Origin of the sequence: Consotaella salsifontis, assembly GCF_900167365.1 — a bacterium.
GTDB classification, from domain to species: domain Bacteria; phylum Pseudomonadota; class Alphaproteobacteria; order Rhizobiales; family Rhizobiaceae; genus Consotaella; species Consotaella salsifontis.
Genome location: NZ_FUXL01000018.1, coordinates 1 through 96,450 on the forward strand (window position 1 = coordinate 1; position 96,450 = coordinate 96,450).

The 96,450-nt window shown below is 63.9% G+C and carries 91 protein-coding genes and 1 other RNA gene; 43 read left to right on the forward strand and 49 right to left on the reverse strand.

Features of this window, described 5'->3' with window-relative positions; all coding sequences use genetic code 11:
- Positions 1 to 230: helix-turn-helix domain-containing protein (locus tag B5D38_RS18800; protein ID WP_131829905.1), on the reverse strand; the 230-nt coding region annotated here is incomplete at its 3' end.
- A gap of 35 nt (positions 231 to 265) precedes the next feature.
- Positions 266 to 1,267: a glycosyltransferase gene (locus B5D38_RS18805; RefSeq protein WP_165690909.1), complete on the reverse strand. Its 1,002-nt coding sequence runs from the start codon at positions 1,265 to 1,267 to the stop codon at positions 266 to 268.
- Positions 1,268 to 1,770: 503 nt separating this feature from the next.
- Between B5D38_RS18805 and B5D38_RS18810 the strand changes: the two genes are divergently transcribed.
- Complete coding sequence (locus B5D38_RS18810; protein WP_245319382.1) at positions 1,771 to 2,604, forward strand: transporter substrate-binding domain-containing protein; 834 nt, start codon at positions 1,771 to 1,773, stop codon at positions 2,602 to 2,604.
- Between the two features lie 31 nt (positions 2,605 to 2,635).
- Here the strand turns inward: B5D38_RS18810 and B5D38_RS18815 are convergent, their stop codons facing one another.
- The gene (locus B5D38_RS18815) at positions 2,636 to 3,061 is read right to left on the reverse strand and encodes a tellurite resistance TerB family protein (protein WP_078710004.1); all 426 of its coding nucleotides are present in this window, start codon (positions 3,059 to 3,061) and stop codon (positions 2,636 to 2,638) included.
- 251 nt (positions 3,062 to 3,312) lie between these two features.
- On the opposite strand from B5D38_RS18815, the gene B5D38_RS18820 reads away from it, so the two are divergent.
- Positions 3,313 to 4,974 carry a lysine--tRNA ligase gene (locus tag B5D38_RS18820; protein ID WP_078710005.1) on the forward strand — a complete coding sequence of 554 codons (1,662 nt, stop codon included), beginning with the start codon at positions 3,313 to 3,315 and terminating at the stop codon, positions 4,972 to 4,974.
- A 144-nt stretch (positions 4,975 to 5,118) separates the two neighbouring features.
- Here B5D38_RS18820 and B5D38_RS18825 read toward each other — a convergent pair whose 3' ends face one another.
- On the reverse strand, positions 5,119 to 5,991 hold the full coding sequence (locus B5D38_RS18825; protein ID WP_078710006.1) for an aldo/keto reductase family oxidoreductase: 873 nt from the start codon (positions 5,989 to 5,991) through the stop codon (positions 5,119 to 5,121).
- A 97-nt stretch (positions 5,992 to 6,088) separates the two neighbouring features.
- Here B5D38_RS18825 and B5D38_RS18830 point away from each other — a divergent pair, with 97 nt between their 5' ends.
- Entirely contained in the window at positions 6,089 to 6,994 is a 906-nt protein-coding gene (locus B5D38_RS18830; protein WP_078710007.1) for a LysR family transcriptional regulator, read from the forward strand.
- A gap of 62 nt (positions 6,995 to 7,056) precedes the next feature.
- Here B5D38_RS18830 and B5D38_RS18835 read toward each other — a convergent pair whose 3' ends face one another.
- A complete protein-coding gene (locus tag B5D38_RS18835) occupies positions 7,057 to 7,692 on the reverse strand; it encodes a S24 family peptidase (protein ID WP_078710008.1) in 636 nt (211 codons plus the stop codon).
- Between the two features lie 205 nt (positions 7,693 to 7,897).
- Between B5D38_RS18835 and B5D38_RS18840 the strand changes: the two genes are divergently transcribed.
- Entirely contained in the window at positions 7,898 to 8,959 is a 1,062-nt protein-coding gene (locus tag B5D38_RS18840; protein ID WP_245319385.1) for a YihY/virulence factor BrkB family protein, read from the forward strand.
- A 72-nt stretch (positions 8,960 to 9,031) separates the two neighbouring features.
- On the opposite strand, the gene B5D38_RS18845 is transcribed toward B5D38_RS18840, so the two are convergent.
- A complete protein-coding gene (locus B5D38_RS18845) occupies positions 9,032 to 9,439 on the reverse strand; it encodes a MerR family transcriptional regulator (RefSeq protein ID WP_280949405.1) in 408 nt (135 codons plus the stop codon).
- Positions 9,440 to 9,798: 359 nt separating this feature from the next.
- On the opposite strand from B5D38_RS18845, the gene B5D38_RS18850 reads away from it, so the two are divergent.
- Complete coding sequence (locus tag B5D38_RS18850; protein WP_165690910.1) at positions 9,799 to 13,668, forward strand: peptidoglycan-binding protein; 3,870 nt, start codon at positions 9,799 to 9,801, stop codon at positions 13,666 to 13,668.
- A gap of 91 nt (positions 13,669 to 13,759) precedes the next feature.
- On the opposite strand, the gene pdeM is transcribed toward B5D38_RS18850, so the two are convergent.
- The 4 genes from pdeM to mog all read right to left on the reverse strand — a co-directional run bounded on the left by pdeM (position 13,760) and on the right by mog (position 15,880).
- Complete coding sequence (pdeM, locus tag B5D38_RS18855; RefSeq protein ID WP_078710085.1) at positions 13,760 to 14,455, reverse strand: ligase-associated DNA damage response endonuclease PdeM; 696 nt, start codon at positions 14,453 to 14,455, stop codon at positions 13,760 to 13,762.
- An 80-nt stretch (positions 14,456 to 14,535) separates the two neighbouring features.
- Positions 14,536 to 15,030 carry a tRNA (N6-threonylcarbamoyladenosine(37)-N6)-methyltransferase TrmO gene (gene tsaA, locus B5D38_RS18860; protein WP_078710011.1) on the reverse strand — a complete coding sequence of 165 codons (495 nt, stop codon included), beginning with the start codon at positions 15,028 to 15,030 and terminating at the stop codon, positions 14,536 to 14,538.
- Entirely contained in the window at positions 15,030 to 15,245 is a 216-nt protein-coding gene (locus tag B5D38_RS18865) for a TOBE domain-containing protein (protein ID WP_078710012.1), read from the reverse strand. Before B5D38_RS18865 ends, tsaA begins: the two co-directional genes overlap by 1 nt.
- 113 nt (positions 15,246 to 15,358) lie before the next feature.
- Positions 15,359 to 15,880: a molybdopterin adenylyltransferase gene (gene mog / locus B5D38_RS18870; protein WP_078710013.1), complete on the reverse strand. Its 522-nt coding sequence runs from the start codon at positions 15,878 to 15,880 to the stop codon at positions 15,359 to 15,361.
- Between the two features lie 146 nt (positions 15,881 to 16,026).
- Between mog and B5D38_RS18875 the strand changes: the two genes are divergently transcribed.
- From B5D38_RS18875 to B5D38_RS18900, 5 genes are all read left to right on the forward strand, one after another.
- Entirely contained in the window at positions 16,027 to 16,419 is a 393-nt protein-coding gene (locus B5D38_RS18875; RefSeq protein WP_078710014.1) for a GFA family protein, read from the forward strand.
- 117 nt (positions 16,420 to 16,536) lie between these two features.
- Positions 16,537 to 16,764 (forward strand): hypothetical protein, encoded by a 228-nt coding sequence (locus B5D38_RS18880; RefSeq protein ID WP_078710015.1) that lies wholly within the window; start codon positions 16,537 to 16,539, stop codon positions 16,762 to 16,764.
- A 232-nt stretch (positions 16,765 to 16,996) separates the two neighbouring features.
- Positions 16,997 to 18,145, forward strand: a complete 1,149-nt coding sequence (locus B5D38_RS18885; protein WP_078710016.1) for a DegT/DnrJ/EryC1/StrS family aminotransferase — start codon at positions 16,997 to 16,999, stop codon at positions 18,143 to 18,145.
- A gap of 408 nt (positions 18,146 to 18,553) precedes the next feature.
- On the forward strand, positions 18,554 to 20,125 hold the full coding sequence (locus B5D38_RS18895; RefSeq protein ID WP_245319390.1) for a putative bifunctional diguanylate cyclase/phosphodiesterase: 1,572 nt from the start codon (positions 18,554 to 18,556) through the stop codon (positions 20,123 to 20,125).
- A gap of 210 nt (positions 20,126 to 20,335) precedes the next feature.
- Positions 20,336 to 20,785 carry a BLUF domain-containing protein gene (locus B5D38_RS18900; RefSeq protein ID WP_078710019.1) on the forward strand — a complete coding sequence of 150 codons (450 nt, stop codon included), beginning with the start codon at positions 20,336 to 20,338 and terminating at the stop codon, positions 20,783 to 20,785.
- Positions 20,786 to 20,855: 70 nt separating this feature from the next.
- Here B5D38_RS18900 and B5D38_RS18905 read toward each other — a convergent pair whose 3' ends face one another.
- Both B5D38_RS18905 and B5D38_RS18910 read right to left on the reverse strand, forming a co-directional pair.
- Positions 20,856 to 21,542: a DUF1013 domain-containing protein gene (locus B5D38_RS18905; RefSeq protein ID WP_078710086.1), complete on the reverse strand. Its 687-nt coding sequence runs from the start codon at positions 21,540 to 21,542 to the stop codon at positions 20,856 to 20,858.
- A 160-nt stretch (positions 21,543 to 21,702) separates the two neighbouring features.
- Entirely contained in the window at positions 21,703 to 22,704 is a 1,002-nt protein-coding gene (locus B5D38_RS18910) for an NAD(P)H-quinone oxidoreductase (protein WP_078710020.1), read from the reverse strand.
- Positions 22,705 to 23,266: 562 nt separating this feature from the next.
- Between B5D38_RS18910 and rcdA the strand changes: the two genes are divergently transcribed.
- Complete coding sequence (gene rcdA / locus B5D38_RS18915; RefSeq protein WP_078710021.1) at positions 23,267 to 23,794, forward strand: protease adaptor protein RcdA; 528 nt, start codon at positions 23,267 to 23,269, stop codon at positions 23,792 to 23,794.
- 123 nt (positions 23,795 to 23,917) lie between these two features.
- Here the strand turns inward: rcdA and rpmE are convergent, their stop codons facing one another.
- Positions 23,918 to 24,139 (reverse strand): 50S ribosomal protein L31, encoded by a 222-nt coding sequence (gene rpmE, locus B5D38_RS18920; RefSeq protein WP_078710022.1) that lies wholly within the window; start codon positions 24,137 to 24,139, stop codon positions 23,918 to 23,920.
- 233 nt (positions 24,140 to 24,372) lie between these two features.
- On the opposite strand from rpmE, the gene B5D38_RS18925 reads away from it, so the two are divergent.
- Complete coding sequence (locus B5D38_RS18925) at positions 24,373 to 26,166, forward strand: ABC transporter transmembrane domain-containing protein (RefSeq protein ID WP_078710023.1); 1,794 nt, start codon at positions 24,373 to 24,375, stop codon at positions 26,164 to 26,166.
- 51 nt (positions 26,167 to 26,217) lie between these two features.
- On the opposite strand, the gene B5D38_RS18930 is transcribed toward B5D38_RS18925, so the two are convergent.
- The 6 genes from B5D38_RS18930 to B5D38_RS18955 all read right to left on the reverse strand — a co-directional run bounded on the left by B5D38_RS18930 (position 26,218) and on the right by B5D38_RS18955 (position 31,741).
- Positions 26,218 to 27,246 (reverse strand): peptidoglycan -binding protein, encoded by a 1,029-nt coding sequence (locus B5D38_RS18930; protein ID WP_078710024.1) that lies wholly within the window; start codon positions 27,244 to 27,246, stop codon positions 26,218 to 26,220.
- Positions 27,247 to 27,252: 6 nt separating this feature from the next.
- Positions 27,253 to 28,284 (reverse strand): flagellar motor protein MotA, encoded by a 1,032-nt coding sequence (locus tag B5D38_RS18935; RefSeq protein ID WP_078710025.1) that lies wholly within the window; start codon positions 28,282 to 28,284, stop codon positions 27,253 to 27,255.
- Between the two features lie 149 nt (positions 28,285 to 28,433).
- A complete protein-coding gene (locus tag B5D38_RS18940) occupies positions 28,434 to 29,267 on the reverse strand; it encodes an inositol monophosphatase family protein (protein ID WP_078710026.1) in 834 nt (277 codons plus the stop codon).
- Positions 29,268 to 29,374: 107 nt separating this feature from the next.
- Positions 29,375 to 29,938, reverse strand: a complete 564-nt coding sequence (gene efp / locus B5D38_RS18945) for an elongation factor P (RefSeq protein ID WP_078710027.1) — start codon at positions 29,936 to 29,938, stop codon at positions 29,375 to 29,377.
- Between the two features lie 118 nt (positions 29,939 to 30,056).
- Positions 30,057 to 31,088 (reverse strand): tetratricopeptide repeat protein, encoded by a 1,032-nt coding sequence (locus B5D38_RS18950; RefSeq protein WP_078710028.1) that lies wholly within the window; start codon positions 31,086 to 31,088, stop codon positions 30,057 to 30,059.
- Complete coding sequence (locus tag B5D38_RS18955) at positions 31,085 to 31,741, reverse strand: thiamine phosphate synthase (protein WP_078710029.1); 657 nt, start codon at positions 31,739 to 31,741, stop codon at positions 31,085 to 31,087. Before B5D38_RS18955 ends, B5D38_RS18950 begins: the two co-directional genes overlap by 4 nt.
- 320 nt (positions 31,742 to 32,061) lie before the next feature.
- On the opposite strand from B5D38_RS18955, the gene B5D38_RS18960 reads away from it, so the two are divergent.
- On the forward strand, positions 32,062 to 32,823 hold the full coding sequence (locus tag B5D38_RS18960) for a sulfite exporter TauE/SafE family protein (RefSeq protein WP_078710030.1): 762 nt from the start codon (positions 32,062 to 32,064) through the stop codon (positions 32,821 to 32,823).
- Between the two features lie 182 nt (positions 32,824 to 33,005).
- On the opposite strand, the gene B5D38_RS18965 is transcribed toward B5D38_RS18960, so the two are convergent.
- Positions 33,006 to 33,173: a YdcH family protein gene (locus B5D38_RS18965; protein ID WP_078710031.1), complete on the reverse strand. Its 168-nt coding sequence runs from the start codon at positions 33,171 to 33,173 to the stop codon at positions 33,006 to 33,008.
- A gap of 202 nt (positions 33,174 to 33,375) precedes the next feature.
- Here B5D38_RS18965 and B5D38_RS18970 point away from each other — a divergent pair, with 202 nt between their 5' ends.
- Genes B5D38_RS18970 through B5D38_RS18980 form a run of 3 tightly spaced genes read left to right on the forward strand, consistent with a single transcriptional unit; the run spans position 33,376 to position 35,158 of the window.
- Complete coding sequence (locus B5D38_RS18970) at positions 33,376 to 33,579, forward strand: YdcH family protein (protein ID WP_078710032.1); 204 nt, start codon at positions 33,376 to 33,378, stop codon at positions 33,577 to 33,579.
- Entirely contained in the window at positions 33,576 to 34,079 is a 504-nt protein-coding gene (gene purE / locus B5D38_RS18975) for a 5-(carboxyamino)imidazole ribonucleotide mutase (protein WP_078710033.1), read from the forward strand. The genes B5D38_RS18970 and purE overlap by 4 nt, the downstream gene beginning before the upstream one ends.
- On the forward strand, positions 34,076 to 35,158 hold the full coding sequence (locus B5D38_RS18980; protein ID WP_078710034.1) for a 5-(carboxyamino)imidazole ribonucleotide synthase: 1,083 nt from the start codon (positions 34,076 to 34,078) through the stop codon (positions 35,156 to 35,158). The genes purE and B5D38_RS18980 overlap by 4 nt, the downstream gene beginning before the upstream one ends.
- Here B5D38_RS18980 and B5D38_RS22265 read toward each other — a convergent pair.
- Positions 35,130 to 35,312: a hypothetical protein gene (locus B5D38_RS22265; RefSeq protein WP_165690911.1), complete on the reverse strand. Its 183-nt coding sequence runs from the start codon at positions 35,310 to 35,312 to the stop codon at positions 35,130 to 35,132. The two genes, B5D38_RS18980 and B5D38_RS22265, sit on opposite strands and share 29 nt — an antisense overlap.
- Between B5D38_RS22265 and ykgO the strand changes: the two genes are divergently transcribed.
- The 3 genes from ykgO (at position 35,311) to B5D38_RS18995 (ending at position 37,469) form a co-directional block, all read left to right on the forward strand.
- Positions 35,311 to 35,436, forward strand: a complete 126-nt coding sequence (gene ykgO, locus B5D38_RS18985; protein WP_078710035.1) for a type B 50S ribosomal protein L36 — start codon at positions 35,311 to 35,313, stop codon at positions 35,434 to 35,436. The two genes, B5D38_RS22265 and ykgO, sit on opposite strands and share 2 nt — an antisense overlap.
- A 149-nt stretch (positions 35,437 to 35,585) precedes the next feature.
- Positions 35,586 to 36,173 carry a tetratricopeptide repeat protein gene (locus B5D38_RS18990; RefSeq protein WP_245319392.1) on the forward strand — a complete coding sequence of 196 codons (588 nt, stop codon included), beginning with the start codon at positions 35,586 to 35,588 and terminating at the stop codon, positions 36,171 to 36,173.
- A gap of 189 nt (positions 36,174 to 36,362) precedes the next feature.
- On the forward strand, positions 36,363 to 37,469 hold the full coding sequence (locus B5D38_RS18995; protein ID WP_078710037.1) for a TRAP transporter substrate-binding protein: 1,107 nt from the start codon (positions 36,363 to 36,365) through the stop codon (positions 37,467 to 37,469).
- Between the two features lie 74 nt (positions 37,470 to 37,543).
- Here the strand turns inward: B5D38_RS18995 and B5D38_RS19000 are convergent, their stop codons facing one another.
- The 10 genes from B5D38_RS19000 to B5D38_RS19045 all read right to left on the reverse strand — a co-directional run bounded on the left by B5D38_RS19000 (position 37,544) and on the right by B5D38_RS19045 (position 50,605).
- A complete protein-coding gene (locus tag B5D38_RS19000; protein ID WP_078710038.1) occupies positions 37,544 to 39,523 on the reverse strand; it encodes a TRAP transporter large permease in 1,980 nt (659 codons plus the stop codon).
- A complete protein-coding gene (locus B5D38_RS19005) occupies positions 39,516 to 40,154 on the reverse strand; it encodes a TRAP transporter small permease subunit (RefSeq protein ID WP_078710039.1) in 639 nt (212 codons plus the stop codon). The genes B5D38_RS19000 and B5D38_RS19005 overlap by 8 nt, the downstream gene beginning before the upstream one ends.
- A 224-nt stretch (positions 40,155 to 40,378) precedes the next feature.
- Positions 40,379 to 42,424 carry a TRAP transporter permease gene (locus B5D38_RS19010; protein WP_078710040.1) on the reverse strand — a complete coding sequence of 682 codons (2,046 nt, stop codon included), beginning with the start codon at positions 42,422 to 42,424 and terminating at the stop codon, positions 40,379 to 40,381.
- Positions 42,425 to 42,514: 90 nt separating this feature from the next.
- On the reverse strand, positions 42,515 to 43,537 hold the full coding sequence (locus tag B5D38_RS19015; RefSeq protein ID WP_078710041.1) for a TAXI family TRAP transporter solute-binding subunit: 1,023 nt from the start codon (positions 43,535 to 43,537) through the stop codon (positions 42,515 to 42,517).
- 152 nt (positions 43,538 to 43,689) lie between these two features.
- Positions 43,690 to 44,049 (reverse strand): DUF779 domain-containing protein, encoded by a 360-nt coding sequence (locus tag B5D38_RS19020; RefSeq protein WP_078710042.1) that lies wholly within the window; start codon positions 44,047 to 44,049, stop codon positions 43,690 to 43,692.
- Positions 44,050 to 44,130: 81 nt separating this feature from the next.
- Complete coding sequence (gene adh / locus B5D38_RS19025) at positions 44,131 to 45,645, reverse strand: aldehyde dehydrogenase (RefSeq protein WP_425349343.1); 1,515 nt, start codon at positions 45,643 to 45,645, stop codon at positions 44,131 to 44,133.
- Positions 45,646 to 45,797: 152 nt separating this feature from the next.
- Positions 45,798 to 46,757 carry a GAF domain-containing protein gene (locus B5D38_RS19030; RefSeq protein ID WP_078710044.1) on the reverse strand — a complete coding sequence of 320 codons (960 nt, stop codon included), beginning with the start codon at positions 46,755 to 46,757 and terminating at the stop codon, positions 45,798 to 45,800.
- Between the two features lie 300 nt (positions 46,758 to 47,057).
- Positions 47,058 to 48,005 carry an ABC transporter substrate-binding protein gene (locus tag B5D38_RS19035; RefSeq protein ID WP_078710045.1) on the reverse strand — a complete coding sequence of 316 codons (948 nt, stop codon included), beginning with the start codon at positions 48,003 to 48,005 and terminating at the stop codon, positions 47,058 to 47,060.
- A 72-nt stretch (positions 48,006 to 48,077) separates the two neighbouring features.
- Entirely contained in the window at positions 48,078 to 49,082 is a 1,005-nt protein-coding gene (locus B5D38_RS19040; protein ID WP_078710046.1) for an ABC transporter permease, read from the reverse strand.
- Positions 49,079 to 50,605, reverse strand: a complete 1,527-nt coding sequence (locus tag B5D38_RS19045; RefSeq protein ID WP_078710047.1) for a sugar ABC transporter ATP-binding protein — start codon at positions 50,603 to 50,605, stop codon at positions 49,079 to 49,081. Before B5D38_RS19045 ends, B5D38_RS19040 begins: the two co-directional genes overlap by 4 nt.
- 453 nt (positions 50,606 to 51,058) lie before the next feature.
- Between B5D38_RS19045 and B5D38_RS19050 the strand changes: the two genes are divergently transcribed.
- From B5D38_RS19050 to B5D38_RS19080, 7 genes are all read left to right on the forward strand, one after another.
- Positions 51,059 to 51,946 (forward strand): DeoR/GlpR family DNA-binding transcription regulator, encoded by an 888-nt coding sequence (locus B5D38_RS19050; protein ID WP_078710048.1) that lies wholly within the window; start codon positions 51,059 to 51,061, stop codon positions 51,944 to 51,946.
- Complete coding sequence (locus tag B5D38_RS19055; RefSeq protein WP_078710049.1) at positions 51,943 to 52,653, forward strand: class II aldolase/adducin family protein; 711 nt, start codon at positions 51,943 to 51,945, stop codon at positions 52,651 to 52,653. The genes B5D38_RS19050 and B5D38_RS19055 overlap by 4 nt, the downstream gene beginning before the upstream one ends.
- 49 nt (positions 52,654 to 52,702) lie before the next feature.
- Positions 52,703 to 54,481 carry an L-fucose isomerase gene (locus tag B5D38_RS19060; protein ID WP_078710050.1) on the forward strand — a complete coding sequence of 593 codons (1,779 nt, stop codon included), beginning with the start codon at positions 52,703 to 52,705 and terminating at the stop codon, positions 54,479 to 54,481.
- Between the two features lie 74 nt (positions 54,482 to 54,555).
- Positions 54,556 to 56,022 (forward strand): rhamnulokinase, encoded by a 1,467-nt coding sequence (gene rhaB / locus B5D38_RS19065; protein ID WP_078710051.1) that lies wholly within the window; start codon positions 54,556 to 54,558, stop codon positions 56,020 to 56,022.
- A 182-nt stretch (positions 56,023 to 56,204) separates the two neighbouring features.
- The gene (locus B5D38_RS19070; protein ID WP_078710052.1) at positions 56,205 to 57,890 is read left to right on the forward strand and encodes a ribulokinase; all 1,686 of its coding nucleotides are present in this window, start codon (positions 56,205 to 56,207) and stop codon (positions 57,888 to 57,890) included.
- Between the two features lie 14 nt (positions 57,891 to 57,904).
- Positions 57,905 to 58,600, forward strand: a complete 696-nt coding sequence (araD, locus tag B5D38_RS19075) for an L-ribulose-5-phosphate 4-epimerase AraD (protein ID WP_078710053.1) — start codon at positions 57,905 to 57,907, stop codon at positions 58,598 to 58,600.
- Between the two features lie 27 nt (positions 58,601 to 58,627).
- Positions 58,628 to 60,037: an L-fucose/L-arabinose isomerase family protein gene (locus tag B5D38_RS19080; RefSeq protein WP_078710054.1), complete on the forward strand. Its 1,410-nt coding sequence runs from the start codon at positions 58,628 to 58,630 to the stop codon at positions 60,035 to 60,037.
- 162 nt (positions 60,038 to 60,199) lie between these two features.
- On the opposite strand, the gene B5D38_RS19085 is transcribed toward B5D38_RS19080, so the two are convergent.
- On the reverse strand, positions 60,200 to 60,847 hold the full coding sequence (locus B5D38_RS19085; protein WP_078710055.1) for a hypothetical protein: 648 nt from the start codon (positions 60,845 to 60,847) through the stop codon (positions 60,200 to 60,202).
- A gap of 127 nt (positions 60,848 to 60,974) precedes the next feature.
- Between B5D38_RS19085 and B5D38_RS19090 the strand changes: the two genes are divergently transcribed.
- Positions 60,975 to 61,955, forward strand: coding sequence for a LysR family transcriptional regulator (locus tag B5D38_RS19090; protein ID WP_131829971.1), 981 nt, complete (start codon positions 60,975 to 60,977; stop codon positions 61,953 to 61,955).
- A 167-nt stretch (positions 61,956 to 62,122) separates the two neighbouring features.
- On the opposite strand, the gene B5D38_RS19095 is transcribed toward B5D38_RS19090, so the two are convergent.
- Complete coding sequence (locus B5D38_RS19095) at positions 62,123 to 62,830, reverse strand: ribonuclease activity regulator RraA (protein ID WP_078710057.1); 708 nt, start codon at positions 62,828 to 62,830, stop codon at positions 62,123 to 62,125.
- 224 nt (positions 62,831 to 63,054) lie between these two features.
- Between B5D38_RS19095 and B5D38_RS19100 the strand changes: the two genes are divergently transcribed.
- On the forward strand, positions 63,055 to 64,551 hold the full coding sequence (locus tag B5D38_RS19100; RefSeq protein WP_078710058.1) for a CoA-acylating methylmalonate-semialdehyde dehydrogenase: 1,497 nt from the start codon (positions 63,055 to 63,057) through the stop codon (positions 64,549 to 64,551).
- Between the two features lie 183 nt (positions 64,552 to 64,734).
- On the opposite strand, the gene B5D38_RS19105 is transcribed toward B5D38_RS19100, so the two are convergent.
- A complete protein-coding gene (locus B5D38_RS19105; RefSeq protein WP_078710059.1) occupies positions 64,735 to 64,989 on the reverse strand; it encodes a DUF2312 domain-containing protein in 255 nt (84 codons plus the stop codon).
- Between the two features lie 291 nt (positions 64,990 to 65,280).
- Between B5D38_RS19105 and B5D38_RS19110 the strand changes: the two genes are divergently transcribed.
- The gene (locus B5D38_RS19110; RefSeq protein WP_078710060.1) at positions 65,281 to 65,751 is read left to right on the forward strand and encodes a DUF1036 domain-containing protein; all 471 of its coding nucleotides are present in this window, start codon (positions 65,281 to 65,283) and stop codon (positions 65,749 to 65,751) included.
- Positions 65,748 to 67,184 (forward strand): pyruvate kinase, encoded by a 1,437-nt coding sequence (gene pyk / locus B5D38_RS19115; protein WP_078710061.1) that lies wholly within the window; start codon positions 65,748 to 65,750, stop codon positions 67,182 to 67,184. Before B5D38_RS19110 ends, pyk begins: the two co-directional genes overlap by 4 nt.
- Before the next feature lie 48 nt (positions 67,185 to 67,232).
- On the opposite strand, the gene B5D38_RS19120 is transcribed toward pyk, so the two are convergent.
- Positions 67,233 to 69,755 carry a ligase-associated DNA damage response DEXH box helicase gene (locus B5D38_RS19120; RefSeq protein WP_078710062.1) on the reverse strand — a complete coding sequence of 841 codons (2,523 nt, stop codon included), beginning with the start codon at positions 69,753 to 69,755 and terminating at the stop codon, positions 67,233 to 67,235.
- Between the two features lie 277 nt (positions 69,756 to 70,032).
- Entirely contained in the window at positions 70,033 to 70,227 is a 195-nt protein-coding gene (locus B5D38_RS22270; RefSeq protein WP_207552999.1) for a hypothetical protein, read from the reverse strand.
- On the opposite strand from B5D38_RS22270, the gene B5D38_RS19125 reads away from it, so the two are divergent.
- The gene (locus B5D38_RS19125; protein WP_165690913.1) at positions 70,226 to 72,613 is read left to right on the forward strand and encodes a molybdopterin-dependent oxidoreductase; all 2,388 of its coding nucleotides are present in this window, start codon (positions 70,226 to 70,228) and stop codon (positions 72,611 to 72,613) included. The genes B5D38_RS22270 and B5D38_RS19125 overlap by 2 nt on opposite strands.
- A 100-nt stretch (positions 72,614 to 72,713) precedes the next feature.
- On the opposite strand, the gene B5D38_RS19130 is transcribed toward B5D38_RS19125, so the two are convergent.
- From B5D38_RS19130 to B5D38_RS19145, 4 genes are all read right to left on the reverse strand, one after another.
- Positions 72,714 to 73,349 (reverse strand): YitT family protein, encoded by a 636-nt coding sequence (locus tag B5D38_RS19130; protein ID WP_078710064.1) that lies wholly within the window; start codon positions 73,347 to 73,349, stop codon positions 72,714 to 72,716.
- 7 nt (positions 73,350 to 73,356) lie between these two features.
- The gene (locus tag B5D38_RS19135; RefSeq protein ID WP_078710065.1) at positions 73,357 to 73,986 is read right to left on the reverse strand and encodes a YitT family protein; all 630 of its coding nucleotides are present in this window, start codon (positions 73,984 to 73,986) and stop codon (positions 73,357 to 73,359) included.
- Between the two features lie 174 nt (positions 73,987 to 74,160).
- Positions 74,161 to 75,141, reverse strand: coding sequence for a class I SAM-dependent DNA methyltransferase (locus tag B5D38_RS19140; RefSeq protein WP_078710066.1), 981 nt, complete (start codon positions 75,139 to 75,141; stop codon positions 74,161 to 74,163).
- 144 nt (positions 75,142 to 75,285) lie between these two features.
- Positions 75,286 to 75,678: a SpoIIAA family protein gene (locus tag B5D38_RS19145; protein ID WP_078710067.1), complete on the reverse strand. Its 393-nt coding sequence runs from the start codon at positions 75,676 to 75,678 to the stop codon at positions 75,286 to 75,288.
- 127 nt (positions 75,679 to 75,805) lie between these two features.
- On the opposite strand from B5D38_RS19145, the gene B5D38_RS19150 reads away from it, so the two are divergent.
- Both B5D38_RS19150 and B5D38_RS19155 read left to right on the forward strand, forming a co-directional pair.
- Positions 75,806 to 76,816, forward strand: coding sequence for a ligase-associated DNA damage response exonuclease (locus B5D38_RS19150; protein ID WP_078710068.1), 1,011 nt, complete (start codon positions 75,806 to 75,808; stop codon positions 76,814 to 76,816).
- Positions 76,817 to 77,074: 258 nt separating this feature from the next.
- On the forward strand, positions 77,075 to 78,406 hold the full coding sequence (locus tag B5D38_RS19155) for an anaerobic C4-dicarboxylate transporter (protein WP_078710069.1): 1,332 nt from the start codon (positions 77,075 to 77,077) through the stop codon (positions 78,404 to 78,406).
- A gap of 131 nt (positions 78,407 to 78,537) precedes the next feature.
- Here B5D38_RS19155 and B5D38_RS19160 read toward each other — a convergent pair whose 3' ends face one another.
- The 4 genes from B5D38_RS19160 to tkt form a co-directional block, all read right to left on the reverse strand.
- A complete protein-coding gene (locus B5D38_RS19160; RefSeq protein ID WP_078710070.1) occupies positions 78,538 to 79,734 on the reverse strand; it encodes a phosphoglycerate kinase in 1,197 nt (398 codons plus the stop codon).
- 103 nt (positions 79,735 to 79,837) lie between these two features.
- Positions 79,838 to 81,730, reverse strand: a complete 1,893-nt coding sequence (locus B5D38_RS19165; RefSeq protein WP_207553000.1) for a potassium/proton antiporter — start codon at positions 81,728 to 81,730, stop codon at positions 79,838 to 79,840.
- Positions 81,731 to 81,896: 166 nt separating this feature from the next.
- Positions 81,897 to 82,913 (reverse strand): type I glyceraldehyde-3-phosphate dehydrogenase, encoded by a 1,017-nt coding sequence (gene gap / locus B5D38_RS19170; protein ID WP_078710071.1) that lies wholly within the window; start codon positions 82,911 to 82,913, stop codon positions 81,897 to 81,899.
- Positions 82,914 to 83,074: 161 nt separating this feature from the next.
- A complete protein-coding gene (gene tkt, locus B5D38_RS19175; RefSeq protein WP_078710072.1) occupies positions 83,075 to 85,069 on the reverse strand; it encodes a transketolase in 1,995 nt (664 codons plus the stop codon).
- 275 nt (positions 85,070 to 85,344) lie between these two features.
- Between tkt and B5D38_RS19180 the strand changes: the two genes are divergently transcribed.
- From B5D38_RS19180 to B5D38_RS19195, 4 genes are all read left to right on the forward strand, one after another.
- Positions 85,345 to 85,635, forward strand: a complete 291-nt coding sequence (locus B5D38_RS19180) for a DUF4164 family protein (RefSeq protein WP_078710073.1) — start codon at positions 85,345 to 85,347, stop codon at positions 85,633 to 85,635.
- A gap of 18 nt (positions 85,636 to 85,653) precedes the next feature.
- Complete coding sequence (locus tag B5D38_RS19185; RefSeq protein ID WP_078710074.1) at positions 85,654 to 86,028, forward strand: cell division protein ZapA; 375 nt, start codon at positions 85,654 to 85,656, stop codon at positions 86,026 to 86,028.
- 67 nt (positions 86,029 to 86,095) lie between these two features.
- Positions 86,096 to 86,253, forward strand: a non-coding RNA gene (gene ssrS / locus B5D38_RS19190) — 6S RNA.
- Between the two features lie 101 nt (positions 86,254 to 86,354).
- Complete coding sequence (locus tag B5D38_RS19195; protein ID WP_078710075.1) at positions 86,355 to 86,936, forward strand: 5-formyltetrahydrofolate cyclo-ligase; 582 nt, start codon at positions 86,355 to 86,357, stop codon at positions 86,934 to 86,936.
- Here B5D38_RS19195 and B5D38_RS19200 read toward each other — a convergent pair.
- Positions 86,905 to 87,492 carry a CAP domain-containing protein gene (locus B5D38_RS19200; protein ID WP_165690914.1) on the reverse strand — a complete coding sequence of 196 codons (588 nt, stop codon included), beginning with the start codon at positions 87,490 to 87,492 and terminating at the stop codon, positions 86,905 to 86,907. The two genes, B5D38_RS19195 and B5D38_RS19200, sit on opposite strands and share 32 nt — an antisense overlap.
- 195 nt (positions 87,493 to 87,687) lie before the next feature.
- On the opposite strand from B5D38_RS19200, the gene B5D38_RS19205 reads away from it, so the two are divergent.
- A complete protein-coding gene (locus tag B5D38_RS19205; protein ID WP_078710088.1) occupies positions 87,688 to 88,509 on the forward strand; it encodes a TIGR00282 family metallophosphoesterase in 822 nt (273 codons plus the stop codon).
- Between the two features lie 74 nt (positions 88,510 to 88,583).
- Positions 88,584 to 89,345 (forward strand): TerC family protein, encoded by a 762-nt coding sequence (locus B5D38_RS19210; RefSeq protein ID WP_078710077.1) that lies wholly within the window; start codon positions 88,584 to 88,586, stop codon positions 89,343 to 89,345.
- Positions 89,346 to 89,362: 17 nt separating this feature from the next.
- Here the strand turns inward: B5D38_RS19210 and B5D38_RS19215 are convergent, their stop codons facing one another.
- Positions 89,363 to 89,740: a VOC family protein gene (locus B5D38_RS19215; protein ID WP_078710078.1), complete on the reverse strand. Its 378-nt coding sequence runs from the start codon at positions 89,738 to 89,740 to the stop codon at positions 89,363 to 89,365.
- A 169-nt stretch (positions 89,741 to 89,909) separates the two neighbouring features.
- Positions 89,910 to 91,514, reverse strand: coding sequence for a hypothetical protein (locus B5D38_RS19220; RefSeq protein WP_078710079.1), 1,605 nt, complete (start codon positions 91,512 to 91,514; stop codon positions 89,910 to 89,912).
- 213 nt (positions 91,515 to 91,727) lie between these two features.
- On the opposite strand from B5D38_RS19220, the gene B5D38_RS19225 reads away from it, so the two are divergent.
- Positions 91,728 to 92,477: a YebC/PmpR family DNA-binding transcriptional regulator gene (locus B5D38_RS19225; protein ID WP_078710080.1), complete on the forward strand. Its 750-nt coding sequence runs from the start codon at positions 91,728 to 91,730 to the stop codon at positions 92,475 to 92,477.
- Positions 92,478 to 92,558: 81 nt separating this feature from the next.
- On the opposite strand, the gene B5D38_RS19230 is transcribed toward B5D38_RS19225, so the two are convergent.
- Positions 92,559 to 93,578, reverse strand: a complete 1,020-nt coding sequence (locus tag B5D38_RS19230) for a serine hydrolase domain-containing protein (protein ID WP_078710081.1) — start codon at positions 93,576 to 93,578, stop codon at positions 92,559 to 92,561.
- Between the two features lie 137 nt (positions 93,579 to 93,715).
- Here B5D38_RS19230 and ruvC point away from each other — a divergent pair, with 137 nt between their 5' ends.
- From ruvC to ruvB, 3 genes are all read left to right on the forward strand, one after another.
- Positions 93,716 to 94,273 carry a crossover junction endodeoxyribonuclease RuvC gene (gene ruvC, locus B5D38_RS19235; RefSeq protein WP_078710089.1) on the forward strand — a complete coding sequence of 186 codons (558 nt, stop codon included), beginning with the start codon at positions 93,716 to 93,718 and terminating at the stop codon, positions 94,271 to 94,273.
- A gap of 79 nt (positions 94,274 to 94,352) precedes the next feature.
- Positions 94,353 to 94,973, forward strand: a complete 621-nt coding sequence (gene ruvA / locus B5D38_RS19240) for a Holliday junction branch migration protein RuvA (RefSeq protein WP_078710082.1) — start codon at positions 94,353 to 94,355, stop codon at positions 94,971 to 94,973.
- A gap of 84 nt (positions 94,974 to 95,057) precedes the next feature.
- Positions 95,058 to 96,095, forward strand: a complete 1,038-nt coding sequence (gene ruvB, locus B5D38_RS19245; RefSeq protein WP_078710083.1) for a Holliday junction branch migration DNA helicase RuvB — start codon at positions 95,058 to 95,060, stop codon at positions 96,093 to 96,095.
- A 12-nt stretch (positions 96,096 to 96,107) separates the two neighbouring features.
- Here the strand turns inward: ruvB and B5D38_RS19250 are convergent.
- Positions 96,108 to 96,450: transposase (locus B5D38_RS19250; protein ID WP_131829972.1), on the reverse strand; the 343-nt coding region annotated here is incomplete at its 5' end.

A 96,450-nucleotide genomic window follows, 5' to 3' on the forward strand; every position in this document is an offset into this window, starting at 1 on the left:
GTGCAGCGCCGGCGCAGCCACTCGGCATGCGCGCCGGCGATCTTCTTCGGCTTGTGCCCACCCATCTGGCCGGGCGCCACACTGCCCGTCTCATGGTGGCGCTGCAGCCATTTGACCGCCGTGCTCACCGCAACCCCGAAGCGCTCCGCCGCCTGATGGCGCGACAGCCCGCCCTCAAGCACCGCCGCAACCACCCGCTCGCGCAGATCCATCGAATAAGGTCGACCCATCCATGCTGGCCTCCGTCTCCAGCCAGCATGTTGAATCAGATTGGCGCCTCCGATGGAATCCTCTTCCGATTCTGCCGAACTTCATCCCGCTCTAGGGGAATCGGCATTCCTCGCGCCGCCAGGAAGGGCAGGAGCCCGCGAAAAAGTGCCGCGTATTCCAGCGCGAAAAGCGCGGCTAGCCAATGTTTGTCGCCGTTGGACACGACGAGGGGAGCCTGAACGCAGGCAAGATCGTGCCCTTCCGCAGCGAAGGCGGCATGTGCCTGTCGCAATTGCTTGGGATGCGGCCGATCCTCCGCGTCATAGAGCGCCAGGAGACTGCCACGCGCTATTGGCAGCGCGAAATTGAGCGCCTTCGGCTTGGTGCGGGGCAAGGAGGGTGGCACGCGAAGGACCGTGATGTAGGGACGACCACGCGCCGCCATTTCGGCAGCCGCCACCGTCGCTGCGTCGTCCTCCTCGCACACCAGTTTTATGTCGAGCTTGGTTTTCGGCCAGTCGAGCTTTTCCAGGGCCTCGACGAGAGACGCCACCACCGTGCTCTCATGATAAAGCGCGACGAGAAGCGTATAGACAGGGAGGGGCTCGGCGGGACTTCCGGCGTCGGGCTCGCTCCCGAAGGGCGCGACCGCGGCGCACAGGCGCACTGCGGTGCAGGCGAGGAACAGGAATGCCGACATCGTGTGGAGCGCGTCCAGCCAGGCGCCGATCGCTCCAACCATGGCGAAGCCGGACAGCAGGAGGAGGCATGCGGCAGCAAAACCCTGCCCGCCGGAGAGAGTCTGCCGGGCGGAAAAACCCGGCTGCGTTTCGGCCAGACTGATCTGGGCGTCTCGCGAGCGCCGGGCCGAAGACGTTTCCGCCGCGTGGGCTTCGATCTCGCTTTCGAGACCGATTTGAATTCGCCGGGCGATGGTGGGCCTTCGATCGAGGACGTGGCGCAGAACGTCGATCGTTTCCAGAGTCGGAGCCAGGAGCGTCTTGAGGCCTCGCTCGGCATCATAGGCCTTGACGACGCGGATAGGCTGGTCCGCCATTCTGATCGTTCGGTCCGACAAGACGGCATCGCCGGGTCCTAGATGACCTCGCGGAAGTGCCAGAACTGCCGCAACGGCGTCCGCAACAGCATCTTCCGAGACGATGCCCGCACAGAGCAGTTCCGCTGTGGCGTTCGTGCCGTTGGTTCGTGCCGCCGCTTGGGCGCGAGAAAAGGCGCCGGATGGAAGCGCAAGCCGAGACAAGACCTCGGCGAGCGGCGATCTGCTGCTTCGAAGCCCTGGCGATGGCGCGATCTCGAGCGGACCGGGCATCGCCGATCGACCCGTTGCGGTCCGGTCAAGGTCACCTCCGCAAGACGCTGGCATTCTTGCCGCTTGACCGAACGGGACGGAAGGCTTCACAGACGGCAGATCAATCAAGTCGCTGGGCACGCGCCGACACCCGAAATACGCCACTTTGAGTTCAGAAGTTCGCTGAACTGAATTATCTTCCGGTAGAAATTCGGTTGTAGGAACCAACCAGGAGAGGAATCGCCTTGAGATTGCATGGTTTGGTTACTTTTGCCGCAGCGGTAGTCTTCTGGCTGGGGCCGGCGATGGCGCAACAGGTCGAGGTTCCGAACTTCTGGGATCAACATCAGCGGGTTTCTCGCCCGGACCTCAGCGAGAGGCGGCAGATACGCTTTCTGACCAGCGTCGACTTTCCGCCCTTCAACTTTCTCAACGACAGGGGCAGGCTCTCGGGCTTCCATGTCGATCTCGCGAGGGCGATTTGTGCCGAACTCGGCGTGACCGATCGCTGCCAGATCCAGGCCATGCCGTTTCGCGATCTCGGGCCGGCACTGAAGGCCAAGAAGGGGGACGCCATCCTCGCGGGATTGGCCGTGACCCCGGAAAACCGGCGCGAATTCGCCTTCACGCAACCGTTCTTCCGGTTTCCGGCGCGTTTCATTACCTTGAAGGAGAAGCCGCTGGCCGAGCCAATGGTCAGCTCGCTTTCGGCCAAGACGGTCGCGGTGGTCGCCGGCAGCGCTCACGAAGCGATGTTCGCCGCGTTCTTTCCGGGGCTGTTGGCCAAGCCGTTTCCGACCCGGCAGGATGCGTTGGAGGCGCTGAAGGCCGGAACGGTCGACGCTCTTTTCGGTGACGGTGTCGACCTTTCGTTCTGGCTCTCCAGCAATGACGCCGGCGGCTGCTGCGTCTTTTCCGGCGGGCCCTATCTCTCCGACAGGTTCCTGGGCGAGGGGCTGGCGATTGCCGTTTCGCCCGACGACGCCGAACTGGCGACCGCCTTCGACTATGCAATCGGCAGGGTCGTCGCGAAGGGCGGCTTTTCGGAACTCCTGCTACGGTATTTTCCGGTCAGTGCCTTCTGAGCCTTGCTGGGCCAGCCGCGCCTGACGCTCATCAGTCCGGCAGGCGGTAGCGCACGCGAGCGCTGCGCTCGATGGCGGCCACCGCCAGAGGGTCGAGGTCCAATCGATCGCGAATCATTTCGAGCAGACGAAGCTCCGGCTGGCTGGCGAAACGGTCGGACGCCGCGATCTCGACGGCAAGCGCATAGGCGGTCTCGTGAAACTTGCGAGGCACCGAGGTCGCGACATGCTCGATGATGGTATCAATGCCGTTGGTTTGGTCGAGAAGAAGGCCGATCTCGGCCGCGATGCTGCCCAGTCGGTCGCGGTCAAATCCATCGAACACGGGAAGCGTCTGCAGGATCAGGCTGATCTGGCGGAATTCGCTGTCGCGTAGCGTCTCGTCGGCGGCCGACATGGCAACCATGAGGTGGATGAGCGCGCTTTGCGCTTCGGTTTGCGGACCCACCTTCGACATCGTCGTTCGTTTCCTTTTCCTCTTGCAAATGTGCCCTCAAGCTAGGTGCGGTTGGGGTGTCCCACAAGTGTTGACCGTGGGATGGCCAAGGCCGCCCTGTTCATGTCAACTTTGTTGACGGAAACGTCCGGCCGCCATAGACGAGGCGATCCAGGACCTTGCGCGGGTTTTTTTGATCGGCCGCCGGCAGAGGCGGAGGCTCGGCATCAAACCCTCGGCGTAGGGCAACGAACTCGAAATCCGAGGACAATATGGCCGCCCAAGAGCTCGAGCCGCTCGTTATTGATCCCAGCCTCGTCGCCGAAGCGAAAACCTCGAGCGCCTGGCCCTTCGAGGAAGCGCGTAAGCTGGTCGAGCGGCTGAAGAAAAATCCCGAGAAGGAAGTTCTGTTCGAGACGGGCTATGGGCCCTCCGGTCTGCCGCATATCGGCACGTTTGGCGAAGTTGCACGCACCTCGATGGTGCGCCACGCCTTTCGCGTGTTGACGGAAGACACGGTGCCGACCCGGCTGCTCTGCTTCTCGGACGACATGGACGGCCTCAGGAAGGTGCCGGACAACGTTCCGAACCGAGAGATGATGGAGACCTATCTCGGGCGTCCGCTGTCGCGCATCCCCGATCCCTTCTCCAACGAATATCCCTCCTTCGGCGCCGCCAACAACGCGCGCCTGAGGGCATTCCTCGATCGCTTCGGCTTTAGCTACGAGTTTGCCTCCGCGACGGACTATTACTCCGCCGGGCGATTCGACGAGACGCTTCTGAAGATGCTGGCCGCCTACGACGAGGTGATGGAAATCATCCTGCCGACGCTCGGGCCAGATCGTCGCGCCACCTATTCGCCGTTCCTGCCGATCTCGCCGCGTACCGGCGTCGTTCTTCAGGTGCCGATGGTCGATCGCGACGTCGAGCGCGGCCTTATCGCCTACATCGATCCCGAGACGGGCGAACGCGTCGAAACCGGGATCACCGGCGGCAGGGTGAAGTGTCAGTGGAAGGCGGATTGGGCGCTGCGCTGGACGGCGCTGGGGGTCGACTACGAGATGTCCGGGAAGGACCTCATCGACTCGGTCACGCTGTCCTCGAAGATTTGCCGCGTCCTGGGCGCCAATCCGCCCGAGGGATTCAACTACGAGCTCTTTCTCGACGACAAGGGGCAGAAGATCTCGAAGTCCAAGGGCAACGGCCTGACCATCGACGAGTGGCTGACCTATGCCTCTCCCGAGAGTCTGTCTCTCTACATGTTCACCAAGCCGAAGACGGCGAAGAAGCTGCACTTCGACATCATTCCGAAGGCTGTCGACGACTATTATGCCTTCGTCTCGGCCTTTCAGCGCCAGCCCACGGCCCAGAGGCTGCAAAATCCGGTCTGGCATATCCACGATGGAAACCCGCCGGAGCATGGCATCGCCGTGCCTTTCGCCATGCTGCTCAATCTCGTCTCCGCCTCGAACGCTGGCGACAAGGGAACACTTTGGGGCTTCATCAGCCGCTATCAGCCGGGTGTGACGGCGGAAACGGACCCCGAGCTCGATCGGTTGGTTGGCTACGCGCTTCGCTATTTTGAGGACTTCGTCAAGCCGAACAAGACCTTCAAGACTCCTGACGATGTGGAGCGCGAAGCGCTTCAAGTGCTGGATTCGAAGCTCGCCGCCTTGCCGGCCGACGCCGACGGAGAGGCTATCCAACACGCGATTCTCGACGTTGCGCGCCCGATCGAGCGCTATCAGGACCTTAAGAAGAAAGGGCCGGACGGTGGCCCTGGTGTCTCCGTGGAGTGGTTCCAGGCTCTCTATCAGGTCCTGCTGGGGCAGGAGCGGGGACCGCGCTTCGGCTCCTTCGTCGCGCTCTATGGCATCGCCGAAACGCGCAAGCTGATTGCGGCGGCGCTGGAGGGACGGCTTGGCGCGGCCTGATGCCGGAAGAATTCCCGATCCCGCGAGCGTCGTTCTCGCGGGATCGGTTGATTTGACAGGGTGATAGCACGTCCGCCTGAAAAACTGATTCATCTTCAGGAATAGATTCATCGGGCGAGGCTATCGGACCGTTGCGCTTACGGTTTATCGAGGCGCGGCGATGGCGTTCAGCTCTTCCACCGCCTCCGCCGGAAGATCGAGTTCCGCAGCGGCGAGATTCTCGTCGAGATGCGTGATCGAGGACGTGCCAGGGATCAGCAGGATATTGGGAGAGCGCCGCAGCAGCCAGGCGAGCGCCGTCTGCATCGGTGTCGCCCCAAGACGCTGCGCAACCTCCGAGAGCGACGAGGACTGAAGCGGCGTGAAGCCGCCCAGCGGGAAGAACGGGACGTAGGCGATGCCCTCGCCGGCAAGGTCATCGATCAGCCGATCGTCGTCGCGGTGGGCGATGTTGTACATGTTCTGGACGCAGACGATCTCGGCGATGCGCCGGCCCTCGGCAATCTGGGTCGGCGTCACGTTGGACAGGCCGATGTGACGGACGAGCCCCTGACGCTGCAGATCGGCGAGAACGGTCAGCGGCTCCTCGATCGACCCTTCGGCCGGGCCGTGAGTCGAGAACATGATGCGCAGATTGACGACGTCCAGCACGTCCAGGCCGAGATTGCGCAGGTTGTCGTGAACGGCCGCTTTCAGTGCCTCGGGCGAGTAGGCGGGTAGCCAAGAGGCGTCCTCGCCGCGCCGCGCGCCGATCTTGGTGACGATCACGAGGTCGTCCGGATAGGGCGAGAGCGCTTCGCGGATGATCTGGTTGGTGATGTGCGGCCCGTAGAAGTCGCTGGTGTCGATATGGTCGACACCGCTCTCGACGGCCTTGCGCAACACGGCGAGCGCGGCATCGCGATCGCGCGGCGGGCCAAAGACGCCGGGACCGGCGAGTTGCATGGCGCCATAGCCGAGGCGCTTCACCGTGCGGCTACCGAGCGTGAAGGTACCGGAGCGTTCGATTGCGGTCATGGGGTGACTCTCCTGTTGAAGCTGAACCGCAGATAGATCCTGGTGCGGCGTACGATAATCCGGCATTATCCGTACGGGCTGTGCGGAAAGCTGAACGATGGCGATCGATCTGAATGATCTCAATGTGTTCGTGGCGGTTGCGCGGGCCCGCAGCTTTCGCGGCGCCGCACGCCATTCGCAGGTCAGCGCTTCGTCGATGAGCGAGGCAGTGCGGCGTCTCGAGGCGGCCCTTGGGGTGCGTCTGCTTCACCGCACGACGCGCACCGTCGCCCTTACTGAGGCCGGCGCCGGCTTTCTGGAGCGCCTGACGCCGGTCTTCGGCGAGTTGGATGCGGCGCTCGACACGGTCAACCGATTTCGTGACCGTCCGGCGGGGACACTGAAGCTGAACGTTCCTTTGAGCGCGGCGCGGCTGGTGCTGCCGACCATCGTTCCGGCCTTTCTCGCCGCCTATCCGGACATTCGGCTCGAGGTCATCGTGGAGGAAGGCTTTGTCGACGTGGTCGCCGAAGGATGTGACGCGGGCATTCGCTATGATGAACGTCTGGAGCCGGACATGATCGCGGTGCCCATCGGCCCCCGCGTCCAACGCTTCGCAACGGCGGCCGCGCCGGCCTATCTCGATCGCCACGGCCGGCCGGAGCACCCGCGCGATCTGCTCCGCCATGCCTGCATTCGCGGCAAGTTTCTGAGTGGCGCAATGGCCGCATGGGAGTTCGAGCGGGACGGAGAGGTCGTCGAGGTCGATCCTCAAGGTCCGCTCACGGTCATCATCGGCGGCGCCGTGGACCTTTCCGTCGCGACCGCCATCGCGGGGATCGGCATCGTGCATCTGTTCGAGGACTGGCTGCGTCCTCATTTCGAGAGTGGAGAGCTTGAGCCGGTCCTTGAGCCCTGGTGGCAGAGCTTTTCAGGGCCTTTCCTATATTATCCGGGACGCCGCCTTGTGCCGGGTCCCTTGCGGGCCTTCGTCGATTTCATCAGGAACGGAGCCGGGGCGTAAGAGCTGCCCGACTTGCCTTGCGATCGTTTGGGCCGGTGGCGACCTCTACTGGAGCGCCTGAATCACTGGCTCGCCCAGAGAATGCGCGCCATCCAGTCGATCTGATCGACGTTGAAGTGCAGGGGGGGAAAGTCCGGGTTCAGCGAGGCGAGTTCGATGGTCTTCGCCGTCTGGCGCTGGAGCACCTTCGCCATCACCTCGCCCTCTCGCGTCTTGACCACGACCCGATCGCCCCGGCGCAGCGAAGCCGTTGGAGAGACGATGACGATGTCGCCCTCCCGATAAAGCGGCATCATCGATTGTCCCGTGACCTCCAGCGCATAGACCGCATCCTCATCCGTCGGCGGAAGCTGGATCTCGTCCCATCCCTGACCGGCGGGAAAACCGGCGTCGTCGAAATAGCCGCCGCCGCCCGCCTGGGCGAGGCCGAGCAAAGGCACGGTGATCGAGCGGATACGGCGTGGGCCGCCCTCGCGGACGAGATCGGCGAACTCGTCGAAGCTCGAGTTGGTGGCCTGGATGATCTTGGAGATCGATTCGGTCGATGGCCAGCGGGGCCGTCCGTCCGTCGCGTTGCGCTTGGACTTGTTGAACGTCGTCGGGTCCAACCCGGCCCGGCGCGCCAAGCCCGACGGGCTTAGCCCTTGTCGCGCCGCCATGGCATCGATAGCCGCCCAGACGCGATCGTGCGAGAACATCGCGCACCTTTTTGTCGGTAAAGGAATAAATACCTTTTTGTTCTATCCGCTTGATCGCTGAAAGTCTAGGGCCTTCGTCTTGAAAGGGTGGGACAGGGGCTTAATCTTGGCTCGACTGCATGCGCAAGAGCAGCCCACCGGCCGTCTACGCAAGCGCCTTTGAGGTGTCACATGCAATGCTGACAGAATTCAGCGGGAGGGGCCGGTGAGTGTGCGTTTTGCTCCCGATACCACTGAGGAAACGCGTCGCCGCGCCAGTGAGCCGGGGAGGGGCCGTGATGCCGGGAGCCCGGCCGCCATCCCTCTCAAGGGCTGGAAGGACATCATCGCGCGGATCGCGCGCTCCTTCTTCCGCGACCGGGTTATGCTGATCGCCGCGGGAGCGACCTTCTACCTTCTTCTCGCGATCTTTCCCGCCGTCGGCGTGTTCGTCTCGCTGTACGGCATGGTGGCCGATCCGACGACGATCGCCGGACATATCGCCTTCTTCAACTCCGTTTTGCCGCCCGCGGGTGCCGATCTCATTCAGTCGCAGTTGCAAAGACTGACGACAGAGACCGGCACATCGCTTTCCATCGGCTTTATCGGCGGGCTTCTCTTTTCGCTGTGGAGCGCCAACAACGGCATCATGACGCTGTTCGAGGCGATGAACGTCGCCTATGGCGAGATCGAGAAGCGCGGCTTCCTCAAGCTTTACGGCATGGGTTTCGCCTTCACCCTGGGCGCCTTCTGCATTGGGACGCTGCTGCTCGTGACCGTCGGCCTCGTGCCCATGATCCTCTCTGTGTTCGGGCTTTCCGGTGTCGCTGACAGACTGATCGACCTTTCCCGCTGGCCGATCGTCTTTCTGCTGCTGGTGGGCGCCATCGCCTTCGTCTATCGATTCGGGCCAAGCCGGACGCGCGCCCGGTGGAGCTGGGTGATCTTCGGCGCGATGCTTACTGCGATCGCCTGGCTGGTGATGTCGGTCGCCTTCTCCTGGTATCTCCAGCACATCGCCAACTACAACCGCACCTATGGGCCGCTTGGCGCGGTGATCGGCTTCATGATGTGGGTGTGGATTTCCTCACTGATCTTCATCATCGGCGCCGAGGTGAACGCCGAGATGGAGCATCAGACCGCGCTCGACACTACCGATCGACCCGAAAAGCCGCTCGGCAAGCGCGGTGCCCGTGTCGCCGACACGATCGGGGAGAGCACGGCAAAAACCAGGACGCCGCATCTCGAAAAGTCGGGATTTCTGCACCGACGCTGGCGAAAAGGCTGAAGCGCCGCAATGGCGGCGCTTCTCTTCTTGGAACACGTGAGGCTTTTCCAGGACAGCGGCGCGACCGCGGCACTATCCTTCACCGTCCATCTTGTCGAGAAGACCCCTCACATGCCGGATGGCAATTTCCATGGCGGCCAATGATTGCTCGATCTCCGCGCGCTGTTCCTCGAGAATCTGCCTCTGTTCCTCGAAGCGCTCCAGGGCGGTCTCGAGTTGCAGCTTTTTGCCGCCTGGCCGACCATAGAGCTCGATCATCTGCTTGGCCTCGGTCAGCGAGAAGCCAAGAAGCTTGGTCAGCAGAACCAGTCGCAAGCGAGCCCGGTCTCGGCGCGAGTAGATGCGCGTCGTGCCGCGTCTCTCCGGCTGGATGAGACCCCGGTCCTCGTAATAGCGCAACGTGCGAAGCGTCACGCCAAACTCCCGGGCCAGATCGCCTATGCGAAAAGTGGTCTGACTGGCGGATTCATCCGTCGACAAACCCAGTAGGACATTAATGTCCGGCGTCGGATCGTCATCGGACCTGTCGGTCCTGTCCGTGGTAATCATCATGATATTCCCAGCGATCCCGGATCGCATTCGGCAGAGCAGTCTCCATTCGGTCTAGGTTCAGCGAGCAATCATAAACAAGCCGAACCAATGGGAGAGATCGGATAGTTTACGCTCATTTACCAGAGCTTAATCCAGCTTCAGTCACGGTTCCATTACTAAAGGGTGAAGAAGGGGTCGCCTCGTTAGGTGGATGTTAACCGTATCTTCCGTGGAAGCACCCCAGAGCCAGCGGGCAGTGAGCATCGCTCGCTGCTCAAGAAGAGGCGCCGAGGATAAGGATGGGTGAGATGGCAACCCCTTCAAAGCCCGATATGGCGGGACCCCATGAGGCTGGGCAGGGAGCGTCTCTTTCCGCTTTGAGTCGAACCCTGGAAGATCTCGAGTCGCGGCTGGCGCAGTTGCAGCGGTCTCGCCCGCAGAAGCGAGACGAGCCTGCGTTGCCGGTGCGAGCGACCGGGCCGCATACCACCCCCCCAGCCGCGGTGCCTCAGGCCGCGTCGCAGCCCGTCGTCTCCCGCACGAGCTGGGAGGATGCGGCTTCCGAATTTGTCATGCAGCGCCGGATGCACGACCAGCTGGCTCGCCGCCAGCAGCCAGGCGCCGATGGTTCGCATCCCGCCGGCGTTGGCCGCCAGGAACTTGCGGCGCAAGCGGCGCCCGCTCACCGCGACATGCCGATGTCCGATGACTCGCTGCGGCTGCTTGCCGGAGAGATCGAGGCGCTGCGCCACCGCGGGCAGGGCATGGGCGTCGTCGTCGATATCGCCGACGAGCTGCGTCAGCTCCGCCGTGACATCCGTCAGGAGCGGGAGCTGCGCTTCCTCGGCCGCTTCGACGGCGTTCGCGAGGGTCTCAAGGATCTTCGCGTGATGATCGCCAACGGTGAGGACATGGATATCCTGTCGGCCGAGATGACGCGGCTTTATGACGCGCTCGAGGCACTTGGCCGCGATGGCGCCGACCGCCAGGCGGTCGAGGCATTGGAGGAAGAGCTCGATCAGGTGCGGGTGCTCGCGAATGAGGCGCAGGATGAAGCCGGTGCCAAGCCGCGCCGGACGGCCGAACTCATCGATGGCGTACTCGCATCGACCTCCGAGGAGCGCACCGAGCTGAAGCAGGAGCTACAGCGGCTGCGTGATTCGCTGCGTTCTCTCGCCAAGGAAGACGATATTCGCGACGCGGTGCGTCGCTGGGAGGAATTTCAGGTCCACTATCACGAGAACGATCCCGCCCGCACCGAGGAGAAGCTGACGCAGCTCCTCAAGAGCGAATTCGACGCTCTTCGCGCCAAGCTCGAAAGACTCGCCAGTGAGGAATCGCTGAAGGCGGTCGAGGAGCGCTGGGGCGCCCTGGAGGAAAAGTTTGCCTCGAAGACGATCGAGGAGAGCATTCTTGCGCTCAGCGGCAGGATGGGCGAGATCGAAGCCTCGCTGGCGCGCATTCCCGATGCGATGGTGATCGTGCCTCTCGAGGAGCGCATCCACGCGCTGGCTCTCGGCGTCGACGCTTTGGCTCGGCGTCAGGCGGAGCCGGATGTCGAACAGTTCAAGGCGCTCGAGGATCGCCTCGATGAAATCTCGCGCGCCATCCTGGCGGTATCCCGCGAGGCGTCGCGAGAGATCGACATGGCGCCGATCGAGCGCATCGAGGCGCGAATCGCCAGTCTCGCGGCACGCGTCGATCGACTCGGCGACGACAGCGAAACCGAAGCCATGTCACGGCAGATCGCCGATCTCGCCGCGCGCCTTGATGCAATCGCGGCGGACGGTTCGGCTGAGGAACTGGCAGGGCGGCTCCAGAGCTTTTCGGAGCGAATGGAGACACTTTTCCTGGAGGCCGAGCAGCCGAAGCTCGATACCGGTCCCATCGAAGCTCGGCTTGCCGCCCTGGCAACGCGCCTCGAAGGCGTCATGGCCGCGCAGGTCGATCCCGAAATCGTCGCATCGCTCCAGGATCAGATCGGCCGGTTGTCGCAGGCGCTCAGCGCGGCCGTTCTGCCTGCTTCCGAGGGAATCGACGAGGAGATCAGCCAGCGGCTGGAGGCGATCGAGCGACGTCTGGACGACGACCGCGACAACCTGATCGCGTCGGCGCGGGCGGCGGCGGATGAGGCCGTTTCGCGCATGCTCGAGGCTGAACAGCAGCGCGAGAGCGAGCATGTCGCGCGCCTTTCGGAAGATCTGCGGGCACTCGAGGCGTTGGCGCGGGAAACCGACGAGCGCGCCAACGACGTCTTCGAGGCAATGCACTCGACGCTGCTCAAGATCGTAGACCGGCTCGACCAGATCGATCATGAGATGGTGCAGGCGCGGCTTCTCCAGGAGGAGACGGTCCGCCAGCCGGCCCCCACGCGCGAGGCTGCCCATGCGGGAGATTCGGCGCAAAAGCCAGCCTTGCCGAAAAGCGGATTGAGACAGGCCGCCGCCGCGGTTGCCTCCGCCTCAGTCGAGGAGCTGGTTGCAGAGAAAGAGGACGGCGAGGGCGATGTGGCTGGGACACCCTGGCCCCAGGCAGAGCCGGTCCGTTCGCCTCTCGCTGCGCCCTCGCTGGACGCGGCGGATATTATCGATGACGCGGAGGCCGACCGTCCGCTCGCTCCCGGCTCCGGCATTCCGAACGTCGCGGCGCTTCTCGACCGTGTGCGAGCGGCGCAGGCCGACGAGGCCAAGCGCGACGAGTTGGCGGGCAAGGCCGATTTCATTGCGGCTGCGCGCCGCGCGGCCATGGCGGCTGCTGCCGAGGCCGATCAGCTGCGTTCCTCAACAACCGAGGACAATGCAACATCTGGCGCGGGCAAGCTTGTTGATCTCGTCTCGCGGCGGCGCAAACCCATCCTAATGGCCGTGAGCGCCATCATTCTGGCGCTGGCGGCCATGCCGATCGGTCGCGCCCTTCTTGCCAGCGACGCGGCCGGAGTCGGCGGCGAGACGGTCAATCTCGAGGCGTCCGCGCTGCCCGCCATGCAGGAGAGTGAGAGGCGGGAGCCGGCCGCGGAAAAGCCCGTGGAGGACGCGACGACAACGCAGTCGGTCGCCGCCGAGGCATCCGCCGTCGATGTTCCACGCGCCGTAGCCTCAACAGAATCTTCGTCGTTGAAGAGCGCCACCCCCACTCTTCTTCAACCGATGCCCGAACCGCTGCCGCCGGTGGCGATGGAAGACCTCCTGGCGAATGCCAAGATGCAGGAGGCTGCAGGCGCCTCCGCTCAACCGAAGTCTCTCGCGGGCCCATCTGCAGACAAATCCGCGATCATGGAGAACGTTATGGCCAAGCTTCCCGCTGAGGCCAGGCAGCCGCTACCGGATGTTCCGTCCGGTCTAGGGACGCAGGCCCTGTCCGATGCAGCCAAGGCGGGTGATGCCAAGGCTCTTTTCGAGGTTGGTCTTCGGCTCATGGAAGGGCGGAGCGGCGAGCCGTCGATCGCCAAGGCGCTGCCATTCTTCGCGGCCGCTGCCAAAAGTGGCTTTGCTCCAGCCGAATACAGCCTGGGAACCCTCTACGAAAAGGGCAATGGCGTCGTCCGCGATACGGCCACGGCGCGTGACTGGTATTTGCTGGCTGCCGAGCAGGGCAACGTCCGGGCCATGCATAATCTGGCGGTGCTCTACGCCACCGGTATCGACGGCAAATCCGAGCCGGAAACCGCTGCCGATTGGTTCCGCAAGGCGGCCGAGCACGGCATGCGCGACAGCCAGTACAATCTCGGCATTCTCTATGCGCGAGGCGCAGGCGTCGAGCAGGACATGAAGGAGTCCTTCCGCTGGTTCGCCATCGCCGCGAAATCCGGCGATGCGGATGCCAAGTCGAAGATGGACGAGGTGGCGAAGTCGCTGTTGCCGGCCACGCGAGACGAGATCAACAAGCAGGTGGCCACATGGACGGCCGAGCCCGTGCCGGACGCCGTCAACACAGTCGATGTGCCCGCCGAGTGGTCGGTCTCCACCGAGCAGACCTCTTCGATCGACATGGGCCGCGCCGTTCGCAACATCCAGGCGATCCTGATCAAGCTGGGCTATGACCCCGGCAAGCCGGACGGCGTCGTCGGCGAAAAGACGACGAGCGCCATCATCGCCTTTCAGAAGCAGGCGGGGCTTCAGCCCTCGGGCGCGATCGACGAGTCCCTCATCCGCGCATTGCTCGCGCGCAAGGACGGATAGCGTCGTCTCGCCAAACGAATGGATGCAAAAAGGCCCGGCTGCGCTCCGCAACCGGGCCTTTTGCTGATGTGCGGCCATTTGGGGGGAAGAGTCAGACCAGCGCTGAAAAGGGAATCGGGTAGACCTTGTCGCGGCCGATGACCCCCGCCATCGGCCTTTCGCCGGTGAAAAGGCCGTCAAAAGCTCGATGGAGCACGTTCAATCCGCCGGTTGTCACGCCGAAGGCCGGCATGATCATGCGCCGTCTGTCGGTCGCGAAGCAGGGGCCACGCACGGAGCGGCCACGCGATGCGACACGCGCGGCAGGATGGAGATGGCCGGCGATCTCTCCGGCGGGCGCATCGGGGCGCGGCTCGTGCCGGAAGGAGAGAGCACCCATGGTAAAGCACTCTGTCCACTCGCCGCCAAGGCTCGGACGCTCCGGATCGTGATTGCCGCTGATCCAGATCCACTCCCGCCCTGTCATCATGAGAGAGAGGTGCTCGCGGAGAGGCGCAGGCATGAGGTCGGCGCCGCGTCGATCGTGAAAGCTGTCGCCAAGGCAGATCACCCGGTCAGGGGTGTGACGCTCGATCGCCTGGGATAGAGTGGCGAGGGTCATTGCGGTGTCATAGGGCGGAAGAAACATGCCACGCCGGGCAAAGGCGGCACCTTTCTCCAGGTGAAGATCGGACACGACAAGCGTGCGTTCTGACGGTACGACGAGAATGCCCGCGGGATCGCAGGCAACCTCTACGCCGTTCAGCTCAAGCTGCAGCGTCCGGCCGCAGATGTGCGCGATGTTCATCGAAAGGACGCTCGTCACTGATTCGCCGAGCGACCAATCGAGTCGATTTCCCACGTCGCCGCAAGGGGACGGCCCTTGCCTCACGCGTTGGTCATCGCATCGCCTGGCGTGGGCGGGGCAAGTGGGACGAAGCTTTCGCGCGCCGGCTTGATGTCGATCACCGGCGTCTCGTCCAGGCAATCGAGGCCGCGGACGAAAAGTGTCGTGCCCTCGACCCTCTCGACGAAGACCACGCTGGTCCCGATCGGATTGGGTCGCACAGGTGACCGCAGCGAGAATGTGCCTCGCGTGGTGCCGTCGCTCTTGGGCGATTGCCAAACGAGATCGCGCCGGGAGCGATGGAGCCAATAAAGGATCTCCAGTCGATCGTAGAGCTCGATATCCTTCAGCGCATCCTTCCAGACATCATCGATCACGATTTGGCAAAGTGGCCCATCCGCGCGCCCTTGACGGGGGCACTCCATCCGGTCCTGCCAAGGCGTGTGAATGCGGCCGATGAAGACCAATCCCGCATCAGTGGCGGGTGGGGTCGCGACGGCGCGTTCGCCGTCGCGCATTTCGTCGCGCCGAACCATCACGATTTATGGTCGACAGCGACGAGCACATCGCTGGCTTTGATTACGGCGTAGGCGTCCTGGCCCTCTTTCAGGGCAAGATCGTCCACCGCCTCGTTGGTGATGGAGGACGTGACCGTCGCGCCGCCGATGTCGATCTTGACGTGCGACGTCGTCGCGCCCTTCACGATTGAGATCACCTTTCCCTTGAGCTGGTTGCGCGCGCTGATCTTCACTGAAACCTCCTTTGCCGGATCGACACGATCGATGTGTAGTTTCGCTACATATCGTCGTCAATCGGCAAGGCGCCGTGGCCTGCCAACGTGTCGCGCCTTTGAGACATAGCGGGTTAGGCGGGACGGAAAGCCACCAGCTCCGAAGGGTTGGTCTCGATGCGCCCCGCGCCGATGAGGTCGAGGCAATAAGGAATGGCGGGGAAGACCGCCTTGAGCGAGATGTCGATCGACGACGGCTTGCCCGGCAAGTTGACGATCAAGGTGCGGCCACGCGTGCCGGCGGTCTGGCGCGAAAGGATGGCGGTCGGCGTCTGCTCGAGGCTGATGCGGCGCATGAGTTCGCCGAAGCCCATCAGCTCCTTTTCAAGTACGGCGGCCATGGCCTCGGGTGTTTCGTCGCGCGGCGCCGGCCCAGTGCCGCCGGTTGTGAGGACAAGATCCACTTTGTCCTGGTCGCACAGCGCGACGAGGCTTTCGGCCACCTCTTTCCTTCCATCCGAGACGATGCGGTAGACCGGCGTCCAGGGCGAAGCGACGACCCGCTCAAGCCAAGCCTGAATGGCTGGGCCGCTCTTGTCCTCGTACACACCGCGGCTGGCGCGGTCGGAGATTGTCAGGATGCCGATCTGAACCACTTCGTCTCGTTCCTTTCACGATGGTGTCGATCCGACAGCTACGTTAACGGGCGCTGTCATGCCAGCCCGGATGATGCGACGCCTTCGATCCGTCACGATTCATGGCTGCTCTGGACAGGATCAAACGTTCCTCAAGGAGAAAGCGCATGGATCGGTTCACCGGTGGCTGCCTCTGCGGCTCGGTTCGCATCGCGGCGATGGGGCGTCCCTATCGCGTCGGACTTTGCCATTGTCTCGACTGTCGCAAACACAGCGGCGCCCCGTTTCATGCCTCCGCCATATTTCCCGAGGATGCGGTGACGGTCGAGGGCGAGACGCGCGATTATGCCGGACGCTTCTTCTGCCCGCGCTGCGGCTCGTCGGTGTTCTCACGCTGTGGCGACGAGGTCGAGGTGAGCCTGGGTGCCCTGGATGAGCCTGATCAGATGAAGCCAACCTACGAGCTCTGGACGGTGCGCCGCGAATCGTGGCTGCCACCTTTCCCTCTCCTCAGGCGATATCCGCGCGACCGCGACGCCACGAGTCGATCGGAGGAATAGGCGGTTGGGAGACCATGGCCTAAAGATAGGCAGAGGCACAATCGCGCTGCCGGTGAACCGATCTTCTTCTCTTGCGTTTTTCCGCCACTGGATGATGCCCAAAGGGACAGTGTGATCATGAAGTTTCGTCATCGCGTGCTCTTAGCCGCTCTGGTCGGCGGTGCATGTCTGCTTCTGAGACAGCAGCGGCGCGAGGAGGAGGCGCTCATGGTGGGATTCCGCAAAGGGGAGGGTGCCGGCGCCCGGCTTCGCGGCGAACCGGGCCGCCGAGCGTCCGGGGACTGGGACAAGGTGGACGAGGCGGTGGACGAGTCTTTCCCCGCCAGCGACCCGCCGGCCTACTGAGCGCGCCGGCTCGGCCCACCGCATATTGGCGAAGGGGCTAGGGCGTGGAACGGCTGGATTCACGCCGGCCCCTTCGTTGCGACAAATGTTGAAACGCGGTTTTGGGCTCAATCCTTGACCTCGAATTGGAAAGGTGTAGCCGTCTCGCGAGCTTGGAACGCTCGGCTCAAACCCGAAACGGGCTTTGAGCGGTCGTTCGAAAAAGCCATGCGTGAAATTGAGGACCTGAACCATGCTGAAACCGATCCCGTTCATCGACCTTGCCTCTCAACGGGATCGCTTGCGCAGTGGCATCGATCGACGGATCGCGGCCATATTCGATTCTTGCGCCTTCATCATGGGCCCGGATGTGCGCGAGTTAGAGGAGCGCCTTTGCTCCTTCTCGGGCGTTGCCCACACCCTGAGCTGCTCCTCGGGCACGGATGCTCTGGCGCTGCCCTTGATGGCCTGGGGCATCGGGCCGGGAGACGCCGTGTTCGTGCCGAGCTTCACCTTTGCCGCCACGGCCGAGGTGGTGGCCTGGCTTGGCGCGACGCCGGTCTTCATCGACGTCCATGAGGACACGTTCAACATGGACCCGGCAAGCCTCCAGGCTGCCATCGGAGAGGTGGAGCGCGAAGGAAAACTGCGGCCCCGCGCCGTCATCGCAGTCGACCTCTTCGGCCAGATCGCCGACTATCCGGCGATCAAGCCGATCTGCGAGAAGCATCACCTCAAGCTGATCTCGGACGCGGCGCAGGGTTTCGGCTCGACTCTCGATGGCAAGATGGCCAATGCCTGGGCGGATGTCGTCACGACAAGCTTCTATCCGGCAAAGCCTCTCGGCTGCTACGGAGATGGGGGCGCCATCCAGACCGATGATGCCGAACTCGCGAAGGTGATGGAGTCGCTGCGCGTTCACGGCGGTGGCACGGATCGCTACGACAACGTGCGCATCGGCATGAACGGTCGCATGGATACCATCCAGGCCGCCGTTCTGCTTGAAAAGCTGACGGTTTTCCCAGAGGAGATTGAACTCCGCCAAGCTGTGGCCGATCGCTATGCGTCCGGACTGGGCGATGTGGTGAAGACGCAGCGGGTGATCGGCGGCGCGCAGTCGACCTGGGCCCAATACACGGTCACGCTCTCCAGCCAGCGCGATGCATTCATGACCGCCATGAAGGGCAAAGGCGTGCCGACGGTGATCTATTACGGCAAGCCGCTGCATCGCCAGACGGCCTATTCCGCTTTCCCGCGTTCGGGCGGCACACTTCCCGTTTGCGACCGACTGTCGGAGATCGTCGTGAGCCTGCCGATGTATCCCTATCTCGACAACGAAACGCAGGACTACATCATCCAGTCTGTGCGACAGAGCCTGGACGAGATCCATGCTCGCGCGTGATCTTCTTCTGCCTGCCGCCTCTGGGCGAGAGAACGAGGCCGTCTGCGAACTCGCTGGCCGGCTTCTTCAGCCGGTCCGCCTGAGGCTTGGCGCACCGCCGCGCGCCGTCCTGCGAGGCGCAACCGCATCGCGACTTCTCCCCGGCCGAATCCTGGCAGCCGTCCGCCCTTGGGGGCTTTGATCAGCTTGAACTGACCTGCGGCTCGGGCAGGGGCGACGCATTGCCGCGCCCCCCTTCGCCAGCTATTGAAAAAGCACGAGTTTCAGCACTCATCGGTCGTCAAAATCAGCCCTTGAGCCGCGCTTTTAACGCATAATTCTTTTTTTGAGCCGCTTCCTAGAGAAAAGAATGAAGCGGAAGGCTCGCACATGTCTCTGGAGTCGGCAACTCAACCGCTGAACGACACTATGGCGGTTGATGCACTCGATTTGTTGCCGCATCCGGTGTTGATCGCCGACAGTGACGGACATATCGAATTCGCGAACCCCGTGGCTCGATCCGCGTTCGGAACGGCGGTGGGACGGCTCCTGGGCGACCGGCCTTTTCGCATGGCCGAGGTGCGAACGGTCGGCCGGGGCGAGAGGATCCGCGTCAGTCATGAGGGGCGGGCGTTCGACGTATCCCTGGCGGGCCTCGGTGGCAAACGCATGCTCGTCAGCTTCTTCGACGTCACGGATTACGTCGAAAAGGACATCACCCGCTCGCCCAAGCGAAGCCTCAACGACCTCCTCGATCGGAAAAGCTTTCTCGCGCGGGTCCATTACGCGGCGGCGCGCGCCAGGAGCTCCGGCGAGATACTGGCGGTCCACTTCCTTGACGTCGACCGCTTCAAGCTCGTCAATGACACGCTGGGCTACGCCGTCGGCGACAGGCTGCTTGAGAAGGTGGCCGAGCGCATCGTCGCCGTCTGCCCGCCGCAAACCAGCATCGCCCATTTCGCCAGCGACGAGTTCGCAATTCTCCAGTCGCGGATAGCAGGTGCGGCGGACGCTGAGGGGCTCGCGAAGCGGTTGGTCGACGTCGTGGGGCGCACCTATGTTCTCGACACCCAGATGGTCAATGTCGGCCTCTCCGTCGGCATCGCGCTATCCTCGCCAGACGCCGGAAGTCCGGATACACTGGTCAGGCAGGCCGACCTCGCACTCGCGCGCGCCAAACGTACGGGCAGGGGGCATTTCTGCTTCTGCGAACCGTCGATGATGACGGAAGTCGCCGAACGGCGCTCCATGGAGACGGACCTGCGCTCCGCTCTGGCGCTGAAGCAGCTGGAGCTTCACTATCAGCCACAGATTGACCTCGCGGCTGGCCGCACGGTGGGTTTCGAGGCGCTGCTGCGATGGCGCCACCCGCTCAAGGGCAACATTTCCCCGGCCCTTTTCATTCCGCTCGCGGAGGAGACGAAGATCATCCGCGAGATCGGGGACTGGGTGATTCTAACGGCGGCGGCGGAAGCTGCGCGCTGGCCCGATCCGATCAGTGTTGCCGTCAATGTCTCGCCGGTGCAGTTTCAGGGCAAGCTGGTCCACACCGTTGCATCCGCTCTCCAGCGATCCGGCCTTGCACCGGAGCGTTTCGCCATCGAGATCACGGAAGGAATTCTCCTTGATGAGAGCAGCGATGTGCTGTCGATTCTCAATCAGCTGAAGGATCTGGGGGTCCACGTCGTCATCGATGATTTCGGGACGGGTTATTCCTCCCTGGGTTATCTCCGGCGCTTTCCATTTCATAAGCTCAAGATCGATCAGTCCTTCATTCGAAGCGCCAGCGACAGCCGAGATTGCGCGATGATCGTGAAAGCGGTTGCCGGCCTTGGGAAAAGCCTCGGCATCAAGACCACCGCCGAGGGGGTCGAGACCGAGATGCAGCTCGATTATGTTCGCGCGGAAGAGGTCTCGGAGGTTCAAGGCTATTTGACGGGGCGCCCCATGGATGCCGGGTCGATCGGCGCTTTCCTTGCCCAGGAAGCAAGCCGACCTTAGGCGGAATCCGATCTTTCGCGATGGTTGTTGAAGCGAGCCTTCAATTAGACGTGATCGCTCGCCAAAAGGTTCTGCAACTTCTGAGCGCTAAGCTCGTCAACTATCTGGCGCCGCGAGGGAAGCGGTAAGCACGGCCTTCGATCGGCCGCGCCGGAATATCCGTGTTCCCAAGAGCGTGGTCCATGGTCGGACCAGTCAAAGGTCTCCGCCATGAATCGCCGGCTCTACCGTCTTTGTTACTTCAGCGAGAACCGCATCCCGGGCGATGCCGACCAGGTGGTCGCCGAAATCCGGCAGATCCTGTCGATGAGCAGGCACAACAATGCCGCGGCAGGGATCAGTGGCGCTCTGATGTTCAATTCGGGATGCTTCGTGCAGATCCTCGAAGGGGCGCTACCCAATGTCGAGGAAACCTTCGAGCTGATCCAGCGGGACGAGCGCCATGGCGCGATCACGGTGGTCGCGCTGGAGCCGATCGAAAGCAGGAGCTTCGAGCACTGGTCTATGGCCTTTGTCGGCGCTTCGCTGGACGATGCCGAGAAGTTCTCCGGCATCGTCGATCCATCTAGCTTCAATCCAAGCCAGATGAGCGCCGATCATCTCCACGAGCTGCTATGCCGCCTCGCCCTGGAGCAGGAGGATCGCTCAGAGCTGCGATAAGCTCGTCGTCGTTGGCCTGCGCTGGAACGCCGGCTGTCGCGGCATGGCGATCCCCCCTAAATGGCGAGGTCTATTCGTCCTCGTCTTCGTCAGGTGTGCGGCGGCTCATGGAGGTCAGCTTGGCGAACACCGCCGCCGCGTCGAGCTCTTCCTCCTCGCGGCTGTCGCGGCGATAGGACTGGGTCTGCGAGGCTGCGAGGAGACGCTCTTCCTCGGCAAGGGAAGGCTGCGGCAGGTCGCGCGAGGCTTTCTCGACCTCAAGGTCCAGGTCGATCTGCGAGCAGAGCCCAAGCGTGACCGGGTCCATCGGCGTCAGATTGGCCGAGTTCCAGTGGGTGCGCTCGCGGATCTGCTCGATGGTGTTCTTGGTGGTGCCGACGAGGCGCGAAATCTGCGCGTCCTTGAGTTCGGGATGGTTGCGCACCAGCCAGAGAATGGCGTTGGGTCGATCCTGGCGCTTGGAAACTGGCGTATAGCGCGGCCCCTTGCGCTTTGCCTCGGGGACGCGGACCTTGGGGGGCGCGATCTTCAGGCGGTAGTTCGTATCCCGCTCGCCCCTGGCGATCTCCTCGCGCGTCAGCTGGCCCGTCATGACGGGATCGAGCCCCTTGATGCCCTGGGCCGATTCGCCGTCGGCGATCGCTTTCACCTCCAGCGGATGGAGCGTGCAGAATTCCGCGATCTGGTCGAAGGAGAGCGACGTATTGTCGACCAGCCATACGGCGGTCGCCTTGGGCATCAAGAGTTGCTGTGCCACGGGATAAAGACCTCCTGTTCGCCCACCCTGGAGAAGGTGGGCCGTGGACCTGACCATATGTCATGGAATGGCGCTTGTTATAGGGAGAAGTCGTCCAATTCGCAAGGAAATCCCAGCACGGGCATGCAACGCGCCGGCAGGGCCTTTGTCTGCTCTGTCTTCACTGCGGCGCGAGGCTGAGGACGATCTTGCCGACATGGTCCCGTTCGAGATGGCGATGAGCCTCCGCCGCCTGGGAGAGCGGATAGCTGGCGTCGATCACCGGCCGCACGGCGCCGTTCGCGAGCAATGGCCAGATTTCCCGCTCCACAGCTTCGGCGATGGCGCCTTTCACCGCGATCGGGCGATTACGCAGGGTTGATCCGGTCAGGACGAGCCGCTTGCGCATGACAAGCGACATATCCAGCGTGGAACGGGTTCCTCCCAGGAAGGCGATCTGCACGATCCGGCCATCCTCGGCCGCCGCCTCACAGTTTTTCTGAACGTAGTCTCCGCCCACCATGTCCAGGATGACATCGGCGCCGCGCCCCTCCGTTTCATCCAGGACGGCTTCGACGAAGTCCTCTGTGCGGTAGTTGATGGCGCGATTGGCGCCCAGGCGGCGGGCGTCGTCGCATTTCGCATCGCTGCCCGCCGTGGTGATTACCTTCGCGCCAAAGGCGCGGGCGAGCTGGATGGCCGTCGTGCCGATGCCGGAGGTTCCGCCGTGGACGAGCAGCGTCTCGCCGGCCTTCAGGCCGCCGCGCTCGAAGACATTGTGCCAAACGGTGAAGAAGGTCTCTGGCACCGCCGCGGCCTCGACCATGGGCAGGCCGGCAGGCGCAGGGAGAACGGTTTCCTGTGCGACGGTGCAATATTCGGCATAGCCGCCCCCTGGAAGAAGGGCGACCACGGGCTCGCCAATCCGGAAGCGCGACACGCCGGAACCCAGCTCGACAACCGTGCCGGCGACCTCGAGGCCCGGCCAATCAGGAGCTCCGGGAGGGGGCGGATAAGCGCCGACGCGCTGGAGCGCGTCGGGACGATTGATCCCCGCCGCCTCGACCTTGATCAGCACTTCTCCGTCACCAGGAGCGGGGAGGGGACGCCGGCTCGTCTTCAGGACCTCAGGGCCTCCCGGCCGCTCGATTTCGACGACGGTCATTTCGGACGGCAAGGACATTGCTTTCTCCATGGTCGGTGATGTCGCTGGCGCAGCCTGGAGCCCCGCAGGGTCATATGGGTGCTGTTTCTCTTCGCCCTCCGCGGAGGCTCTTCGCGGAGATTTGAGCCGCTCATAACCCCGCCACGCCAGCAAGACGACAAAGTGGGGGCCGCTTGGCGGAAGCCAAGGGCTGGATGCGCCGGCGTCAAATGCCACGCGTTTCGGCTTGACCATGACGCAACTGTCTTCCGCCGCACTACGTCAATATTACCGTTGGGTGCTCCCGAAGACTTCGATTTAAGCTTTAATCAAGCTTTATGGAGGATAAAGAGGCTCTCCGGATCTTCCGGATTGAGCGGTGCCAACCGTTTGGTGGGTGCCGTTGACGCCTCCCTGTTGATAACTTTTCAAGAGCCGCGCAAGCGGCTCTTTTTTTATCGGCGTCGAACCTCTGCGGCCTGTGGGTGTTAACCTAAATCGCCGGCTCGACTTGCCTTGCGGGACGCTCGGCGACAGTCTTGACAAAATAGCCGGCTGCGCCGCAAGCAAAGAGCAGAGCCGAAACGAAAGCCGTTCCGCGATGACCCAAAGCCACGACCAACTGGACGACGACCGGACGATCCGTCTTGCGGAGCATCTCGCCTTTTCGCGGTCGTTCCAGTCGCTCTTCAACGAAGGCATGACCTTGGTGGACGAGACCGCGGCCTATCTCGATGGCGATGGTCGCACGGCGGCCAAGCGGCTGCCGAAGTCTTGCGCCACACTTTACGCGGCGGAGTCCATGCGGCTCACGACTCGCCTGATGCAGATCGCGTCCTGGCTTCTTCTCCAGCGCGCGGCCAATCAAGGGGATATGTCGCGGGCCCAGGTCGAGGCGGAAAAGGTCAAGATCAGGCTCGAAGGGGTCGGCACGGGTCGCGAGACGCCTCTGTTTGCCGAGTTGCCGGAGGCCTTCCGTGATCTTGTGGATCGCGTGTTGAAGCTCGAGCGGCGGATCGTGATGCTTGATCGCGAAATCTACGGCACTGGCTCTTTCGATGCCGACGAGGAGCCGCGCAACCCCGTCGGTGAGCAGCTGAACCTTCTGAAGACCGCATTCAACGGCTGAGGCCGTCGCGCCGGCCGTGGCCGGCGCCCTTCGCGGGCAGGCGAGATTTTCCAGCTTTCTCTAGACATGAAAAAAGCCCGGGTCAGTGCCCGGGCTTTATGATTCTCGCCGATCGTTGGACGATCAGATGCCGAGGCCCTCATAACGCTTCTTGAAGCGCGAGACGCGGCCGCCACGATCCACGAGGTTCTGTGCGCCGCCGGTCCATGCCGGGTGGGTGGAGGGATCGATGTCGAGGTTCATCCGATCGCCTTCCTTGCCCCAGGTCGAGCGGGTCTCGTACGTGGTGCCGTTCGTCATCACGACGGTGATGGCGTGGTAGTCGGGATGAATTTCTTTCTTCATGTCATCTGTCCTTCCAGGACCGCCCTTGCGCTTGTCCCTGCCCGAAACAGGCTCATGGCCAGCACGATCCGGCGCGGCGGGTTCACATTTCCAGATTACGGAGCTAGATCGCTTCCAAATTCAGGGGTGAGCCTATACATCAGGCCCCCTGGTCGCACAAGAGCGGAAGCTTAATGAACAGCCAAATCGACAGCGGAAGCGCGAAAGCGCCGTCCCTGAAGGAGCGCCCGAGTATGCAGAACGGCAAGGGGCGGCGTCGCAGTCTCAATCCTCTGATGCGGCTGATGCCTTACATGGCGCGCTACAAGGGCCTCGTGGCCGGCGCGTTGATCTTCCTGACACTCGCCGCCGTGACGACGTTGTCATTTCCGCTCGCGGTCCGGCGGATGATCGACCATGGGTTCAACCGGCCCGATACGGTCTTCATCGATTCCTATTTCGGAATGCTCATCGTTCTCGCGGCGTTGCTCGCCGTGGCGAGCGCAGGCCGCTACTTCTTCGTCATCACGCTTGGCGAGAAGGTGGTGGCGGATCTTCGCAAGGAGCTCTTCGCCCATGTGACGCGGCTCTCTCCGGCCTTTTACGACAGGACGCTGTCCGGCGAGATCGTCTCGCGTCTTTCCGCAGACACGACGCAGATCAAGTCGGCGGTCGGAGCGACCGCCTCGCTCGCCCTGCGCAACGCGATTCTCTTCGTCGGCGCGGTAGCGATGATGGCTGTCACGAGCGCGCATCTCTCGCTCATCGTCGTGGGTGCCATTCCGCTCATCGTCATTCCGCTCATCGCCTTCGGCCGCTCGGTCCGCCGGCGCTCGCGCGCTGCCCAGGACACGCTCGCCGACGCCACGGCCTTCGCGGGCGAGGCAATCGGCGCCGTGCGAACGCTTCAGGCCTTCACCAGCGAGCAGGCCGCGTCGGGCCATTTCGCCCGCACGGTGGATGCCGCCTTCCGCGCCGCGCGATCGTCCATCACGGCGCGCGCGCTGCTGACGGGATTTGCCATTTTCCTGATCTTCTCCTCCGTCATCGCGGTGTTGTGGATCGGCTCGCAGCAGGTGATTTCCGGGACAATGACTGGCGGCACGCTCGGGCAGTTCCTGCTTTATTCCGTCTTCGCCGCATCCTCTCTTGGCCAGCTCTCGGAGGTGTGGGGTGAACTCTCCCAGGCCGCGGGCGCGACGGAGCGCATTGCCGAGCTTCTCGACGAGGCTCCGAGCGTGGCGAGCCCGGCCGAGCCAAAGGCGCTTCCGGCGCCGCCCATCGGCTCGATCCGATTCGACGCGGTATCATTTGCCTATCCGGCGCGGCCGGACAAACCGGCGCTTCACCAGCTTTCGTTCGCGGTCGAGCCTGGGGAGACTGTCGCGATCGTCGGGCCGTCTGGAGCCGGCAAGTCGACTATCTTCGGGATGATCGAGCGCTTCTATGACCCCGATGCGGGAAGTGTCTTTGTCGATGGAGTGGATGCGCGGGCTGCGGATGTCTCGCATCTGCGTCAGCGCATCGCGCTGGTGCCGCAGGATGTGACGCTCTTCGCCACGACGCTCGCCGAGAACATCCGCTTCGGCAAGTCGGATGCTGAAGAGGAGAAGGTTCGCTCGGCGGCACGGGCCGCCCAGGCGGAGGAATTCATCACGGCGCTCGACGCGGGCTTCGAGACGGTTGTCGGCGAGCGTGGAATGACGCTCTCCGGCGGGCAGCGCCAACGCGTCGCTGTCGCCCGCGCCATCCTGCGCGACGCGTCGATCTTGCTGCTGGATGAGGCGACTTCGGCGCTTGACGCCGAGAGCGAGGTCGCGATCCAGCGCGCGCTCGAGAGGCTGATGGAGGGTCGCACGACGCTGGTCATCGCCCACCGGCTGGCGACCGTGCTCAAGGCCGACCGCATTCTCGTGCTCGACGAAGGGCGGATCGTGGAGGAGGGGACGCACGCCGCTCTCATGGAGCGGAACGGCGTCTATGCGCGGCTCGCGCGGCTCCAGTTCAACGCCGAAAGCCATGAGGCAATCACCCGCGCGGCCGAGTAGAGCCGCGCGGCGGCGCATCTCCGCCACTCGCGAGAACGCGCCGTCCTGAACCTATCGCTCGGTGAGCTTCAACTCGATGCGGCGATTGCGGGTTCTCGCCTCGGGCGTATCGGCCTGTTCGAGTGGCTGGAACTCGCCGAAGCCTGTCGCCGCCAGCCGGTCGGCCGGAACGCCCTGCTCGATCAGGAAGCGCACGACGGCGGCCGCGCGACTGGCCGACAGCTCCCAATTGTCCTTGAAGCGCCCGCCTGTGATCGGGATGTTGTCGGTATGCCCGTCGACGCGGATGATCCAGTTGATGTCCGAGGGGATCTCTCGCGCCAGTTCCTTGATGGCGGTGGCGAGCTTGACCATCTCATCCCGGCCAGCCGGCTGAAGCTCATCGGAGCCCGACGGGAAGAGCACTTCGGACTGGAAGACGAAACGGTCCCCGACGATCCGAATGTTCTCGCGATCAGCGAGGATCTCGCGCAGGCGACCGAAGAAGTCGGAGCGATAACGCGCCAGTTCCTGGACACGTTGAGCCAGGGCGACGTTGAGGCGGCGGCCGAGGTCGGCGATCTTGGTCTGGCTCTCCCTGTCGCGGCTTTCCGTGGCTTGAAGCGCGTCCTCCAGCGCCGCGATCTGCTGGCGGAGGGCCGCGAGCTGTTGATTGAGAAGCTCGACCTGCGCCTGGGCACGCTGGGAAATCTGCACCTGACTGGACAGCTCTCCCTGAAGACTGCCGATCTTCGCCTCTGCCTGGGCAGCGCTGCCGCTGCCCGAATCGAGCGCCTGCTGGAGGCGCGAGCGGGCATCCTCGCTACTGGCGAGGGAGGCCTGGAGACTGTCGATCTGGCTCTTCAAATCGGAGCTGTTGCCCTGTTCCAGTGCGAGAAGCTGCGTCAGTTCGTTGATTTGCTGGTTGAGGCGGTTCAGTACCTCGTCCTGGCCGCTGACCTCGCGGCTGAGAAGGTACTGCGCCAGCACGAAGACCGAGAGCAGGAACATGATGGCCAGAAGCAGCGTCGACAAAGCGTCGACGAAGCCGGGCCAATAGTTGACGCCATTCTCGTTGCGATGGTTGCGCGACAGAGGCATTGCGCCTTAGCTCCGCTTGTCCTCGATCGCCCGCGACAGGCGCTCGAGGATGCCGCGCAGCTCGCGCTGGTCGCCCGCCTGGTTCTCCACGAAATCGCGTAGCATCTGCTGCTCGCTGCGCATGTGCTGGACGAGGCCCTGGATGCTCTCGGCGAGCTGGGCCATCGCGGCCCCCTGGCGCGGACCGGCCGTGTCCTGCACGATGCGATTGATCTTTTCCGCGAGGACCCGCATTTCCTCGCTCTCGCCGCGATGGCCGGGTTGGCCCGGCGTCATCACAAGGTCCTGGCCCACGTCGGTGATCGACGAAAGCCAGTTTTCCAGCTCGGTGTAGAAGCGGTTCTGGGCGCGGCCGAGCTGAAGGTCGAGAAAGCCGAGGATTAGCGATCCGGAAAGGCCCAGGAGCGAGGACGAGAACGCGGTTCCCATTCCGGCCAGCGGAGCGCCGAGGCCGGTCTTGACCGTGTCGAGGACCGAAGCGGCATCGCCGCCCGCCGGGTCGAGGCCGTTGATAGTCGCCCCGATCGAGCCGATGGTGCGCAGCAGGCCCCAGAACGTTCCGAGAAGCCCGAGAAAGACGAGAAGGCCGGTAAGATAACGGGCGATATCGCGCGTCTCGTCGAGACGGCTGGCGATGGAGTCCAGAATCGACCGCATGGAGAGGGTCGACAACACGAGCTGCCGGCGCCTGCCGATGAGCCCCCGCATCGGCGCGAGGAGCACCGGACCGCGCATCTGCTCGAAATCCGTGGCGCCGTCGCGGAACGCATTGACCCACCGAACCTCGCGGGCGAGGCGAATGACCTGGACAAGGGACAGCAGGACGCCGATGCACAGGACGCCGACGATGAGGCCGTTCAAGCCTGGATTGGCGCTGAAGGCAGCCGACACCTGGCGCCACAGAATGGCGGAGACGAAACCGGCCAACGCCAGAAAAACCAGCATCGACCAGAGAAAGACCAAGGGCGTGGACAGCCGATGAGCATCGAAGCTGTCTGACCTTTGCGGCTTGTTGGGCGGCGAACTAAAGACCTGCATCGCGCTTGAAAATATTCCTCACTGCCGTTGCCAGACAAACTAGCGGAGAATCCAACTCTTTGAAACGGCGGCGGCCGTTCCTTTTCCCCTGTTCGTCCAAAACAAGGGCCGTGGAACCTCGGCGGGAGGGGTGGATGCGCCTTTTGCGACTATTCTGTCGCGGCTGAGCCAGTTCGCGCGCGCTGGTATGAGGCGTCAGCCGACGCGAGACGCCCCAGGAGCAGCTTGTGAATCATTTCGTTGCCGCAGGCGAGATCGCCCTTCATGTGATCGAACTTGCTGCCGTCGACGGATGTCAGGATGCCGCCGGCCTCCCGCACGAGGATGGAGCCCGCCGCGATGTCCCACGGATGCACAGACCATTCCCAATAGGCATCGAAGCGACCCGCCGCGACATAGGCAAGGTCTAGCGAAGCGGCGCCCATGCGCCGGATGCCGGAAGACTCAGCCATGATCTGGCGGGCCTCGAACAGGAACCGGGCATGGTCGCCACGTCCGAAAAAGGGAATGCCCGTGCCGAACAGCGCCTCGTTCATGGTCTGACGCGCCGCGACGCGCAGCCGGCGATCATTGAGGAAGGCGCCGCCGCCACGTTCGGCCGAATAAAGTTCATCCGTCGCCGGATTGAAGATGACGCCCGCGACGATCTGTCCCTCACGCTCCAGCGCAATCGACACGGCGAAAACCGGAATGCCGTGAAGAAAATTGGTCGTCCCGTCCAGCGGATCGACGATCCAGCGATGGGTCGGGTCCTTGCCTTCGACGATGCCACGCTCCTCCATGAGGAAGCCCCAGTCGGGACGGGCTCGGCTGAGCTCCTGGAAGACGATGTCCTCGGCCTTTCGGTCCGCGTTGGACACGAAGTCGGCCGGCCCCTTCATGGAGACCTGGAGGTTCTGGACCTCGCCGAAATCGCGGGTCAGGGATCTGCCGGCCTTGAGGGCGGCCTGCGTCATCACGGTCAAAAGGGCGGAGCGCGCCATCGCTCGTCTCCCATGGTGTCAAGACAATGCGCCCGAGGCTCCGGAAGAGCCCTCGGGCGCCATAAAACTTCGCTCAAGTGGCCTGAAAAAGCCGGGTGCGTGGCCGATCAGTCGGCGCGACGGACATAGGTGATTTCATTGGTATCGACAATGATCCTCTCGCCCGCCTCGATGAACGGCGGCACCATCACCCTCACACCGTTCTCCATGATCGCGGGTTTGTAGGACGACGCCGCCGTCTGGCCCTTCACCACGGGGTCGGCCTCGACGATGGCCAGCGTCACCTGGTCGGGGAGCGACACGCCGATGGGCCTCTCCTCGTAAAGCTCGACGGTGACGACCATGCCGTCCTGCAGGAAGGCCGCGCGCTCGCCGACGAAATCCTTCTGGAGCTCAAGCTGCTCGTAGGACTCGGAGTCCATGAACACCAGCATTTCGCCTTCGGCATAGAGGAATTGGTAGTCCTTCTGCTCCAGGCGCACGCGCTCCACCGTCTCCGACGCCCGGAAGCGCTCGTTGAGCTTGGTGCCGTCGAGCAGGTTCTTGAGTTCGACCTGAGCGAATGCTCCGCCCTTGCCGGGCTTTACGTGAGCCGTCTTCACGGCGGCCCAAAGGCTGCCGTTGTGCTCGATGACGTTGCCGGGACGGATTTCGTTTCCGTTGATCTTCATAGTGGTGCTCAAAGGTGCGGGAATGGGGGGGCAAAAATGCCGATTGGCCGCTCAAGACCACAAATTCCATCGCCGTTCAAGCCTGACGCGCGCTAAGAGCCGGGAGATGCCCTGGCCTTCAGCCTCGGTCAAACCTGTTTGCTGCCTCGAGCGCTGAGCGCTGAACGGCTTCGTCCAAGCCGCGAAAGAAATCGTCCAGTTCCGGATCCGTATTGGATGCGCGCTTGGCGAGCACGGCCCATTTGGCGGCCTGGGCCTTGTCCGGGGTGACGCCGACGCCGTCCTTGTAGAGATGTGCGACCCTGTTGATGGCTATAGGGTTGCCTTGCTCTGCCGCCCGCCTCAGCCACAAAAAACCTTCTTGAGGATCGGCAGGGCCACCGCGTCCGTTGACCAGCCAGATACCCAACTCGACCTGGGCGGTGTCGTGACCGAGGGAGGCCGCCGCGCGAAGCCACTGCCGCGCGGCCGGCTCATCGATATGGTCGACGCCTCTGCCATAGGCCAGCATCTCGGCCATGGCGTATTGCGCATCGGGAATCCCGGCGAAGGCTGCTGAGCGGAAATAGGGAAGCGCATCGGCGAAGCCGGCGGCCGGCGATGCCTGGATGAGCATCTGGGCGTAATTGAACTGAGCCAGCGGATTGCCGGCATCGGCAGCAGCCTTCATCAATTCGCGCGCCCGGTTCGCGTCCTTCTCGACCACCTTGCCGTCGAGCAGGATGAGCGCATAGGCGAACTCGGCCGCCGGATTGCCGGCCTTGGCCGCGGCTTCGTACCAGCGCGCGGCCTCCTTGGCGTCCTGACGCACGCCCAGGCCACGGGTGTAGATTTCCGCGAGAAGCGTCTGTGCCGCCGGATCTCCCAGCTTGGCCAGCGGTTCCGCCAGCTTTCGGGCTGTGACATAGAGCTCGCGCTGGTAGGCGCCAAAGGCGATGGCGCTCTTGCTCGGAGCGGCAGGTTTCTTCGCCTCGGCGGGTGCTTCCGCGGGGGCCGCGTCCTTCTCGACCGGCGTCGCGTCCTTCGCCGACGGTTCTGCTGCTTTTACGGTAGGAGCGGCCGGTGCCCCGGAGGTCGGTGCCTGCGCCAGCGCGGCGCCGCTCCCCAAAAGGAGGACCAGGGCCAGAAGTGGCGTGCGGGCCGGCGTCATGCGTCGGTGCTTCTTGTATATTGATCGAATAATGCGTTGGCCTTTGCCACAGCGGCGGCCGGGTCGGCTCCGGGTCCGAAGACGGCTGCGGACAGGGCCACGAACTCGGCTCCCGAAGCCGCCGCCGGGGAGAGCTGATCGATGTCAGTGCCGCCCATGATGATTGCAGGAATCTCGACCAATTCCGCCCACCAGCCTGCGAGATCGACAGCCTTGTCGTGAGGTTCGGGATGGGTGTCGCCGCCGGGGCGCCCGAAGAACAGGTAGTCGGGCATGAGCTCGCCCGCCTCCAGCGCGGCATGGCGCGTCGCAAAGCCGGAGGCGCCAACGATCAGCTTGGGCGAGAAGCGCTTGACGAGATCGGCCAGGTCGTCGCGCGAGCCCGAGGAGAGGTGGATGCCGTCGGCGCCAACCCGCCCGGCGCACCGCGTGTCGTCGACGATGACCGCGGCGGCGCCGGCGTCCTGAACAATGGGAACGATCTTCTCCGCAAGGTGCTGGAAGTCGGCATCGACGCGGCCGGCCGGGTCGATGAGGACGCTGGCAACATCGCCGGCCTCCAACGCCGCCTTCAGACGGTCGATGCCTTCCTGGCCATCCTCCAGAAGGGTCGTCAGAAGGACGAGGCGCGGGCGGAAGATTTCATCGGGCATGAACGTGGGTCCTGCGAGACACGCATTTCGCGAAACGGCGACGACCGCCGGAGCCCTTGTGGCAGGCTCCATCGCCAAAATTCAAGAGGCATCGCCAGTCAGCGAGCATGTCACTCCCTGTCGCAACGGGAGCGACGGCGCGCCCGGCCCTGCCGCGGCATTGTCAAGGCTCACTCTACCGGCTCGGAAGGGCGGCGGCAAACGCGGTGGCTTTTGCTTCAACGTTTCGTCACTGGAATGCGCCGGCTGCTTGCTCCGCTGTACTGAACCGCATAATCCTGGGACCCCTCGCCACGCGCCTGTTTGGCCGGATTCCCTTCATGATCACCGATCCGAACTTCTATTTGTGGGCTATCCCTGCCGTGTTTCTCGTCGGCCTCGGCAAGGGCGGCTTCGGCGGATCGCTGGGCATGATCGGGGTTCCGCTCATGGCGCTGGCCATCTCCCCCGTCACGGCGGCCGGCATTCTCCTGCCGATCCTGGTCATCATGGACTGGGTCGGGTTGGCGGCGTGGCGCAAGACGTTCCGCGCGAGCATCCTGCGGACCATGCTGCCGGCGGCGCTCGTCGGCGTCGCGATCGGTTATCTCACCGCTGCCGTCGTCAGCGAGTCGGGCGTTCGCCTGGCCATCGGCATCGTCTCTGTCTGGTTCGCGGCGGAATGGTTTCTGGTGATCCGGCACCGCGCCGGAGAGCGCGACGAATCGACGCCCCGTGGCCTGTTCTGGGGAGCTGTTTCCGGCTTCGCGAGCTTTGTCAGCCATGCCGGCGGGCCGCCCTTCCAGGTCTATGTGCTGCCTCTGCGCCTGTCGCCGCCCCTTTTCGCAGGCACGGCGGCGATCTTCTTCACCGTCGTCAACGCGGTGAAGCTGGTGCCCTATTTCCTGCTCGGGCAGTTCTCACCGGAAAACCTGATGACCTCGGCGGTTCTTTTGCCTCTTGCGCCGATTGCGACGCTGGTGGGGGTCTGGCTGGTCAAGCGCATCGAGCCAAGCCGGTTTTATGTCGTGACCTACGCCCTGCTGGTCCCGATCGGTCTCAAGCTGATCTACGATGCTTTCGTGGGTCTCGGGCTCATCTAACCGGGCAGGAGCGCGTCCGGGAGAACAGATGTCTGGGCGATGTCGCCTCGTCACATGCCGTCCAGAGGGCCCGCACGGACGCAACATAGGGACAGCGAGAAAAATCTATTCCAGCCGGGATGCCTCGCCGGAACAACTCGTATCCGGGCGGGAACCCGGATACGAGCCATTTAAGGAATGGATTACTTGGAACGCAGCTTCTCGATCTCGTCTTTTAGTTGAAGTTTCTTACGCTTCAACTCCTGGACATCCATATCGCTGACGGCGGGCTTGCCCTGGGCCGCGATGATCTCGCTATCGAGGGCAGCGTGCCGACGTTCTAGCGTCGCGAGATGGGAATCGAGGGACATGGTACCTCCTTTTGATCGTTGCCCGATGCGCCGCGCACCGGGGCGCTGCATTAGCCTCATGAGAGTGTCATAAGACGGTCACACTGTCGAACGTGATTTAGGCCAGTGTTTGACGATTCCTTTCAGGCTGGTAAGGCGAAAGAACGGCTGCTAAGGCATTTTTCCGGATAGGCGGAAAGCCGCCGTTGATGGGGAAACGAGGATGTCGGATCAGGAGCAGGCAGGCCTTCGATTGCAGCTGGCGCGGCTTCGCCAGGAGCATGCCGACTATGACGCCGCGATCGGCGCCATGATCAGCGTGAATTGCGATCCGCTGCAGGTTCAGCGAATGAAGAAAAAGAAGCTGGCCATCCGCGACAAACTCAAGGAAATCGAGGACCAGATCATTCCGGATATTCCTGCATGACGGCAGCGACCGCCACGGCCGACATCGCCATCATCATGGGCAGCCAGTCCGACTGGCAGACCATGCGCCACGCCGCCGAGACACTCGATGCGCTCGGCGTCAGCTATGATGCCCGCATCGTTTCCGCGCATCGCACGCCCGAGCGCCTCTACGACTTTGCCCGCAGCGCCAAGAGCAATGGCTTCAAGGTGATTGTCGCGGGGGCGGGCGGAGCCGCTCATCTGCCCGGCATGACGGCGGCGATGACGACGCTGCCCGTGCTTGGCGTGCCGGTCGAAACCGGGGCGCTCTCGGGAGAAGACAGTCTTCTCTCCATCGTCCAGATGCCGGCGGGCGTTCCGGTTGGAACTCTCGCGATCGGGCGGGCAGGGGCGGTCAACGCGGCGCTTCTCGCCGTCTCCATCCTGGCGCTGGGCAACCCGGCGCTCGCGGAACGCCTGGACCATTGGCGACAGGCACGAACCGAAGCCGTTGCCGAGCGCCCGGAGAATATTTCGTGAGTTTCCGTCCGCTCGTTCCTGGCGCGGTGATCGGCATTGTCGGCGGAGGCCAGCTCGGCCGCATGCTGGCGATGGCGGCGGCGCGCCTCGGTCTCGGCACCATCGTCGTCGATCCCGACAAACATTGCCCTGCGTCCGAGACGGCCGGCGACATTATCGTCGCCGCCTATGACGATCCGGTGGCGATCCTGAAGCTCGCTCGGCGCTGTCAGGTCATCACCTACGAATTCGAGAACGTACCCGTGGCACCGCTTCGGCGCGCATCGGAGGAGACGCCCGTCTTCCCGCCGGTAGAGGCGCTGGAGGTCTCCCAGGATCGCGTCGTCGAAAAGGCGTTCCTCAACGGAATTGGTCTTGCCACCGCGCCGTGGCGGGCGATCGATACCGTTCAGGAACTTGACCACGCCCTTCAGGAACTCGAAGGAGGCTGTATCCTCAAGAGCCGGCGCTTCGGCTATGACGGCAAGGGGCAGGTGAGCCTTTCCCGCGCCGATGGCTATGCCGAGGCCTGGGACGCCCTGGGCGGGGTGCCGAGCATCCTGGAAAAGCGCGTTCCCTTCGTTCGTGAGCTTTCCGTCGTCGCGGCGCGCGGCGCCGATGGGACTGTCGTCGGCTTCGATCCGGCGGAGAACACGCATGAGGACGGCATCCTTCGCCGCTCTGTCGTTCCAGGCGGCATCTCTCCGGCCACAGCGGCGAACGCCCAAGCGGTCGCAAAGACGATTCTCGAGAAGCTGAACTATGTCGGGGTCGTCGGCGTCGAGCTGTTCGAGACGGCGGAAGGCGCGCTTCTCGTCAACGAGATCGCTCCGCGCATCCACAATTCGGGCCATTGGACGGAGGCGGCCTGCTTCGTCTCGCAGTTCGAGCAGCATATTCGCGCGGTGGCGGGGCTGCCGCTCGGCGCGCCCACACGGCACAGCGACTGCGTCATGGAGAATCTCATCGGCGAGGAGGCCAGTAAGGCATACGAGCTCCTTTCGGAGAGCGATGTCGTGCTGCATCTCTATGGCAAGCGGCAGGCCCGGCCGGGGCGCAAGATGGGCCATTTCACGCGGCTTCTAACGCGTGATGCCTGAGATGAAGCGCGATGCCGCCGCTCGCCGAGCGTTGACATTTCAGGCCGGCGAGGTTAACTGACGCCACTTTCTCGGCGCGCCGTTTGGCGCGCTTTTCCTTGGGTAGCGGCCGGTGCTTTCGGTCGTCGCCGGTCGATTCTACGGTCAGCACCATGAAGATCAAGAACTCGCTGAAGAGCCTCAAGTCCCGCCACCGCGCCAACCGCATGGTGCGTCGCAAGGGCCGCATCTACATCATCAACAAGGAAGCGCCCCGCTACAAGGCCCGTCAGGGCTGAGGCGGGCGAGCGGCCTTCGGGCCGCGCCTCCCGTGCATCGGCGTCTCACGCTGATGTCACTTTTCAGCATGCGTATCGCGGGCTAGCATCGAATGATGCAGGCCGCGATTTCGTTTGTCGTTTTTGTTTCCTTGATGGCCCCTCCCGCCATGGCGGAGGGGAGCGATATTGCCTCGCGCAGAAACCCGGCCGAGGCGATCGCCGGACGGGCGGCAGAGACCGAATCCAACGAATCGCAATCTTCTCCTGGGACGCGTGAAGAACGGCTCGACGCGCTGTTCGTGGAGCTCAAACGCGAATCATCGGCACCCAAGGCCGCGCAGATCGCCTCCCGCATTGAGTCGGTGTGGAACGAGAGCGGCAGCGCGACCATCGATCTCCTGCTGCAATGGTCCGGCGAGGCGATGGCGAACGACCAGGGCGCCGCGGCTCTCGATCTCATCGATCAGGCTATCGCGCTTCGGCCCCAGTTGGCTGAACTTTGGAACCGGCGGGCGACGCTCCACTTCACCAGCGACCGCATCAGCAAGTCGATTTCCGATCTTCAGCAGGTGCTGCGGCGCGAACCGCGCCACTTCAATGCCCTGATCGGGCTGGCGACCATCTTTCAGCAGATCGGGCGAAAAGAGCAGGCTCTCGACATCTACATGCGCGTGCTCGACGTCTATCCGGCGAACCAGGGCGCGCAGTCGGCCGTCTCGCGGCTCGCGGAGGAACTGGCGGGCGATCGCGCCTGATCCTTGCCGTTGGCTCTGACGGGGGGGCAGAACCCGTGCCAGCGAGCGCCTTTGCAGGCTCTCTTTCTCCAGTCAAAACTATCCTTGGCGCCTGGAGCTGCCTTGCCATCAGGCGAGCTTCCTGCTTTGTTTCCCCGCCCGTCAGCGAATGCGCGTCGGCGGTGACAAAGAGCCAGGGAGAAAACCACAATGGATCGCCGCTCATTCATCAAGAATGCCGGATTTGTAGGGGTTGGGGCGGCTGCATCCGGCACGCTGGCGGCGCCGGCCATCGCCCAGGAAAAGCCCAAGCTCAATTGGCGGATGACCTCGTCCTTCCCGAAGTCGCTCGATACGCTTTTCGGCACCGGCGATCTCGTGGCGCGCTATGTTCGCGAAGCGACGGACGGACAGTTCGACATCCAGCAGTTCGCGGCGGGCGAGATCGTGCCGGGGGGGCAGGCGCTGGATGCCGTCATGAGCGGCACCGTCGAGATGACGCACACGGCGTCCTATTATTACTGGGGCAAGGACCCGACCTACGCGCTCGGCACCGCCGTGCCCTTCGGCCTCAACGCGCGCCAGATGAACGCCTGGTTCTATCAGGGCGGTGGCAACGACCTTCTCAACGAGTTCTACGGCAAGAACGGCATCTTCGCGCTGCCCTGCGGCAACACGGGCGCCCAGATGGGCGGCTGGTACCGCAAGGAGATCAACACGGTCGATGATCTCAAGGGCCTGAAGCTGCGCATCGCCGGCCTTGCAGGCCGCGTCGTGGAGAAGCTTGGCGTGGTGCCGCAGCAGATCGCGGCGAGCGACGTCTATGCCTCTCTGGAGCGGGGTACGCTGGATGCGACGGAATTCGTCGGACCGTACGACGACGAGAAGCTCGGCCTCTACAAGGTGGCGAAGTACTACTACTATCCGGCCTGGTGGGAAGGCGGCGCCTCGCTCCACGTCATGATCGCCAAGGACAAGTGGGATTCACTGCCGAAGACCTACCAGTCGATTCTGACGGCCGCCTGTCAGGCGGCGAACGGGGCGATGCTGGCGGATTACGACTACAAGAATCCGGCGGCGATTGCACGCCTGGTGCGTGCCGGCGCGCAGTTGCGGCCGTTCAGCCAGGAGATTCTTCAGGCGAGCTTCAACGCCGCCAAGGAAACCCACGCCGAGATCTCCTCCCAGAACGCCGACTTCAAGAAGATCTTCGACAGCCAGACCGCCTTCAAGCGCGACGCCTATCTGTGGGCGCAGCTCTCGGAATACACCTTCGACACGTTCATGATGATCCAGCAGCGCAACAACGCTCTGTAGGCTCTTCACCCACTGCATGAAAAAGAGGCCGTGGCGTCGGCGCCGCGGCCTCTTTTCGTTGGCAACTCGCTTCGTCAGTTGAACGATGGCGGCTGGCTGAGATCGACGGGCGGCGTTTGACCCGAGGATTGCCCCGTGTCGGGCGGGTTCTGTGCCGGGGCGGCGGCCGCCGGCTGCGGCGGAGTGTCGGTCGGACCACCCAGCGCGGGTGGAGGACCGCCCAGCGTCAAGGGCGGCAGGCCCATGGCGGGTGCTGTCGAAGAGGAGCCGCCGTCCGCCGGAGGGGTGCCTTCCGATGCGCCACTGCCGGGGCCGCCAAGGTTCAGCGGTGGCAGGTCGAACGACGGGGCAGGAACCGTGGCGCCGTTTGACGGCGAGGCGGGAGTTCCTGGCGCCCCGAGCGGCGGCAGACCGAAGCCCCCGTTGCCTGCCCCCCCGTCGAAGCTCGGCGGCGCGAACTCGATCGCGCCCTCGAGCGGCTTCGCCTCCGTTTTATAATGCAGCACGAGATAGGGCACGGCGATGATCAAAAGGATCATGAGGAACTGGATGCCGATGAAGGGCAGGCTGCCCCAGTAGATGGCGCCGGTGCGAACCGGAGGCATGAGACGGCCGGTCACGGCGTCCCGCCATTCGCGGGTCGGTGCGACGGAGCGCAGATAGAACAGCGAGAAGCCGAAGGGCGGCGTCAGGAAGCTGGTCTGGAGGTTGATGCCGAGGATGACGCCGAACCAGACGAGGTCGATCCCGAGCTTCTGCGCAATGGGTGCGAGCAGCGGCACGAGGATGAAGGCAATCTCGAAGAAGTCGAGAAAGCAGCCCAGGATGAAAACGATGATCGTGACGACGAACAGGAAGCCGTATTCGCCGCCGGGCAGCTCGAGAAGCAGGCTCTCCAGCCATATGTTGCCGTTGATGCCGTAGAAGGTCAGGCCGAAGACGCGGGCGCCGATGAGAATGAACATGACAAAGGCGGACAGCGTCGTTGTCGCCTCGACCGAGGAGCGCAGCGTCTTGAAGTCCAGCCTGCGCTTGAGGAAGGCGAGCGAGACTGCGCCCACCGCGCCCATGGCGCCGCCTTCCGTCGGCGTTGCGATGCCGAGGAAGATCGTGCCGAGGACCAGGAAGACGAGAGCGAGCGGCGGGATGAGGACGATGATCACCTGACTTGCCAGTCGCGACAGGATCGAAAGCCCGAGAAGCTGATTGGCGACCGCCAGGAGATAGGCGAGAAGCACGGCCGTCACCGCCGAAGAGACGAGCCGCGTCTCATCCCGCATGTCCGCAAAAATCGTGTCGTGGGCCACGAGATAGACCGCGACGGCGCCGGCCAGGACGAGGATGAGCGAAATCACGCCGCCGCCGAGTGTGCGCGCCTCGGGCGGCAGCGAGGGAACGAGCTCTGGCCTGGTGATGGACAGGGTGAAGATATAGCCACAATAGACGGCGACGATGATCAGCGCCGGCCACATCGCGCCGATATACATATCGCCGACGGAGACGCCGAGCTGATCGGCCATGACGATCAGCACCAGCGAGGGCGGAATGATCTGTGCGAGGGTGCCGGAGGCGGCGATGGTGCCCGTCGCGACGCGCTGGCTGTAGCCGTAGCGCTGCATGATGGGCAGCGAGATCAGCCCCATGGCGATGACCGAGGCGGCAACGACGCCGGTGGTCGCCGCGAGAAGCGCGCCGACGAGAATCACCGCATAGGCGAGGCCGCCCCGGATGGGGCCGAAAAGCTGGCCGATGGTGTCGAGAAGGTCCTCGGCCATGCCCGAGCGCTCGAGGATCAGGCCCATGAAGGTGAAGAAGGGAACGGCGAGCAGCGTATCGTTGCTCATGATGCCGAACACCCGCTCGGGCTGGGCGTTGAGGAGCGGCCAGAACAGATGAATTTCTCCCGGTGCGGAGCTGGAGAGCGCGACGCCGGCGACGAAATAGAACAGACCGCCGGCGGCGAGCGTCAGCGCGACGGGATATCCGATCAGCAGCATCGCCATGACGGAGATGAACATGATCGGCGCAAGGTTGTGGGCGATGAGCTCAAGCATCGTTGCGGCCCGCCTCTGGCTTTTCTGTGTGCGCCCCTTCTTCTCCACGCCGCCAACTGATCACCGGGTCCATGTCTTTGCCGGCTTCAGGCTCGATATCCTCCTCGTCAGGCTCCTCCACCTCGTGTCGATGGCCGCTGAGAACGGCGACGCGCTTGATGATTTCGGAGACGCCCTGGGCGATCAGCACGATGAAGCCGAGGAGAATCAGCCCCTTCGCCGGCCATAGCAAAAGGCCCCCGGCGTTCATCGAGCGCTCGCCGGAAAAGAACGATCGCCAGAAGAATGACCAGGACAGCCACGTCATCAAAATGGCGAACGGCATCAGAAACAGGATGTGGCAGACGAGATCGATCCAGTTGCGCGCGCGCGGGGAGAAGCGCGAGGACAGGACATCGATCCGCACATGATCGTTGCGCTGCAGCGTCCAAGCAGTCGCGAGCATGAAGACCGCGCCGAAGAGATACCACTGAAGCTCGAGCCAGGCGTTGGACGAGATGTCGAAAGCCTTGCGCAACGCCGCGTTGACGGCGCTGACAAGAATCGCGGCAAGGATGAGCCAGGATACGCTCTTTCCGATCCATGCGGTCACGCGGTCGATGGCGTGCGACAGCGTGAGAAGCCCCGTCATTATGGTCAAACCCCCATTGCACCCCGGCCTACGCTGGGGCCATGCCGAACCCTGTTTGATGAACCCAGCCGGTCACGGCCGCGCTCTTAATCGAACAGGCGTGAAGGGCTGAGGGGCCCTGGTCGTAGTCTTTTTTCCCCCTGGGGTGCAAGCACGCCGACCGATTAGGGAAGTGGCGTGCCTGCTTTTTTCTCATGCCTGGAGCACTCGTAACGATGTTTGCGTCACGCGCTCGCGGCATCCGGCGCCTCGGGTTCGGCCCCGCTAAAGAAGAGCTGCCGTGCGACAACCGCCGCAACGAGCACCAATCCCACCGACGTCGAAACGACCTCGGGGGCGACGAGGAGAGCGGCCGCGATGCCGAGAAGCCAGCGCTCAACGCGGTACAAGGGGCCGGCAAGCCACCCCGCGAAGGCGGCCGAGAGCGCCGTGATGCCAATGACGGTTCCGGTGAAGGCCAGGAAGAAGCGGAACCAGCTGAAGTCATCGACGACGATCAGAAGCGAGGGCGCGAAGACGAAGACGAAAGGCACCAGCGCCTTGCCCATGCCGAGGCGGAACGCGGTGTTGCCGGCCCTGAACGGGTTGGCGTTCGCAATGCCCGCGCCGGCGTAGGCCGCCAGCGCCACGGGGGGCGTGATGTCCGCCAGAACGCCGTAGTAGAAGACGAAGAAGTGGGCGACGAGCGGCGCAACGCCGAGAAGGCCGAGCACCGGGGCGGCGACGGACACCATGATGAGGTAGGTCGCGGTCGTCGGGATGCCGCAGCCCATGACGATGCAGACCATCGCCGTCAGAATCAGCGTGATGAGCAGCGTCAGGGTCGACACGCCCATGATGCCGAAGGGGATGAAGGGCGCGATGGCCGAGGCCCACGTGCCGGCGGTCGAAGTCACCATGTAGGCGATCTTGAAGGACACGCCGGTCAGCGTCACGACGCCGATGATGATGCCCACGGTCGCCGCCGCGGCGCCGACGGCCAGGGCGTATTTGGCGCCGAGGATGAAGGCGTCGAGAACGTCCCTCCAGGTGATGCGGTTCAGCGGATTGACGAGGCCGATCACGATGCAGGCGGTGATGGCGTAGAAGGCCGCGAGATAGGGCGTGAAGCCCTGAAGCAGAATCGAGATGAGGATGATGAGCGGGATGACCGTTGGCCAATCGCGCTTCAGGATGGCACCGACGCGCGGCAGCTCGTCACGAGTCAGGCCGCGCAGTCCCAGGCGCTTCGCCTCGAAGTGGACCTGACAGAGAACGCCAAAGAAGTGCATGAAGGCCGGCACGATAGCGGCGGTGATGATGGTCGAATAGGAGACGCCGAGAAACTCGATCATCAGGAAGGCGGCCGCGCCCATGACTGGCGGCGTGATCTGGCCTCCGGTGGAGGAGGCGGCCTCGACGGCGGCGGCGAAATGGCGCTGATAGCCGATGCGGATCATCGCGGGGATGGTCAGCGCGCCGGTCGTCACCGTGTTGGCGATGGACGAGCCGGAGATCGAGCCGAGCAGCGCCGAGGAGAAGACGGAAACCTTCGCCGGGCCGCCGGAATAGCGGCCGGCAATGGCCATGGCGATGTCGATAAAAAGCCGCCCGAGGCCGATGCGTGTGGCCAGAACGCCGAAGAGAACGAAGTGGAAGACGTAGGTTGCCACCACGCCGACTGGCAGGCCGTAGATGCCCTGGCTGGTCAGGTAAAGGTGATTGACCAGCATCCGCCAATCTGCGCCGGGATGAACCAGAACGCCCGGCGCGTACTGACCAAACAGTCCGTAGGCCATGATCACGATGGCAATCACCGGCAGCGGCCAGCCCATGGCCCGGCGCGTCGCCTCGAGCAGCACGACGATCATGACCGTGCCCATGATGACGTCGATCGGCAGCGGATTGCCGACGCGGAAGGCGAGATCGTCGAAGATGTAGGGGACGTAGAGAGAGGCGGCGATGGCGGCGATGGCGAGCAGCCAGTCGATCACTGGAATGCCAAAGGGCCGCCAAAGGCTCGACGGATAGAGCTGCTCCTGCCCCTTCTTCGTCGCGGCGAAAACGATGAAGATGAGGGAGAGAACGAAGGCAAGATGGACGCCGCGATGGTTGACCTCCCTCAGGAGGCCGAACCCGGCCGTGTAGTAATGAAAACAGGAGAGCAGGAACAACAAGGTGGCCGCGATCCCTGCCGCCACCTTGCCGAGCGGCCGGAAGCGAACCTCGGGATCGAATTTTTCCTCCAGTTCCTTGATGGCGGCTGGGTCGGCATCCTTGTCGTCGAACATCGGCGGTGCGGCCTCTCGTCGTTTGGGCTGGAGGAAAGATGAAGAGCGGGCAGGCTGGTGCCCGCTCTTCTATGTGCGGCTAAGCGCCTGTTACTTCGTGAGGCCTGCTTCCTTATAGAAGCGCTCGGCGCCCGGATGGAGAGGAATGGCAACGCCGTCCAGAGCGGTCTCCTTGGTGATCGACTTGCCCTTGGAATGGCCGGCATCGAGAAGCTTGCGCGTGTTGTCGTTCCACAGCGCCTTCGTCACCTCGTAGATGAGGTCGTCGGGCTGATCGGCGCTCGTCACCCACTGCGCGCCGACAGACAGGGTCTGGACGTCGCCCTGCTGGCCTTCATAGGTGCCGGAGGGGATTGTGTTCTTCGCAAAGAACTGATGCTCTCCGATGACCTTCTCCGCGCCCTCGCCATCGATCGGCACGACCGTGATAGGCGTGCTGCTGGCGAGCTCGACGATGGCGCCGGCCGGGAAGCCGCCGACGAAGAAGAAAGCGTCCATCGCGCCGTCGCGCATCCGGTCCGCCGCCTGGTTGGGTTTCAGGTATTCAGGCTCCACCGACTTCTCATCCAGGCCATAGGCCTGAAGAATGAGCCGCGCGTCCACCAGCGTCCCCGAGCCCGGTTCGTCCAACGAAACGCGCTTGCCCTTCAGGTCGGCCACCGAGGTGATGCCCGAGTCCTTGCTGGCGATAAGATGGATGCTCTCGGGATAGAGGTTGGCGATGGCGCGGAGCTTCTCGACCTTGCCCTTGCCCTCGAAGACGCCCGTGCCGGTCTGCGCCCAATAGGCGACGTCCGACTGGGAAAAGCCAGATTCCACGGCACCGGAGCCGATGGCGTTGACGTTTGCGACCGAGCCGTTGGAGGCGATGGCCGTCGCCACTACGCCGGGTGCGCCGCAGCTGCCGCCTTCCTCGCAGGCGCGCGAGCCGGGGGGATTTGAGATCGCGTTGGCGATCAGCCCGCCGATCGGGAAGTAGGTGCCCGCCGTGCCGCCGGTGGCGATGCGGAAGAACTTCATGTCCTGCGCTTCTGATGGTCCGGAAAACGCAAAACCGGAAATAGCGACGGCGACAATCGCACCGAACAGCGAAAGGGGTCGGGTGTGCTTCATTCCACTCTCCTCTTGTGGTGCCGCCGGAGGCTCCGGCGGCGTTCGGATGGAGAATGTTAAGCAGAATGAAAGCTTTGGGGAAAGCGCTTCAGGCCACAAAAGCGCCCGATATCGGCCTTTATCCTGGATTCTTGCCTGAATTGCAGTTTCTATCAGCGATTGCCGCGATCCGGTGAGGCGCAAACGGTGGACCGTGTGAGGAATCGGCGCTCCCGCCCGTTGTCGAGAGAAAACATCCCGCCGCGTCCCGGCACGACGTCGATGATGAGATTGGTGTGCTTCCACACCTCGTATTGCGCGCCGCCGATATAGAATGGCATGCCGCCAATCTCGCCGAGCTTGACGTCGCTGTCGCCGAGGATGAAATCGCCCTCAGGGTAGCACATGGGCGAGGAACCGTCGCAGCATCCGCCCGACTGGTGGAACATGACCGGGCCGTGATCGGCGACGATTTCCGCCAGAAGCGCGAGAGCTTCGGGTGTGGCGCTCACCTTGTTCAACGCTTCGCTCATCTCCTCCTCCCGAGGCAGACATCCAAATGGAAAACGCCCGGCCGGCGGAGGCCGACCGGGCGCATCGGCAAAGTCGCTCGATCAGAAGAAGCCGAGCTTCTTAGGATTGTAGCTGACCAGGAGGTTCTTGGTCTGCTGGTAGTGGTCGAGCATCATCGAGTGCGTCTCGCGTCCGATGCCGGACTGCTTGTAGCCGCCAAAGGCGGCGTGGGCCGGATAGGCATGGTAGCAGTTGGTCCAGACGCGGCCCGCCTGGATGTTCCGGCCGAAGTGGTAACAACGGTTCATGTCGCGGCTCCAGACGCCCGAGCCCAGGCCGTAGAGCGTGTCATTGGCGATGTGGAGCGCCTCGTCCTCGTCCTTGAAGGTCGTGACCGAGACCACCGGACCGAAGATCTCCTCCTGGAAGATGCGCATCTTGTTGTTGCCGTGGAAGACGGTGGGCTTGACGTAGAAGCCTTCTTCCAGGTCGCCGCCGAGGTGATTGCGCTCGCCGCCGAGAAGAAGGTCGGCGCCTTCCTGCTTGCCGATGTCGATGTAGGAAAGGATCTTCTCAAGCTGCTCGTTTGAGGCCTGGGCGCCGATCATAGTGGTGGGATCGAGGGGGTGGCCCTGCTTGATCGCCTTCACGCGCTCCAGGGCCCGCTCCATGAAGCGGTCGTAGATCGATTCCTGGATGAGCGCGCGGGACGGGCAGGTGCAGACCTCACCCTGGTTCAGCGCGAACATCACGAAGCCCTCGATCGCCTTGTCGAAGAAGTCGTCGTCGGCGGCCAGAACGTCGTCGAAGAAGATGTTGGGCGACTTGCCGCCCAGCTCGAGCGTGACCGGGATGAGGTTCTGGCTGGCGTACTGCATGATCAGTCGGCCGGTCGTCGTCTCGCCGGTGAAGGCGATCTTCGCGATGCGGTTCGACGAGGCGAGGGGCTTGCCCGCCTCGAGGCCGAAGCCGTTGACGATGTTGACGGCGCCCTCGGGCAGAAGGTCGCCGATGAGGTCCATCAGCACCATGATCGAGGCCGGCGTCTGCTCGGCGGGCTTCAGCACGACGCAGTTGCCGGCGGCGAGCGCCGGCGCCAGCTTCCACACCGCCATCAGGATCGGGAAGTTCCACGGGATGATTTGGCCGACCACGCCGAGGGGCTCGTGGAAGTGGTAGGCGATCGTCTCGTGGTCGATTTCGGAGAGCGTACCCTCCTGAGAGCGGACGCAGCTGGCGAAATAGCGGAAATGATCGATGGCCAGCGGCAGGTCCGCCGCCATCGTCTCGCGGATCGGCTTGCCGTTGTCCCACGTCTCGGCCGTGGCGAGGAGTTCGAGGTTCTCCTCCATGCGGTCGGCGATCTTGTTGAGGACATAGGCGCGCTGGGCAACGTTCATCTTTCCCCACTTGTCCTTGGCGGCGTGAGCGGCGTCCAGGGCAAGCTCGATGTCGGCGGCGTCCGAGCGCGCCACCTGGCAGAGGACCTTTCCGGTGATTGGGGTGATGTTGTCGAAGTAGCGGCCGGATTTTGGGGCCACCCATTTGCCGCCGATATAGTTGTCGTAGCGCTCGGCAAACGGGGGCTTGGCCGTGGCGATCTTGTTGACGGGCATCTCGTTCATGATTGACCTCCCAGCATTTGAAGCGCCGCCTCCTCGCGGCGCTGCTGGGAATGAGTGTCTGCCGTTCGCCGGTTCAAGTCAGCCCGCTTGCAAAGAGCGAGGATTGCAACCTGTCGCAGAAGTGCGACAGGTTGTCGCAGGTGCTAGGCGGCGTCGCTCGAGCGCTGGCGCCCCAGCTTTCGATGGAACGTCGCGCGGGAAATACCGATGCTGCGAGCCGCCGCCGAGACATTACCGCCGGCGCGCGCAAGGGCGCGGGCGAGGACTGCGCGCTCGGCATCGCCAAGGGTTTCGGAGGCTACCGACCCCAGAAGATCGGACGCCGGCACGGGGTTGGCCGACAGATCGCCCTTGAGCCCCAGGGCGCGGCGAGCGCTATGAGTCGCGCCGACGACGAGATCATCTGCATCGATGGCGATCAGCGCGCCGGCATTGCGCTCGTCGCTCGATACCAGAGTGATCCGCGCCTTGGGAAAGGCCTCTCGAAAAATCTCGGCCTCGATCCGCCGTGCTGTCTCCGTCACTGTGAGGGAGATGAGCGAGGCGACTCCTTGGGAAAGGTCGTCGCGGCAGGAGGAGACGTCGATGACGCCGGCGAGCGACCCGGTGTGGTCGTGCAAGGGGGCCGCCATGCACCCCAGGACGACGTTGCGCGCCATGAAGTGCTGATCGCGGTGGATCGTAACCGGCCTGTGCTCGATGAGGCATGTGCCGATGCCGTTGGTGCCTTCTTCCGCCTCGCTCCACACCGCGCCGGTCCAGAGCCCCCAGTTCTCAAAGGTCGAATCGTCACCGGCCGCGCCACGTCGATCGACCGGGATGCCGTTGCTGTCGGCCAGAAGAACGCAGCATCCGATGCCGCCGACGGCTTGAAACAGCCGGTCGAGATTGGGTGATGCAATTCGAACAAGAGGTTCCATGCGCGAGCGGACCTCGCGGAACTCCTTCGCGCTGAGCCGCTTGGGCGGTGTCCGACACTGGGGATCGAGGCCATGAAGGCGCGCGGAGCGGCTCCACGACGCGACGAGCGGCGACCGGGCTGCCTCGTTGGCGGCAATGGCCGCCTCGATGGCAGAGGAATGGTCGGTGTGAACGGACTGCATGCGTCATCCTCCCGTGGCGCGGCTGCGGTTCGATCGAAGCTTGCGGCCTTCGTCCTCCTTCGGGCCACGGTCTTTTTATAGCGTTCTAATGTGCGGCGGAAAATCCTCCCGACATTCGATCGGGGAATTTATCTCGAAAAGTGGCGGGCGCACTCGGTTTAAGCGGCTATCCCGAATACATCAAAATTCGTTGATACGAGCGCAGGCGCCTCGCATCGCCTACGGCTCAAGGTGCTCGCTCATGCGCCGAGCGGCCCGTGCCGGCGGTTCTCTCCCACCGGCACGGCCAATCTTGTCTGATCAATCGTAAAGGACGGCGGCGATCTTGGGATCGTCGATGTTCGTCTTGTCGTACCAGAAGAAGCCGGTGTCGATGTTCTTCTCGACCTTTTCGCCCTTGGCGGCCGCCACGGCGGCCTTGACGGTCTCGTAGCCGATGCCGACCGGGTTCTGCGTGATGGCGCCGGCCATCAACCCATCGCGGATCGCCTGCTTCTGAGCGGCGCCCGAGTCGTAGCCGATGACGACGACATCTTTCTTACCCATCTCGCGCACGCCGTTGATGACGCCGACCGCCGAGCCTTCGTTGGCGCCGAAGATACCGGCGAGGTCGGGGTTGCCCTGGAGGATCGACTTGGTGAGCTCTGTCGACTGGAGCTGGTCGCCGCCGCCATATTGGACGGTGACGATCTCGATGTCGGGGTACTTCTCCTTGATGCGATTGACGAAGCCGTCGCGGCGATCGATGCCGGTGCGGCTTGTCTGGTCGTGAACGACCACGGCGACCTGTCCCTTGCCGCCGATGAGCTCGGCCATCTTGTCAGCGGCGAGAGCCGCGGCGGCAACGTTGTCGGTCGCGGCGGTGGCGAGCGGAATGTCACTGTCGACGCCGGAATCGAAGGCGATGACGGGGATTTTCTGCTCTTGCGCCTGCTTCAGAAGCGGAATGGCGGCCTGGCTATCAAGCGCCGCGAATCCGATGGCGCTCGGATGTTTGGCGAGGGCGGCGGCGAGCATGTCGATCTGGCGGTCGACCATGCTCTCATTGTCCGGCCCCTCGAACGTGACCTCGACGCCGAGTTCGGCCGCCGCCTTGTCCGCGCCGGTCTTCACGGCCTGCCAGAACTGATGCTGGAAGCCCTTGGAGATCAACGGGATGTACATCTTGTCCTGTGCAGATGCGCCCATGGTGGGGGCCAGCAACGCTGCGGCGCAGATGGCGCCGAGAAGAACGCGACGGGTAAACATCAACTTCCTCCGATTGATTGATCTGGGGATGACGCACGCGAGGGGAGCGTTGGCCGCTCTCTTGTTTCAGGTTCAGCCCATCTTCCGGCGTCGCATCATGTCGGCATAGACGGCCATGATGATGATCGCGCCGGTGACGACGGTCTGCCACTCCTGCGCCACCGAAAGGATGCGCAGGCCGTTGGTAAGGACCGCCATGATGAGCGCCCCGATGAGAGTTCCGAGAATCGTGCCGCGCCCGCCCGAGAGCGACGTGCCGCCGATGACGACGGCGGCGATGGCTTCCAATTCGTAGCCTTGGCCGAGAGCCGGCTGGGCCGAGTTGAGGCGCGAAGCGATCAGCAGCCCGGCGATGCCGCAGATTCCTCCGGAAAGGGCGTAGATGCCCATCTTCCAGGCATCCACGTTGACGCCCGAAAGGCGCACCGATTCTTCGTTGGAGCCGAGCGCGAAAGTGTAGCGGCCGAGCACGGTGCGTTCCAGGATGTAGCTCGCGGCAAAGGCGGTCAGGAAGAGGATGAGCACACCGTTTGGCAGGGGCAGGGACGGCAGAACGGCGCCGATCAGGGAGCCGCGGGAAATCTCTGTGAAGCCGGGCGTGTCGTTGAAATAGATCGGCTTGGTGCCGGAGATGACCAGGGAAAGGCCCTTGAGCATCAGCATCATGCCGAGCGTGGCGATGAACGGCGGGATCTTCATCTTGGCGACGAAGAAGCCAGAGGTGAGGCCGCATAAGGCGCCGGTGCCGATGGCCGCGACGATGCCGAGCGGGAGCGGCAGGCCCCAATAGGTGAGGACCACGCCGGTGATGACGGCACAGAAGGTCATCAAGGTTCCGACCGAAAGATCGATGCCGCCGGTGATGATGACGAGCGTGACGCCGACGGCCAGGACGCCATTGACCGCCGTCGCCTGAAGGATCGCGATGATATTGGCGGTCTGCATGAAGTTCGGCGACGCCAGCGAGAAGCCGATCAACAGCAGAACCAAGCTGGCGAAGGCGAGGAGCTTTTGGTAGGCGCCGGCGCCGAGGGAAAAGCCGGACTTTGCCCGTGATGTTTCGGCGGTCGTGCTCATGCGGGTTCTCCGACAGGTTCCATGGCGCTCTCGCGCAGCGTCGCGAGGTGCATGATTTCCTCCTGCGTGGTCTTTCCTCCGCCCGGCAGGATGCCGGTCAGCCGTCCCTCGCACATCACGGCGATGCGGTGGCTGAGACGCAGCACCTCCGGCAGCTCCGAGGAAATCACGATGACGGCGCGACCCTGGGCGGCGAGGCTTTGCAGCAGCTTGTGGATCTCGGCCTTGGCGCCGACGTCGATGCCGCGCGTCGGCTCGTCGAAAATCAGAATTTCGCAGTCCCGGAGCAGCCACTTGGCCACCACCACCTTCTGCTGATTGCCACCGGACAGAAGCCGAACCTCCTGGCGGTCGGACGGGGTGCGGATGCCGAGAAGGGAGATGTATTTCGCCGCCTCGCCGCGCATTCCTTTTTCGTCGAGCTGGCCGGCGCGGTTCGTGAACCGGTCGAGGCTGGCCATGACGATGTTGGCGCGCACGTCCATGCCGACCGCCAGGCCGAAATGCTTGCGATCCTCGGAGAGATAACCGATGCCGGCGGCGACCGCATCGGCCGGCGCGCGGATGTGGCAGCGGTTGCCGTTGATGAAGATCTCGCCGGCCTCGATGGGGTCCGCGCCGAAGATCGCCCGCGCGACCTCGGTCCGGCCCGCGCCCATGAGCCCCGCGAAGCCGAGGATCTCGCCCTTCTTTACGGAGAAGCTGACGTCGCGGATCTCCCGTCCGCGCCGAAGGCCCTTGACCTCAAAGGCCACAGGAGCCGCCGATAGGTCCGGGATGACGGCGGCCTCGTCGCTGAGCGAGCGTCCCACCATCATGGAAATGATCTGCCCGATCGGGGTGGATGCGGCCGGAACCGTGCCCACGGTCTCGCCATCGCGCATGACGGTGACGCGATCGGCGATGCGCTTCAGCTCGTCCATCTTGTGGGAAATATAGATGATGCCGACGCCCTCGCTCTTGAGGCGGCGGATGATGACGAAGAGCTCCTCGATCTCCGCGTCGTTCAGCGCTGCGGTCGGTTCGTCCATGATAAGGACTCGCGAGCGGAAGGAGAGGGCCTTGGCGATCTCGACCATCTGCTGCTTGGCGATCGTCAGGCGTTCGACCTTGGTGCGCGGATCGAGATGAAGGTTCATCGCGGCGAAGATTTCGTCGGCTCGACGGTTCAGCGCAGCCTCGTCCAGTCGCCCGAAGCGCAGGCGCGGCTCCCGGCCGATGAAGATGTTCTGCGCCACCGACAGGTCATTCATCAGGGAAAGCTCCTGGTGAATGATTGAGATGCCGAGCGCCTGGGCGGCACGAGGGCCATCGATCGTCACTTCGTTGCCGCCGACGCGGATCGTCCCTCCATCCTTGGCATAGACGCCGGAGAGGATCTTCATCAGCGTCGACTTGCCGGCCCCGTTCTCCCCCATGAGAGCGTGAACCTCACCCGATCGCAGCTCGAAATCGACGTTCTTGAGCGCGTGCACGCCGGGGAAGATCTTCTCGATGCCGCGCATCTCGATGAGATCAGCCATGGCTAGACCGTCTCCCGCTGCGTTGCAGGCAAGGAGCCGGCATCGCATGGGCATAGAAATCCATCTCGCCGCGGCGCGCTTGATGCGCCGAGACGTCCACAGCCTCTGATCATCGGACAAATACCTCCCAGTATTTTGTCGTCCGTTCCTCCAGGGGCGCCGTTCGATACAGCGACCACAAATTGTCTAACGCCGCGCAGGACGAAAGACAAATAACTCAAGCCTCACTCTTCAACGCCACGTGAGTGATTGGCGACCGCAACGCAGGGCGATCCTCTTTGCAAAAACTCTATGCGCAAGATCACGTTTCCTCCCAGAACCGCGCTCCGATGATGGAGCTTTGCTCATTTATCCGCGCTACGCAACCGCAACTTTCGCGGAAAATGATCAGAAATGCGAACTTTTGCAAAAAGCCGATTGACCGGCTGGAGACGCAGACGATAGCATGTGGCCATGCTTAAGGAAGATCGCCTTAAAAGTATTCTAAAGTATATAGAAGGGAAAACCGCGGCATCCTACCGTGAGCTTTCAGCGATCGTTGACGTTTCGAGCGCCACCTTGCGCCGCGACGTGGAGGATCTTGACAGGCAGGGGCTTCTGCGCCGGGTGCGCGGGGGCGTCGCGCCGCTCGACACGGTGGAGCGCCAGCCGCTGCCATCCTACTTTTTCAGCGAGGAAGAAGCACGCCATGCCGATGCCAAGGACGCCATCGCCTCGGCCGCGCTGTCGCTTTGCCATGTGCCGGACACGCTCATTCTCTTTGGCGGCACGACGGTGGCCCGCTTCGCTGAACACCTGCCGCGCGCCGGGCTGACGGTGCTGACGAATTCGCTGCCGGTGGTCAATCATCTGACGGCGCACACGGACAACCGCACCTTCATGACCGGCGGTCAGGTCTTCGGCCAGTCGGGCATCGTTCTTTCCCCGTTCGAGGCCGACTCGATGCGGCAGGTGGCGGCGAGCACGTTCTTCATCGGCTGCCATGCCGTGAGCACGGCGGGCATCCTGGAGGAGGACCCGATGCCGATCCAGGTGTTCAACGCGTTGCGCCGGCAGGCCGAACGGCTGGTGGTTCTCGCGGACAGCTCGAAATTTCTCGCGGGGCGAAGCCTGGTGCTGTGCCCGCTGAAGGCGGTCGACGTGTTCGTGACGGACGACGGCATCTCCGAGCGCAGCCACCAGATGCTGGTGGACGAGGGGGTCACGGTTCTGGTCGCGCCGACCGGCCGCGTTTCATCGAGCAGGGATGCGTCTCGCGCGGGAGACAACGGAGGAGAGGCCGCCGGCGGCCGCCGGGAGGCGGGGATCGTCAGGGGTGGCGGCGTTTTGGAGGCATCATGACGGACAATTATCAAGGTATCCGGGAAGAGATGATCGCGACCTGCCGGCGGATGAACGCGGCGGGGCTCAACACGGGATCGTCGGGAAATCTCAGCGTGCGCATCGACGGCGGGCTGCTGATCACGCCCTCGGGCATCCCCTACGACGTCATGAGGCCCGAGCAGATCGTCGAGATGGACGAAGACGGGCGCTATTACGGCGACTTCATCCCGTCGTCGGAGTGGCGCTTCCACTACGACATTCAGAAGGCGCGACCCGACATCAAGGTGGTGCTCCACAGCCACGCGGTCCATTGCGCGATCCTGGCCTGCTGCCGGATGGATATTCCGCCGATCCACTACATGGTCGGCGTTGGCGGCGGTTCGGTCGTCCGGTGTTCGGGCTATGCGCCGTTCGGCACCCAGGCGCTTTCCAATGAAGCCCTGAAAGCTCTCGGCCCTCGCAACGCGTGCCTGCTCGGCAACCACGGCGTCATCGCCCTGGGCCAAACGATGACGCAGGCGTTCGGTGTGCTCGAGGAGGTCGAGAACCTCGCGCGCATCTATATCGGAACGCGCACCCTCGGCGCCGGCGTGCTCCTGAGCGATGCCGACATGGACGTGGTTCTTCAGCGCTTCAAGACATACGGCAAGCAGGCGGGGGAGATCGATCCGTCGATCGCCGAGCGGGTGGAGCCGCCGGCCCATGGCGGTGCGTCGCGGAGGTGAAGGCTGAACGCCTGAGCCGGACTTAAAGGGGATCATCGGGGAGGAAACGATGAACAAAGTTTTCGCGGGGGATCTGCCGAAGGTCGGCATCCGCCCGACCATCGACGGACGCCGCCAGGGCGTGCGCGAAAGTCTGGAAGAGCAGACGATGGGCATGGCGCGGGCCGTGGCCGCGCTGATCTCTGAGACGCTGCGTCATCCCGATGGCCGGGCGGTGGAATGCGTCATTGCCGACACCACGATCGGCGGCGTGAGCGAGGCGGCGGCCTGCGCCGAGAAATTCCGTCGCGACAATGTCGGCGTGTCGCTGACCGTCACACCGTGCTGGTGCTACGGTTCCGAGACGATGGACATGGACCCGATGCTGCCGAAGGCGGTGTGGGGGTTCAACGGCACGGAGCGTCCGGGCGCGGTCTATCTCGCTGCCGTTTTGTCCGCCTATGCGCAGAAGGGGTTGCCCGCTTTCGGCATCTATGGCGGCGAGGTTCAGGACGCGGGGGATCGTTCGATCCCCGACGATGTCGCGGAAAAGATCCTGCGTTTTGCGCGGGCGGGGCTGGCCGTCGCCACCATGCGCGGCAAGGCGTATCTCGCCATCGGCGGCACGTCGATGGGCATCGCCGGCTCGATGGTCGACCCGGACTTCCTCCAAAAATATCTCGGCATGCGCTCCGAGAGCGTCGACATGAGCGAACTTCAGCGCCGCCTCCAGCTTTTGCTGTTCGATCCGGACGAATACGAGAAGGCGCTCGCCTGGACCAAGGCGAACTGCAAGGAGGGGCGGGACGTCAACGCGCCGGAGAAGCGCTCCAGCCCCGAACGGAAGGCGGAGGAGTGGGAGACCAGCGTGAAGATGACGCTGATCGCCAGGGACCTTATGGTCGGCAATCCGCGCCTCGCCGAGCTCGGATGGGCGGAGGAGGCGGAGGGCCATCACGCTATCGCTAGCGGCTTCCAGGGGCAGCGCCAGTGGACGGACTTCATGCCCAATGGCGACTTCATGGAGACGATCCTCAACACCTCGTTCGACTGGAACGGGCCGCGCCAGCCGCTGATCATGGCCACGGAGAACGACTGTCTCAACGGGTTGGGAATGCTCTTCGGCAACCTCCTCACCGGCACGGCGCAGATCTTTTCCGATGTCCGCACCTATTGGAGCGCGGAGTCGATCGAGCGTGTCAGCGGGTGGAAGCCCGAGGGCGCGGCGGCCGGCGGCATCATCCATCTGATCAACTCCGGTGCCACCTGTCTCGATGGTTCCGGCGAAATGATGGTGGACGGCAAGCCGGCAATGAAGCCGTTCTGGGACGTCACGGAAGAGGATCAGAGGCGCTGTCTGGAGGCGACGCGGTTCTGCGCCGCCAATCTCGGCTACTTCCGTGGCGGCGGCTTCTCCACCGACTTCACAACGCGCGGCGGCATGCCGGTGACGATGATCCGTCTCAACCTCGTCGACCGCCTGGGGCCGGTACTCCAGATCGCCGAGGGCGAGACGGTGGCGCTGCCGGAAGAGGTGCATGACACGCTGGACCTGCGCACCGATCCAAGCTGGCCGACCACCTGGTTCGCGCCGCGCCTGACCGGGGAGGGGCCGTTCCGCTCGGTCTATTCGGTGATGGATGCGTGGGGCGCCAATCACGGCGCCATCTCCTACGGCCACAACGGCGCCGAGATCATCACTCTGGCCGCCATGCTGCGCATCCCCGTCGCGATGCACAACGTCGCGCCGGAACGCATCTTCCGTCCGCGCGCGTGGGGCCTTTTCGGCTCCGAGCCGGAGGGCGCTGATTTCCGCGCCTGCGCCGCCTTCGGGCCGCTTTATCGTTGAGCCATGGGACCATTCGCCGCCCGCAGGGAGAACGGGCGGCGACCTTCTGACACCGCCTGGGGAGGGGCAGAGCAATGACGACGACGCGCTGCGTGGCGATGGATCTGGGCTCGAGCAGCGGCCGGGCGATCGTGGCGAACTATGACGGCGATCGGCTGACCCTGACGGAGGTTCACCGCTTCGACAACCGGCCATATCCCGACGCCGAAACCGGCTATCAAATATGGAACCTCGACGCGGTCGAAGCGGGCATGCGCGAGGGCCTCGAAAAGGCTCGCGCCTCGGGTCCGGTCGACAGCGTCGGCGTCTGCACCTGGGGCGTGGACTTCGCGCTTCTAGATGCCGAGCTGCGTCGCATCGGCCCGGCGGTGAGCTACCGCGATCACCGCACCGACACCATCATGGACCGCGTGTTCGAAAAGATGCCGGCCGACGAGATCTACCGGCGCACCGGCATTCACTTCCAGACCTACAACACGCTTTATCAGCTCGCCGCCACGCAGCGCGACCATCCCGAATGGCTCGAGGCCGCGCGTCATCTTCTCCTGATGCCGGACTATTTTCACTACCGGCTCAGCGGCGAGTTGAGCAACGAATACACGATCGCGACCACCACGCAGCTGCTCGACCTCGAAAGCCGCGATTGGGACCCGGCTCTCCTTGCTCTTTGTGGCGTGCGGCCGGGCCTCATGAAGACGCCGGTGCCGGCTGGCACGCGCATCGGATGGCATCGGCCGGACGACGGCGGTGATCCTATCCCCGTGATCGCGCCCGGCGGGCACGACACGGCATCCGCCGTGGCCGCGGCGCCGCTCGGCGGGGCGGATGAAGCCTTCATCTCTTCCGGCACGTGGTCGCTGATGGGAGTGGAAAGCGCGAGGCCCTTCGCCGACGAGACGGCGCGTCGGCTCAATTTCGGCAACGAGGGCGGTGTAGCCGGGCGATACCGCGTTCTCAAGAATCTGATGGGGCTTTGGATCATCCAGCGCCTGCGGGAGGAATTGGGCGTTGCCTCCTTCGGCAATCTCGTCGCCGCGGCCGCGGCGGCGGAAGGCTGGCGCACCCTCATCAATCCCGACGATCGCCGTTTTCTCAATCCGCCATCGATGATGGAAGCGATCACCGGTTTCTGCGCGGAACACGGGGAGCCGGTGCCGGAGGGCGTCGGTGATTTCGCGCGCTGCGTCTTCGACAGTCTCGCGCTCGACTATCGGCGGGTCAAGAACGAGCTGGAGGAGCTGAGGGGGCGGCCGATCAAGGCCATCCGCATCATCGGCGGCGGCAGCAAGAACATGCTGCTCAACCAGCTCGCGGCGGACGCGTGTCAGGTGGCGGTCAGCGCCGGTCCTGTGGAGACGTCCTCGTTGGGCAACGCCTGCGTGCAGATGATGGCGCTCGGCCGCTTCGCCTCGCTCGAGGAGATACGAGCCGTAGTCCGGTGTTCGTTCGAAGTGACGGATTACGCGCCTCGGCAAACGGTGCCGGCAGACGTCTGGCAGCGCTTCGTCGCGCTCTCGCGGCACAAACGCGCGGTTGTGTAGAACCTGCCAAGCAAGTCTCGGGAGCGCTCTAAAGGCAATGTCACGCCTGAAGAATAGCAGTATCGTCCAGCTTTGCAGCCGGTTTAACCCTTCCGGAATGGGCATGATAGGGATACCGTTCATGCAATTGGCAAGCTCACAAAAAGCTCGAGTGGCTGAGCGCCAGAGGGAGGTTCATCGCTATGCCGTCAGCAGTCGACAGCTATGTCGTCGGGCTCGATTTCGGCACGGACAGCGTCCGGGCCGTGTTGATGCGGGTCGATACGGGCGAAGAGGTTAGGACTTCAGTCGAGGCCTATGAACGATGGGCTCGCGGTGAGTGGTGCGAGCCGACGCGCCAGCAGTTTCGCCAACACCCGCTTGACCACGCCGAGGCGATGACGCGGGCAGTGCGCGCCTTGTTCAAGGGCGACCGTCGCCTGGCCGAAAAGGTGGTCGGTATTGGTGTCGACACGACAGGATCGTCACCGTTGCCGGTAGACGCCGCGGGCCAGCCGCTCGCCTTTTCGCCAGAGTTTGCGAACGACCCGGATGCCCTCTGCATTCTCTGGAAGGACCACACCTCGGTGGCCGAGGCGGAAGAGATCAACGCTCTCTGCCATTCGCCCAACATGCGCGACTACACGCGCTATGTCGGCGGCATCTATTCGTCCGAATGGTTCTGGGCGAAGATCCTTCATACCTATCGACGCAATCCCAGGGTTCAAGCGGCTGCTGCCTCTTGGGTCGAGTTCTGCGATTGGATTCCGGCGCTGCTCACCGGCGTTTCGCGGGCTGAGGATATCGTTCGCGGTGTGTGCGCGGCCGGCCACAAGGCCCTCTGGAATCCGGACTTCGGCGGCTTGCCGCCGAAGGAGTTCTTCGCCGCGCTGGACGAGCGCCTGCTCTCGCTGCCGCATCCGCTTTTCGGCGATCCGGTGACGACCGACCATCCGGCCGGCCATCTCTCGGCGGAGTGGGCGGAGCGGCTCGGGCTGTCGGAGCGCGTGGCTGTGGCTGTTGGTGCGTTCGACTGCCACATGGGCGCGGTGGGAGGCGGCATCACGCCCTATACGTTCGCCCGCGTTGTCGGCACCTCGACCTGCGACATTCTCATGGCGCCGCCGGCCGAGGTCGGCGACACGGTCGTGCAGGGCATCTGCGGTCAGGTGCCGGGCAGCGTGCTGCCGGGCTATGTAGGCTTCGAGGCCGGCCAGTCGTCCTTCGGTGACGTCTTTGCCTGGTTTGCCCACCTTCTATCCTATGGCGCGACCTCCGACGTTGACCGCGGCGAAATCCTCAAGCGCCTCGAAGCCGAAGCCTCTGCGCTTCAGCCGGGCGCCTATGGCGAGCGGGCTCTCGATTGGCTCAACGGCCGGCGCACGCCGGACGCCGACCAGCGCCTCAGGGCGATGATCGCCGGGCTTCATCTCGGCTCGACCGCGCCTTCGATCTATCGGGCGCTGGTGGAGGCGACGGCCTTCGGCGGCCGTGCCATCGTCGATCGGTTCGAGGCCGAGGGTATCCCCGTCAAACGCGTGATGGCGCTGGGCGGCATTCCGCAGAAGTCGCCGCTGGTGATGCAGATCTCCGCCGACGTGCTCAACCGGCCGATCGCGGTGGTCGAGTCCAGCGAGTGCTGCGCGAGGGGCGCCGGCATCTTCGCGGCGGCGGCGGCGGGCGAATACCGCACCGTGCACGAGGCGCAGGCGGCGATGCAGAGCAAGATCCTCAAGGAATACCAGCCGAATCCGGAGGCCGCGGCCGCCTACGAGGCGATCTATCGCGACTATGTCGCCATGGGCGCCTTTGAGAAGGAGCGAGCAAGCGCTCATGCCAAGGCCGTCGGCGACGTGCCGAAGCGCACGGCGCGGCCGGAGATGGTCTAAAGCGGGAGAGGACGATGCTTCTCGAAGAGCTGCGCGCCGAGGTTTGCGAGGCCAATCTTGAACTTCAGCGCAAGGGGATCGTGATCCTCACCTGGGGCAATGTCAGCGCCATCGATCGGGCGAGCGGGCTCGTCGTCATTAAGCCCTCGGGCGTCGCCTATGACGACCTGACGCCGGACAAGATGGTCGTGGTCGATCTCGACAACAAGGTGGTCGAGGGGACGCTCAATCCCTCAACCGACACGGCGACCCATACGGTGCTCTACAAGGCGTTCGGGTCGATCGGCGGCGTCGCCCATACCCATTCGATGAACGCGGTAGCCTGGGCGCAGGCGCGCCGGCCGATCCCGTGTTTCGGCACCACCCATGCCGACCACTGCTTCGGCGCGGTGCCCTGCACGCCGCCGCTTTCCGAGGATCAGGTGACGAGCGCCTACGAGGCCGAAACCGGCCATCAGATCGTCCGCGAGATGGGCAATGGCGACCCGCTCGCCCGCCCGATGATGCTGGTTGCCGGCCACGGCCCCTTCACCTGGGGAAAGAGCGCCAAGGACGCGGTCGTGAACGCGGTGGTGCTGGAGGAGGTCGCCCGGATGGCGAGCGCCACGCTGGCGCTCGATCCGCGCGCGCCGGCGCTCGAGGACTACGTCCTTTCCTATCACTACCAACGCAAGCACGGTCCCGGCGCCTGGTACGGCCAGAAGGCCTGAGGCAGCCGCAAGAACGAGGGAGAGACAATGAACGCTGCAACGAAGGCCGGCCGCAAGCCGGTGATCGGGCTCCTGGGCATTATGCAGGAGCTCTACGACGCCATGCTGCCGGGGATCACGGAGCGGCAGGAGGGCTATGGGCGCCAGATCTGCGACAAGCTGTCGGGCGTTGCCGAGATGCGCTTTCCGTCGGCCGCGCGCAATCGCGACGACATCGAGCGCATCGTCCGCGGCTTCCAGGAAGAGGGCGTCGACGGCATCCTGATCGTGATGCTGACCTATGGGCCGGGCCTCAGGCTGGTCAACGCGATGCGCGACGTGTCGCTGCCGCTGATGCTGGCCAACGTCCAGCCTGAGCCGCAGGTAACGACGCGCTGGGACATGGGCGATCTCACCTATAACCAGGGCGTCCATGGCGCACAGGATACGGCCAACACCCTGAACCGACTGGGCAAGCGCTTCTCCGTCTTCTCGGGCGACTGGCAGGGCGACGAGTTCGTGGAAGCGGTCAAGACGTTCGCCTGTGCGGCGCAGGCCAAGGCGACGCTGCGCAAGGCGCGCATCGCGGTGTTCGGCCAGATGCCCGGCATGGGCGACATCCTGACGGATTCTCACGCCTTCATGCGCGTGCTCGGCGTGCAGGTCGAGCATTGGGGCATGGGCACCATCGTTTCGGCGATGGAAAAGGCGCCGGCGGAAGCGGTCGAGGCCGTCATCGCCGACTGCCGCAAGAACTTCGAGATCGATCCCATGATCACCGAACCGCAATTCCAGGAGGCGGCGAAGATCGAGGTCGGGCTGCGCACGGTTCTCGAGGAGGGCGGTTTCGATGGCTTCTCCGTCTACTTCAACCAGATCGGCTTCGACGGGCGTTTCAACCAGATCCACATGATGGCCGCCTCGAACCTGATGGCCGAGGGCTATGGCTATGCCGCGGAAGGCGACTCCACCTGCGCGGCGCTGATGGTCGCGGCGCGGGCCATCGCTCCGGATCCGCATTTCACCGAAATGTACGCCATGGACTTCGAGCGCGACGCCGTGCTCCAGAGCCACATGGGCGAGGGCAACTGGAAGGTGGCCCGCAAGGACAAGCCGGTGAAGCTGATCGACCGGCCGCTCGGCATCGGCGGCCTCGGCAACCCGCCGACGGTCCTCTTCATGGCCGAACCCGGCCCGGCGACGCTCGTCAGCCTCGTCGCCCTGGTGGGCGAGAAGTATCGTCTCGTCGTCTCCCAGGGGACGATCCTCGACACGGAAGAGCTGCCGACGGTCGAGATGCCCTACTTCTTCTTCAAGCCCGACACGGGCGTGACCACCTGCCTTGATGGCTGGCTCAAGAACGGCGGCACGCACCACCAAGTGCTCCATCTCGGCGACGTGCGCGCGCGCTGGAAGGCGTTCTGCGACTTCACCGGTATCGAATACGTCGAGGTCTGATCCTCCCGGCGGCCGGCGATCTTGTCGCCGGCTGTCGTTCCCTTGCCTTCAGCACGCCAGACGGCGGGCCGAGCAGCGGCTCACGACCCATCTCCTCCCGCGGTCGTGAGCCGCTTTCTTTTTTTTCAGGGACGGAACGCGGTTTCCGATGGAACCGATCTGTCATCGCGACAGGTGAGAGCAGGCGATGATCGCTCTGGAGAGATCCTCCCGGTAACGCTGCTCCAGGGTGAAGTCCGCTTGCAGCTTGAGCCGCGTGACGAGCGAAGGCACGGTGCCGTAGGGTACGCCTGCATCTCGCAGCTTCAGGAAGATCCGATAGCGGTGGCTATGCAGCCTGTCGGCTGCGGCCACCATCCGGGAAGCCTGTGGCGCTTGCGTCAGAAGGAATGCCTTGGGCGGTATGTAGATCGGGCCGGAAAAGTCCAGGTCCCGCTCTGGCTCCTCGACGAAAATCGAATAAGGCTTCCTGTCTCCGGGATATTTTCCTGAAATATCGAGCAGGCTTCCGTCTGGGCGGCGCCAGACGCAGTGATGAACCGCCTGGATCAGGATGCTCGGCCAAAGGAGGATTTGCCAGCCAGTGACCGGGCTTCCTCCCTTGCGGGCGACAACCGACTGGACATTGCTGTAACACTTACCGAATGGATGGCTCGGCTCAGACTCGATCCGTTTGAAGACGCCGACATCGAAGGTGGCCTCGGCCTCCCTGCGTCGACGATGGGACAGAGGCAGGGAGACGAAAGGAATCGCAAATTTGTGCGGGCGGTTGCCGCCGCGCGCCTCTGTTTCAGGGGATTTTTTAAGCACGTCACTACTGCCAGGGGGGATACATCAACTCGCCGCGATGCGCGGACGATGATGATTCCGCACTGCAACATGGCTATAAGTGGCGGTCGATCTTCATGTTTGGAAATGGCATTTTCTCATCAAGTCCATGAACGCTATTCATTTTAGGTCCCTTGATCTCAACCTTCTCCGCTTGTTCGTCGCGCTCTGGGATGAGCGCCATGCCACTCGCGCGGCCTCTCGCCTGGGGTTGACGCAGTCAGCCGTCAGCCATGCTCTCGCCCGTCTGCGGGAAGCGTTGGATGATCCGCTGTTTGTTCGGGAGAAGCGGAGCCTGGTGCCCACGGCACGGGCCCGCGAGATCGCGCCCGCGATCAGGCGGACGCTCGAGACGCTCGAGGTCATTCTCGCGCCATCCGCTTTCGACGCGGCAACAAGCGACCGCCAGTTCACCGTGGCGGCTGGAAGCTATGCCTGTCAGGTCATCCTGCCCGGCCTTTTCCGTCTGATCAGCGCGGAGGCCCCGGGCATACGGCTCAGGATTGTTCGCCCTGATGCCGAAACCGCGCGTGATCTCGAGCTCGGCTATATTGACGCGGCGATTTTCCCTGCGCAGGCGCTATCGGCGCGTTTCGTCAGTCATGAACTCTTCACGGAAAGCGCTGTCTGGGCGGTTCGCGCCGGTCATCCGGCCGCCGAGGGCGGGCTTTCCGCTGCGAAGCTGTCGACCATTCCGCTGGTGGCCGTGACGGGAGCGAGCCCATGGACGCACGAGCAAACCGATGATCGTTGGCCGGAAGACTTCCCGCGACCACACTGGATCGAGGATTATTTCGCGGGCGTCTCGGCGGGCAGGCCTGCCGCGATCGTGCCGGGCGATCACGCGGCGATCCTGATCGTGTTGTCTGCCGATTACGCCGCGCTGTTGCCGCGACGCTTTGCGATGGCGGCTTGGCTGCGGCCCCGACTGGCCCTCTTTGAGCCGGTCGATCCGCCCAAGCCGATCACTGTTTCGGCCATCACATCGGCGGCGAATGCGGAGAACCCTGCCGTCCAGTGGCTGTTGCAAAGCATGAAGCGCGCGGCCTCGGATGCCGTCGCGCAGTGCGACGGCATGATAAGGCCGTAACGCTGTCTCCGGCATCGGCGCCATTACGGGCGGTGTTATTCTGACAAGCGCTCGCGCGTCGAGCCGCAGGGGCGGGGGCGGATAGAGAGCGCGCGACGCCGCGCCCTCTATCCCAGATTTTCTTCCCCGAGTCTCGGCGAACGATCCGCTCCCTCCGTTTGGGCGAATCAATCGCCTTTGGAAGCCTCGTAGCGGGCGCGCGTTTCCTCGTTCATGGGATAGAGGCCGGGCAGCGGCACACCGCGGCCGATTTCCTCCATGATCCACGCTTCCATGCGCTCCTGTTCGGGCGCTGTCGCCACGACCTTGTCGACAAACGCGGCGGGAATGACGATCGCCCCGTCGTCATCGGCGACGATCATGTCGCCGGGGAAAACCGCGACGCCGCCGCAGCCGATCGGCTGTTGCCAGTCGACGAAAGTGAGGCCGGCGACGGAGGGCGGCGCGGCGTTGCCCTGGGCCCATACGGGCAAGTCCGTGTCGAGAACGCCGCGAATGTCCCGGACGACGCCGTCCGTCACGAGCGCCGCTCCCTTGCGCTGAACGATGCGGGCGCAAAGGATGTCGCCAAAGATGCCGGCGTCGGTGATGCCGCGCGCGTCGGCGACGACGACCGCCCCTTCCGGCATGGCCTCGATGGCCGCGCGCGTCGATTTCGGCGACGCCCATGATGCCGGTGTCGCCAAATCCTCGCGCGCGGGCACGAAGCTCATGGTGAACGCCCGCCCGACGATCCTCTCGCCGCTGAAGCAGACGGGCAGAGCGCCGCGCATCCACACGTTTCGCAGCCCTTCCTTGAGAAGCACCGTGGTGATGGTTGCCGTCGAGACCTGCCGTAGCGTCTCGATGATTTCGGCCTCGTTGGTTTGGTCCATCGGATACTCCTCGATTGGGGGTGATCGGTTGGCTCCGGCATCGTCGCGATGCGAGGAGCTGTCAATAGCCGGTCAGGGTGCTGAGGCGATGAGTGATCGCGCCGGGAGCGTCCGACGCTATCGAAGGCGGTTCTCCTCGAATGTCCACGCAGCCGACGCGTGGCCAGGTGCATTGCTTTCGCCGTCCAGTGCCCGACATTGCGAAGAGACCCAGGAGGAAAGCGATGAACGAAATCGGGCACTTCATCGACGGAGAGAAGGTCGCCGGCCGCAGCGGGCGCTTCTCTGACGTCTTCAATCCGGCGACAGGCGAGGTTTCCTCGCGGCTCGCGCTCGCTTCTCTCGACGAGCTTCAGAGGGCGGTGGAGGCCGCCAGGCGCGCGCAGCCGGCATGGGCGGCTACCAATCCGCAGCGCCGCGCCCGCGTTTTCGCCCGTTTCGTCCAGCTTCTCAACGATCACATGCAGGACCTCGCCGAGCTCATGAGCTTCGAGCATGGCAAGACGGTCGACGATTCGAAGGGCGACATCCAGCGCGGCCTTGAGGTCTGCGAGTTCGTCACCGGCATCGCCCATCTCCAAAAGGGCGAGTTCACGGAAGGGGCAGGCCCCGGCATCGACATCTATTCCGCGCGGGCGCCTGTGGGCATCGGCGCCGGCATCACGCCGTTCAACTTTCCGGCCATGATCCCGATGTGGATGTTCGCCCCGGCCATCGCCTGCGGCAATGCCTTCATCCTGAAGCCGTCGGAGCGCGATCCCTCCGTTCCGATGCGTCTCGCCGAGATGATGATGGAGGCGGGGTTGCCAAAGGGCGTTCTCCAGGTGGTGAACGGCGACAAGGAGGTGGTGGATGCCATGATCGACCATTCCGACATTGCCGCGATCTCTTTCGTCGGGTCCACGCCGATCGCCGCGCATGTCTATGCCGAGGCCGCCTCGCGCGGAAAACGCGCCCAATGCTTCGGCGGCGCCAAGAATCACATGATCGTCATGCCTGACGCGGACATGGATCAGGCGGCAAATGCTCTCATCGGTGCCGGGTATGGCTCTGCGGGAGAGCGGTGCATGGCAATTTCCGTCGCCGTACCGGTCGGCGAGGGGACGGCCGAGGCGCTCCTCGACAAGCTGGTGCCGAAGATCGAGTCGCTGAAGGTTGGTCCCTACACCGATGCTGCGTCGGACTTCGGCCCGCTGGTGACGCGGCAGGCGCGGGAGCGCGTCCTCGGTCTTATCGGCAAGGGCATCGAGGAGGGCGCCAAGCTGGTGGTGGATGGGCGCGCCTATCGCCTTCAGGGCTACGAGGACGGCTTTTTCGTCGGCCCCTGCCTATTTGACCACGTGACGCCCGACATGGAGATCTATCGTCAGGAGATTTTCGGCCCGGTGCTCTCCGTCGTCCGCGCCAGCGACTACGAGCGCGCGCTGGCGCTGGCGAGCGACCATGAATACGGCAATGGCGTCGCCATCTACACGCGCGACGGCGACACCGCGCGGGATTTTGCCGCCCGCGTCGAGGTCGGAATGGTGGGAATCAACGTGCCGATCCCGGTGCCCTTGTCCTACTATACGTTCGGGGGCTGGAAGCGCTCGGCCTTCGGCGATCTCAACCAGTACGGGCCGGATTCGATCAGGTTCTGGACACGTACCAAGACGGTAACTGCGCGGTGGCCCTCGGGCATCAAGGAGGGGGCGGTGTTCTCGATGCCGGTGATGGGATGAGCCGGCCTCAGGGTTCTTGGTCCTTGCCGGTGAGCGTACCCGCGATGGCCCTTCGGCTTCGCTCGAGAAGCTGTGGCGCTCCTCGTTTCCTCGCGCCGGACGGTCTCCGGCGCGGTGTTGGCGTTCGGGTCGGCCGATGGGCCGCCGCACTCCCGGCTAGCCAGGAGCGGATACCGGTTGCGATCACGCCATTCCGAGCGCCTGCATGTAGAGGTCGAGGATCGCCTCTTCCTCCTGTCGCTCGTTGGCGTCCTTCTTGCGCAGCGAAACGATCCTGCGCATCGCCTTGGTGTCGTAGCCGCGCGATTTGGCCTCGCCATAGACGTCCTTGATGTCGTCGGCGATGGTTTTCTTCTCTTCCTCGAGCCGCTCGATCCGCTCGATGAATTGCTTCAGCTCATCGGCGGCGACAGTGCTCTCCGGCCCAGCGTCGTTCATGTCAGGTCCTCATCAGTCATCTGTGGCAAGCGCGGCGTTCGCCACGGCCCTCGGGTTCGGGCCGCGCCCGCCCTGAACGGCGGTCGCTGCTTTTGCGATTCGCATGCTCGCCCGCGCAAGTAGCAGAAATCCGCCGCCCATTGAAAGCGCCGGAAGAACGCCATTCTTATTCGCTAGGCGGATGGCAATGCCTGCACGGAAGTCGTGCTATGCGACGGCCGTCGTTGACAATTCAAATGCTCCGTTCGATTACCGGCCGTCCGGCTGACACCATGATTTGAGGGTCTTCCCATGCTCGTCCGAATGTTGCGGCCGCACGGCAGAGCACTCGGCATCTGCGCTGCCATCGTCTTCGGTGCCGTCGCCAGCCTTACGCTCACCGCGCGTTCCGCCTTTGCCGACTTCAGAGTCTGCAATGGAACCCAGTCCCTGGTCGGAGTGGCCATCGGCTATCGTGCCGAGGCCGGATGGACCACTGAGGGATGGTGGCGTATCCCTGCGACCACCTGCAAGTCGATCATAGAAGGCGAGCTGTCTTCGCGTTATTACTATCTTTACGCAGAAGATGCGGAAGGCCGCGGCCGCTGGGCCGGCAATGTCGACATGTGCATTGCAGAAAACGAATTTAAGATAGTCGGCGTAAAAGATTGCTTCGCCCGCGGTTTCCAAGAGATCGGTTTCCGCGAATACGATACCGGAGAACAGGGCAGCTGGATGGTACAGTTGACCGAGGCTCCGCGTGAAGGAACCGGAACTCCATGAGAAGAACTCGTCGCGTTAAGATCCTCGCAACCCTCGGTCCTGCTTCGTCCGAAGAGCCGATGATCCGCAAGCTGCACGAGGCTGGCGCGGACGTTTTCCGCATCAATATGAGCCATGCCAGCCATGACCTGATGCGCACCCTCGTGCGGCGCATCCGCAACGTCGAAGCCGAGATTGGCCGGCCGATCGGCATTCTCGCCGATCTTCAGGGGCCGAAGCTGCGCGTCGGTGCATTTGCCGATTCATCCGTCGATCTGGAGGTGGGCCAGGAATTCACCCTGGACGACAATCCGGCGCCGGGCGACAACACGCGTGTTAATCTGCCTCATCCCGAAATCCTCGAGGCGGTTCAGGCAGGGCACCGGCTGCTGATCGACGACGGGCGGCTTCAGCTGCTGGCCATCGAAGCGGATGACCATCATGTTCGCTGCCGCGTCACGGCCGGCAACAAGATTTCGAACCGCAAGGGCGTCAGCCTGCCGGATACGATCCTCAAGAGTGGTCCGCTGACCCCCAAGGACCGCGCCGACATCGACGCGCTGCTCACCGAGGAAATCGACTGGCTGGCGCTGTCCTTCGTGCAGCGGCCGGAAGATCTGGTCGAGGTCCGCAAGATCGTTCAGGGCAAGTTCCCGATCCTTTCCAAGATCGAGAAGCCGCAGGCGGTGCGCCATCTCGACGAGATCATCTCCATGTCCGACGCCATCATGGTGGCGCGCGGCGATCTTGGCGTGGAAATGCCGGTGGAGGATGTGCCTGGCATCCAGAAGCGCATCACCCGCGCGGCGCGGCGCGCCGGCAAGCCGGTCGTGGTCGCGACGCAGATGCTGGAGTCGATGATCTCCGCCCCGGTGCCGACCCGCGCCGAGGTGTCGGACGTGTCGACCGCGGTCTACGAGGGCGCGGACGCCGTCATGCTGTCGGCCGAATCCGCCGCCGGCCAGTATCCGGTGGAGGCCGTCGCCATGATGGACGCCATCGCCAAGAAGATCGAGCGCGACCCGCTCTATCCGGGCATCGTCTTCGCCCAGCGGCCGGCGCCGCTCGCGACGGAGGCCGACGCCATTTCCCTGGCGGCGCGCGAGATTTCCGAAACGCTGATGCCGGCGGCGATCGTCACCTATACCGCGACCGGTACGACCGGGCTGCGCATGGCGCGCGAGCGCCCGCAGTTGCCGATCATCGGCATTTCGCCGGTGGTTCAGACGGCACGGCGCCTGTCGCTGGTCTGGGGCATCCACTGCGTGGTGACGGAAGACGCCCGCGATCTGGACGACATGGTTTCGCGCGCCTGCCGCATCGCCATGCAGGAGGGCTTTGCCCGTCCGGACGACCGGATTCTGGTGACGGCCGGCGTGCCCCTGCGCAAGCCGGGCGCGACCAACATGCTGCGCATCGCCCATATCGATCCGGCCGACGCGGATACGAAGTGACTATTTCGCCAGCCGCCGCCTTAGCTGGCGGCGGCTGGCGATGAACCATCAGGAGAGTGCGGCGGCGACGAGGTCGGCTTCCGCCACCTCCTCCAGAACGGCGTCGCGCGCTTCCCCGGCGATGCTCTCGCGCCCGATCTCCAGCATGATGGGGACCGCGAGGGGCGAGACCTGGGAAAGGTCCTTGTGAACGATGTGATGCTTGATGCGGGCGAGAAGGTCCGACACGCGGCGCACGTCGAGAAGGCCCGCCGCCGCATCCTGCCATGTCGCCTGAAGGAGGATGTGGTCGGGCTCGTGAACCCGCAGCACGTCATAGATGAGGTCGGCCGAGACCGTGACCTGCCGTCCGGTCTTCTCCTGGCCGGGATGATGCTTCTCGATCAGCCCCGAGATCACGGCACACTGGCGGAAGGTTCTTTTCAGCAGCCATGAATCGGCCATCCAGGCTTCGAGATCGTCGCCCAGCATATCCTCGTCGAAGAGGTCGTCGAGCGACAGGCGCCCCTGACGGATCATCAGCCCGATATCGCCGGTCCCCCAGATCGAAAGGGCGTAGTCGGTGGCGACAAAGCCGAGGGGGCGCGCCCGGGCGCGTTCCAGCCGGCGCGTCAGGAGCATGCCGAGCGTCTGGTGGGCAATCCGGCCCTCGAAAGGGTAGGCGACCATGAAGAAGCGGTTGCCGTTGGGAAACGTCTCGATCAGCAGCTCGTCGGCGCGCGGGATGATCGACTTCTTCTCCTGGATCGCAAGCCACTCGGCCACCTGGTCGGGCAGAGCGCCCCAGCGCGCTGGATCGGCCAGCATCGAGCGGACTTCGGCCGCGAGGAACGTGGTCAGCGGAAACTTGCCGCCTGCATAGGCCGGAACCTTGGGGTCATGGTCGTTGGCCTCCGTGACCAGGCACTGGTTCTCGAAAAGCGTCTCGTAGCGCAGCACCCGCCCAGCGAAAAAGAACGTATCGCCGGGAGCGAGCGATTCCACGAAGCCTTCCTCGACCTTGCCGAGGGCGGGACCGGGCCGGGCCATGGCGCTTTTTGTCTTCCGCCTGATCAGGCGGACTTCCAACATCGGTGCCTCGATGATGGTGCCGGCGTTCATCCGGTACTGCTGGGCGGCGCGCGGATGGGTGACGCGCCACGTGCCGTCCTCCGTCAACCGGATCTTGGCATAGCGCTCGTACACCTTCAGCGAATAGCCGCCTGTGGCGACGAACTCGACGATCCTGTCGAAGGTCGCGCGGTCGAGATCGCGGTAGGGCAGGGCGGTCGTCACCTCCGCGTGCAGGTCGTCGGCGCGAAAGGGCTCGGCGCAGGCCATGCCGAGCACGTGCTGGGCGAGAACGTCGAGAGAGCCTTGCGGAATGGAGGGGGAATCCTGCGCGCCCAGGTAGTTCGCATCCAGCGCCGCCTGACACTCCATGACCTCGAAGCGGTTGGCGGGCACGAGAATGGCGCGCGAGGGTTCGTCCATGCGGTGGTTGGCGCGCCCGATGCGCTGGGCGAGGCGCGAGGCGCCCTTCGGCGCGCCGACGTGGACGACGAGGTCGACGTCTCCCCAGTCGATGCCGAGATCAAGAGTCGATGTCGCGACCACCGCTCTCAGCTTGTTCTCCGCCATGGCCGCCTCGACGCGTCGGCGCTGGCCGACGTCGAGCGAGCCGTGGTGCAGGGCGATGGGGAGCGTATCCTCGTTGATTCGCCACAGGGACTGGAAGAGATTTTCGGCCTGGTTGCGCGTGTTGACGAAGAGAAGCGTCGTCTTGTGCGCCTTGATGGCCTCATAAACCTCCGGCATGGCATAGGTGCAGGCGTGGCCGCGCCAAGGAATGCGCTCCTGCGACTTCAGGATGGTGATGATCGGCTTGGCGCCGCCCGCGACCTGGATGAGGTCGGCACGGGGGGCCGCGCCGGGTGTTTGGGCGACCAGCCATTGACGCAACTCGTTGGGCTCGGCGACCGTCGCCGAAAGCCCTATGGTCTGAAGCTCGGGCCTGAGTTTCCTGAGGCGGGCCAGCCCCAGGGCCAGGAGATGGCCCCGCTTCGAGGTGACGAGCGAGTGAAGCTCGTCGAAGATCACGGTCCGCAAATCGGAGAAGAAGGTCGGTGCATCCTTGGATGCGATCAAGAGCGCCAGTTGTTCCGGCGTCGTCAGAAGGATATCGGGGGGGCGGAGCTTCTGGCGCTGGCGCTTGATCTGAGAAGTGTCGCCGGTGCGCGTCTCGATCGAGACGGGCAGGTTCATCTCCGCGACCGGTGTCGCCAGGTTGCGCTCGATATCGACCGCCAGGGCCTTGAGGGGCGAAATGTAAAGTGTGTGGACGCCGCGCGGCCGCTCACCCGGCTTGGGCCGCTGGCGGCGCGACAGGTCGACCAGGGAAGGCAGAAAGCCAGCCAGCGTCTTACCCGCGCCCGTCGGCGCGATGAGAAGTACCGAGGCACCATGCTCGACGCGCGCCAGAAGATCAATCTGATGGGGACGCGGCGCCCAGCCCTTTTTTGCGAACCAGTCGGCAAACGAGGGCGGCAAAGGGGCAGGATCGGAGGCTGGAGCAACGCGGGAAAAACTCATCGAGCAGGAAGGTAGGCGGAAGAAGCTGCCGCGCCAAGACTGCCAGTACCGGAAAAGGGGTGCGCGAGGTGCTCGTCGCGCCCATGAAGAGGAGATTCAAATTCAGCAGAGAGTCTGGCATATTTATGAACAACTAGACCCAAGGTATCGGAAAAAACACTGAATTGCGACAGAATGTAAACGATAAAACATAATTATTACTATTCGTTAATGCGTCGTATATGCAAACTATATATCAATAAACATGGCGTGATTGAGTGGTGCGGCGATATGTCAATCAGTTTTTGTTGAACTCTTCTCTTTGTTCTTGAATATTCGGAATGATCCAGCTGCCGGGCTTCCGCGCCATCGCGTGAACGCATCCAAGACGGCCGTGGATTCCATTGATGGCGGAAACGTCGCCGAAACGGGGCTTGGCTTTCGTCGCCCTCCGAAGACGGCCGGCAGAAGAGAAAAGGGAGGCGAACTCCATGATCAATCGCAGAGATTTCATATCGCGCATCGTACCGGCCGCCGCCGGCATCGCGATGTTTCCGGCACTGGCCCGCGCTGCTTCCGGCGCCGGCGGCGTGACGGACGGGCGCGTCCTCGTCAACACCTCCATCGGGCCGATGTGGCTGACCAAGAAGGGCGGGAACGTCGTGGGCGTCGAGCCTCTGGCGCAGGACGGCGTCGACAATCCGCTGATCCAGTCGATGCCGGATCGGCTCTACAACCGCTCGCGCATCGTGGCGCCGATGGTGCGCCGCGACTTCCTCGCCAAGCGCGAGAAGAGCGACCGCACCCTGCGCGGCTCCAACGACTTCGTCGAGGTGAGCTGGGATGATGCGATGAAGCTCGTCACGGACGAGATCAGCCGCGTCAAGACCGCCTACGGCAACGAGTCGATCCATCGCGGAAAGAGCTCGTGGGCCAGCAACCACGCCCATGTCCATCGCACGGAGGCGATGCTCCAACGCTTCCTCAACGGCGCCGGCGGCTGCTCCAACTTCTTCGGCAGCTATTCGAGTCAGGCGATCACCGAGATCCTAACGGCTGTCGCCTGGGGCGGGCCGGGCACCACCAGCGATTGGCCTTCGCTGCACGAGAACACCAAGCTTATGGTGATCTGGGGCGCGAATCCCGTGACCACCACCCGCATCCTCTCCGCGCGCTATTCGACCAAGGCCTGGCTGGCGCTCAAGGAGAAGAGCATCGAGACGATCGTCATCGACCCGGTGCGCAGCGAGACGGCGCAGGCGCTCGACTCCCGCTGGGTCCCAATCACCCCTGGCACCGACGTGGCGCTCGCCCTCGGCATGATGCACACGCTGCTGACGGAAGACCTTCACGACAAGGAATTCCTGCAGAACTGCACCAACGGCTTCGACGAATTCGCCGAGTACCTGAAGGGCACGAAGGACGGCACGCCGAAAACCGCGGAGTGGGCGGCCAAGATCACGGGCGTTCCCGCCGAAACGATTCAGGAGCTCGCCCGCAAGATGCAGGCGACGCGCACCACGATTGCCTGCGGCTGGTCGACCCAGCGCCAGCATCATGGCGAGCAGGCGCCCTGGTCCATCCTGACCCTGGCGTGCATGCTCGGCCAGATTGGCCTGCCTGGCGGCGGCGCGGCCTTCGGCCTGCATTATGCCGATGGAGGGTTCCCGAAGGCCGACATGCCTGTGGTGGGCGGAATGGCGCCCGGCAAGAACCCCGTGGAGCTCGATCCTTTCCCGATCGCCTGCCTCTCCGACGCTTGGCTCAATCCCGGCAAGAAGATCCAATGCAAGGGCCGGGAAATCACCTTCCCCGACATCCGTCTGGTTTACACGGCAGGCGGCAACCAGTTCACCCATCACCAGAACACAAACCGCCTCATCAAGGCTTTCCAGGCGCCCGAGACGATCATCGTTCAGGACCCTTGGTGGACGCCGACGGCGCATTTCGCCGATATCGTCCTTCCGGCGTCGAGCGATTTGGAGCGCGACGACATCGGCCAGGTAATCAACCTGATCATCGCCTCGCACGCGGCGGTCGCGCCGCAGCACAAGTCCCGTCCCGACTACGAGATCTACACTGAACTCGCGAGCCGCATGGGCTTCGAACAGGCCTATACCGAGGGTCGCAGCCAGCTCGACTGGGTGCGGAAGTTCTACGATGACGCCAAGGCGTCCTCCAAGACGGTGCAGATGCCTGAGTTCGACGAGTTCTGGTCGGGCGAGGGCATCATCGAGTTTCCGATGGGCAAGGGCGACTTCACCCATCTCGCGGATTTCCGCGAGGAGCCGCTGCTCAACCCGATGGGCACGGCAACGGGCCTCATCGAGATCGTCTCGCCCTTCGTCTCCAAGCTCGGCTATGACGACGACTGCCCCGGCCATCCGACTTGGATGGAGCCGGTGGAATGGAAGGGCAGCGCCTCCTCGAAGGATTATCCGCTGCAGTTCCTTTCGGCGCATCCGCCTCACCGTCTGCATTCGCAGATGGACAACACGGATGCCGGCAAGACCTACAAAGTCGCCGGGCGTGAGCCGGTCTATATCCACCCCGAGGACGCCAAGGCGCGAGGCATCGCCGATGGCGACGTGGTCAAGCTGTTCAACGGTCGTGGCGAGACCTTGGCGGGTGCGGTCGTCACCGACAACATCAGCCAGGGCGTCGTGCTGCTGCATGAGGGATCGTGGTACGATCCTCAGGAGCCGGGCAAGATCGGTTCGCTCGACAAGCAGGGTAGCGCCAACGTGCTCACCCTCGACGATCCGCTGACCTCCCGCTTCGCCCAGGCGACGATTGCTTCGCTGGCCATCATTCAGGCGGAGAAATACGCCGAGACAGCGCCCGAGGTGACGGCCTATACGCCGCCGAAGGCCTCGTAAGCATCGCCGGTATCTTCAAAGCTTTCAGCGGCCAGCCCTCGGGCTGGCCGCTTTTCTATGTGTGCCGTGGGGGTGCCCTGTCCGTCGGGGAGCTTCTCCCTTATCGGGCGTTGTAGCGATCCCTGCGGTGATTGATGGCCAGGAAGAGGTTGTAGACGACCGCGCCGAGGATCGAGTAGGCGATGGAGATCGGATCGCGCACGGTGAAGGCGAGGGCGAGGATCATCAGGTCCATGCCGAGCTGGACATAGCCGGCGCGCCAACCGAACTTTTCCTGACAATAGAAGGCGAGGATGCCGACGCCGCCGAGGCTCGACTGGTGGCGGAAGAGGGCGAGCAGGCCGAAGCCGAGAAGCAGCCCGCCGAGGATGGCGCCGGTCGGCCTGTTGATGAAGGAAAAATCGAGCAGCACCGGCTGAAGCGCAGTGAAGAGCGACATCAGAGCGATGGCGATGAAGGTCTTCACCGTGAAGGCCACGGAGATGCGGCCAATGGCGAGGGCATAGAACGGCAGGTTCACGGCGAAGAACACGACGCCGAGGTTCCAGCCTGTCGCATAATGGATGATAAAGGCAAGGCCGGCCGTGCCGCCGGTCAAAAGCCCGAGATGCTGGAGGATCACCACGCCAAGGGTGGCGACCACGGCGCCGGTGAAGATGCCCTGCACATCTTCGAGGGGCGAGTGGCGGGTGGGCGACGACGTCCAGTCGCGCAGGGAACCGAGCTGTACTCTCATCCTGACCTCATACCGCGATGTAGCGGTCGGTGCGGTGGTTGATCACCAGGACGAGGTTGAGGATGACCGCTCCCAAAATGGAGAGCGCGATCTCGGCCGGGCTCGCGATGGTGAAGGAAAGGGCGAGGATCGACATGTCGGCGGCGAGCTGTACGTATCCCGCGCGCCAGCCGAAGCGCTCCTGGAGGAAGAAGGCGAGGATGCCGACGCCGCCGAGGCTCGAGCGGTGGCGAAAGAGAAGCAGCAAGCCGATGCCGATCATCAGCCCGCCAAGCACAGCACCCGCGAGCGGGTCGACATCGCCGAGCGTGAAGAGCCGCGGCTGAACCGAACTCAGCGCTGAAAGAAGCGCGACCGCGGAAAAGGTCTTGATCGTGAACGCCTTCCCCATCCGCCGGATAGCTAGGGCATAGAACGGCAGGTTCACGACGAAGAAGACAAGGCCGAAGTTCCAACCCGTCCAATAATGGATGATGAGCGAGAGACCGGCCGTGCCGCCGGTGAAGAGGCCGAGATGCTGAAGGATGGCGACGCCGACGACCGTGACCACGGCGCCTGTGACGAGGCCCTGGGCATCCTCGACCACCGAATGGGAGAGTGCGGGGGCTTCTCCCGCGCTGCTGATGCCTGATTTCATTGGGCGCCTCCCTTGTTGGCGCGCCCATGGCCGGATCGTCCTTGCACGTTAATCTGCATCTTCATTCGTCATGTTCAAAACAGCGTCATTCGCGACAATAGCCGGATTGCCGATACGCGCCAGCCCTTGAGCTCTGTCCGGACGAGGAAGTGCGATAAAAGCGCAGGAAGACCGTCACATCAAAGGCGGCTTGGCGGCTGCCAGCGTCTCGTCATCCGCGATCGCCGGGGCGGCGCCGCCGACGAGGAGCGGGAACCGTGCCGCCAGGACCGCAAGCCAGCCTTCCACCGGCTCTCCTCGATCCAGCCGCAAGGTGAGGGGCTGAATATCGCGGATCTCGAAGCCGGACTGCTCGGCGAGCCGCGTGAGATAGGCCCGTGAGTGGGCATAGCGCATGGAAGTCTGGAGCACGTAATCCTCTGCCCCGTCGTGGCGCTCCACCGTGAAGGCGAAGAGCGCGCCGGGCTGAGCCAGCTGGTGGACCCGAGAAAAGACCGGCGAGAGATCGCCGAGATAGGCCAGCACGTCAGCCGCCGTCACCAGATCATAGGAAATCGGGTCCGAAAAGCCGGCGGCGTCCTGCTGGTGCAGCTCGTCGTAAAGCCCTTTGCGGCGCGCCTTTGCGATCATGCCTTCCGAAAGATCGACGCCCACCAGACGGCTGACCCGGCGGCGCAGCCTTTCGCCCATCAGTCCCGTGCCGCAGCCGAGATCAAGGGCGCGGGCATAGGCCTCATGCGCTCCGAACTCGATCATTGCCGCCTCGATCATCTGGGGCACGCAGTAATGCAGCCGCTGAAGCAAGGCGGCGTCGAACCGGTCGCTGTACTGGTCGAACAGGCCCTCGACATAGGCCGCCGGTGGGGCTTCCGGCAGCGGCATCACGCCCAGAAGTGCGAGCTTCAGCGACGCGCCGACAGTGTCTTCCGGGTCGCGGCGCAGCGCTTCGCGATAGGCATCGGCGGCATTCTGAACGGCGCCGGCGGCCTCATGAAAGCTGCCGAGGCGAAACCAGCCCGCCGGCCAGTCGGGCGCCGCCTCCAGGGCCTGGGCCATGACATCGGCGGCGGCAGCGGCCTCACCCGCATCCGCCAGCATGGCGGCATAATCCGCCCGGCGATCGGCAATCGGATCGCCCGAAAGATAGGTTTTCATGAAGTGGAACTGCCCGCGACCGGAAAAGCCGCGGGGGTATGCGCCCGACGAGAATCTGCCGCAAGTGCCAATTTACGACACCCTACTCTCAGCTCGCGGCGGCGCTCCTTCAGCCGATGGAAATACGGCAGAGAAGCACGTTATTCAGGTGGTCGGCGTGACCGGCGGCAGGCCGAGCCAACTGCGGGCGGACGATTCGTCGGCCATCGGAAAGGCTCGTATCTCGACTCTCGGCAGGACGATATTCTGGAGATCCGCGATGCGGCGCAGCCAGTTGGCGTCCGTCACGACCGCCACTCGGTGGACGCGGCCGAGATCGCCCAGCCTCGCCAGCCCGTAGCGTACGTCTTTGAGAAGGGCCTCTGCCGTCATTCCATCGAAGTCGCGCAGCACGGCGAGGGTTGAAATCTTGGCCTCTCCCGCGCCGGCGAGCTTGTCCTCATAGGCAGCGATGGCCCGGTCGATGTCGTCGCCGTCGAGCTTTCCTCTCGTCTCGATGATGAGGATATTGGATGGGGAGGGAGTGACAGAGAGCATTGGGACGTTCTCCGAATAGGGTCTGATGGAATAAATAGGGACCCTCGCCCGTGTGCGGTAGGTGAGCGTGTCGTGTCACCTGTTGCCGATCTATGCGTGCGCGACGACCGTTCTATTTTCCCGAGCCATGCGCCCAAGCGAACTTCTCTGCCCGATGTCGGAGGGCCTCTATTGCCCGCCCGGCGACTTCCATATCGACCCTGTGCGGCCTGTTCCTCGCGCGCTGGTGACGCACGGCCATGCGGACCATGCGAGGCCGGGCAGCGAGAAGGTTCTGGCGACGGCCGACACCCTGGCCATCATGGCGCTTCGCTATGGCGAGGATTTCTGCGCCGAGCGCCAAGTCGCAAAGCTCGGCGAGACCATCGATATCAACGGCGTGAGGGTTTCGTTCCATCCCGCTGGCCATGTCCTCGGCTCAGCCCAGATCGCGGTGGAGAAGGATGGGCTGACGATGGTGGTGTCGGGCGACTACAAGCGCCGGCCAGATCCCACCTGCCGGCCGTTCGAACCGGTCGCGTGCAATGTCTTCATCACTGAGGCTACATTCGGCCTGCCGGTGTTCCGCCACCCCGACAGCGGCGAGGAAATCCGCCGGCTCATTGCGTCAACGAGGCAGTTTCCCGAGCGCACGCATCTCGTGGGTGCCTATGCCCTCGGCAAGGCGCAGCGCGTCATCGCCGGACTGCGCGCGGAAGGGTATCACGAGCCGATCTACATCCACGGCGCGTTGAAAAAGCTCTGTGACTTCTATCAGGGCCGGGGGATCGAGCTGGGCAACCTACAGCCGGCGACGGTCGAGGGCGGCAAGCGAGGAGATTTTGCCGGAGCCGTCGTCATCGGCCCGCCTTCCGCGTTCGCGGACCGGTGGGCGCGGCGCTTCCCCGACCCCTTGGCCGCGTTCGCATCAGGATGGATGCAGGTGCGGCAGCGCGCCCGCCAGCGCGGCGTCGAGCTGCCGCTGGTGATCTCGGACCATTCCGATTGGGATGAGTTGACCGAGACCATCTCGGACCTCAAACCGGATGAAGTCTGGGTCACGCACGGGAGAGAGGAGGCGCTTGTGCGCTGGTGCCAGCTTGAGGGAATCGCCGCTCGTCCGTTGCATCTGGTCGGCTACGAGGATGAAAGCGACTGATTGTCGCAGATCGCAGCATAAGGCCTGCCGAGCCCGGATTTCCCGTATCGGACGAGCCGTCCTGCGCCAAACTCGCGCAGGCTGCGCATCGGTTCAAATAGACCTACCGCAAATTCTTGAGCCCCGACTTCGAATAATTTCCGTGCGCTACCCGGAGAGCCTTCTCGCTCTCTAAACGATGCAAGCAGGGTCGGCGCCCGAATATCGATAAGCTCAAATATAACCCGCCGTCCTGCCTTCCGCGCACACAGGACTCTCATGATCTGGATAGAGTTGTTGATCACGCTGCTGGCGCTCTACATCGGAGCGCGCATCGGCGGCTTGGGAATGGGCATTACCGGCGGCCTCGGCGTGGTCGTGCTGTGCTTTGGATTTGGGCTGACGCCGGGCGAGGCGCCGATCGACGTCATGTTGATCATTCTCGCCGCCGTCACCGCCGCGTCTGCACTGGAGGCGGCGCGCGGAATGGACTGGCTGGTCCAGCTGTCTGAGCGGCTGCTGCGGCGCTATCCCAAGGCGGTGACGTTCCTGGGGCCGCTCGTCACCTATACGATGACCGTCTGCGTCGGCACGGGTCACACCGTCTACGTCATCCAGCCGATCATCGCCGATGTCGCCCGCAAGACCGGCGTCCGACCCGAGAGGCCGCTGGCCATCTCTTCCGTCGCCTCGCAGCTCGGCATTACCGCCAGTCCGCTCTCGGCGGCTGTTGCCTGGATCGTGACGCAGTTCGAGACGAAGGGCATGCCCTATACGCTCGGCGACGTCCTGATGATCACGATCCCCGCGACCATCATCGGCTGGCTCACCGCCGCGACAGTCCAGAACTTCGTCGGCAAGGATCTCGATAAGGACCCGGCCTATCAGCGGCGGCTTCAGGATCCGCAGTTCGCGGCGGAGATCACGGCGTCCGATGCGTCGATGCTGAATGTCGAACTGCCGCGTTCGGCCAAGGCGGCTGTGGGCATCTTCCTTCTTGGGCTCCTCAGCATCGTCATCCTCGGCATGTTCCCGTCTCTGCGCCCGATTGCGGACGCGGCGACGGGCAAGCCGGTGGCGATGGGCGCGATCATCCAGATGGCGCTGCTGTCGACGGCGGCGATCATTCTTCTCGCCACGAAGATCGAGGCGAAGGCGATGGTCATGGGGCCTGTCTTCCGGGCTGGAATGTCGGCGGTGGTCGCCATCTTCGGCATCGCGTGGCTCGCCGACACCTTCGTTTCCAACAATCTTGGCGTCATCAAGCCGGCGATCGAGGGGATCGTCACTCAGAACCAGTGGCTCTTCGCTTTCGCCTTCTTCCTTGTCTCGATCATCGTCAACAGCCAGGCGGCGACCGCCCGGATGCTCGGACCTCTCGCCTTCCAGCTCGGAGTGGCCCCGGCGACGCTGATCGGCATCTTTCCGTCGACCTACGCCTACTATTTCATTCCCAACTACCCAAGCGATCTGGCGACGGTGAACTTCGATCGTACCGGCACCACCCGAATCGGCAAGTATCTCCTGAACCACAGCTTCATGCTGCCCGGCCTCATTTGCACCTGGGTTTCGGTGGGTGTCGGACTGCTTTTGGCGAACATTCTCCTCTGAGGCTTCTTTGCCCGGGGAGAGGGCGGCGCGCGGAAGGAGAGGGCCGCGCGTCGCCGTTTTAGTGGGAGGAAACAAAAAACGCGGGCGCCATGAGGCGTCCGCGTTTCTCTTTTCACAGGTATGATAGGCGATCAGGCCTTCAGAACCTCGACGCCGGGAAGGGCCTTGCCTTCCATCCATTCGAGGAAGGCGCCGCCCGCCGTCGAGACATAGGTGAAGTCGCCCGCAACTCCGGCCTGGTTCAGTGCCGACACCGTGTCGCCGCCGCCGGCGACCGTCACCAGGGCGCCTTCCTTGGTGCGCTCGGCGGCATGGCGCGCCGCAGACATCGTCGCCTTGTCGAAGGGCTGGATTTCAAAGGCGCCGAGCGGCCCGTTCCAGACCAGCGTCTTGGCCTTGTCGATCCACTCGTTGACCGCGGCGACCGTCTTCGGGCCGACGTCGAGGATCATCTTCTCGGAGGGGACGGCATCGACCGCCACGATGTCGCTGTCGGCCCCGGCCTTGAACTCGGCCGCCACCACGGCATCCAGCGGAAGGACGATGGCGCAGCCTGCCTCTTCGGCGTTCTTCATGATCTGCCGGGCGGTGTCCGCGAGGTCGTGCTCGCAAAGCGACTTCCCGACATTGACGCCCTTGGCGGCGAGGAAGGTGTTGGCCATGCCGCCGCCAATGACGAGCGCGTCGACCTTCTTCACGAGGTTCGACAGAAGATCGATCTTGGTCGAGACCTTCGCGCCGCCGACGACGGCGACCACCGGGCGCTCGGGCGAGCCAAGGCCCTTCTCCAGCGCCTCGAGCTCGGCCTGCATGGTGCGGCCAGCGTAGGAGGGCATGTGGTGAGCGAGGCCTTCAGTCGTCGCGTGGGCGCGGTGCGCGGCCGAGAAGGCATCGTTGACATAGACATCGCCGAGCGCGGCGAGCTTGGACACGAAGCCCGTCTCGTTCTTCTCCTCTTCCTTATGGAAGCGGGTGTTCTCGAGCAGCAGGATGTCGCCGTCCTTCATGTTCGCGACGATGCCATCGGCCACCGGGCCGACGCAGTCCTCGGCAAAGCCCACCGGGCGGCCGAGCTTTTCGGAAAGCGCGGGCACGATCGGCTTCAACGACATTTCGGGAACGGCCTGGCCCTTGGGTCGACCGAAGTGGGCGAGCAGGATGACGCGGCCGCCCTTGTCCGCGATCTCGCGGATCGTCGGCAGAACGCGCTCGATGCGGGTGGCGTCCGTGACTTTGCCATCCTTCATCGGCACGTTGAGATCGACGCGTACGAGCACGCGCTTGCCGGCCAGTTCCGCGTCATCGAGTGTCTTGAACTTGGTTGCCATTCTTGTCCCTCAGGTTCCTTATCCTCAGTGGTGGCGCAGCATAGTCCGCGCGCGCGTCCGGGCAAGTGCGAGACCGCCAGAAGGCGTGGGGCGCGGCGTTGTGCTACATGGGCTTGCCATCGCCGTCACCATCGCGGTGGCTCTCTGCGACCGGTGGCGTGAGCAGAAGGCTCGGGGGCTCCTTCGCCTTCGACGCCTCTACCTTGCGGCGGCGCTTTGGCGTCTGGCGCAGGACGCTCACGATGTCGCGGAAATTGTGGAAGAGTGGCAAAGTCGGCTTCGTGTCGGGCGTCAGCGACAATCCAACCTCGGCAATCTCTCCCGCGTCATCGGTGTCCCGAACGATGAGCTCGACCGAGCCGACGGCGACGCGGTCGCCATATTCGGCATGGCCGCCAAGACGCTCGACCATCAGCTCCGCCACCGTCGTCTCCGGCGTGACGTTTCCAAGATCGATGCCGTAGCTTTCCGCCAGAAGTCGAGCCGGGCGACCCGGCTCCACCGTGAACTCGCCGAAGAACTCGGCATCGTCGGGCTCGAAGGGCACCGGACTGGCGAACAGGCGGTCGAGCAGGCGCGGATAGCGCGAGGAGATGAAGAGGTAGACGTAGTCGTTCTCCTGGAGCCGCCCTGCATATTGAAGGCGCATCGACTTGCCGTCCCGCACCACCAGAGAAGGACGCGCCCAGCGCGGCAGCCGCTGGCCCCGCGCCACGGGACTTCCCGCGACAACGCGGTAGGACAGGAGTTCGTGATGAGCGGTGCCGGGCAGCTCGAGTTCGAGCTTCTCGACGGGGCCGATGCGCGGCGGCACGATGAGCCCTAGTCGCCTCGCCATGAAGCCGATGGTCCAGCCCTGCATGAGCAGCGAGACGAGAACAATGATGAAGGCGGTGTTGAAGAAGACACGCTCGGAGTCGATGCCGCCGATGATGGGCAGGATCGCAAGCAGGATCGAGACGGCGCCGCGCAAACCGACCCACGATATGAACGCCGTCTCATTGCGGCTGAAGCGGAAGGGCAGCAGGCAGAACCAGATAGCCAGCGGGCGGGCGATGAAGATGAGGAAAAAGGCCAGGCCGACCGCTGGCAACGCGATCGCCGCGAACTGGGACGGTGTCGCCAAGAGGCCGAGCACGAGGAACATGACGATCTGCGCGAGCCAGCTCATGCCCTCCTGAAAGCGGCGGATGCTGGTGGCCGAGCGGATATGGCTGTTGCCGGTCAGGAGCCCGGCAACATAGACCGCCAGGAAACCGCTGCCGCCGAGAGCGCCCGTGACGGAGAAGACAAGCAGCGACAGCGCGATGGTGAAGATCGGCGTGAGGCCGCGTTCCAGGCTTAGGCGATTCACCAGCTGCAGGATCATCCAGCCGCCGACAAGACCAAGAACGCCGCCGATGCCGAGCTGTTTCGCGAACTGGATGAGGAAGTTCCAATCCATCGCCTCGAAGCCGCTGCCCGACCGGAGCAGCTCGACCAGGGCGATGGCGAGGAAGATCGCCATGGGATCGTTGGAGCCGGATTCGATTTCCAGCGTCGCGCGTACCCGTTCGCGGATGTTGATGCCGCCGATGCGCAGGAGGAAGAACACCGCCGCCGCGTCTGTCGAGCCGACAATCGAGCCGAGAAGGGCGCCCTGGAGCCAGGAAAGGTCTAGCAGAAGCACAGCCGCTGCGGCAAAGAGCGCCGTCGTTAGGAGCACGCCGACGGTTGCCAGCGTCAGAGCTGGTGCCGCGGCATGCCGGAACGACTGAAGGGAGGTGCCGAATCCTGAATCGAAGAGGATGATGGCGAGAGCCAGCGAGCCGATGAAATAGGCCAGCGGCGGATTGTCGAAGTCGAGACCGAACCCGTCCACTCCGGCCACGAGACCGATCGAAAGAAAGACGAGAAGGATGGGAGCGCCGAACCGGAAGGCGAGGAGGCTGGAGAAGGCCGCCAGAAGGATCAGGCCGGTGCCGATCAGGATCACGACATAGAGAGTATCCAGCATTCACCGCTTCGCATTTCGGGAGGAGCGCGGGGCCTCATCGGCACATGATCGGAACTTAGGCGAATAAGGCACGACATCCAACCTGCCGTGCGGAATGCGAGCGATGCATCACGCGAAACGGGCCGCGCGAGGCGGCCCGTTCCATGTCTCGAAAGAAGCAAACAGCTTACTTGGCGTTCGCCAGCGCGATCGCGGTATCGGACATACGGTTGGAGAAGCCCCACTCGTTGTCGTACCAGGACATGATGCGCACGAGCGTGCCGTCGATGACCTTCGTGCCGTCCATGTGGAAGATGGACGAATGGGGATCGTGGTTGAAGTCCGACGAGACGTTCTTATCGGTGGTGTAGCCGAGGATGCCCTTCAGCGGGCCATCGGCGGCCGCCTTGATCGCGTTCTGGATTTCCTCGACGCTGGTGGCGCGCTTGGCGACGAACTTGAGGTCGACGACCGAAACGTTCGGAGTGGGAACGCGGATCGAGACGCCGTCAAGCTTGCCCTTGAGCTCGGGCAGCACGAGGCCGACGGCCTTGGCTGCGCCTGTGGTGGTCGGGATCATCGACTGCGCCGCAGCGCGGGCACGATAGAGATCCTTGTGCATGGTGTCCAGCGTCGGCTGGTCGCCCGTGTACGAGTGGATGGTCGTCATGAAGCCCTTCTCGATGCCGATGACATCGTTCAGGACCTTGGCGACGGGCGCCAGACAGTTGGTCGTGCAGGACGCGTTGGAGATGATCTTGTCGTTGGCGGTAAGCGTGCCGTGGTTGACACCGAAGACGATGGTCTTCTCGCCGCCTTCAGCCTTCGACAGCGGGCCGGAGATCAGAACCTTCTTCGCGCCGGCTTCGAGGTGGGCCGAGGCCTTCGCCGGATCGGTGAAGATGCCCGTGCACTCGAGCGCGACATCGACGCCGAGTTCCTTCCAGGGGAGCTCCTTCGGGTCGCGGATAGCCGTGACCTTCATCGGGCCCTGGCCGACGTCGATGGTGTCGCCGTCAACCTTTACCTCGAAGGGGAAACGGCCATGGACCGAGTCGTAACGGATGAGGTGCGCGTTGGTCTCGACCGGACCAAGGTCGTTGATGCCGACGACCTGAATGTCCTTGCGACCAGACTCCATGATGGCACGCAGGGTAAGGCGGCCGATACGGCCGAAGCCATTGATTGCGACACGAACTGTCATTTGTTTCTCCTTCGAAGGGACTCGGTTCGCCCGTGACGCGCCAGTCTTCCGGCCTGGGCGGACCATTCGAAACTTCCAACACGACGCGACCGGACCAACTGCATCGTCGCCGCCGTCTTATCTGATTTGCGCAGCGTGTAAAGCGCCCATATCGACGCGGTTTAATCGTTTGTATTGACCATCTGCCGGACGGCAGAAACCACTGATTCGGCGGTGATGCCGAAGTGCCGATAAAGGTCCTCGATCTTGCCGCTGGCGCCGAAGCCAGTCATGCCGACAAAGGCACCCTCACAGCCGATAAACCTTTCCCATCCTTGCTTGATTCCGGCTTCCACCGCCACCTTGACCGTGCCCTCACCGAGGATCGAACGCCGGTACTCGGGACTCTGCAGCTCGAACAACTCGAACGAGGGAACCGACACGACGCGGGTTGGAACGCCTTCAGACTCGAGCTGCCGGCGAGCCTCGACCGCGATCCCGATTTCCGACCCGGTGGCGAAAATGCTCGCCACGGCTTCGTCTGAAGCCGCCATCAATTCGTATGCGCCACGGGCGCACAGGTTGCCGTCGACCGGCTCTGTGCGCACGGTTGCGAGGTTCTGACGGCTCAAGGCGAGCACCGAAGGACCCTCCTTGTTCTCCAGGGCGATCTGCCAGCACTCCGCGGTTTCGACGGCGTCGGCCGGGCGGAACACCCTCAACTTAGGAATGGCGCGCAGTGCCGCAAGGTGCTCCACCGGCTGATGGGTCGGACCGTCCTCTCCAAGGCCGATGGAATCGTGGGTGAGGACATAGACCACCCGCACACCCATAAGCGCCGATAGGCGGATGGCGCCGCGGGCATAGTCGGAGAAGGTCAGGAAGGTTCCGCCGTAGGGAATCAGGCCACCGTGGAGGGCGAGGCCGTTCATGGCGGCGGCCATTCCGTGCTCGCGTATGCCATAATGGATGTATCGCCCATCATAGCGGCCGGGCGCGATCTCATGGAGGGTCTTGGTCAGCGTGTTGTTGGAGGGCGTCAGGTCCGCCGAACCGCCGACCGTCTCAGGCAGAATATCGTTGATGACCTCCAGCGCCATTTCTGACGCCTTGCGCGTCGCGACCTCGGGCTTCTTCTCGATGATCTGGGCTTTCAGGCTCTCGATGGCGCGCGACAAGCCGCTGGGCAGGTCTCGCCGGCTGCGCCGCTCGAAATCTCCTCGCGTTTCCGGATCGAGCGCGGCCAGACGTTTTTCCCATTCCTTGCGCTTGGTTGCAGAGCGAAGACCGGCCAGCCGCCAGGCATCCAGAACGTCGGACGGCACCTCGAAGGGGCCAGCCTCCCAGCCCAGCGCCTCCCGCGCCCCCGCAATCTCCTCCGCACCCAGCGGAGAACCATGCGCCTTCGAGGTTCCGGCCTTCGTTGGCGCGCCGAAGCCGATGGTCGTCCGGCACGCGATCAGGGTGGGGCGATCGCTCTCGCGAGCCGCGTCGATAGCGCGGGCGATATCCTCCGCGTCCTGACCGTCGCAACTCGACGTGTTCCAGCCGGAGGCGGCGAAGCGCTCCAGCTGATCGGTCGAATCGGAAAGCTCGAGCTTGCCGTCGATAGAAATGCCGTTGTGGTCCCATAGAACCACGAGACGATTGAGCTGGAGGTGGCCGGCAAGCGTGATCGCTTCCTGGCTGATGCCTTCCATGAGATCGCCGTCGCCGGCGATGACGTAGGTGAAATGATCGACGATGTCGTTGCCGAAACGCGCGTTGAGAATCCGCTCCGCAATGGCCATTCCAACGGCGTTGCCGAGGCCTTGACCCAACGGCCCGGTGGTGGTCTCGATCCCCGCCGCGTCGCCATATTCGGGATGGCCCGGCGTTCGCGAGCCCAGCTGGCGGAACGCCTTGATGTCGTCGATGCCGATGTCCTCGTATCCCGTGAGATAGAGAAGGCTGTAGAGCAGCATCGAGCCATGACCCGCCGACAACACGAAGCGGTCGCGGTCGGGCCAGCCGGGCGTCTTCGGGTCGAAGGTCAGATAGCGCGAGAACAGCACCGTGGCGACATCGGCCATGCCCATAGGCAGACCGGGATGGCCCGACTGGGCCGCCTCGACGGCATCCGCAGCGAGGAAGCGGATGGCGTGCGCCATGCGCCGGAGCTTTTCGGGAGAGTTCATGCTCTGCTCGTTCAGCCTTGTGGTTATCCGTTCTCGCGATCTGATAATCAGCGCAAAACGGCCGTGCTCATCATAGTGCCGGTGCGCCGGAAGCGAAAGCGACGCCGGCCAGCGTCGGTTTGGCAGGTCAATTCCACAGATTTCTTAATGGCTTGTCGCCGTGTCCGAAATTGATGGTTGCATGCGCACAGCGAATAGCGCAGGGATTCCAGTCAGTCGGATAGACCGACGAGCATATTCCGGCGCTTATTCGTTCGACGGGATTTTGAAGGTTCATGGCTGATTCGGCGCAAAATAGTCTGGAAGACGCGGACCGGCGCTTGAGGCTGGCGCTGGAGCGGCTGGAAAGCGCCGTGGAGCGTCGCGCGGAACGCGACGCGGTTCTGATGAACTCCGATGCGGAATTGCAGCGCATGGCTGCGGACCGCGCCAAGCTCGCCGGCCAACTCGACAACGCGCTCGCCCGCGCCGAGAGGCTGGAGCAGGCCAATCGCGAGGTCTCGAAGCGTCTGGTTTCGGTGATGGAGATGATCCGGGCCGTTCTTGGCGGGCGCAAGACGGGTTAAGGTGGACGGGAGAGCCAAGTGCCTCAAGTTGTCGTGACCATCGACGGCAAGACTTATCGGATGGCCTGCGCCGAGGGGGAGGAGCAGCATCTGGAGGATCTGGCAAGCGATGTCGATCGCCGGATCAATGAACTCAGGGCAAGCTTCGGGGAAATCGGTGATCAACGCCTCACGGTCATGACCGCGATGACGGTGCTCGACGAGCTTCAGGAGAGCCGCCGCCGCATGGCGAGCCTGGAGCGGGAGCTTTCGGAGGTTCGCCAGACGCGGGATGCGGCGCGCGCGCGGCTCGCCGACGCGGATGGACATTCCGCCTCGCAGATCGAAGCCGTGGCTATCGCCGTGGAGCGCATCGCAGAGAAGATCGAAGCGCTTGGTTCGGCTCGGGGCTGAACTAAATTTTGCGCGCTCTCCATCGACCCCCTGGCGCGACCGCCATTGGCGGCCTATCTTCATCGACGGCGGGCTGCGCGGTTCGGCAGGCGTAACTTTTCCTCGGGGCCTTAGTCATTCCGAAGGGAGCTGTCCCTGACTTGGCCCGTGGGCCAGGATATACGGCGCCCACCTACATCGTAGGTTCCCGGGATCGACTTCGTCACCGGCCGATGTGGCTCGCCAATTCATTCCCTCAGGTCTTTTCAACTCGTTCTTCGTGATAATGTAGTCCTGCTCTCGTTGGCGGTTGACGCATTTCGCGGAGCCTGCGACGACCTTCTTTCATGGAAGATCGAAATCCTCTTTTGCAAAAGGCGGTGTTGCGCGGCCTTACGCTGAAGCGGCGGGATGCTCTCAGCCTGGATGAACGGGCGGAAGCCTCCGAGCGTATCGCGGAGCGCTGCGAGACCTTGACCTTTGGCGGGCGGCCTGAGGCCATCGCCGGCTATCTTCCCATCCATTCCGAAGTCGATCCGCGACCTGCCATGGCGCGCCTGGCGGCGCGGGGCGTGCGTATTGCCGTTCCCGCGATCGAGGGCGAAGAGTTGGAGTTTCGCGAATTCTCAGCCACGGCGGCCCTCGTTGGTCAGCGGTTTGGCACGCTCGCGCCGGGGCCGGAGGCGCCGGTGGTCACGCCACAAGTGCTTTTGATGCCGCTTGCCGCTTTCGATCGCCGGGGCGGGCGAATCGGCTACGGCAGGGCGTTCTATGACAGAGCGGTCGCGGCGTTGCGCACCGCTGGGCACGACCCGCTTCTGATCGGGCTTGCCTTTGCCGTTCAGGAGGTGGAGGCCGTGCCGATGGAGCCGCATGACGTGCGGCTTCATCTCATCATCACGGAATGCGAAGTGATCCGCCCAGAATGACGCCGCCGACGCGGATTTCCGGCCCGGCCGGTTGCACAGTCGGGCGCACATGCGGCGCGGCGACGATCATCGCCCAATAGATCGTGCTCCCGGTCGCCTGCCGAGCGGCGGCGATGCCGATGTCGCGCGCCGGCTTGTTCAGAAGGTTGTCGCGGTGGTGCGGAGAGTTCTTCCAGCCTTCCAGGGCGGCGTCGAAGCTCTGGTAGCCGCGTCCGATGTTCTCGGCCGTGGCGCTCCACTGGTAGCCGAAGGACTCGATGCGACCGGGCAGTTTCCCAGCGACGTTGTGGTCCATCTTGTCGGCGGACGCCATCATGGCCGCCTGGCGTTCGGCCGCCGCCTGAAGACGCTTATCGTAGGACACGGCTCCAAGGCCGTTCTGCCGGCGGAAATCGTTGACCTTGGCGAGGGCGGCCTGTCGATCAAAAGCGACCTCGGAGGTTGGCTTTTGATCCGTGACGCCGAGGCATCCGCTGAGAAGCGCGGCCGACGCGAGCGCCAGGAGGGTTCTGGCGCGTCGGCGATAGTTGGGCCATACGGGAAGACTGCGATGCATGCTCATGATCGGACCGCTGAAGCTGGGTCGGAGGATGGGCATCGCTGGACAAGGGATGCGGCAAGATCAAGGCGTCGGGGTTCGCCGGGCGAAAAGCCGCGGAATGCCGGAAGGTGAAGCGATGAAGACAGCAGCGGCAATCGGCATGGTCGTCGGCCGGCGATGGGCGGCGGCGTGCGAAAGGCGGACGCACTGATGCGCTTTCTGTTTTTGGGTGACATGGTGGGTCGCACCGGACGCAACGCGGTGTTTCAGCGTTTGCCGGGCCTCATCTCCGACTATCGGCTGGATTTCGTGGTGGTCAATGGAGAGAACGCCGCCGGCGGCTTCGGCATCACGGAAGAGATTTTCGACAAGACGCTCGAAGCTGGCGCCGACGTGGTGACGACCGGAAACCATGTATGGGATCAGAAGGAAGCGCTCTCCTTCGCCGAGCGCGCCGACCGCTTCCTCAGGCCGCTCAATTTCCCGACGGGCACACCGGGGCGCGGCTCGGGGCTCTTCGAGGCTCGGAACGGCGCCCGTGTGCTCGTCGCGAACATCATGGGCCAGGCCTTCATGGCGCCCAGCCTCGACGATCCTTTCCGTGCCGCGGCCGATCTTGTCGGCGCTTGCCCGTTGGGCGAGCAGGCCGACGCAATCGTGGTGGACTTTCATGGCGAGGCGACGGCCGAGAAGCTGTGCATGGGACACTTCCTCGACGGCCGGGCGAGTGTCGTCGTCGGCACGCATACCCATGTGCCGACCGCAGACCATCAGATTCTCGCCCAGGGCACGGCCTACCAGTCGGACGCCGGCATGTGCGGCGACTACGACTCGTCCCTCGGCATGGACAAGGAGGAGCCGCTCAATCGGTTCGTCACGAAGATCGCGCGCGGGCGGATGGAGCCGGCGCAAGGTCCGGCGACGCTGTGTGGCCTCGCTGTCGAGATCAGTGATCGCAGCGGCCTCGCCGAGAAGGTGGCGCCCGTGCGGATTGGGCCACACCTTCAGGAGACTCTGCCAGACTTCTGGTAGGTCTCCCTTGCCGTGGGCGAAGCGCCAGCCCATCTCCTCGGCGTCTGTCGGCCCAGGCCACATGGGGACCTGCCATGCCCGAGTTTTTCGCGTTCCTACTCGATCCGGCAGCCTATGCGGCGCTGATCACCCTCATCGTGATGGAGGTGGTGCTCGGGATCGACAATCTCGTCTTCATCTCGATTCTCACCAACAAGCTTCCACCCAGCGTGCGGGGCAGGGCGCGGCGCATCGGCATTTCTCTGGCGCTCATCCTGCGCCTGGTACTGCTGTCGACCGTCGCGTTCATCGTGCATCTCACCGACCCGCTGTTCACGCTGTTCGGCCATGGATTTTCCTGGCGCGATCTCATCCTCATCGCGGGCGGCCTTTTCCTCGTCTGGAAAGCGACAAGGGAAATCCATCACTCCGTGGACCCCAGCGATGGTCCGGAGCAGATGGTCGGCGGCGCGGCGGCGATCGGATTCGGCGCGGCCATCACTCAGATTCTCGTTCTCGATCTCGTCTTTTCGATCGACTCCATCATTACGGCGGTCGGGATGACGAACGAGATCGGCATCATGATGATCGCCGTCGTGGTCGCGGTCTTGGCGATGATGGCCGCCTCCGGCCCGTTGTCGCGCTTCATCGCGGCCAACCCCACGATCGTGATGCTCGCCCTTGGCTTCCTCTTGATGATCGGCATGACGCTGATCGCCGACGGCTTCGGCTTCCACGTGCCGAAGGGCTACATCTACGCCGCCATGGCATTCTCGGCCTTTGTCGAGATTCTCAACATGCTGGCGCGCAGACGGCGACAACGTGACGCGGCCGACATGGCGCCGGCCGAGCACTGAAGACCGAAAACGCTGGTCTATTCGGGGCGGTGGCAGACCGCCTCGATATTGTTGCCGTCGGGATCGAGGACAAAGGCGCCATAATAGTTGGGGTGGTAGTGGAGGCGCAGGCCTGGGGCGCCGTTGTCTTGACCGCCCGAGGCCAGCGCAGCCTGGTAGAATGCATCGACCATTGCCCGGTTTTGGGCGGCGAAGGCGACATGCAGGCGCCTTTCCGGAGAAGGCCCGGTGCCGATCCAGAAATACGGTTTGCCGTTCTCGCCAAAGCCGGCGTGGGACGATTTATCATCGCTCCATTCCATCTGGATGGTGACGCCAAGCGGCGCCAGCGCCGCGAGGTAAAACGCCTTGGAACGCGCGAAATCGCTCGCTTGAAATCCGATGTGATCGAGCACCCTACTTCCCCTCAGTCATGGATCGCCGAGTCTCGCCTGGAGCAATCGCGGTGAGCAGAGCCTCACCTCCAACGCTCCAGGGCTTTCGTGTTCGACCAATTCCGAAGCGCGAAACCGCTTCGCACTTTTGCCGGACTTGCTCTCGCCAGACTCGGGAGCCGGCTAAAGGTCAGTTACCACCGTTCGGGGCAGGGGTGTCCATGTCGCTTTCCGGCGCATCCACCTCCGTTTGGTCCGGGGCCTCCTGCTCGTCCGCTTCGGGATCGGAAAGGTCCTCCGGCGGCGTCGGCGCCTTCATCATGGTGCCATTGATGAAGACCGAGCCGTCGGCTTTGGTCTCGACATGCCAGAGGGCGCTTCCGTCCGGCTGTGTCTTGGCGAATCCCTTGGCGAATGAAACGAAGCCGAGGGTCTGCAGGGCCTCGGGATGATCCGCGCCAGCCGCTTGAAGCTGTTTGCTGACGGCATCGAGGCCTGTCGCGGAGATGTCAAAGTCGCTCGCCGGCGTCTTGGTGTCCAAGGCGATTTGCCCTGACATGGAGACGCTGTAGCCCGGGCCGGTGATGGAGGACGGCGCGATTTTGAGCACCGGCAAGTTGCCATCAAAGGTCGCAGCAATGGCCGCTTCCGCTCCCGGTGAGAGAGGCGGCGTCTTGTCGAACTGGAAATTCTCGATGGCGATGCGAGCGGGGGCTGCGAGGTCCACGTTCTCCAGTCCCAGCGCGAGGTTCAACTTTTGCGGCAGGAAGGGTTGCGTCCAGGCCGGGATCAAATCCGACTGCGTTCGAATGCCTTCCACGGCAAACGAGTAGCTGAAGGCGCTGTCGTCCTCGACGCCGTCGGCCTTGGCGTCGACGAGCGCCTTGTCGATCGCGAACGTGCCCGCCGGCGTGCTCACATCGATGCCGTTGAACGAATACTCGCCGCGGAATTCATCCCATAGCGGCAGAAGGGCGAGCAGCTTCTCGCGCAGCTCTTCCTGGTGGTCGCCGATGTTCTTCTCGGCGAGCATGGGCAGCGCCAGCGCGTAGAGGTCGAGGATTTCCCGGCTCCGCAGCGCCTTCGCGCTGGCGTTGAAATCGATGGTCGCGACCTTGATGTCGACGGGAATCCGCTCTGTTGGCCGTTCTGGATCGGCCATCATGTCCAGACGCTCGACGAGGTTTTCGCCGGTCTGCGACATGGTGAAGTCGGCGCCGCCGCCCGCCGCCTTGGACGCGGACATGGCGAAGCTCTGCTTGCCGATGGAGACGGTCACATCTCCCTCGGGGCCGGTTTGCTTGACCCTCGTCGAATCCGCCGAGCCGGCCAAGGTCGAGAACGTGCTGATTTCAGGGGAGAAGATGCCAGAAAAAACGATGGGCGAGACGTCGTAGGAAACTCGCGTCTCTTGGCCACCGACCTTGATGCTCCAATCGAGAAGCATCGGATCGTTCCCCTGGACCTGCCACGTGCCATCGGAGAGTTGCCCGATGCGCACGCTATAGCTTTTCAGAGAGACGTCGACGGCCGGAGCGTCCCCGGCGCCTTCTCCTGGGACGTTGAAGTCCGTCGAGAAGTTCACGGTCAGACGATAGCCTTTCTCGTCGGGCGAGATCCTCAGGAAGCCGGCATCGAATGCACTGGTGCCGACAAACCGGGCAAGTTCCTGGCGCAAGGCGTCAGCACCTGCGGCCGTTCCTGGAACGATGCCGCCAGCTCCCGCGCCTTGCGCCAGCGAGGGGGAGGCCAGCATGAGGAACGCTGCCGAGCACAGCCACTGCAGACGACGCATCGAAATCCTTCCTTTATGGTTCAAGCTCATTGGCGAGACAGATGCCGTCATCGCTCGACAGGCATGGCTCGCTTCCTGCAATCGACTGTGGAGGTGGGACGCGCGGCCCATATTGCCAGCCCTTTGCGAGATGGCGTGAGGGGGGTTCTGGACGTTTGCCGCTGCATTTTCTATATGTCGCCCACCTTTCTAGCCCTTTCGACCGGACACTCTATGGCTGGCCATTCACAGTTCAAGAACATCATGCACCGGAAGGGCCGCCAGGACGCGGTTCGTTCCAAGCTCTTTTCCAAGCTCGCCCGCGAGATCACGGTCGCGGCGAAGACGGGGATGCCCGACCCGGACATGAACCCGCGTCTGCGCCTCGCCGTCAACAACGCGCGCGCGCAGTCGATGCCCAAGGACAACATCGAGCGGGCCATCAAGAAGGCGAGCGCGGCTGAGGGCGAGAACTACGAAGAGGTCCGCTACGAGGGCTACGGGCCGGGCGGCGTCGCCGTCATCGTCGAGGCCCTGACCGACAACCGCAACCGCACCGCTTCCAACGTCCGCTCGTACTTCACGAAGTCCGGTGGGTCGCTGGGCGAAACCGGTTCGGTATCGTTCATGTTCGATCGCGTGGGCGAGATCGTCTATCCGGCGAGCGTCGGAGATGCCGACAAGGTGATGGAAGCGGCCATCGAGGCTGGCGCGGACGACGTGGAATCCGGCGATGAGAACCACACGATCACCACGGCCTTCGAAAGCCTGAACGACGTGGCCAAATCGCTGGAAGCCGCGCTTGGCGAGGCCGAGAGCGTCAAGATCGTCTGGCGTCCGCAGACGGGAACACCGGTTGACGAGGACAAGGCCCAGTCGATCATGAAGCTGATTGCCAATCTCGACGACGACGACGACGTCCAGAACGTCTACGCCAATTTCGAGGTCGATGACGAGGTGATGGCGCGCCTCTCGGCGGCCTGACGCTCCATGCACTGACACAGAAAGCGGCGGCGGTGTGCGCGTGAAGGCGCGACGTCGCCGTTTTCTTATCCGACGCTTTGCCTAGGCCGCCGGGATGATCGTTTCGGTGACGAGGCGGTGCAACTCGTCCAGATAGCCGCTGCCGCGTCCGGAGGGATGCGTCTCGTCCGAAGTGATCGCGACCGTCAGTTCGAGATCGGGGACGACGTAGATCATCTGGCCGCCATAACCCCAGCCGTAGCGGACGGGGTGCCCGCCGAATTCCGCGATGAACCAGCCATAGCCGTACCGCTCGCCGGTGAAACGAGAGCGCGTTCGGGGCGTCCAGGATTTCTCTATCCACGTCTCTGAGATGATCTGCTCGCCCTCCGGTGTACGCCCGCTGTTGCGATAAAGCTCGCCGAAGGCAAGGAGGGAACGGGGTGTCATCGCCATCTGGTTGCCTCCGAGAAAAATCCCTTGAGGGTCCTGCTCCCAGTCCGCGACCCTGACGCCCGCCGGACCGAGCCAGTCGTTCAGCAGGGCTCGTGTCGAGCGTCCGGCTTCCCGCGTCAGGATGGCGGACAGCAGATGGCTGTTGCCGGTCGAATAGAGCATCGCCCCGCCGGGCCGGTCCTCGAACGTGCGGGACAGGACATAGCGAACCCAGTTGGAGCTCGCGATCCAGCGCCCATAGTTGGGCCCGGAGGTGCGCTCCAGGCCGGCCTGCATCGACAAAAGGTTGCCGATGGTGATCTCCCGCAACATCGGGGCAGGGTCTGACGGCAGGTCCTTCGCGAGGAGTGGCGCGATCGTCTGGTCTGCACCCTCGAGGATGTCCCTGTCGATGCCGATTCCCACGAGCGCGGAGATCACCGACTTGGAAGCGGATTTTATGTTGGTCGGCGTCGTGGTCGCATGTCCGCGGAAGCCCTCGTCGAGGATGGTCGTTCCACCTTGCGCGATCAGCAGCGTTTCCAGTGGGGGGAGAGATCGCGCACGCTCCTTCGCGCTTTCAAAGCTTGCGCGCGTCGCTTGGGCGAACGCTTCTTGGGAGCGAGCTCCGGCGACCAGCGCGGCGGCGGTGGAGGTCAGGCCGATCAGTGCGGAACGGCGGTTCATGCTTGGGGCGCGGGTCATGGGGAGGCACATGGCGCCCGTCGCACCGCCTTGCCAGCATTTTCACCGCCAGTTGATCGACCACGTCATCCATCCGCGCCGAGGGTTTGTTTCTGTTTTGTTCATTTCTTGGCTATCCAATGCGCGTCGTTTCGCATAGAACGGCAAGGAGTTGGACGGTGCGGCAGGAGAGCGTCATTCGCGTTATCGGAATCGATCCTGGGCTGCGGCGCATGGGCTGGGGCGTCGTCGAGACGCTTGGCAACAGCCTGAAGTTCGTCGCGTCCGGGACCATCACCTCCGATGGCGAAATGGACCTCGCCTCACGGCTACGGCAGCTCTACGAGGGTCTGTCGGAAGTGATGCATTCCTATAAGCCCGACGAGGCGGCCGTGGAGCAGACCTTCGTCAACAAGGACGCGACGGCAACGCTGAAGCTCGGCCAGGCGCGAGGCATCGCTCTTCTCGTGCCCGCGCTCGCGGGCCTTCCCGTGTCCGAGTACGCGCCGAACGCCGTCAAGAAGGCGGTGATCGGCGTCGGGCATGGCGAGAAGCAGCAGATCCACATGATGGTCAAGGTGCTGATGCCCAAGGCCACCTTCAATTCCAGCGACGCGGCGGACGCTCTCGCCATCGCCATTTGCCACAGCCATCACAGGGCCTCGGCCAAGGCGCGGGCAATGCTGGCGGCGGAGTGAAACCCTTGTCGCGTCGCAAGAGTATCGCTCGACGGTTTCAGCGCGCCTGTCTCTGCACCATTTCACCGGACATCAGGTCATGATCGGAAAGCTCAAGGGCGTCGTCGATGAGATCGGCGAGGACCATGTCGTCGTCGATGTTCATGGGGTCGGCTATGTCGCCCACTGTGGAGCGCGCACGCTGGCGGCGCTTCCGGGGCCCGGCGAGGCCGTCATCCTTTATATCGAGACCCATGTCCGCGAAGACATGATTCGCCTCTACGGGTTCGCCGGGGAGGCGGAGCGGGGGTGGTTCCGGCTGCTTCAGAACGTCCAGGGCGTCGGCTCCAAGGTGGCGCTGTCGATTCTGGGAACGCTGTCGCCGGGCGATCTCGCCAATGCGATTGCGCTGCAGGACAAGGCCATGGTGGCGCGAGCGCCGGGCGTCGGGCCGAAGGTTGCCGCGCGCATCGTGGCCGAGCTCAAGGACAAGGCGCCGGCTTTTTCCGGTGCCGGTGCGGCCGATATCGGATTCAAGCAGGAGCTCGGCGAGGGCGTCGCGCCCGCCCCGGTCGCCGATGCTGTTTCGGCGCTCGCCAATCTCGGCTATTCACGCGAACAGGCGGCAAGTGCCGTGGCCGCCGCGCTCAAGAATGGCGGGGACGGGGCCGACGCGGCCAAGCTGATTCGCCTGGGTCTCAAGGAATTGAGCCGCGTGTGAGCGTAGGGGGCGGCATGAACGCCGTGAGGCGGCCCAGTGCTTCGGCTCGGTGGGAAGGTCGGCCGTGAATCGAGGATTTGTCCGATGAGCGACTCTCGCCGTCTGATCTCGCCTGAGCGACAGGGCGACGATGCCGATGGAAGTTTGCGGCCGCAGCGGCTCGATGATTTCATCGGCCAGTCGGCCGCTCGTGCCAATCTCAAGGTCTTCATCGAGGCGGCCAAGGGGCGGGGCGAGGCGCTGGACCACGTGCTTTTCGTCGGCCCGCCAGGGCTCGGCAAGACGACGCTCGCCCAGATCATGGCGAAGGAGCTCGGTGTCAATTTCCGCTCCACCTCAGGCCCGGTCATCGCCAAGGCCGGCGACCTCGCGGCGCTCCTGACCAATCTGGAAGAACGCGACGTCCTGTTCATCGACGAAATCCACCGTCTCAGTCCCGCCGTCGAGGAAATCCTTTACCCGGCGATGGAGGATTTCCAGCTCGACCTGATCATCGGGGAGGGGCCGGCCGCCCGCTCGGTCAAGATCGATCTGTCGAAGTTCACGCTGGTTGCGGCGACGACGCGACTCGGCCTTCTGACGACGCCGCTGCGCGATCGCTTCGGCATTCCCGTGCGGCTGAACTTCTATACGGTCGAGGAACTGGAGCAGATCGTGGTGCGCGGCGCGCGGATCATGAATCTGCCGCTGAAACCGGACGGTGCCAAGGAGATCGCCCGCCGGGCGCGCGGCACGCCGCGCGTCGCCGGCCGCCTGCTTCGGCGGGTGCGCGATTTCGCCGACGTCTCCGGCGTCGCGGCGGTCGACCGCGTGATCGCCGACGAGGCGCTGTCGCGGCTGGAGGTCGACAGCCTGGGCCTTGACCAGCTCGACCGACGATATCTCGATCTCATCGCGCTTAGTTTCGGCGGTGGGCCGGTCGGCATCGAAACTATCGCCGCCGCTCTTTCCGAGCCTCGGGATGCCATCGAGGATATCGTCGAGCCCTATCTGCTCCAGCAGGGCTTTCTCCAGAGAACGCCTCGCGGCCGTCTTTTGACCGCCCACGCCTTTCGCCATCTCGGCCTTGCCGTGCCATCCGCCTATTCCGGCGCGCAGACGACCTTGTTCGAGGAAGACTAGAGCGGGATGAGATTAGGATCGTCCATATCCTGAGTTGACGAGGTAGTTGCTGCATTCGTCGGCGGAGATGGTGGAGAGGATCTGGCCGATGGCGGAGCAGACGGCGTCTCTGGTGCGCTGGCCGGCTTTGCGCAGCAGGTGCTTCAGCTTGGCGAAGAGCTGCTCGATGGGATTGAGGTCGGGGGAGTATTTGGGCAGGAACAAGAGCTGGGCGCCGGCGGCGCGGATCGCCCGGCGCACCGCCTTGCCCTTGTGGCTGCCGAGATTGTCCATGATGACGATATCGCCGGGCTTCAGCGTCGGCACCAGCACCTGCTCGACGTAGAGCCGGAAGCGCTCGCCGTTGACCGGTCCG

Bases quoted from the DNA above. Each gene is read 5' to 3' on its own strand.
- B5D38_RS18950 (WP_078710028.1), bottom strand. From the start codon at position 31,088: ATGACGCCGGCCCGCACGCCACTTCTGGCCCTGGTCCTCCTTTTGGGG.
- B5D38_RS19040 (WP_078710046.1), bottom strand. From the start codon at position 49,082: ATGAGCACGACCGCCGAAACATCACGGGCAAAGTCCGGCTTTTCCCTC.
- B5D38_RS18900 (WP_078710019.1), top strand. From the start codon at position 20,336: ATGAATCGCCGGCTCTACCGTCTTTGTTACTTCAGCGAGAACCGCATC.
- B5D38_RS18815 (WP_078710004.1), bottom strand. From the start codon at position 3,061: ATGTCGAAGGTGGGTCCGCAAACCGAAGCGCAAAGCGCGCTCATCCAC.
- ykgO (WP_078710035.1), top strand. From the start codon at position 35,311: ATGAAGATCAAGAACTCGCTGAAGAGCCTCAAGTCCCGCCACCGCGCC.
- B5D38_RS18940 (WP_078710026.1), bottom strand. From the start codon at position 29,267: ATGGCGCGCTCCGCCCTTTTGACCGTGATGACGCAGGCCGCCCTCAAG.
- B5D38_RS18925 (WP_078710023.1), top strand. From the start codon at position 24,373: ATGCAGAACGGCAAGGGGCGGCGTCGCAGTCTCAATCCTCTGATGCGG.
- B5D38_RS19000 (WP_078710038.1), bottom strand. From the start codon at position 39,523: ATGCTTGAGCTCATCGCCCACAACCTTGCGCCGATCATGTTCATCTCC.
- B5D38_RS19020 (WP_078710042.1), bottom strand. From the start codon at position 44,049: ATGAGCGAAGCGTTGAACAAGGTGAGCGCCACACCCGAAGCTCTCGCG.
- B5D38_RS19210 (WP_078710077.1), top strand. From the start codon at position 88,584: ATGCCCGAGTTTTTCGCGTTCCTACTCGATCCGGCAGCCTATGCGGCG.
- B5D38_RS18930 (WP_078710024.1), bottom strand. From the start codon at position 27,246: ATGCCTCTGTCGCGCAACCATCGCAACGAGAATGGCGTCAACTATTGG.
- B5D38_RS19110 (WP_078710060.1), top strand. From the start codon at position 65,281: ATGCTCGTCCGAATGTTGCGGCCGCACGGCAGAGCACTCGGCATCTGC.
- B5D38_RS19105 (WP_078710059.1), bottom strand. From the start codon at position 64,989: ATGAACGACGCTGGGCCGGAGAGCACTGTCGCCGCCGATGAGCTGAAG.
- rcdA (WP_078710021.1), top strand. From the start codon at position 23,267: ATGACCCAAAGCCACGACCAACTGGACGACGACCGGACGATCCGTCTT.
- B5D38_RS18820 (WP_078710005.1), top strand. From the start codon at position 3,313: ATGGCCGCCCAAGAGCTCGAGCCGCTCGTTATTGATCCCAGCCTCGTC.
- B5D38_RS19130 (WP_078710064.1), bottom strand. From the start codon at position 73,349: ATGAGAGTACAGCTCGGTTCCCTGCGCGACTGGACGTCGTCGCCCACC.
- B5D38_RS19140 (WP_078710066.1), bottom strand. From the start codon at position 75,141: ATGAAAACCTATCTTTCGGGCGATCCGATTGCCGATCGCCGGGCGGAT.
- tsaA (WP_078710011.1), bottom strand. From the start codon at position 15,030: ATGGTTCGGCGCGACGAAATGCGCGACGGCGAACGCGCCGTCGCGACC.
- B5D38_RS18990 (WP_245319392.1), top strand. From the start codon at position 35,586: ATGGCGGAGGGGAGCGATATTGCCTCGCGCAGAAACCCGGCCGAGGCG.
- adh (WP_425349343.1), bottom strand. From the start codon at position 45,645: ATGCCCGTCAACAAGATCGCCACGGCCAAGCCCCCGTTTGCCGAGCGC.
- B5D38_RS19005 (WP_078710039.1), bottom strand. From the start codon at position 40,154: ATGACGGGGCTTCTCACGCTGTCGCACGCCATCGACCGCGTGACCGCA.
- B5D38_RS19165 (WP_207553000.1), bottom strand. From the start codon at position 81,730: ATGCTGGATACTCTCTATGTCGTGATCCTGATCGGCACCGGCCTGATC.
- B5D38_RS19205 (WP_078710088.1), top strand. From the start codon at position 87,688: ATGCGCTTTCTGTTTTTGGGTGACATGGTGGGTCGCACCGGACGCAAC.
- B5D38_RS18960 (WP_078710030.1), top strand. From the start codon at position 32,062: ATGATCACCGATCCGAACTTCTATTTGTGGGCTATCCCTGCCGTGTTT.
- B5D38_RS19220 (WP_078710079.1), bottom strand. From the start codon at position 91,514: ATGCGTCGTCTGCAGTGGCTGTGCTCGGCAGCGTTCCTCATGCTGGCC.
- B5D38_RS19120 (WP_078710062.1), bottom strand. From the start codon at position 69,755: ATGAGTTTTTCCCGCGTTGCTCCAGCCTCCGATCCTGCCCCTTTGCCG.
- B5D38_RS18970 (WP_078710032.1), top strand. From the start codon at position 33,376: ATGTCGGATCAGGAGCAGGCAGGCCTTCGATTGCAGCTGGCGCGGCTT.
- gap (WP_078710071.1), bottom strand. From the start codon at position 82,913: ATGACAGTTCGTGTCGCAATCAATGGCTTCGGCCGTATCGGCCGCCTT.
- B5D38_RS19180 (WP_078710073.1), top strand. From the start codon at position 85,345: ATGGCTGATTCGGCGCAAAATAGTCTGGAAGACGCGGACCGGCGCTTG.
- B5D38_RS19015 (WP_078710041.1), bottom strand. From the start codon at position 43,537: ATGAAGCACACCCGACCCCTTTCGCTGTTCGGTGCGATTGTCGCCGTC.
- pdeM (WP_078710085.1), bottom strand. From the start codon at position 14,455: ATGAACATCGCGCACATCTGCGGCCGGACGCTGCAGCTTGAGCTGAAC.
- efp (WP_078710027.1), bottom strand. From the start codon at position 29,938: ATGAAGATCAACGGAAACGAAATCCGTCCCGGCAACGTCATCGAGCAC.
- B5D38_RS19050 (WP_078710048.1), top strand. From the start codon at position 51,059: ATGCTTAAGGAAGATCGCCTTAAAAGTATTCTAAAGTATATAGAAGGG.
- B5D38_RS19095 (WP_078710057.1), bottom strand. From the start codon at position 62,830: ATGGACCAAACCAACGAGGCCGAAATCATCGAGACGCTACGGCAGGTC.
- B5D38_RS18830 (WP_078710007.1), top strand. From the start codon at position 6,089: ATGGCGATCGATCTGAATGATCTCAATGTGTTCGTGGCGGTTGCGCGG.
- B5D38_RS19200 (WP_165690914.1), bottom strand. From the start codon at position 87,492: ATGCATCGCAGTCTTCCCGTATGGCCCAACTATCGCCGACGCGCCAGA.
- B5D38_RS19225 (WP_078710080.1), top strand. From the start codon at position 91,728: ATGGCTGGCCATTCACAGTTCAAGAACATCATGCACCGGAAGGGCCGC.
- B5D38_RS18935 (WP_078710025.1), bottom strand. From the start codon at position 28,284: ATGCAGGTCTTTAGTTCGCCGCCCAACAAGCCGCAAAGGTCAGACAGC.
- tkt (WP_078710072.1), bottom strand. From the start codon at position 85,069: ATGAACTCTCCCGAAAAGCTCCGGCGCATGGCGCACGCCATCCGCTTC.
- B5D38_RS18880 (WP_078710015.1), top strand. From the start codon at position 16,537: ATGAAGTTTCGTCATCGCGTGCTCTTAGCCGCTCTGGTCGGCGGTGCA.
- B5D38_RS19230 (WP_078710081.1), bottom strand. From the start codon at position 93,578: ATGAACCGCCGTTCCGCACTGATCGGCCTGACCTCCACCGCCGCCGCG.
- B5D38_RS19125 (WP_165690913.1), top strand. From the start codon at position 70,226: ATGATCAATCGCAGAGATTTCATATCGCGCATCGTACCGGCCGCCGCC.
- B5D38_RS18825 (WP_078710006.1), bottom strand. From the start codon at position 5,991: ATGACCGCAATCGAACGCTCCGGTACCTTCACGCTCGGTAGCCGCACG.
- B5D38_RS19160 (WP_078710070.1), bottom strand. From the start codon at position 79,734: ATGGCAACCAAGTTCAAGACACTCGATGACGCGGAACTGGCCGGCAAG.
- rpmE (WP_078710022.1), bottom strand. From the start codon at position 24,139: ATGAAGAAAGAAATTCATCCCGACTACCACGCCATCACCGTCGTGATG.
- B5D38_RS18850 (WP_165690910.1), top strand. From the start codon at position 9,799: ATGGCAACCCCTTCAAAGCCCGATATGGCGGGACCCCATGAGGCTGGG.
- B5D38_RS19145 (WP_078710067.1), bottom strand. From the start codon at position 75,678: ATGCTCTCTGTCACTCCCTCCCCATCCAATATCCTCATCATCGAGACG.
- B5D38_RS19045 (WP_078710047.1), bottom strand. From the start codon at position 50,605: ATGGCTGATCTCATCGAGATGCGCGGCATCGAGAAGATCTTCCCCGGC.
- pyk (WP_078710061.1), top strand. From the start codon at position 65,748: ATGAGAAGAACTCGTCGCGTTAAGATCCTCGCAACCCTCGGTCCTGCT.
- B5D38_RS18875 (WP_078710014.1), top strand. From the start codon at position 16,027: ATGGATCGGTTCACCGGTGGCTGCCTCTGCGGCTCGGTTCGCATCGCG.
- B5D38_RS18965 (WP_078710031.1), bottom strand. From the start codon at position 33,173: ATGTCCCTCGATTCCCATCTCGCGACGCTAGAACGTCGGCACGCTGCC.
- B5D38_RS19010 (WP_078710040.1), bottom strand. From the start codon at position 42,424: ATGTTCGACGACAAGGATGCCGACCCAGCCGCCATCAAGGAACTGGAG.
- B5D38_RS18955 (WP_078710029.1), bottom strand. From the start codon at position 31,741: ATGCCCGATGAAATCTTCCGCCCGCGCCTCGTCCTTCTGACGACCCTT.
- ruvB (WP_078710083.1), top strand. From the start codon at position 95,058: ATGAGCGACTCTCGCCGTCTGATCTCGCCTGAGCGACAGGGCGACGAT.
- B5D38_RS18885 (WP_078710016.1), top strand. From the start codon at position 16,997: ATGCTGAAACCGATCCCGTTCATCGACCTTGCCTCTCAACGGGATCGC.
- B5D38_RS18910 (WP_078710020.1), bottom strand. From the start codon at position 22,704: ATGTCCTTGCCGTCCGAAATGACCGTCGTCGAAATCGAGCGGCCGGGA.
- purE (WP_078710033.1), top strand. From the start codon at position 33,576: ATGACGGCAGCGACCGCCACGGCCGACATCGCCATCATCATGGGCAGC.
- B5D38_RS18835 (WP_078710008.1), bottom strand. From the start codon at position 7,692: ATGTTCTCGCACGATCGCGTCTGGGCGGCTATCGATGCCATGGCGGCG.
- B5D38_RS19100 (WP_078710058.1), top strand. From the start codon at position 63,055: ATGAACGAAATCGGGCACTTCATCGACGGAGAGAAGGTCGCCGGCCGC.
- B5D38_RS19135 (WP_078710065.1), bottom strand. From the start codon at position 73,986: ATGAAATCAGGCATCAGCAGCGCGGGAGAAGCCCCCGCACTCTCCCAT.
- B5D38_RS19060 (WP_078710050.1), top strand. From the start codon at position 52,703: ATGAACAAAGTTTTCGCGGGGGATCTGCCGAAGGTCGGCATCCGCCCG.
- B5D38_RS19070 (WP_078710052.1), top strand. From the start codon at position 56,205: ATGCCGTCAGCAGTCGACAGCTATGTCGTCGGGCTCGATTTCGGCACG.
- B5D38_RS22270 (WP_207552999.1), bottom strand. From the start codon at position 70,227: ATGGAGTTCGCCTCCCTTTTCTCTTCTGCCGGCCGTCTTCGGAGGGCG.
- B5D38_RS19090 (WP_131829971.1), top strand. From the start codon at position 60,975: ATGAACGCTATTCATTTTAGGTCCCTTGATCTCAACCTTCTCCGCTTG.
- B5D38_RS18995 (WP_078710037.1), top strand. From the start codon at position 36,363: ATGGATCGCCGCTCATTCATCAAGAATGCCGGATTTGTAGGGGTTGGG.
- B5D38_RS19055 (WP_078710049.1), top strand. From the start codon at position 51,943: ATGACGGACAATTATCAAGGTATCCGGGAAGAGATGATCGCGACCTGC.
- rhaB (WP_078710051.1), top strand. From the start codon at position 54,556: ATGACGACGACGCGCTGCGTGGCGATGGATCTGGGCTCGAGCAGCGGC.
- B5D38_RS19030 (WP_078710044.1), bottom strand. From the start codon at position 46,757: ATGCAGTCCGTTCACACCGACCATTCCTCTGCCATCGAGGCGGCCATT.
- B5D38_RS18895 (WP_245319390.1), top strand. From the start codon at position 18,554: ATGGCGGTTGATGCACTCGATTTGTTGCCGCATCCGGTGTTGATCGCC.
- B5D38_RS19035 (WP_078710045.1), bottom strand. From the start codon at position 48,005: ATGTTTACCCGTCGCGTTCTTCTCGGCGCCATCTGCGCCGCAGCGTTG.
- ruvC (WP_078710089.1), top strand. From the start codon at position 93,716: ATGCGCGTCGTTTCGCATAGAACGGCAAGGAGTTGGACGGTGCGGCAG.
- B5D38_RS19195 (WP_078710075.1), top strand. From the start codon at position 86,355: ATGGAAGATCGAAATCCTCTTTTGCAAAAGGCGGTGTTGCGCGGCCTT.
- B5D38_RS18805 (WP_165690909.1), bottom strand. From the start codon at position 1,267: ATGGCGGACCAGCCTATCCGCGTCGTCAAGGCCTATGATGCCGAGCGA.
- B5D38_RS22265 (WP_165690911.1), bottom strand. From the start codon at position 35,312: ATGGTGCTGACCGTAGAATCGACCGGCGACGACCGAAAGCACCGGCCG.
- B5D38_RS19080 (WP_078710054.1), top strand. From the start codon at position 58,628: ATGAACGCTGCAACGAAGGCCGGCCGCAAGCCGGTGATCGGGCTCCTG.
- araD (WP_078710053.1), top strand. From the start codon at position 57,905: ATGCTTCTCGAAGAGCTGCGCGCCGAGGTTTGCGAGGCCAATCTTGAA.
- B5D38_RS19155 (WP_078710069.1), top strand. From the start codon at position 77,075: ATGATCTGGATAGAGTTGTTGATCACGCTGCTGGCGCTCTACATCGGA.
- B5D38_RS19150 (WP_078710068.1), top strand. From the start codon at position 75,806: ATGCGCCCAAGCGAACTTCTCTGCCCGATGTCGGAGGGCCTCTATTGC.
- ruvA (WP_078710082.1), top strand. From the start codon at position 94,353: ATGATCGGAAAGCTCAAGGGCGTCGTCGATGAGATCGGCGAGGACCAT.